The following is a 113,915-nucleotide window of genomic DNA, read 5'->3' as shown; positions in this document are numbered from 1 at the left end:
AGGCCTCGGGCCAGGGGGCTCCACGGGATCAGCCCGACGCCCTGGTCGAGGCAGAGCGGGTTCATCTCCCGCTCTTCTTCTCGGTAAAGAAGATTGTAATGATTCTGCATCGACACGAACTTTGTCCAGCCGTGCCTCTCCGCGGTGTGCTGGGCCTTGGCGAACTGCCAGGCGTACATGCTGGAGGCGCCGATGTAGCGGGCCTTGCCCGCGCGGACCACGTCGTGCAGGGCCTCCATGGTCTCCTCGATCGGCGTGTCGGGATCCCAGCGGTGGATCTGGTAGAGGTCCACGTGGTCGGTGCCCAGGCGGCGCAGCGAGGCGTCGATCGCCGAATGGATGTGCTTGCGCGACAGGCCGCCGTCGTTGACGCCCTTGCCCATAGGCATGAACACCTTGGTGGCCAGCACGTAGTCGTCCCTGCTGGGGAAGATCCTGGCGAGCAGGCGGCCGGTGACCTCCTCGCTGGTGCCGAAGGAGTAGACGTCGGCGGTGTCGAAGAACGTCACCCCCGCGTCGGCGGCCCGGCGCACGATCGGCTCGGCGGCGGCCTCGTCCAGCACCCACTCGCCCCATTTGGCGGGATCGCCGTAACTCATCATGCCAAGGCAGACCCTCGACACCTTCATCCCGGTGGACCCCAGGCGCACGTACTCCATGACAAACCTCCGGATCTTCAAGACCTTGGGGTCCACCCTACGACCGCTGTCTTCAACCGGTTCGTCCCGGTCTCCGCCGGTCCCGGCGGGATCGGTACGGCTGTAGGCGAAAGTCCACCGGCCTGAACCGCCGGGATCGTTCTCGCCCCCTACAGCCGTTCCGGCGGGATCTCCTCGTACTCTTTCCTGAGCGTCTCGAAAACGGGGTGGTCGTCGGCCAGGTTCGTGCCGTCGACGGCGCTGATCGCCCGCACGCCCGTCGTCGTGTTCGTGGCGAACGCGGCCTGCATGGCGGGGACGTCGCGGATGTTCACCGGTGCGGTCGTCGTGTTGTCGTGGACCTGGTCCAGCAGCCTCATCGTTATTCCCGGGAGCATTTCCGCGTTCGGCCAGACGACCCGCTCCCCGTCGAAGAAGCCGATGTTCCACGTCGCGCCTTCGGATATGAAGGAGGCGCCGTCGACGAAAAGCGCGTCGTCGTATCCCCGCATCTGGACCTGCCGCCGGTGCCACAGCGATCCCATCAATCCGACGTGCTTCACCTCCGGCAGGTCACGCCGATGACCGACCGTTCGCACGCGAATCGGAGAGGGGGGCAGCGGCATGGCCGGCCGGGTGGTGACCAGCACGCCCGGTTCCGCGGAGGACACGGGGTGTCCAAGATCAAGAGCGGGGTCGAAAACGGTCACCCGGACGACGAACGCCCCTCGTTCTCCCCTGACGGCGTGCCGGACGAATTCGCGAACCCGCTCCCTGTCCAGGCTCACGTCGAACAGGACCCGGCAGTCGTTCGCGAGACGATCCAGATGATGGGAAAGCCCCTTTGTCCGCTGGTCCTGAACACGCATGGACGTGAAGTGGCCGTAGTTGAGGAGGGCCAGAGACTGCAAGGCTTCCGAGGTCACCGGTGTCCCGTTGAGTTCCGCCATGTTTTTGATTCTTACACCGGCGGCGATCGCGGGACATCCGCGAGTCCGGTGGGAGTCCGGTGCCGGGTCCGTACGGGGACGTGGGAAGGTCTTCGCCCTCCGGTTCTTTTGTCGGTCTGGCCGCAGCGCTCACGTGCCACCGCCGACCGGCCGTGTAAGGCGGCCTCGAGTCTGCGGTCCACAGAAGGCTCACGTGGACTTCCCGGCACCGGCCGGGAAATGTCAGTCCATGATCGTAGGCTTGCCGCTCATGACCGATTCTCGCAGCGTGTCGTTCGATCTGCGTGTCTCCTACCGGCAGGCGTACCTCGTCGACGACACCGATGACGCCATGGGCCCGGAGGACCTGCTCGATGACCATCCCACGCATCCTGTCGGGATCATACGGGTGGCGGACGGCTGCGCCTTCCTGCTCACCGGCCTGCACACGGGCACGGTCGGCTTCTCGGTGACGGTGGCCGACCACGACCCGGGAGCGGACGCCGACGGCTACGAGGACATCGTGGAGATCGGCTTCGAGTCCGAGGCCGGGCAGGTCTCCTTGCACGAGTGGGGGGGAAAGCTCCATGAGCTTCCCGAACTGCCCGCGGGACCGGGGTGGTACCGGTTGCGCTACCACGCCCGGAACATGGACGAGGCCGCGGAGGCGGACACTTCAAGCGAGGTCATCGACCACTACCTGCTGCAGATCTGGCCTGAGAGCGAGTCTGTCCCGCGCGTGGTCAAGGCCACAAGCGGGTCGCTCGCCTACTGGCGCCGGCCAAGCTGACACCCAGGAGACCTCCGCCGCCGAGAACGACCTTCGGTCCTCGTGGAGGTCTGACCTGAGGGGGTCGGGACGGCGGCTCCGTTCGCCAATGGAAAGAGCGAACAGAGCCGCTCCCGAACGGCTTTCTATGTGCGCTCTTTCCCCCGGACTCCTTTACTGCGAACGGCCATGGCCCCTATCCGAGCTTCCGTGTCCCCTTGAGTGCTCCCAGGAACCTCGGCCTCCTGACTTAGGAGTCTTTACGCTCGGCCATCCTCTGTTCGTCCTCTTGCAAGTCCAGCGACCGTACCTCTTGCAGCAGATCCGGCCTCTGTACCTCTTGCATTTGGCGGCACTGTCGATGACGGTGACTTCGTTTGATATCGTGATCGCCGCTGTTTTCCCAGAGCTTGAAATGGCCGACGCCGGAGAGGTTTCCGACACCCCGAGAATCAGGCCGGCGATAAGCGCGGGGCCAAGCAGCACCACGCGTCGCTTGCCGTGCATAGGCACTCTCCTCTCAGGTCGGGAGTCGCCACTGCTGATCACTTGGCAACTCGGGCCGACACAACGACGGTATCGTATGAATTGTCATGAATAAGTACCATTTGCACCTATTGTCCACTTTATGGATAATCGAGATGAAATAAGCCGGGCTTTCCTGGTTTGCCTTTGTTGTTTTTGGGAGACTGAACGATTCCCGCTTGGCGCCGAGATGCCCTTTTGTTAAACGCATGTGCACCATGCTCTCGTCAGCCGCCGCCCATCAAGATCAGATATGTGGTTCCTGTGGACCTTTCGAGATCCTTTCGGGGAGGGGCTGCCGGCGAGTTGGGCCCCGTGGATTCTCATGATCGATACGCCTGTGGGTGTCACGTACTGGACGGGTGTACATGACCGTGTCCTCCCGGACCTGGGTGACTGCGCCTCCGGACCCTCTGTCACGGAGAGGGCCGGTGATCCGTGGTTGCATCCGGTACCCCGGTACAGGCTTACCGTCGGGGTGTGGGGCCGCCCGCGTCGGAGCCGGGCGCCTCGCCCTGGGAGGGTTCATGGAGTGGATACCGGCTGAATGTGTGCTTCCCACCGGGGAGCGGCCCCTGCGGGTGGCGGAGTTCGACGCGTTGTTCGCCTCGGCGCTGGACGGGCTGGAGCGGGTGAGCCCGACCCGCCTGCGGCTCACTCTGCGCGGCGGCCCCCGGGCGCACGACCGTACGGGCCGGGGAGACCGTACGGGCCGGATGGACCGGCTGGAGGAGGGCGTCCGGGACCTCGCGGCGCGGGAGACGGCGTGCTGTTCCTTCTTCACCTTCACGTTCACCCGCGACCGGGACGGCCTGGTGCTGGACGTGGAGGTTCCCGCGGTTCACAGCGGAGTGCTCGACGGCCTGTCGGCCCGGGCGCTCGCGGCGGCGCCGGGGGTGTCCTCGTGAGCGGGGGATGGCTCCGCACCGGGGAGGTGGCGGAGGCGGCGGGGGTCGGCGCGCAGACGCTGCGCTACTACCACCGGCGCGGGCTGCTGGAGGAGCCCCCGCGCAGCAACGGCGGGCACCGGCTCTATCCACCGGAGACGGTGACCGCGCTTCGGGTGATCAAGGTGGCGCAGCGCCTGGGGTTCACGCTGGAGGAGGTGTCGGAGCTCGTGGAGGCGGCCGGGCGCCGTCGCGGCGCGGTGGACACCGGCCTGCGGGCGCGGGCGGGGGACAAGCTGGCCGAGGTGGAGCGGAAGATCGCCGATCTCCTGTCGATCCGCGAGTCGCTGGTCCGGGCGATGGAGGCCGGGTGTGATGACCTGGTGGCCTGCGCGACCAGCCCGTGCTGCCCCCTGCCGTTCTCCGGCCCTGCGGCGGGGGGCGGGGACGCCGGGTCCGGCTGAGTCGGGCCGCGGGCGGCGGGCGTGCATTTTTACCTATGAAATCGGGCTTTAGGCCTCAAAAGACCCCATTCGGTATGACTAGTGGTGGGTACAGGCCCGACAATCCCAGGTATGAGTTCATCGCGACACGACCATCCCCTGCCTCCGGCGCGCGTCCAGGAGGTCTCCGACGGGATCTACACCTACCTGCAGCCCGACGGAAGCTGGTGGATCAACAACACGGGCTTCCTCGTCGGCCGCCGCGGAGTGATCAGTGTGGACTCCTGCTCCACCGAACGCCGCACGCTCGCCTACCGCGAGGCCATCAGGTCGGTCACCGACCGGCCGGTCACGACGCTGGTCAACACCCACCACCACGGTGACCACACCTTCGGCAACTCCGCCTTCCCCGAGGCGACGATCGTCGGGCACGAGCGGACCAGGGAGATGATCCTCGCCGAGGGGATCCCCGACTACCTGAAGCTGGCCTGGACCGAGGTCGACTGGGGCAACCTGGAGGCCCGTCCGCCGTTCCTCACCTACACCGACGGGGTGACCGTCTACTCCGACGAGCTGCGCTGCGAGGTACGGCACATCGGCGTCCCGGCCCACACGACCAACGACTCGATCGTGTGGATCCCCGAGAGGTCGCTGCTGTTCTCCGGTGACCTGGTGTTCAACGGCGGCACGCCGTTCGTGATGATGGGTTCGGTGACCGGGTCCATCGCGGCGCTCGACGAGCTGCGGGCGCTGGGCGCGGAGACGATCGTCCCGGGACACGGCGGGGTGTGCGGCCCGGAGATCATCGACCACGTGCAGGGCTATCTGCGGTTCGTGCTCGCCACCGCCGAACGCGGCAGGCAGGCCGGGCTGTCCCCGCTGGAGACCGCGCGCGAGACCGACCTCGGGGAGTACGCGGGACTGCTCGACCCCGAGCGCATCGTCGGCAACCTGCACCGGGCCTACGCCGAGCTGGACGGGCTGGCCCCGGGCGAGCCGATCGACCTGTTCACCGCGATGCTGGAGATGATCGACTACAACGGTGGCAAGCCCCTGACCTGCCTGGCCTGACCCTGTTCGTCCCGACCGGCGCCGGGACCCGGCTCCGCGGGTCCCTGCGGCCCGGACTCACCGGCTCTCGAACGCCGGCGTCAGGACAGGTGGCGCGACCACCACTCCAGGACGGCCTCGAAACGCTGCAGGCGGTGCCTCGGACGGCCGCCGCGCGTGAGCTCGTGTCCCCCTGAGGGGAAGAGCAAGAGCTCGGCGGGGACGCCGTTGCGGCGCAGCGCGACGAACATCCGCTGCGCCTGCTCGACCGGGCAGCGGAGGTCGTCCTCGGAGTGGACCACCGCGAACGGCAGGGTGATCCGGCCGGCCTGGTAGAGCGGGCTCATCGCCCGCTGGGCCTCCGGGTCGGGGCCGCAGTAGGCCTCGGCGAAGTACCAGCCGATGTCGGAGGAGCCGGTGAAGGAGTCCCAGGCGTTGACGGCGCGCTCGCTCCAGGCGGCCCTGAACCGGTCCCCGTGGCGGGCGGCCAGCCAGCTCGTCATGAAGCCGCCGTAGGAGCCGCCCATCACGCCCACCCGCTCGGCGTCGCACGCTGGATCGGCCAGCGCCGCGTCCAGCAGGGCGAGCACGTCGTCGGCGTCCACGCCGCCCAGCGCGCCGACCACCGACCGGCCGTGCGCCTGGCCGTACCCGCAGGAGCCGCGCGGGTTGGGCAGGACCACCGCGTACCCGGCGCCCGCGTAGACCTGGGTCTCGTCCAGGAACGCCCACCCGTGGTGGTGGAACGGGCCGCCGTGCACGTTCAGCAGAACCGGGTGCGGCCCGTCGCCCTCGGGTAGGGCCAGCCAGCCGTGGACCGGGTAGCCGTCGGCGGAGACGGCGGTGATCTCGCGCAGCGGCCTCATCCCGGGAAGAGGGCCGGAGAAGTCGGTCAGCGCCCCGTCGGGGGTGACCACCTCGCCGGGGCTCGCGGGCGTGGACAGCACCGCGACGATCCGCTCTCCGCAGGTGGTGAACGCCTTGACGCGCGCCCGCTCACCCAGGACGAGGACGAGCTTCTCCAGCGGAGCGCCGGCGGCACCGGAGGGGACCAGGCGCAGCTCGACCGCGCCGCGCACCCGCACCGCGATTAGGACGCCGTCCTCCCGGGGTACGGGGGGCAGCGGCTCGCAGTCCACCGACTCCTCCTCGGTCAGCCGGGTCCCGGCCGCCGCCTCGCCGCCCTCGCCGGAACCGCCGATCCGCAGCGGCGCGCGGTAGAGACCCGCGTTGCGGGCGACCGCGTCGATGCCGGAGAACTCCGTGCCGAGGTAGAGCACCTCCCCTCCCGGCAGGGCGACGGGATGCTCGGCGGAGCCGTCGCTGCGCACCGCGAGGATCGGGGCACCCCCGCCGCAGGGGACCGCGTACACGTCCGTGTGCAGGCTCTCGCCGTCGAGGTCGCGGGGGGCCGAGACCAGCACGTGCTCGCCGTCCCGCGTCCAGGAGGGAGACTCCACGTCGTAGGGCCCCTCGGTCAGCCGTACCGGCCGCGGGACGTCGGCGAGGGCGTTGACCACGAACAGGCTCTGTGGCCGGTCGAAGGTGAAGCCGACCCCCTCGGTCCGGTGACGCAGCCCGGTGATCCGGCGGGGCGCCTCGGCCGCGGCGCTCACCCTCTCCTCGGTGCCGTACCGGCCGGGCTCGGCGACCCGGGCGACGAACGCGATCCGGCGCGAGTCCGGCGCCCAGGCCGGGACGCCCGCGCCCAGCGGCAGATCGGTGACCGGCCTCGCCTCTCCGCCGCCGGTGGGCATCACGTACAGCTGCGGGGCGCCGTCGCCGTCTGCGTCGGCGTCGGCGCGCAGGAAGGCCACCCATACGCCGTCGGGGGAGATGCGCGGCGCGCTGTCGCGCTCGCCGAAGGTGAACCGGACGGGCGGGCCGTCCGGCGGCACCCGCCACAGGCTTTCCCGGTAGGCGTCGGACTCCGGGTCGGGCCGGGCCACGTCGACGAGAAGGAGGTCGCCGTGGAGCGTGACACTACCGGGGACGTTGAGCAGGGCGAGGTCTTCCGGGCGCATGGTCAACCACGCTATCGGCTTCTTTCACGCGCTCGGTGAACCTCTTCAGCGCAGGGACGGCAGGATCATCGTGACCCCGGGGACGGAGCCGATCGAGGCGAGCGCGGCTCCCGCCTCGTCCAGGCCGATGGAGCGGGTGACCAGGGCGTCCGGGCTCAGGGTGCCGTCGGCGACGGCCTCCAGCATAGCCGGGTAGGCGTGGGCGGCCATGCCGTGGCTGCCGAGGAGCTCGAGCTCGTAGCCGATCACCCGGCCCATCGGGAGCGGGGTGAGCCCGGGCAGCAGGCCGATCTGGACGTGGCGTCCCCGGCGGCGCAGGCTCTCGATCGACGCCACGCACGTCCCGGGAGCGCCGAGGGCGTCGACGGAGACGTGGGCGCCGCCCGAGGTCAGCTCCCTGACGCGCGCGGCGACATCGGCCTCGGGCGGTTCGGCGCCCACGCAGGCGACGGCGCCGAACCGCCTGGCCAGCTCCAGGGCGCCCGCCGAGACGTCCACGGCGATCACCCGGGCCCCGGCCGCGGCGGCGATCATGACGGCGGACAGTCCCACGCCGCCGCAGCCGTGCACGGCCACCCATTCGCCCGGCCGCACCCGGCCCACGGCGGTCACGGCGCGGTACGAGGTGGCGAAGCGGCAGCCCAGGCCGGCGGCGGTGGTGAAGGTCATCTCCCCGGGGAGGCGCACCAGGTTCACGTCCGCGTGGTGGACGGCCACGTACTCGGCGAAGGAACCCCAGTGGGTGAACCCCGGCTGGGTCTGGCGCTCGCAGACCTGCTGATCGCCGGACAGGCAGGCCGCGCAGGACCCGCAGGCGCAGACGAACGGGACGGTCACGCGGTCGCCGGGCCGCCACGAGGCGACGCCGGAGCCCACCGCCTCGACGACCCCGGCGAACTCGTGCCCCGGCACGTGGGGGAGGACCCGGATGTCGGGGTCGTGGCCCTGCCAGCCGTGCCAGTCGCTCCGGCACAGCCCGGTGGCCTCCACGCGGATCACCGCTCCGCCGGGCGGAGGCTCGGGGGCGGGCACCTCCCGGACCTCCGGCTCGGCCCCGAAGGCGTCGAAGACCACCGCTCGCATCCGCGCACACTCCCTCGCTCCGGCCACCGGCCCCTTCCGCCGGCAGGCCCGTCTGGCCGGTGAGCCTATTGTGCCGACGCGCGGTCCGGGCGGGCGGCCCCGGGCCGCCTCGGAGGCCGTACGACCTCCGGCACCCCCGTGCGCGCCGCCGGTGGCGGTGCGTTCTGATTAGAACGGGCACTCTGGGAGAGAGGGAGGGCACAAGGGTCAACGGATCGGACGGTGTGATGGGGCAGAAAGTCGACAAGGACCGCTACTCCGAGGCGGAGTTCCTCCGTTTCAGGGCGAAACTGGCGGAGCAGCTCGACACCCTCCGCGAGGTGCTCGCGAGGCCGGGCTTCGGCGCCGGTCCCGCGACCATCGGAGCCGAGCTTGAGATGTTCCTCATAACCCCCGACGGGCGGCCGCTTCTCCGTAACCACGAGGTGCAGGCCGCCGCGGCCGACGACCGGCTCACGCTGGAGCTGGGCAGGTTCAACCTGGAGGCCAACCTGACCCCGCTGCCGATCGCCGGGCGGCCGTTCAGCGCCCTGGTGCGCGAGATGCGGGAGATCATGGCCGTGGTGGACGCGGCGGCCGCCACGCAGGGCGGGCAGGCCGTGGCGATCGGGATCCTGCCGTCGCTGAGCGAGTTCGACTTCACCCACGAGGCGCTGAGCGGCGAGGACCGCTACCGGGCGCTGGCCAGGGGCATGCGGCGGCTGCGCACGGAGCCGTTCCGGGTGCGCGTCGAGGGCGTCGAGCTGCTGGAGCTGGAGGTCGAGGGGGTGATCCTGGAGAGCGCCAACACCTCCTGGCAGGTCCATCTCCGCACCACCCCCGCCGACTTCGCCCGCGTCTACAACGCCGCCCAGCTGGCCATCGGCCCGGTCCTCGCGGTCAGCGGGAACTCTCCGGGCTTCCTGGGCAGGCGGCTGTGGGAGGAGACGAGGATCGCGCTGTTCGAGGAGGCCGCCGACGACCGGGACGTGGAGCGGCTCGACCGCAGGGATCGCCGGGTGGGGTTCGGTTCCGGCTGGGTGCGGAGCATCGAGGAGATGTTCGAGACGTGCGTCCGCGACTACGAGCCGGTGCTGCCGATGACCTCGGCGGTGCAGGAGGCGCCGGGCGGCGTCCCCGCGCTGGCCGAGCTCCGGCTGCACCAGGGCACCGTGTGGCAGTGGAACCGGCCGGTCTACGACCCCGGTGACGGAGGCCACCTGCGGGTGGAGATGCGCGCCCTGCCCGCGGGGCCGAGCGCGCCGGACATGGCGGCCAACAGCGCGTTCCTGCTCGGGCTGACCGCCGCCCTGGCCGTCCGGCCGGTGGAGGAGTTCCCCTTCGCCGGGGCCTACCGCAACTTCTACCGCGCCGCGATCCACGGCCTGGACGCGCCGATGAGCTGGCCGGGCCGCAGCGAGGAGATACCGGCCGAGCGGCTCGCCCTGGATCTGCTCCCGGTCGCCGAGGCCGGGCTCGACAGGATGGGCGTGGACCCGGACGAGACCCGGTGGGCGCTGGACATCGTGCGCGAACGCGTCTCCCGCCGCCGTACCGGCGCGATCTGGCAGCGGGAGGCGCTGGCCCGCGAGGGCGGCGACCAGGCCGCGGCGGCGCGCATGGTGAGCCGGTACCGGGAGCTGTCGCTGGCCGGGGAGCCCGTCCACACCTGGCCTTTCTAACTACAAAAGGGATTTGAGTACCGGCATACTCATGAACTCCGTATCTTGATCCGCCGATCCTGGCGGAACCGGACAGGGAGAGACCCCTCATGAGTCAGATGAAGGCCGTGTCGGCGGAGCCGTTCGGGCTGAAACGGGACGGTGGCGGCCTCGCGGCCGGGATCAAGATCCTGGAGAAGGAGCTCAAGCGGGTATCCCTCGACACCGTCCTGGCCAAGGCCAACCGTGTCATGGTCAGGAAGGGGTCGGCCGGCGCCGGGGCGTTCGCCACGATGAGGCCGAAACCGGTCGACTGGTACAGCTTCGACGCCGGGGACAACGCCACCAGGGAGTGGTACCCGCAGGGCCTGACCTGCGCCTCCGACGCCGGGATCGGCGGGAGCGCGTTCGTGGTGAGCTGGTACCACACGCCGGGGTCGGGGGCCGAGCGGGGCGTGCGCCTGAGCTTCCTGAACACCGCGACGCTCCGCTACCGGCACGTCCTGCTCGTCCGGGCCGGCGCCGACGGGAACATCGCGCCGATCAACATCCACGCCGGCGGCGTCGCCTGGTACGGCAACCTGCTGTACGTCGCCGACACCACCCGGGGCCTGCGGGTCTTCGACACCCAGCAGATCTTCGAGATCGACGGGGACGGCACGGAGACCATCGGCAGGAAGGGAGACGTGTACGAGGCGTTCGGCTACCGGTACGTGATGCCGCAGACCGACGCCTGGACCACCACCAGCGGCACCGTCCGCTTCTCCTTCGCCGCCGTCGACCGCAGCACCGCCCCCGACACCCTGGTCTCCGGCGAGTACGTCGACACCGCGGGCACGGTCGGACGGGTGGCCCGCTGGCCGCTGACCGAGGCGGGCATCCTGAACGCCCCCGCCGGCGGCGTCGTGAAGGCCGTGGACGCCCACGCGCTGCCGGCGGACAAGATCCAGGGCGCGCTCTCCCACGAGGGCACCTGGTATCTCAGCCAGACCGCGGGCTCCACCGGGAACGGCACCCTGATCGTGGTCGGCGACACAGTGCGCAGGCGGCCCTACCCGGTGGGCCCGGAGGACCTGACCTGCGTTCGCGACAGGAGGACGCTGTGGAGCGTGAGCGAGTTCGCGGGCCGTCGTACGGTGTACGGCGTGCCGCTCTGAGGGGTCGTGCGACCGGACCGGGCCGTGCGACCGGACCGGGCCGTGCGACCGGACCGGGCCGTAAAGCCGGTACCGGGCACCCCGTCGGCGACTCCCGGCGGAGGGAGCCGGCGATCGGGCGGAGGCCGCCCTCGGCGCGGACCCCGGGGCCGGCCACCACGACGGGCCTTCAGTGCAGGGAGCCGCCGACCAGGCGGAGGTCGCCGCCCAGGGAGACCGAGACTGCGGTGGTCACGATCGCGGTGAGCGCCTGGGCGACCACCGTGACGGGCATGGAGGGCCTGGCGTCGTCCAGGACCTGTTCGGGGCTGAACGGCACGTGCACGAACCCCCCGCGGATCGCCGGCCTCTCGGTGGCGATCATGTGCATGAGGCCGTAGAAGAGGTGGTTGCACAGGAACGTCCCGGCGCTCTGCGAGACGCTCGCCGGAACCCCGACGGCCCGCGCGGCCGCCACGCACGCCTTCACCGGCAGGGTGGAGAAGTAGGCGGCGGGGCCGCCGCGCACCACCGGCTCGTCGATCGGCCGGCGTCCCGCGCAGTCGGGGATGCAGGCGTCGTCGAGGTTGACGGCCACCCGCTCCACCGTCACGTCCGGCCGCCCTCCGGCCTGTCCGACGCACACGACCACCGCCGGATCGTGCTCCGCCACCGCCGCGCGCAGGTGCTCCAGCGCCCCGCCGAACGCGCAGGGAAGCAGCGCGGTACGCACCCCGGGCACGAGCCTGATCGCCTCCCACGACGGGTTGCCGACGCCGTCGAGCGGCTCGAACCCGGTGAGCAGGACGCCCTTCACCGGCGCTCCGAAGGCGCGGGGGCCGGGATCGCCGGGGAGCCGGCGGGCCCGGAGCGCGAGGGTCGCGAGGACTGCGAGGACTGCGAGGGCCGCGAGGACAGGGCGCAGGCGGGGGTGCCGCCCGGCAGGCGGTGACGGTTGGCGGCGACGAGCCGGTAGATCCCCCACGCCACCCACCGGAACGGCGGGATTCGCAGCACGTGCCCCAGAGGGCTCCACGGGAGACCCGCGGAGATCAGCAGCCTGGCCACCGCCTGCGCGCCGCCGTGCACCCGGCCGTTCTCGACCCAGAGCACCTCGCGCTCGGCCCGCTCGCGGGTCACGCCCAGCGCCCGGAGGTCCGCGAGCTGCCAGGGGACGACCCGGGCGCGCACCCCGACGCGGCGCTCGGCGAACCGGACGCTCGTCGTGCAGAAACCGCAGTCGCCGTCGAAGACCAGTACAGGTTGTCCCGTCATGCGACTGACATTACCCAGCGGAACTCGATCAAGGCCCGGCGACCAGGGTGACCGCGACCGGGCGGTGGTCGGAGTACGGGACATCCGGGTTGGCCTGGTCCTTTCCGGTGAAACCCGGGGTGACGAGCACGTGGTCGATCTGCTCGGCCGGGCCGCTCAGGGACGGGATGGTGTTGAACGGCCTCACCGGGGCGAAGGGGTCGGTCAGGCCCGCGCCGGTCAGCGCCCGCCAGGCGGGGTCGCCGGGCTGGAGGTTGAGGTCACCGGCCACGACCACCGGGGTGCCGCCTTTCGCGGCGTTCCTGACGATCCCCCCGAGCTGCTCGACCTGGTCGAGCTCACGCCGGCCCGGCGGAGGCTGCAGGTGGGTGCCGATCACGGTGATGTCCCTGCCCTGCCACCGCAGCCCGACCTCCAGCGCCTGGGCGCCGGTCGGGCCGCCCTGGACCAGCACGTGGTTTCTCACCGTGGTGATCGGCAGCGTGGTGAGCAGGGCGTCGCCCCAGACCTCGTCGGTCGCCGGGGCCCAGATGTAGTGCATGTCCAGCCGCTCGGCGATCAGCCGTACCCCGTCGTGGCCGCCGTTGAGCAGCCAGCCCCTGTCGGCCTCGCTCAGCACCACCACGTGCGGCCGCAGCCCCCTGATCGCGTCGGCCTGCTGCTCCAGGGAGAGCCTGCCGGACTCGCCGTAGCCCATCCTGATGTTGTACGCCGCGATCCGCAGCCCGTCGCCCGGCGCCTCCCAGCGGGGCGGGGTGCCCTGCCACAGGGGAACGGCCGCCACCAGCGCGACCGCGGCCACGGCGACCGCCGCGAACCGCCGGCCGTAGGAACGGCGCGGCAGGCCCGCGCTGCCCGCCACGCCCAGGAGCGCGACGACGAGCGCCGCGCAGACCGGCACCCACCCGTTGGGCAGGTAGAGGTCGTAGGCGGCGTAGTAGCCGAAGACGAACACGACGAACAGCAGCATCCCCCCGGCCGCCGCCAGCCCCCGCCGGGCCGGCCGGTCCCGGCCGAAGGTCGCCGCGGCGTGCGCCAGGCAGGCTCCCAGCGCGACCTGGCCGACGATCTGCGCGACGATCGTCCAGCCGGGCGCCACGCCGTGGACGCCGTCCACGGTGGCCCTGCCCAGCGTGAACGCCACCGCCGAGGCCACCAGGGCGACCGCGGGCAGGAGCGGGCGGCGCAGCACCGGCAGCGCGGCGGGCGCCGCCGACACCACCGCGAACGCCGCCACGATCACGGCGGCGGCCTGCTGGGCGGAGTCGGTCGCCGCCTGGGCGTGCGCGGTGTTGCCGGTGTAGAGACCCCAGAGCAGCAGGGCGGGGCCGACCGCCAGCCAGGCGCGGGGAGCCCCGGAGTACTCCTCGTCGGGGGGTTCGGCCCGGACCGTGAACGCGCAGAAGAGCAGGAGCTCCACCAGCAGCAGCATCCACGGGACCGCTCCAGGCCGCCACATCAGGTCGATGCCGTCCAGCGCCGCGTGGATCACCGTGGAGGCGGCCAGGCCGACGATCAACCCGCCCATCACGGGCCGGGCGTCGATGCCGCTCATCGCGATCGCCACCAGCCAGACCAGCCCGGCCAGCAGGCCCAGGCTGGCCACGTACAGCTGAACGTCCCCGCCGCCGGTCAGCTGGAGCGCGAGCCTGAACAGGAGCAGCAGGCCCGCGGCGCCGAGGGCGATCAGCGGCGGCCGGACGGACCTGGCCAGCGGGACGGCGAGGAAGGCCAGCACGAACCAGGAGACGGCGTACAGGCCCATCATCTCCGCGGGGGTGCTTCCCGCCCGGCCGAAGAGTGTGATCAGCGACGGCAGGAAGACCCGGAGCACGTCGACGAGCACGACCACGCCGAGGGTCACATCCAGGCGGATCCGCATGCTACCTCCAAAGAACGCGAGCTATCCTCGCCTTCTTCGCGATCCATGACAAGGGTGAGACCCGCCCGGACCGGCACCGGGCCAGGAAAGGCCCCACCGCGGTGTCTCAGCGGCCCGGGGGTTCCTCCGCCGCGTCTCCGGGAGAAGACGCGCCTCCGGGGGACGGAGGCTCGCCGGAAGGATCGGCGGGCTCGCGGGGGAAGGGGGCGGGAGATCCGTCCCCCCGGCCCTGAGACCGGTCGGAAGGGGTGGGGAACCCGCTCGCGAAGGGCGCGGGACCGCCGGGGGGAGTGGCGGGATGGCCGTCGAGGTGGCGGAACGCCTCGTGCGCCGAGCGGACGCTGTCGCGCAGCGCCTGCTCGAGATGACCGGCGTCCTCGGCCAGCCTCCCTATCTCCGGTACGGCGAAGGTGTCCGCCCCGGACTCCGCCAGCAGTTCCTCGTAGCGGGGAAGCCGCGCGCGAAGCGCCTCGATCTGCTCGTGGGCGCGCAGTGCCCGCTCGGCGTCGGCCACGTGGCCCGCGTAGCGTTCCAGGGCCTCCACCCGGGCGAGGACGGCGGCCTCGCTGGCGGCCAGCGCCCGCTCCAGCGGCGCCATGGCCGCGGCCACCTCGGGCGTGCTGCCGCCGTACACGAACTCGTGGTGCTCGTTGCGCAGCGCGGAGAGCTTGGTCAGCAGCCGGGCGATCTCCCACTCCTGGGCGGGGAGCATCACCGAGTTGCGCACGCTGTCGAGCATGCCCATCGCGTTGACCCGCGAGCGCAGGATGTAGTCGATCGCCTGCTGGGTCCGGTCGAGCAGCTGCCCGGCGTTGTAGTCGAAGTCCTCGGCGGGCAGCAGGTAGCGGCCCTCGTACCAGCGGGCCTCGCGGTAGAGCTCGTGCTCGATCGTCTCCGGCTCCGCCGGCTCGCGGGCGGCCAGCAGGCCGACGAAGACCACGAAGACCAGCAGCGCGAGCATGAAGAACAGCAGCTGCCCGACATCGGCGAGGAACATCAGGCACACCAGGAAGATCGCCGCCACCCCGCCGCCGACGTTCAGGAACCGTCCCGGCAGGCGCGAGTTGGGCGGCGGAGGCTCGGGGCTCCAACCGGCGCGGATGCGCGACAGCATCGACGCGTGCCGGCGGAACAGGTCGGCGGTCTTGGGAGGGACTTCAGGATCGACCACCACTCGCCGCACAGGCTCGGCCCTCCGTTCGATCACATTCACGTCAGCCGTCGAGATGGCGGAACGCCTCGTGCGCCGAGCGTACGCTCTCGCGGAGCGCTCGCCGAAGCATGTCGGCGTCGTCGCTGAGATGCCCGATCTCCGGTACGGAGAATCTGGCCGCGCCCGTCTCGGCGACGAGCTGCTCGTACTCGGGCAGGTGCGCTCGCAGGACCTCGATCTGTCCCTGGGCGCGCAGTGCCCGCTCGGCGTCGGCCACGTGGCCCGCGTAGCGTTCCAGGGCCTCCACCCGGGCGAGGACGGCGGCCTCGCTGGCGGCCAGCGCGCGCTCCAGCGGCGCCATGGCCGCGACCACCTCGGGGCTCCTGCCTCCCCTGGCGAGGTTGTGGTGCTTGGCCCGCAGCGCGGAGAGCTTGGTCAGCAGCCGGGCGATCTCCCACTCCTCGGCGGGGAGCATCACCGAGTTGCGCACGCTGTCGAGCATGCCCATCGCGTTGACCCGCGAGTGCACGACGAAGTCGATCGCCCGCTGGACCCGGCCGAGCAGGTGCCTGGCGTTGTGGTCGAAGTCCTCCAGGATCAGGAAGCGCCCCTGCCAGTGCCGCGCGTGCGCGTACAGGATCCGTTCGACGGAGTCGGCGGGCGAGGGCTTCCTCAAGAGGTAGATCACCCCGAGGATGAAGAGGTACAGGCCGATCAGCGGGGTGAGCAGCAGGACGGCCGCCGAGAGCGGGGCGCCGAGGGCGAAGAGGCCGCCCGCCGCGAGAGCCACCGTCCCGCTGAAGATCCCTACGAGCATTCCGGGGATCCTGGGGTCGTCCTGGTCCCTGGGCGGGCGTCCGGTGCGGAGGCGGTAGAGCAGCGGACCGTTCCGGCGGAAGAGCTCGGCGACATCCCTGGGCACCTCAGGATCGACCACCACGCGCTGCACAGGCTCGCCCCCTTTGCCGTGTTTCACGAGCATAGCGATTAACCATGTTTCAGGTCATGCGTCCTTACATGGTGCCTCTCCATCGTCGAGTATCGCGTGCCGAAAAGATGATCCTGATGATTGCCCGGAGATCGTCCCAGGTGGGAGGGGGGCGGGCTCCGGAGACCGGCCGCTAGGAACGGGTGACGGAGTCGGTCAGGGGGTCCGTCCGCCGCCGGTGGCGCGCCGTGGCGAGTGACCGGTGGTCGGGGGTGGCCCGCCGGGCGCTGGCCAGCGCGGCCAGGGCGGTGGTGATCGGGACGGCCGCGATGAGCCCCAGCGTGCCCACGACGCTGCGGACGATCTCGGTGGCGATGACCGGATTGGTCACCACCTCGCCGATGGGCTGGTCGCCGACGCTGACCAGCAGGAGCAGCGGCAGGGACGCGCCCGCGTAGGCGAGGATGATCGTGTTGATCACCGAGGCGATGTGGGCGCGGCCGACCCGGGCGGCGGCCCGGTACAGCTGGGCGAAGGTGTAGCCGGGGTTGGCGTGCGCGAGTTCGGTGACGGTGACGGCCTGGGTGACGGTGACGTCGTCCAGCACGCCGAGCGAGCCGATGATGATGCTGGCCAGCAGCAGGCCCTCGGTGTTGATCCGGTAGCTGACGTCCAGGTAGAACGAGCTCTCGTCGGTGATCCCGTTGAGCTGGGCGATGCCGATGGCCGCGTACGAGAGCACGCCGGTCAGGCTGAGGCTGATCAGGGTGCCGACCACGGCCATCGAGGTGGGGATGGTGAAGCCGTGGGTGAGGTAGAGCACCGCGAGCATGATCGCCGCGGCGCCGACGATGGCGACCAGCAGCGGCTGCTGACCGGTCAGGATCGCCGGGATGACGAACAGGAGAAGCAGCACGAACGTGATGGCCAGCCCGACCAGCGCCATCACCCCGCGCCAGCGGCCGAAGGCGATCACCGCCGCCGCGAACGCGACACCGGCCAGCCACAGCGGGGAGGACCGGTCGTGGTCGGAGATCTGGTACGGCGACACCTCCAGCTCACCGCCGGGGGTGTGGATCAGGATCACGTCGTCGCCCGCGGCGAACTTCTGCGAGCCGGGCCCGCTGGGCAGGCCACTGGTGATGAAATGGCCGGTCCGTGGCCCGCTGGTCAGCTCGACCTTGGCGTCGCCACAGGTGGCGGGGTCGGCCGGCGGCTGCCGGCCGGGGGGTTGCCCGTCCGCGGGCGGCTCCTGCGGGCACGGGGTGAGGGTGACGGCGGTGATCGTCCCGGTCACCCGCTGCAGGCCGGCCGGCGGCTGGCCGGTGGAGGTGAGTTCAGGGGGCCACAACCAGATCAGGGCGGTCAGCGTGGCCAGCGACAGGGGAACGATGACGGCCAGTGTCGCCCACACCGTGCCACGGGAACTGGGGGCGGCCGGGCCGTGTGAGTGGTTGGCACCCATGGTCGAAAGAGCTCTCCTCGGACGGTAAAGGAGAAAGTACCGCACCGCGAAGGTGACCGTGTGGCCGTACGCCGGCCACCCCGCCACCACTGGGTAGGGGGGGGCCGGCGTGCGGGCCGGGTGAGGGTCTTTTCCAGGGACGGGTCAGCGGTAGCCGGCGGTGATCACGTTGGCCTGGACGGCGTTCTCGGTGGCGTCGGTGGGGTAGCCGGCGACCATGGCTCCTTCGTAGAAGGTGCCCGCGCTGAGGTTGGCGCCGCCGTCGGGCTTGCAGCAGTCGCCGCCGCTGCCCAAGATGATCGCCCCCTGCTTCTTCATCGGGCTGTAGCCGTTGGGGAGCTGGCCGTCGTACAGGGTGTACAGGCTTCCGGACTGGGCGTTGCTGCCCTTGATCGCGAACCGGGTCGTGCCGTTGTTCTTCAGCGTGGCGGTGACGAACTTGTGGGGGAAGGCCCGCTGGTTGGGGTTCCACGCCTGGCTGCCGCCGGGGAACAGACCCCATTCCAGGTCGGCCTGGACCCAGGGGCCGGTCCCGGAGCAGCCGCCGAACCAGCACTGGGTGCTGAAGTTGATGGCGTCCATGGCGCCGGCGGCGTCGGCCTTCCTGGTGGTCTCGCTGTTGCCGTAGTCGAAGCAGCAGCCGCTGTTGACGTGGGTGCCGCTGGTCACCATGTACATGCCCTCGGGCGCGCTGCCCGTGGGGACGCCGGTCAGGTGGCCGTCCCGCCAGTAGCTGTTGCCGGGGTTGATGTAGAGGGAGTAGGCCTTGTTGCCGCCGACGGTGAGCGACTCGGTGGTCGCGATCGCGGGCCTGCTCTGGGGGGAGCCGGGGACCACGGTGGATCCCTGGTACCACAGGTCGTTGCCCCGCCCGGACTGGTCGTACAGGACCGTGATGACGCAGGTGGTGCCGGTGCAGAACGAGTCCTGCGCCGCGGCGTTGGCGACGCCGCCCGCGGTCAGGACGGCGATGTTCCGGGTCGTGCTGTCGGAGGAGCGCCTGACCTGGTAAAGGTTGCCGGCGTAGGCGCCGTAGAGCGCCCGTGTCGTGCTGTGCGCGGCCACGCACGGCGTGCCGCCCGAGGCGTAGATGTCACACGGGCGCGCGCCGGGCGGGGGCGGCGTCGGGGTGATCGTCGGCGTCGGGCTGGGCTGGGTCCCGGTGCTCCATTTCTGGTTGGTGCCGCCGTGGCAGCTCCAGATGTGCACCTTGGTGCCGTTGGCGGTGCCGTAGCCGGACACGTCCAGGCACTTGCCGCTGCCGACCGCGGTGATGCTGTTGTCGGCGTTCAGGCGCCACTTCTGGTTGTTCTGCCCGTTGCAGTCCCAGATGATCACCGCGGTGCCGTCGGCGGTGCCCGCGCCGTAGACGTCCAGGCACTTGCCGCCGTACACCCGCAGCTCACCGGCGTCGGTCGTGGTCCACTGCTGGTTGGGCTGCCCGTTGCAGTCCCAGATGTTCACCGCGGCGCCGTTGGCCTGCGAGGCGCCGTTGACGTCCAGGCACCGGCCCGACGCCGTGCCTATCAGTGGCGTGGTCGCCGCCGAGGCCGGCGCCCACCAGGTCAGGCCGGTGGCCAGGAGGGCCGTCAGCACCGCTACGACAGAGGCGATGACGGCCGTTCGAGAGCGCCGTCCACGCGTCATGCGGCCAGGTAAGGGAATGGGGGAAACCTGCATTGTCGTGCTCCTTGGAAGTAGGGGCCTGGCGGAGACAGACGCGCTCGGAAGACCACGGGGCCCGTCGGGAAGCCGGTCGCCACTACGAATGCGAATCGATTCGATAGGGTTCTGAATCCACCGGGTGAGGAGGAGGCGGCGGTGTACAGCGAAGCACATACGACGGTCGGACCGCTTGTCAAGACTCAGTTCTGCCCGGCTGCCTGCCGGATTCCCTTCCGGGGGCTCTCGTCGGCGATGCTCGCGTTTTCGCCGGGAGCCGGGCCCGGAAGAAACGTTCGTCCGTCTCGCTCGCCTGCTCACAACCCGTCCGAACGCCTTGGGAGCGAACCGGTTCGGATTCCGTTGCGGCCGATGACCGGCCGGGGCCGGAGGAGAGGCGCTGCCGGATCTCGCCGCGGTGGTCGTCGAGGTCGCCTTCACAGCGGATCGGGCTATGCCTGATCAGTACGACACATATGAACGTTTCATGCGGGAGGTTTCGGTGCGGACGGCAGCGTTACGGACATCATCGCAGGTGAAAGCGAAAAGCGGCTCACCGCGGCCGGAATCTCGATGTGCTCATTGTGAAATAAGCAGGCTTAAGGCCTTGACGAGCACGAGCGGCCGGAACGTAATTTGGTAGCGAGGTCCCGGGAGTGCTCCTTCCGGTGCCTCCGCGGCTGGATCACATGAGCGGGAGGTGGAGGCGCTTCGCGTTCGTGGCCGGATCCGCGCAGCCGGCCGCCGTCGTGCATCTCCCCGTTCGACGACGGTCTCCACCTCGGGAGGGCGGCACCCACCTGAGGAGGGCGTGGCCTGATCCACCCCCCACCCCCCGAAGGAACCACCGTGCAACCACCTTCGCCCGCCACGTCACCGGCCGTGACGCCGAACCGATCGATCCTCCACGCGGCCCGCGACGGCACGTCGCGGCCGTGCCCGCGGCTCAGGCGCCGCCGGTTCGGGGGCGCGCCGGCCCGGTCGTCTCCCGCAGCGAGATCGGCGGCGCGACGAGCAGGTGGCGATGCGGGAGGCCGGGATCGGCGATGCGCTGGATCAGCAGGTCGACGGCGTGCGCCCCGAGCTCGTCGGCCAGGATGTCGGCGGCGGTGAGCGGCGGGTGCAGGTTCTCCGCCCAGTGCCGGGCCGCGACCCCGGTGATCGAGAAGTCGCCGGGTACGGTCAGGCGCGCGCGGGTCAGCGCGCGGTACATCCCGGGGATGGCGGCCTCGTTGACGGTGGCGATGGCGGTCAGCTCGGGGTGCGCGGCCAGGAGCCGCTCGACGCATGATCTCCCCGCCTGGGCGTCGTCGGCGCAGCAGACCTGCACGCCCTCCAGGCCGCGCTCGGCGATGGCGCGGGTGAAGCCGAGCTGTGCCCGGTGGCCGGGGCCGTACCCGGCGGCGACGAGCTCGGCCGAGCGGTTGACCAGAGCGATGTGACGATGACCCAGGTCGGCGAGATGGCGGACACAGCGGCCTATCAGCGTCTCGTAGTCGATGTCCACCCAGGTCATCTCGTCGGGCCGGCTGGTGTGGCCGATGCCGACGAACGGCAGTCCGGTCTGCCGCAGGCGGGTGACCCGGTCGTCCTCCAGCCGGATCTCCATGAGGATGACCCCGTCGACCCGGCTGCCGGTGACGACGCGCTCGAACGAGCGGTCGTGCTCGCCGCCGGACGGTGAGAGCAGGATGTCGAGGTCGGCGCGTGCGGCCGCGTCGACCACGCTGGCCACGAAGCCCAGCTGGACGTCGGTGAGACGCCGGCTGGCCGGGGGGATGACCAGGCCGATCGTGCGTGTCCTGCCCTCCTTGAGTGCCCTGGCCGCGGCGTTGGGGCGGTAGCCGAGCTCGTCGATGACCGCCTGGATGCGCTGCCGGGTCCCTTCCGCCACCGGCCGCTTGCCGCTCAGCGCGTACGACACCGTGCTGCGTGACACGCCGGACCGCTTGGCGATCTCCCCGATGTTCACCGGCACTCCTCAGATGGATCGACCACGACGCTTCCACATATTAGATCGAACCGGTTCACCGTGAGGAGCCGTGAGGATGACCGGCGAGGGTTCGGTGAACACCTGCTCGCCATGCGACTTCACCGGCCCAGGTGACGCGGGCCGCAGGGTCGGTCATCCTCGGCCGAATCGATTCGAGGAATCGATTCGGCCGAGGGACGGAGAGATCAGCCCCTCGGACGTCCCGGAGGAGGTGTCGCGGTCGTTGCCGGCCGGCGGGCCCCGTGAGGTGATCAACGCCACCGGGGTGCTCCTGCACACCAACCTCGGCCGGGCTCCGCTCTCGGCGGCCGCCCTGGAGGCCGTCCGTACCGCGGGTGGGAACTGGTCGAGATCCGCGACGATTTCCGGCTGCCCGAGCTGCCGGCGTCCACCGGCGCCCGGCTGCGCGAGGTCGGCACCACCGACTGCACATCCGTGGCCGACTAGGTACGGCCGGGCCGGTGATCGCCGCCTGGGTCGTGGGTGATCCCGGCAGCCACGTCTGGGGGGCCGCGGCGGTGTGGCACACCGCCTTGGCCGGGTATCTCGCGGTCCTGTTGCGGGCGCGGGGCCGGGTGCCGTGCGGCTGCCTGGACGGGGTGAGCCCCGTGTCCCCGTTGAAGATCGTCATCGGTGGTCTGTGGGCCGCCGCGAGTGCCATGATGGCGGCGGGCACGGTCTCCCTTCCGGAAGACGTGGTCGTCCGCCTCACGCACCTGGCCGTCGCCGGGTTCGTGACCCTGCTGGCGGTCGTCGCGGCGTCGGTATCGTCCGTGTCCCCTCGAAGGAGGATCAGATGACCCGGTGGACGCTGATCGTCGCCGTCGCCGTGACCGGGTTGTCCGCCTGCGCCGCGGAAGGGGAGCCCGTCATCGCCAAGCCGACGGCGCAGGTGCTGCTCGACGCCTCGCAACTGCCCGGTGGCCCGTGGACGGCCGAGAGGACCGGCGAGGTGCGCTGGGCCGACCTCGACAGGGCGCTGGTGCCGTGCGGGAAGCGGGTCATCGTCCCGGGGGAGGCCCGGGTACGGTTCCGGGTGTTCGCCTCGGCGGACGGGGTGTCGGTCTCGGAGCTCGTCGTCTCCGGGATCGAGACCGTCCAGGCCTTCAAGCGCTTCTACGCCGAATGCGGCTCCGTGGGAAAGGTCGAGGGGCGTCCCGGCCCGACCAACGTGGTGCGGCGTGGCGACACGACGGAGATCGCCAACTTCACGGACGACCACCTGGTCGTCGTCAACGGTCCCAGCGCCATGGACGACCTCGGGGCGATCGCCGACGCCGCGCGCGACCAGGCCGCGAAAGCGGGATGATGGGAGCTTCGAAGCCCCATCTGAACTGCGAAGATATGGTGGACGATACAGGGATTGAACCTGTGACCTCTTCCGTGTCAGGGAAGCGCTCTCCCGCTGAGCTAATCGTCCTCGGGCGAACCAGAGCGGAAGACGGGATTCGAACCCGCGACCCTCACCTTGGCAAGGTGATGCTCTACCACTGAGCCACTTCCGCGTATCCGCTTCGGGTTTCCCCTCCGCGCTCGCACTACTTTACCGGATCCCTGGGGGTCCGATGGTCGTGCGTTGAGGTGGAGACGGGATTTGAACCCGTGTAGACGGCTTTGCAGGCCGTTGCCTCGCCTCTCGGCCACTCCACCGGCCGGGCCCCTGAGGACCCGCCGGAGCGGAAGACGGGATTCGAACCCGCGACCCTCACCTTGGCAAGGTGATGCTCTACCACTGAGCCACTTCCGCGTGACCCCCGGAAACGTTCCGGGGCACGTGAAAACTCTAGCGCCTCCGCAGGGCGGATGTGCGCAACCAGGCGGGCTGCCGAGATCCTCACCTGGTGACCGGCTGGACGTCGGAGGCCCGGACGAACATGATCCGATGCCCGAACTGGATCTGCCGGTAGCGGATCCTGCCTGTGACGACATGGTGCTCTGACGGGTCGAAGGCGGCCGCCCTGAGGTAGGAGGCCCGCGCCGTCGCGTCGGAGCTGTACGCCTGCCCGGCGGGAATCGAGTACTGCAGCGGGGTCAGGGTCTGTACGGGAACGCCCCCCGGGTAGGCGGGCGCCTTCGGGTAGGCCCTGCCGTACACCCTGACCGGGGAGCGGCCCGGCCGGGGCGTCACCAGGGGGCCGGACGCGCGTACGGAGGTGGGAGCTCCGGCCGGATCGTGGAACCAGGCCTTCTGGCCGAGGTACCAGATCGCGGTCCAGTCGCCCCTGCGCTCGGCGAGCGCGTACCGCTGGCCGGTGGAGGCGCGGGCGGCGTGGTCGTAGACGCTGTACGTGGAGCCGCCGGTGGGGTGCTTGCCGATGTCCCTGACCAGTGGCGCGGTGGCGGAGGGGCGCGTGCGCAGCCAGACCGAGGCGGCGCCCAGGCCGCGGCACCCCCCGGCACAGCCGGTGAATCCCGGGCTGTTGGTGTCGTAGTCGGGCCTGATCAGCACCGAGCGCGCGTCGTCGCCGCCCGAGGCGCGCAGCGGCCTGCCGAGCAGCTCGAAGTAGTGGGCCCAGTCCCAGTAGGGGCCGGGGTCGTCGTGCATGCCGCCCACGGTCTCCGGGGTGGTGCCCGGCACGTTGTCGTGCCCCAGGATGTGCGCCCGGTCGAGGGGGACGTCGTACTTGGCGGCGAGGTGGCGGACCAGCCTGGCCGACGCCCGGTACATCGCCTCGGTGAACCAGGCGCCGCCCCTGGCCAGGTAGCCCTCGTGCTCCAGGCCGATGGAGCGGGAGTTGACGTACCAGTTTCCCGCGTGCCAGCCGATGTCCCTGGCCCGCAGGTGCTGGGCGATGTGGCCGTCGGCGGAGCGGATGGTGAAGTGCCAGCTCAGGTAGGCGGGATTCTTGACCAGGCGGGTCATCGCGTCGTAGCTCGTCTCCCCGTCGTGGATCACGATGTAGTCGATCCTCCGGGGGCCGGCGGAGCGGTCGTGGTTGCCGTACCCGCCGCCGGGGAGCCGCTTGTAGGCGGCCGGGAGCCACTCGCAGGAGACGCTCTTCGGGCAGTCGGGTCCCGGCACGGGAGCGGGGGCGGGCCGCTGGGCGAGCATCATGGCGATCTTCGTGGCGGGAGTGGGGGTGGGCGCCGGGGTGGGGGTGGGGGCCGGGGTGGGGGTGGGGGCGGACCCTGCGGCGGGCACTGCGGCGGGCACTGTGGCGGGCACCGCGGGCACCGCGGTGGGCTTGGTGGCGGGTTTCGCGGCGGGCCTCGTGGCGCGTACGGCGCGCACGGTGGCGGGTGCCGGGGTGGGCGCGGGGGCGCGGCGCCGCGCAGCGGGGGCGGGGGGTGCGGGGGGTGCGGACAGGCCCGGCGTGGCGGGGAGGGTCACCCGCTCGCCGTCGCCGGTCACTCGCGCGGCACCGGCCCGGATCGTCGCGTAGACCTCGTCGGCGAAGGACGGCGCCGCCTCCTCGGCCGCCGCGCCCCTCTGCGGGGCGCCGGGATAGCGGGCCACGGCGTCGTACCAGCTCGCCGGATCGTCGCCGGAGCCCTCGCCGCCGGTGCGGCGCCGGTAGTCGGCGAGCAGCGCGGCACCGCCCATGATGTTGGCGGAGGCGTCCTCGCGCAGCCGGTCGGGGGACAGGCCGGTCAGCTCCGAGGCCCGCCGCAGGGTGTCCTCCGGCGGGTCCGCCGCCATGGGGGGAAGGGCGATCACGCGCGGCCGGGTCTCGTCGCCGCGCGGGTCCTCCCCGGCGCCGTGGGGGTGCCCGGGTTCGGCCCGGCCGTCGATCAGGTGCATCGGGCCGTACCCGGCGGAGACGCTGGGCAGCCCGTCGTGGCCCTCCCAGCGGGACTCCAGGTAGGAGACCGCGAGCAGCACGCTCTCCGGCACCCCGTATCTACGTGCCGCCTCGGCGAAGGCGGCCTGCCTACCGGACCGTGCCACCGCTCCCGTCGCCGTGGCGGGCGGTGTCGTGGTCCCGGCGGGGGCCGGGTGGGTCTGGAGCCGGGTGGGCCGGTTGCCGGGGCGTGCCGCCTCCGCCGGGACGACCGAGGCCAGGGCGACCGAGGCCAGGACGGTGAGAGCGGCGACGACGGTGGTCCCCGGCAGGCGGCGCATAGCGGTTCCTCCCCCTCTGGTAACTACCTAGAGTTATCAGAGATTACCGACTGTCGCGCATTGCGGCGGGGTTGAGATGCTGAAGAGATTCTCTGCCCGAAATCGGGCAGGAAACTTGGTGTGTTCTCTCCCGGATGCGTATGGTCCTGCTCTGTGTCCACGGCACGGAATCCGCACGAGGATCTGATCACCCACCTGACCCGGACGAGCGCGCTCGGTCCGGGCGAGGCGGCGCGGGTCGTCGCGGACGTGCTGGCCTACTTCTCCGAGCCCGTCGACGAGTTCGTCCGGCGGCGCCACGCGGAGCTCAGGGCCAGGGGGCTGGTCAACGACAAGATCTTCCCCAAGGTCGCCGCCGAGCTGGCGGTACGCCGTGTCGCGGCACCCGAACTCTCCCTGCGACAGCTTCGCCGCATCGTCTACGGGTAGCGGACGGCGGCACCCCGATCGTTCATGGACAAGGAGCGGATACATGTGCGGAATCGTGGCCTACGTAGGGCCCAAGGACGCGGCACCCATCCTGCTGGAGGGCCTGCAGCGTCTTGAGTACCGGGGCTACGACTCGGCCGGGGTGGTGATATCCAACAAGGGCCTCAAGATGCGCAAGGTCAAGGGCCGGGTGGCCGACCTGGCCGCGGTCGTGCCCGCGCGGTTCAAGGGCGGCCTGGGCATCGGCCACACCCGCTGGGCCACCCACGGCGCGCCCAGCGACGTCAACGCCCACCCGCACCTGTCCACCGACGAGCGCATCGGCGTCGTGCACAACGGCATCATCGAGAACGCCGACGAGCTGCGCGCCAAGCTGGAGGCCGACGGGGCGATCTTCCTGTCGGAGACCGACACCGAGGTGCTGTCGCACCTGATCGCCCGCACGGTCAAGGAGGCCGACTCGCTGGAGGAGGCCGTGCGGACCGCGCTCAAGCGGGTCGTCGGCACGTACGGGATCGCGGTGATCGACTCCGAGCGTCCCGGCGAGGTGGTCGTGGCGCGCAACGGCAGCCCCATCGTGCTGGGCATCGGGGAGAAGGAGATGTTCGCCGCGTCCGACGTCGCCGCGCTGGTCCGCTACACCCGCCAGGTGGTGCACCTGGAGGACGGCGAGATCGCCGTGCTGAGGGCCGACGGGTTCAACACCTTCGCCAGTGACGCGCGGGAGACGGCCAAGGAGACGCTGACCGTCGACTGGGAGGCCGGGCACTACGACACCGGCGGCTACGAGCACTACCTGCTCAAGGAGATCTCCGAGCAGCCCGACACGGTGGCCAGGACGCTGCGCGGGCGGCTGGACGACCGCTTCCACATCGCCCACCTGGGCGGTCTCAACATGGACGCGCGGGAGACCCGCTCGTTCCGCCGGGTGAAGATCATCGGCTGCGGGTCCGCGTACTACTCGGGCCAGATCGGCGCGCAGCTCATCGAGGAGCTGGCGCGCATCCCGGCCGACGCGGAGCCGGCCAGCGAGTTCCGCTACCGCAGCCCGGTGGTGGAGGCCGACACCCTCTACGTGGCGATCAGCCAGTCGGGGGAGACCTACGACACCCTCGCCGCCGTGCAGGAGCTCAAGCGCAAGGGCGGCAGGGTGCTCGGCATCGTCAACACCGTGGGCAGCGCGATCGCCCGCGAGTGCGACGGCGGCGTCTACCTGCACGCGGGTCCGGAGGTCTCGGTGGCGAGCACCAAGGCGTTCACCTCGACCGCCGTGGCCTTCGCGCTGCTCGCGCTGCACCTGGGCCGGGTGCGTGACCTGTCTCCCGCCGACGGCCGCAGGGTCTGCGACGGCCTGCGGAGGCTGCCGGACCAGATCAAGGAGATCCTGGCGCTGGAGCCGCAGATCAAGGAGCTGGCGGGCAAGTACGCCGAGTCGCCGAGCATGATGTTCGTGGGCCGGGTCAGGGGTTACCCGGTGGCCCGCGAGGGCGCGCAGAAGCTCAAGGAGATCTCGTACGTGCACGCCGAGGCGTACCCGGCGAGCGAGCTCAAGCACGGGCCGCTGGCGCTGATCGGCCCGGACATGCCGACGGTGGCGATCGTCCCCGACGACGAGCTGCTGGACAAGAACCTCACCACGCTGGGCGAGATCCGCGCCCGGGGCGGCCGGGTGCTCATGGTGGGCCACCGCACGGCCGACCCCAAGCTGGCCGACGACTGCGTCGTGGTGCCCAAGAACGAGACCGAGCTGGACCCGATCCTGCTGTCGATCCCGCTCCAGCTCTTCGCCTACCACGCCGCCGTGGCGCTGGGCAGGGACGTCGACAAGCCCAGGAACCTGGCCAAGAGCGTCACGGTGGAGTGAGACCCCGGCCCCTTCGGTCCCCGCTCTCTCTGGCCCTCTGCCTTCGCGTCCCCGTCCCCGGCCTGCCGGGGACGGGGACGCGCTTTGCCGAACCCCCGCGAGACGGTCGTCTCCGATATCCGGATTTATGGTGTCTTTTCCGGTGATCCGTGCCCGAAGGTGGATCACCGGAAGTTCCGGCATACCCCACTTCATCACAGAAAGTGAGTGGAAAGTAACCTATGGTATAGGGGGTTCTTGGGGGAAGGGGCGCTTATGCGCCGTAGGGGGTTTTTCGCACTGGCGGCGGGGGCCGTGGTCGCCGCGGGGTGCGGCGTGGACGGCGGCGCCGATCCGGAGGTGAAGCGCCTGTTCCTTCTCGAGCCGACCGCCGACGGCCACGGCTGGGACAGGATCGCGGGCAGGCTGGCGACCGTCCTGGTCCAGTCGGGACTGGCGCGCACCGCCATGGCCGTCGAGCGGGCGGGGGCACTGGGCTCCGCCCCGCGCGACGCGTTCGGCGCCTTCCGCGGACCCTTCGCGCGCGAGGGCAGGCTGCTCGTCACCGCGATGCCGATGGTGGCCGCCGCGGAGATCGCCAACACCACGGCCGTGGTGAACGCCGCCACCCCCATCGCCCGCCTGGTCGGCGACTGGGCGGTCCTGGTGGTCTCCTCCGGCTCCCGCCTGCGCACCTTCGAGGACTTCGTCGCGCGGCTGCGGCACGATCCGGCGGGGCTGACGGTCGGCGGCCGGTCGGAGGGCGGCTCCGACCACGTGCTCTACGGCATGATCGGCAAGTGTCTGGGGGTGGACACCCGGCTGCTGGAGTACGCCGGATACCTCGCCCCCGAGGACGCCGCCGAGGCGCTCCACGTCGGCCGGGTGGCGGCCCTGCTGGGATCGGCGCGCGCCCTGCGGCCCGAGATCGCCGCGGGCCGCCTGCGGCCCCTGGTGGTCTCCTCCGGCGGCCGGATCGACGGGATCGACGCGCCGACGCTCATGGAGGTCGACGTCCGCCTGGAGTACAGCGACTGGTGCGGCCTGCTGGGCCCCAAGGGCATGAGCGAGGGGGACCGGGACGCCGCGATCGCCTTGTGTGACAGGATCGACGCCGCGCCGCGCTGGCGTGCCCTGTGCGCGTCCCACGGCTGGAGCCGGGTCTACCTCAGCGGTGACGAGTTCCGCCAGTGGCTCTCCACCGAGACGGGCCGTACTCGCGGCGTGCTCCACGAGCTCGGACTGCTGAAGTCCTCCGACACAACCTGTTGGGGTAGTTGCGTCCGACGCCCCTAGATGTAGGATCCTGCTCGTTGCTGGTTCGCCCCGCGAGGGGCGAGGCAAGAGGGAACCCGGTGAGATTCCGGGACTGCCCCGCAGCGGTGAACGGGAACGAAAGCCGTTATCGAGCACTGGGTGAGCCATGCCTGGGAAGCGACGGCCGGTAGGTGTGTGCGATGCGCCCGTGAGTCCGAAGACCTGCCGGTGACGTGAATGTCCAGGGCCTCGTGGGAGGGCCCGCGGAACGAGGCGATCCGGCGTGCCCGGGATCGCTCGCGGACGCGTGCCCATCCGGCGGAGCCGTACGGGGAAGTCCGATCGAGCGAGGGGCACTACGTGACACAGGCATTGGCGGAGACCGCGGCGGGGACCACGGCGGGGACCGCGGCGGACGACCGCAGGCTGGCCATCGACGAGGCGGCCGCCCGGGTGATCACCGACCCCGAGAACTCCAGGGTCGCCGCCGCGATGCTGGCCGAGCTGATCGCCGACGAGGCCGCCGAGCACGGCGTCCGCGACTTCTCCGAGTCCATCGCCGCGACCCACGAGGCGGGGTTGATCCAGGACGGGCTCGCGGAGTTCGTGGCCGCCCACGCCGGGGTCCTGGACGCGCTGGCCGATCCGGAGGCCGACGCCAGGTTCGAGTACTTCGGGCTGCGCACCGTCTACGACCGCTACCTGCTGCGCCACCCGAGGACCCGCAAGGTCCTGGAGCGCCCGCAGCACTTCTTCCTCCGGGTGGCCTGCGGCCTGTCCGAGACCGTCGAGGAGGCCGCCGAGCTGTACGCGCTCATGGCCACCCTGTCCTACCTGCCCAGCTCGCCCACGCTGTTCAACTCCGGCTCCCGCAGGCCCCAGCTCTCCTCGTGCTTCCTGCTCGACTCGCCCCGCGACGAGCTGGAGTCCATCTACGAGCGCTACGGGCAGGTCGCGCGGCTGTCGAAGTACGCGGGGGGCATCGGGATCGCCTGGACCAGGGTCCGCTCGCGGGGCTCGCTGATCCGCGGCACCAACGGCCACTCCAACGGCATCGTGCCCTGGCTGCGCACGCTCGACTCCAGCGTGGCCGCGGTCAACCAGGGCGGACGGCGCAAGGGCGCGGCCTGCGTCTACCTGGAGCCCTGGCACGCCGACGTCGAGGAGTTCCTGGAACTGCGCGACAACACCGGCGAGGAGGCCCGCCGCACGCACAACCTGAACCTGGCCAACTGGATCCCCGACGAGTTCATGCGCCGGGTCGAGGCCGACGGCGTCTGGTCGCTGTTCGACCCCAAGGAGGTCCCGCACCTCACCGACCTGTACGGCGCCGCGTTCGACGACGCCTACCGGGCCGCCGAGGCCGAGGGCCGCTTCACCCGGCAGATCCCCGCCCGCACCCTGTACGGGCGGATGATGCGCACGCTCGCCCAGACCGGCAACGGCTGGATGACCTTCAAGGACGCGGCCAACCGGACCTCCAACCAGACGGCCAGGCCCCAGAACGTCATCCACCTGTCGAACCTCTGCACCGAGATCCTCGAGGTCACCGGCGACGCGGAGACCGCCGTCTGCAACCTCGGCTCGATCAACCTCGCCGCCCACCTGTCGGCGGACGCCGGGGAGGCCGTCGACTGGGCGCGGCTGCGCGCGACCGTCCGTACCGCCGTGCGGTTCCTCGACCGCACCATCGACCTGGGCTTCTACCCGACCCCCGAGGCGGAGGCGGCCAACCGGAAGTGGCGCCCGATCGGGCTCGGCGTGATGGGCCTGGCCGACGTGCTGTTCACGCTGCGGCTGCCGTTCGACTCGCCGCGCGCCCTGGAGCTGTCCACCAGGATCTCCGAGGAGATCGCGCTCGCCGCCTACCGGACCTCCTCCGACCTGGCCGTGGAGCGGGGCCGCCACCCGTCGTACGAGGAGACCAGGGCCGCCGCGGGGGTGCTCCATCCCGACCACTACGGGGCGGCGGGGTCGGCGGAGTGGGCCGAGCTCAGGGAGCGGATCGCCGGGACCGGCCTGCGCAACTCGCTGATGATCGCGATCGCGCCGACGGCCACGATCGCCTCCATCGCGGGCTGCTACGAGTGCATCGAGCCGCAGGTCTCCAACGTCTTCAAGCGCGAGACCCTCTCGGGGGAGTTCCTCCAGGTCAACCGCTATCTCGTCCGCGATCTCCAGGCCCGCGGCCTGTGGACCCCGCTGATCCGCGACGCGATCAAGCGCGCCGACGGCTCCGTCCAGGACATCCCGGAGATCCCCGCCGACCTGAAGGCGCTCTACCGGACCGCCTGGGAGCTGCCGCAGAAGGCGCTGATCGACCTGGCCGCCGCGCGCACCCCGTACATCGACCAGTCGCAGTCGCTGAACCTCTTCATGGCCACGCCGACCATCGGCAAGCTCTCCTCGATGTACGCCTACGCGTGGAAGTCGGGCCTCAAGACCACCTACTACCTGCGCTCGCGCCCGGCCACCCGGATCGCGCAGGCCACCGTGGCGGCGCCGGTCGCGCGGGCCGTCCCCGACCCCGAGGCGATCGCCTGCTCCCTGGAGAACCCCGAGTACTGCGACGCCTGCCAGTAGCCGCCCCGGTTCCTCGAAAAGGGTCTCCCGAAAGCTCCCAGAAAGGCATTCACCCGATGTTGCTCGACCCCGGCATGGATCTCACCCTGCGGCCGATGCGCTACCCCGAGTTCTACGAGCGCTACCGGGCCGCGATCCGCAACACCTGGACCGTCGAGGAGGTGGACCTCACCTCCGACCTGGCCGACCTGGCGAGGATGACGCCCGAGGAGCGCCACCTGATCAACCGCCTCGTGGCGTTCTTCGCCACCGGTGACTCGATCGTGGCCAACAACCTCGTCCTCAACCTCTACCAGCACCTCAACGCCCCCGAGGCGCGCCTGTATCTCAGCAGGCAGCTGTTCGAGGAGGCGGTGCACGTCCAGTTCTACTTGACCCTGCTGGACACCTACCTGCCCGATCCGGACGAGCGGGTCAAGGCCTTCGCCGCTGTCGAGCACATCCCCTCGATCCGGGACAAGGCGGAGTTCTGCTTCCGCTGGATCGACTCGCTCGGCGGGCTGACCCGGCTGGAGACGCGGGAGGACCGGCGGGCGTTCCTGCTCAACCTGATCTGCTTCGCGGCGTGCATCGAGGGGCTGTTCTTCTACGGGGCCTTCGCCTACGTCTACTGGTTCCGCTCCAGGGGCCTGCTCAGCGGCCTGGCCACCGGGACGAACTGGGTGTTCCGCGACGAGTCCATGCACATGGAGTTCGCGTTCGGCGTCGTGGAGACCGTACGGGCCGAGGAACCGGACCTGTTCGACGACAAGCTCGCCGAGCAGGTCACCCGGATGATCGAGGAGGCGGTGGCCGCCGAGCTGGCCTTCGCGGCCGACCTGTGCGGCGACGGCCTGCTCGGGATGAGCGTGGACCAGATGCGCCGGTACCTGGAGTACGTGGCCGACCAGCGTCTGGTCAGGCTGAGGATGCCCGCCAGGTACGGCACGGCCAACCCGTTCGCGTTCATGGAGTTGCAGGACGTGCAGGAGCTGGCCAACTTCTTCGAACGGCGGGTTTCGGCCTACCAGATAGCCGTCGAAGGGAATGTCACATTCGACGAATCCTTCTGATTAGCTGGTGATCCAGGGAAGAGCACGACGAGGATGAAAGACGTCGAGGAGGACGCCTCAAGTGTCCGGCTGGATCATGATGATTGTCTCCGTGGCGGCCGCCGTCGTGGCGGTGGAGGTGGTGCGGCGGGTGCTGCGCTCGCGGCTGATCGGTGAGAAATGGACTCTCGCCGGTCCGCTCGTGCGCCGCTGCACCTGGCCGGGGTTCGCCACGGCCGCCGTGGCGACGGCCCGCACCATCTACGAACCGGATATGGCGACGGCCTCGGTCGGCCAGGTGATCGATCGCGGTCTCAGCCTGGCGATGATCGGGTGCGCCACCTGGCTGGTCATCCAGGCCGCCTACGCGGTCACCGACGTGGTGCTGGAACGCCTGATCACCGTCGAGGGCGAGGCCAACCGCCGGGCCCGCCGCATCCGCACCCAGATCACCCTGGTCCGCCGGGTCGCCTCGGCGGTGATCATCGTGGTCGCGCTGGGCGCGATGCTCTTCACCTTCCCGCAGGTGCGGGCGCTCGGGGCCGGGCTGCTGGCCTCGGCCGGGATCGCCGGTGTCGTCGTCGGTATCGCCGCCCAGTCGACCCTGGGCAACATGCTCGCCGGGCTCCAGCTGGCCTTCAGCGACGCGCTCCGGCTGGACGACGTCGTCGTGGTGAAGGGGGAGTGGGGCCGGATCGAGGAGCTCAGCCTGACCTACGTGGTGCTGCGGCTGTGGGACGAGCGGCGGCTCGTCCTGCCGGTCTCCTACTTCACGGCCAACCCGTTCGAGAACTGGACCCGGCACAGCAGCCGGGTGATCGGCCACGTGATGTTCCGGGTCGACTGGTCGGTGCCGGTGGAGGAGCTGCGCACCGAGCTCTACCGGGCCCTGCGCGAGCACCCGCTCTGGGACCAGAAGGACTGGACCCTCCAGGTCACCGATACCCTTCCCAACGGGCTGCTGGAGCTGCGCGCCCTGATGAGCGCCGCCGACTCCGCCAGCGCCTGGGATCTCAAGTGCGACATGCGCGAGCACATGGTGACCTTCGTCCGCGAGAGGTACCCCGAGGCGCTGCCCCGCTTCCGGGTCGAGACTCCGCCCCCGTCCGCGACCGTTCCCGGGACGCTCACCGGGCTGATGGGCGCGGACCTGATGTCACGGGGCCTGGGGGGCGACTCCCGTGAGGACGGTTCTCGCGATCGGGACGGCGACCGGCGGGATCCGGTCTGAGGCGACGGGCCCGCCCGTCCGGTTCGCGAGGTCCGTTCGGTCCGCCGGGCGCGCCCGGTTCGTGGGATCTGTCCGGCGCATGAGACCTGTCCGGTTCGTGAGGCGTGCCCGGGAGCGGTCCGCGACGCTCGGCGGGCCGCTCCCCGGAGCCTCAGGCGTTGCAGTCGCAGCAGCACCCGTCGCACTTGGTGCAGCACTTGCAGCAGTCGCAGCAGCCGTCACACCCGTCGCAGCCGCATCCGTCGCACCGTGTCAGGTAGCAGCGGTCGTCCCAGGCGTTCCGCCTGCGGGAGCTCCACCGGGGCCGCCAGAGTCCGCAGGTCAGCAAGGTCCCCACCCCGGCGGCGGACTTGCGGACGAATCCGGGCCGCTCGTAGGAGTGCCCCGACTCCCCGGGGCGGGACGGCGTCTCGCGGTCGTGCTCCCCGGGGGCGTGGTCGTGCCCCGCGGAGGGGCGGCCGTGCTCCCCGTGCGGCTGCGCGCACGCCTCGCCGGCGGGACCGTGATCCGGACCGGAGGCGTGGCGGAACGTCCGGTCCACCGCCCGCCGCACCTCGGTGCCCAGCAGCACGTCCACCAGGTGCCGGTCGGCCAGCTCCAGCTCCAGCAGCGCCAGCTCCAGGCCGTGCGCGGCGTCGTCGCACAGCCGCCGTGCCTCCCGTACGGAGGTGCCGGTGGCGGTCAGCGGGTTGAACGCCCCCCGGGCGGCGTCCTCCGCCCGGTCCTCCACGGCGTCCAGCAGGTGGGCGATCCGGCCGAAGAACCGGCCCGCCTCGGCCAGCGCCGCCGCGTTGCCCGGGGTGCCCGCGAGCGTCGCGGTGTAGGCGAACGCGGCGGCGACGGCCTCCTCGGTGGGAGCGGTCAGCTCCAGCAGCGTCACTCCCGAGCCGCTCTCCAGCTCGATCTGGCGTTCGGCCGTCGAGGCCAGTGAGGCGGTGTCGAACCCGATCCCGGCCCCCATCCGGGCCCCCGCCGCCTCCCAGCGGGCCGCCAGCACCCTGCGCGCCGTGCCGGTGCCCGGCGCGGAGTCGCCGTCGGCCACGTGGTCGCGCAGCTTGCCCGCCGCGAGGACCAGCGACACCGTGGCGGCCAGCCGTACGCCCGCGGCCCGCGCGTCCACCACGTCCGCCGGCCGGAACCCGCGCAGCGCGCAGGGGCCGGCGGTCCGGTGCGGGGAGCCCGCCGGGCCCTGCGCCTCGGCCAGCACCGAGATGATCAGTCCGTCGTAGTTGGTGGCCAGCCGGGCCGCGTGCCCCTGCCCGTCCCTGAGGGTCAGGCACAGCCCGCACAGGTGTGCCATCCAGGCCCGGTGCAGCGTCGGGCAGGAGTGCTCGCCGCAGGGACGAATGATGCCGAACATGTGATCTCTCGTACTCGGGGGGTCTGTCCGGGAAACCCTTGGGGCTCTCCAGGAAGTCGTGCAACGTATCGGGAGAATCTATCCCGTACAGATCAAGAAGTCGCGTGGAGAGGGGCAGGTCCACGGCCGGCCGGCGCCCGGCCCGCTCCGGGCGGTGGTCTCCGGCCCCGCCGTCACGGCGGGGCCGGAGAAGCGGGGACAGGTCCCCCGGTCAGCGTTCGACGATCTCGTTCTTGCCGATGACGACGATGCCGCCGCTGGTCACCGCGAAGCGGCTGCGGTCGTACTCCAGGTCGAAGCCGATCCTGGCGCCGTCCGGGATGATCACGTTCTTGTCGATGATGGCCCTGCGGACGATGGCGCCGCGGCCCACCTTCACGTTGCCCATCAGGACCGAGTCCTCGACCTGGGAGTGGGAGTGCAGCACCACGCCGGGGGAGAGGATCGAGCGCTCCGCCAGCCCGCCGGAGACGATCGCGCCCGCGGAGACCAGGGAGTCGATCGCCCTGCCCACCCGGTCGCCGTCGTTGTGCACGAACTTGGCCGGGGGAAGCGGGTCGTGACCGGTGTAGATGGGCCATCGGCTGTTGTAGAGGTTGAAGACCGGGTGCGCCGAGATGAGGTCCATGTGGGCCTCGTAGTAGGCGTCGAGCGTCCCGACGTCCCTCCAGTAGCCCCGGTCGCGCTCGGTGGAGCCGGGCACGATGTTGTCGGCGAAGTCGTAGACCTCAGCGCTGCCCGACTTCACCATCATCGGGATGATGTTGCCGCCCAGGTCGTGCTTGCTCGTCGGGTCGAGCGCGTCCTCCCTGAGCGCGTCGATCATGGACTGGGTCTTGAAGACGTAGTTGCCCATCGACGCGTACACCTGGTCGGGAGCGTCCGGCAGGCCCACCGCGTCCTTCGGCTTCTCGCGGAAGGCGACGATCCGCCGCCCGGCCGGGTCGGCCTCGATGACCCCGAACTGGTCGGCGAGCGACAGCGGCTGCCGGATCGCGGCCACCGTCACCTCGGCCCCGGACTCTATGTGCTGCTCGACCATCTGCCGGGGATCCATCCGGTAGATGTGGTCGGCGCCGAACACGATGACGTGGTCGGGCATCTCGTCGTAGATGAGGTTCAGGTTCTGGAACAGCGCGTCGGCGGAACCGGAGAACCAGTGCGGCCCGAGGCGCTGCTGGGCGGGAACCGGCGTGACGTAGTTGCCGAGCATCGCCGACAGGCGCCATGTCCGGGAGATGTGCCGGTCGAGACTGTGGTTCTTGTACTGCGTCAGCACGACGATCTGGAGGTAGTGACCGTTGGCGAGATTGGACAGTACGAAGTCGACGAGACGGTATATCCCCCCGAAAGGCACCGCGGGCTTCGCTCGATCAGCTGTCAGAGGCATGAGCCTCTTACCTTCTCCACCGGCGAGCACGATCGCGAGGACTCTCATAGGTGGACCTTAACCTGATGAACAGGGATGAAACACTAGGCTGATCGCATGCGAGTGGATCTGCTGACCCGTGAATATCCCCCCGACGTGTACGGAGGGGCGGGAGTTCACGTCGAATACCTCGCCCGGGAGCTGCGCAGGCTCGCCGACACCCGGGTCCGCTGCTTCGGAGCGTCACGACCGGAGGAGGGCGTCGCGGCCTACCGGGTGCCCGGCGGCCTGGAGACGGCCAACGCCGCGCTCCAGGTGCTCGGCGTCGATCTGGAGATGGCCGCCGGATGCGAGGGCGCCGATCTGGTCCACAGCCACACCTGGTACGCCAACTTCGCCGGCCACGTCGCCAAGATGCTGTACGGGACGCCCCACGTGGTGACCACCCACAGCCTGGAGCCGCTGCGGCCGTGGAAGGCGGAGCAGCTGGGCGGCGGTTACACGCTGTCATCGTGGGCCGAGCGCGGCGCGCTGGCCACCGCCGACGCGATCATCGCGGTCTCCGAGGGGATGCGCCGCGACGTGCTGGCGAGCTATCCGGAGATCCCGCCGGAGAGGGTCACGGTGATCCACAACGGGATCGACACCGGCGAGTACGCCCCCGACCGGGACACCGACGTCCTGGAGCGGCACGGCATCGACCCGAGCAGGCCCTACGTCGTCTTCGTGGGCCGCATCACCCGGCAGAAGGGCCTCGTCCACCTGCTCCACGCGGCGCGCGACTTCCACCCCGACGCCCAGCTGGTGCTCTGCGCGGGCGCGCCCGACACGCCCGAGATCGCCGCCGAGGTGACCGCGCTGGTGCGCGGGCTCGACCGCGAGGGCGTCGTCTGGATCTCGGAGATGCTTCCCCGTCCCGAGGTGATCCAGATCCTCACCCACGCGACCGTGTTCGTCTGCCCCTCCGTCTACGAGCCGATGGGCATCGTCAACCTGGAGGCCATGGCCTGCGAGACCGCCGTCGTGGCCACCGCCACCGGCGGCATCCCCGAGGTCGTGGCCGACGGCTCGACCGGCCTGCTGGTCCCGATCGACCAGGCCGCCGACGGTACCCCGCACGACCCCGACGCCTTCGCCGCCGACCTCGCCGAGCGGGTCAACCGGCTGCTGGCCGACCCCGCCCTCGCGACCCGGATGGGCGAGGCCGGACGGGTCCGCGCGGTGGAGCACTTCTCCTGGGAACGCATCGCCGAGCGGACGATGGAGCTCTACCGGCGGGTCGCCGCCGGGGAGGCGCCGGTCGCCTGACGGTTCCCGCTTCCGCGGATCTGTCCGAGAGGGAGTTCCTAGGCGGTGATGAAGTGCAGGATCACGTTGTGCACGTGGTGCGCCTTGTTGTCGCCCCGGAACTCCACCTCGTAGGTGTGGGTGCCCACGTGGATGGCGATGGCGCCCGAGGAGAAGAACGAGCCCGCGATCGACTTGTTGCTCACCACGCTCACCGCCGAGACCTTGTTGTAGGGGATGCTCGTGATGGCGATCCTCTTGCCGACGAACGACTTGTCCTGCACGATCACGCGCCTGTCGGTGAGTCCCAGGAAGCCGGTGCCCGTGCCGATGGCGTCGTAGACGGCGATGATCTGCTCGCCGGGCATCAGGCCGCTCTCGATCTGCTGGTACTGCTCCTTGCGGTCGTACACAACCTGTGCCATGACGCTCGCAATCTCCAGGGGGTCTGTGTCCTTGTGAAACGAACGTCCGGGGGACCGGGTTCCTGGGCGGGTAAGGTCGGCCCGTGAACTTTCAGATGAGGATCACCGATCGTCATGGTGGTGTCAGCGCCGATCCGTACGGCAGCCGCAACCTCGGGGGCATGTGCGGCGACGAGCCGGACGCGGTCGCGGCGAACAGGGCCAGGACGGCCGCGGAGTTCGGCCTGGAGCGGGTCGTGTTCATGCGGCAGGTCCACAGCGCCGACGTCCGATACGTCAGGGAGCCGTTCGGCGACGACCCGCCGCCGCTGGACGGTGTCTGCACCGACGTGCCCGGTCTCGGCCTGGCGGCGCTCTGCGCCGACTGCGCGCCGGTCCTGCTGGCCGAGCCGGAGGCCGGACTGGTCGGTGCCGCGCACTCGGGGCGGGTCGGCACCATGTCCGGCGTGGTCACGGCCCTGGTCGAGGAGATGGCCGGGCGCGGCGCGGACCCGGCGAGGATGACCGCCCTGATCGGGCCGATGGCCTGCGGCACCTGCTACGAGGTCCCCGCCGAGATGCGTGACGAGGTCGCGGTGATGCTTCCCGAGGCCTGGTCGATCACCCGCCAGGACACCCCGGCCCTCGACCTGCGGGCCGCGATCACCTCACAGCTGGGCAAGGCGGGCGTCGGGGAGATCATCCACGACACCCGCTGCACCATCGAGAGCGCCGACCTGTTCTCCCACCGCAGGGAGGGCACGACCGGCCGGTTCGCGGGCTACGTCTGGCTGGAGCCCTGACCGGCCCGCACCGCTCGCCGGACCCGGCCGTGCCGGTTCCGGGTCATGGCGGGATCCCTCCGGCCGGCATGGCGCCGATCATGACGTGATCCGCTCCAGCACGACCACGGGGATCTCCCGCTCGGTCTTCTTGGTGTACTCGTCGTAGGCCGGCCAGGCCGCGGTCATGATCGACCACATCTCCGGCTTCTCCTCGGGCGTGGCGGTGCGGGCCCTGGCCCTGAACCGGTCACCCAGCACCTGCACCTCGACCTCGGGATTCTCCTGGAGGTTGAGATACCACAGCGGCGGCTCGTCGGCGCCTCCCTTGGAGGCCACGAGAAGGAGGTCGTCGCCGTGGCGCTGGTAGATGAGCGGAGTGGTCCGCGGCTCGCCGGACTTGCGGCCGGTGGTGGTGAGGAGCAGGGCGGTGGTGCCCTGCCACTCGTGTCCCTCGGCTCCGTCGGTCGCGCGGTATCGGTCGACGTGCTCTTTTCCGAACAGCATGATCTATCCCCTCTGACAACTACCCGGGTCATTACCCGTCAGAGGGGACAGATCACATGGGGTCGCTCAGTCCGCCGACAGGACGCTTCCGTAGGCGCGGGCGGCCAGGTCCGCGATCAGATCGTGCGCCCCGAGGAGGCCGGCGCACTCGGCCCCGATCTCCTCGGCCGCCGCGTCCGCGAGCCCTGGGGCCGCCTCCGGGCCCAGGACGCAGGGCGACAGGGCGATGCGCTGGGCGCCGATGCCGCGCAGCCGACCGGCCGCGTCGGCCACGGCGGGCGCGCTGTCGAGGGAGGCGACCAGGACGGGCAGGGTCAGCCGCGAGGCCAGCAAAACCGCCGTCGGCTGAGCCTCCACCGCCGCGTTCTCGCCGCCGACGGTGGCGAGGATGACCGCGTCGACCGGGCTGGAGACGTTGAGCAGCCGCATCCGGTCGGCCCGCGCCAGGCTTCTCTCCGACAGGCGGATGTGCAGGGCCTCGGCGAGCAGCGGATGCGGCCCCAGGGGATCGGTGACCGTCACCGAGACCTTGCTGGAGGCCACGGCATCGGCGATCAGCCGGTCCGCGACCGGGTGCGGGCCGGTCAGCAGCGGCACCACGACGGCGGCCGTGGCGTCCTGCGGCCGTTCCCTGGCCGCCGCCTCCAGTTCGGACGTCAGCTCCTTGCCGTCCTCACCGAGCGCGGCCAGGCGGACCTGGATCTGTGGGTTGTCCCCCCGTATGAGGGCCGCGAGCTCCGCGGCGGTGCCGGAGGCGTCGCCGAGCGCGGCCAGCACCAGCGCTGGTGCCTCGGGCGGGAGCTGGGAGGGTACCGGCCTGCGGTGCCTTCCGGAGGGGCGCACCGGGCGCCCTCGTACGGGGAGGATGGGACTTTCGCTCACATGCGCGGACTCTAGGGCCATTTGACACCTCCTGTGACCGGAAACGGCAGCATTCCCGTCACAACATTCTGAAAAGGGGAGGCTCAGGGGTGGGTTCTCCCGCGCCCGCGGCCGGTTCACGGCCGGTGCGCGGGCGGTTCGGGTCTGGCTCGTGCCTGGCTCGTGGCCGGTTCACGTCTGGCTCGCGGCCGGTGCGCGTCTGGTTCATGGCCGGTGCGCGGCTGGTTCGCGGCTGGGGGACGCCTCGGGTCAGACGTCACGGTGGCCCTCCCACTCGTCCTCCAGCGCCGAGTGCACGATGGAGTCGCGCCAGACCCCGCGGGCCCGTACGTGGTGCCTGATCCTGCCCTCCTCGACCATCCCGGCGACCAGCATCGCCAGCTGGGCGGCGGTGTTGGCGGGGGAGCGGGCGCCCCAGATGCGGTGCAGGCGCAGGTCGCGGAAGCCGAACGTCAGGATCAGCCGGATCAGGTCGGTGCCGATGCCCCGGCCCCAGTGGTCGGGACGGAGTCCGAGGCCGATCTCGGCGCTGTGCGGGTGGTCGGCCTCGATGTGCAGCCGGGCGACGCCGAAGGCCTCGCTGTCGTCGAGGTCGGTCACCGCCAGCACGTAGAGACGCCGGGGCTCGACCTCCGAGCCCTTGATCGCCTCGATGATCGTCTCTTCGACCTCCTCGCGGGTGCGGGGGTCGAACGGCAGGTGCTCGGTGGCCGTCGGGTCGCCGTACACGGCATGCAGGGCGTCCACGTCGCCGAGGGTGATCTCCCTGAGCCGGAGTCGCTTGCCCGAGATCTCAACGTGGCGCATGCGCAGACGTTAACGTCTCGGAGGTTCCACGGCTAGAGATCTTCCCAGTAAGCGGACATACCATCATTTTAGTGATCTTATATGCACGGCTTCGTGCGTGCCCAGGCCTGGAGAGGCCTGTGCCCGGACTCAGGCGAACCCGGCCTCGCGTGCGGGGGCCGGGTTCGCCTCGCCGGGACGAGCCGGTCGTCCTGGGGGCCTGCGATCCGGGGAGAAGCCGCGTCGAGGGGCCGGGCTCACTTCGCGGGGACGACGATGTCGGAGTTGCCCGGAGCGTAGACGGTGATGCCCTCGGGGAGGGCGTTCAGCTTGTCGATCTCGACGCAGGCACGGCACTTGCGGTAGCTCTCCTGGAGCTGCTCGTTCGCCTCGGCCTCACCCTTGGCCAGCGCGACCGACGCCTTCGCGTCCGCCTCGGCCTGCCTGATCTTCGCCTCGGCCTCGACGTCGGCCTGCGACGCCTTCGCCTTCGCCTCGGCGATCCCCGCCTGGGCGACCTGGGTCTTGTTCACCGCCGCCTGGATCTCGGACGGCAGCGTCACCCGGACCAGCGTGAACCGCAGGCCGGTGAAGAAACGACCGCCGAGCAGCTGCTCCAGGTCGCGCTCCAGGATCTGGTTGATGCCGTTCTGGGCGCGGATGATGGAGGCGTTGCTGTCGATGACGGCCGGCAGGGCCTTCTTGTTCGAGGTCGTCTGCACCAGCGAGCAGGAGGAGAGCAGCTCGGCGCACTCGGCGGCGCCGATCTGGCTGCGCAGGGCGTTGTAGATCACCGGTCGCACGGACTGGATGAAGAACGCGTTCCATCCCTCGTCCCCGTCCCAGGCGGAGTGCGACTCGCCGTCCTGGCCCAGGTAGGTACGGGTACCGTACCTGTCGTCGAAGCGCTTGAGCATCTCCTGGTCGAGGTTGAGCGTGAAGTAGAGCGTGCCCTCGATGCCGAGGTTCACCCCGTCGGAGCTCGGCACGGTCACCTCGTCCACGCCGCTGGAACTGGCCCGCTTGGCGTCGGTGGTGATGGTGTAGATCCGCTGCTGGGCGGGATAGGAGTGCACCGACGACCACAGGCCGACCCAGGTGAGCCCCGAGTCGGGCGGGATGACCTGCCGGATCCCGGAGTCGTCCAGCGGGCCGCCGTCCCTGACGACGGCCACCTGGCCCGGTTCGGTGCGTGCGAAGCCACCTCCGACGCTGATCAGGACGATCACCGCGATGACCGCGAACACCGCGGCGGCGACGCTTTTTCCGATGGGCATGCCGATCCTCCTTTGGGCGGGCACCGGAGGGCGGCGGCCGGGGATGGCCGTCCCCGGCCGCCGGCCCGACCGGCTTCCCTTCGTGGCGGGCTCTGATGACGTGCGCTTCGGCGTGCCCGACTCCGGCACCCCGGCTTCCCTTCGTGGCGGGCTCTGAGGGTTCCTCACGTGCTCCAACCGGGTTGGACGAGCCGGCGGGCCGGTGAGTTCGGTGAAATGTCCGAAAAATCGGGTGGTTTTCGGCTTCGGGGAGAACCGCGGCCACCGGGGAGGGCCGGTGACCGCGGCCGGGAGGTCAGGCGTCCCGGGAAGCGGTCCCCGTGCGCGTTCCCGGGTCGCCGTCGGGGAGGCCGCCGGGGTTTCCGGCGTGGTTTCCGGCGGGGACGTCGCCAGGCGTGCCGTCGAGAGGGGCGGGCAGGTCGTCGTGCGCCCCGGGGGCCATGGCCAGGCCCACCGCGGTGACGGCCAGCGCGGCGACCACGTAGAGCGAGACGGCGAGGGTGCTGTCGAACCGGTCGAACAGCCACAGCGCGATGATCGGGGCGAGGGCGCCCCCGAAGATCCCGGCGACCTGGTAGCCCATCGAGGCGCCGCTGTAGCGCAGGCGGGTGCTGAACAGCTCGGCGATGAAGGCCGCCTGGGGCCCGTACATCGCGGCGTGGCAGGCCAGGGCCACGATCGAGGCCAGCGCGATCACCGGGAAGGATCCGGTGTCGAGCAGGGGGAAGAAGGCGAACACCCAGACCGCGGCCCCGATCACGCCCGCCAGGTAGACCGGCCGGCGGCCGACCCTGTCCGACAGCGCGCCGAACAGCGGGATCAGGAAGAGCTGGAAGGCGGAGCCGATCAGCACCGCGTTCAGCGCGACCCCGCGTTCGAGCCCGAGGGGACCGGTGACGTAGGCCAGGATGTAGGTCACGAAGATGTAGAAGGCGACGTCCACGCCGATGCGCGCGAAGCCCGCGGAGATCAGCGCGCGCGGGTGCGTGCGCAGCACCTCCACCAGCGGCATCCGGGCCTTCGCGCCGGCCCGTTCGACCTGGGCGAACAGCGGTGACTCCACGATCCGCAGGCGGATCCACAGGCCCACGACCACCAGCGCGCCCGACAGCAGGAACGGCACCCGCCATCCCCAGGACAGGAACGCCTCCTCGGGAAGCGCCGCGGACATGATCCCGAGCACGCCCGCCGCCAGCAGGTTTCCCGCGGGCACCCCGACCTGCGGCCAGCTCGCGTTGAACCCGCGCCGCCGGGGATCGCCGTGCTCGATGGACATCAGCACGGCCCCGCCCCACTCGCCGCCCAGGCCGAGCCCCTGCACGAAGCGCAGGGTGACGAGCAGCAGCGGGGCGGCCACGCCGATGGTGGCGTAGCCGGGCAGCAGGCCGATCAGGAAGGTGGCGACGCCCATCAGCAGCAGCGTCACCACCAGCACGTTCTTGCGGCCGGCCCGGTCGCCGAAGTGGCCGAACACGATCCCGCCGAGCGGTCGCGCGACGAACCCGATCGCGTAGGTGAGGAACGCCAGCAGAGTCCCGGTCAGCGGCTCGAAGGTGGGGAAGAAGAGCTTGTTGAAGACCAGCGCGGCGGCCGATCCGTAGAGGAAGAAGTCGTACCACTCCAGGGAGGTGCCGACCAGTCCGGCCACAATGACCCGCCTGGTCTGGGAGCTTGCCATCGCGTGCGCTCCTTAGCTTCTTGTGAGCTTCTTGTGGGGGGATGTCCCGCGAGCCAGCTTCGTGGTGAGTTCCTATCAACATAAGAATCGTTGAACAATTCGACAATAGGTTTGTTTGATGATTTCTTGGAGCCGTGGAAAACGTCACCGCGGCGCTACAGCGCGACCGCGGCCGCCTCGGACGCAGCAGCGCGGCCGAGGTGGTCGCCGACATCCTCAGGGACCGGATCGCCGAAGGGCTCTTCGTCCCAGGTCAGCGCCTGTCGGAGGAGAGCATCGGCGCGGCGCTGGAGGTCTCGCGCAACACCCTGCGCGAGGCGTTCCGGCTGCTCGGTCACGAACGTCTGCTGGAGCATCGGCTCAACCGGGGGGTGTTCGTACGCGTGCTGTCGGCCGAGGACGTGGCCGACCTCTACCGGGTGCGCCGGGTGATCGAGGGTGCCGCGGTGCGGAACGGCGCGCACGCCCCCCGGGAGGCCCTGGCCGCCATCAAGGAGGCCGTCGCAGAGGCGTCCCGCGCCGCCGTCGAGGGACGCTGGCAGGACGTCGGCACGGCCAACATCCGCTTCCACCAGAGCCTCGCCGCCCTGAACGGCAGTCCCCGCCTGGACGAGGCGATGCGCCAGCTGCTGGCCGAGCTCCGCCTGGTCTTCCACGTCATGAAGAACCCCCGCGCCTTCCACGAGCCGTTCGTGGCCCGCAACCTGGAGCTGGTCGAGCTCATGGAGGCCGGACGCGCGGCCGAGGCCGAGCGGGCCCTGGAGAGCTATCTGGACGACGCCGAGAAACTGCTGATGCAGGCATATATCCCCGAGCCGTAAACACGACGTAATGGGGCAGAATAATCGGATGTTTCCTCCGAATTCGCAGGTGCTGGTGCTCACCGGTCCCGGGCTGGTCGCGGACCTTCGCCTGCTCACCGAGGTGGCCGATCGCGAGTTCGCGGCTCTCGGTGTCAGCGGGACGGTGTCGGCGGCCTCGGATCTGTCCGGCTTCCGGGCGGGGCTGGGGTCACCGGACGTCCTGGTCGTCCTGCCCGGCCCGGATCCGGAGGCCCGCGCCCTGTTCGCCGAGCGTCCAGACGCGGTCTGGCTCGACCTGACGAAGGCCGACGCCCCGCTTCCCGCCTCCGTGGACGGCGCGGGCGGCACAGGCTCCGCGGGCGGTGCGACGTTCGCGGGCGGTGCGGGGTCCCCGAGTGGTGCGGTGGACACGGGCGGTGCGGGGTCCCCGGGCGCTGCGGTGGACACGGGCGGTGCGAGGAGCACGACGGGCACGGCGGGAACCCACATACACGGGCGGGGGGTCTGGGGGCTGACCTGGGCGATCAGGCACGCCGTGCACCGCCTGCGCCGGCCCGCGCACCGGGTCGCCTATGGCGACCACCCCGACCAGTGGGCGGAGGTGCGCCTCCCGTACGGGGTCGCCGGTCAGGCGCCCGCCCCGGTTCCGCCGCGTGGGATGCCCGCCGGGGCGCCGCCGTACGAGACCGGAGGGCAGGCGCCCACGGTGACGGCGGCGCGCGGGATCGGGGAACGGACGCCCACCGTGGTGCTGCTGCACGGTGGTTTCTGGCGGTCCATCTGGGGGGCGGACCTGATGGACGCGCTCGCCATCGACCTCGCCGAGCGCGGGTTCGCCGCCTGGAACCTCGAATACCGCCGCCCCGACCTGCACGGCTGGGACGCGACCACCTCGGACGTCGCCCGGGGCGTCGCCCTCGCGGCGGAGAGCGCCCGGGGGCCGCTCGTGGTGATCGGCCACTCGGCGGGCGGGCAGCTCGCCCTCCGCGCCGCCGCCGACGACCACCGGATCACCCTGGCCGTCTCGCTGGCGGGAGTGCTCGACCTGGCCGAGGGGGACCGCAGGCACATGAGCTCCGGCGCGGTCGCCGTCGCGCTGGGCGGATCCGCCGCCGAGGCGCCCGCGGCCTACCGGCGTTCCGGGCCGCTGGAACGGCTCCCCCTCGGGGTGCCCCAGCTCATCGTGCAGGGCGGCGGGGACGACCTGGACCTGGTCGACTTCGGGCGCCGCTACGCGCGAGCCGCCCAGGAGTCAGGCGACCAGGTGACGTATCTCGAGATGTCGGGCGATCATTTCGACGTCATCGATCCCGCGTCACCGATCTGGCGGGCCACCGCCGGGGTGGTCGCCGAGCACCGCGGACCCTCCTGACCCTGCTGACCCGCCTCCACCGGCGGGTCCTCCGCCGGTGGTGGCGGGTTCGCCGGGCGAAGGCCCTCCGGGAGGCCTCTCGGGAGGTTTCTCAGGTGGGGGACAGCGGGCGCCAGGGGACGGGGCTGGACAGCACCATCATGCTCGACGGGTGACCGTACGGAGCGAGCCGGTCGATCATCTCCTCGAAGGCCGTCATCGAGGAGGCGGCCACCCGCAGCAGGCAGCACGCGTCGCCGGTCACCCGGTGCACCTCCAGGATCTCCGGCCAGGCCAGCGCCTGCTCGTCGCGGAGCACGCAGCGGGGCCCGTAGCACGACATCCTGATCAGGGCGGCGACCCCGCGCCCGGCCCGCGCCGCGTCGATCCGGGCGTGGTAGCCGGTGATCACCCCGGTCTCCTCCAGCCGCCGCACCCGCTCCGCCACCGCCGGAGCCGACAGGTGCACCCGGCGCGAGAGCTCGCTGTACGACAGTCGCGCATCGCCCTGCAGCTCGGCCAGCAACGCCCAGTCCATCGCGTCCACGGTCACGCTCCGTCACGTCGTAACTTGATCCGCTCGATGCCTTCCGTTCCGAAGGCCCAGTCCAATAATTGCCTTTCTTCTATTATTTCCGTACAGACCGATACAGACCACCATGGAGGTAGACCGACGAAGGAGGAGTGATGACCGGCATCAAGCAGCTCACGGAGCAGGACCGTAAGGCGCGCGCCGAGGCCAACGAAGGGCTGCCGACGCTGGGCTTCGAAACCGGTACGCCCTACGACGACTACGTGGGCACCGCCACCCTGCACGGGCTCCAGCGCACCGTCACCGACGTCCCGGAAGAACTGCCGTTCCTGGTCACCACCCAGGTGATGGAGCTCTATTTCGGACTGCTCCGCACAGAGTGGCGCCTCGCCCAGCGGCAGCTCGACGCGGACGACGTCACCGCCGCGACCCTGACGATCAGGCGTACCGTCAGGCACTTCGAGGCGCTCAACGCCGCCTGGGCCGCGCTGAGCTGGCTGACCCCCGCGCAGTTCAACTCCTTCCGCGACGCCCTCGGCGAGGGGTCCGGTTTCCAGTCGGCCTTCTACCGGCACGTGGAGTTCCTGCTCGGCAACAAGTCCGAGGCGCTCATCCGGCCGCACCGCCGCAACCCCGAGGCGTACGAGGAACTCGTGGAGGCGCTGCACCGGCCGAGCCTCTACGACTCGGTCCTGGCCTTTCTCGCCCGCGCGGGCCACGCGGTTCCCCGCTCGGTGCTCGATCGCGACCCGGCCGCCGAGTACGGGCCGGACCCCGAGGTCGAGGCGGTCTGGGTCGAGGTCTACGGCGGCCCGTTCGCGCCGCTGGCCGAGGCACTGACCGACCTGGCCGAGCAGTTCTCCGACTGGCGCTACCGGCACCTGATGGCGGTACGGCGCTCGATGGGCGCCAAGCCGGGCTCCGGCGGGTCTAGCGGCCTGAGCTGGCTCGAGCGGAGCATGCGGCGGGAGATCTTCCCCGAGCTCTGGACGGCCAGGACGCTGATGTGAGGCACTCCCCGGTGCCGGTGCCGGTGCCGGTTTCGGGGATCTCGCCTCGCTCCGATGTCCCGGGCCTGCGCGGAGGTCAGCCGACCTGGCAGACCGGGCACCAGAAGAGGTTGCGCCCGGCGAGCACCTCCGTACGGACCTCGGTGCCGCACAGGAAGCAGGGCATGCTGGAGCGCCGGTAGACGTAGACCTCGCCGCCGTGGCCGTCGACGCGGGGCGGGCGGCCCATCGCCTCCGGCGTGTGCTCTGGCCTGACCGTGTCGATGTGGCCCACCCGGACGCCCTCGGCCATCAGGAGCACCAGATCCGCCCAGATCGCCTCCCACTGACCGTGGGTGAGGCCGCGGCCGGGCCGTGACGGGTCGATCCCCTGGCGGAACAGCGCCTCGGCCCGGTAGATGTTGCCCACGCCCGCGACGACCGACTGGTCCATCAGCAGGACCCCGACCGAGACGCGGCTGCGGCTGATCCGCCGCCAGGCGACCTCGGGATCGGCGTCCGCCCGTAGCGGGTCGGGCCCGAGCCTGGCGTGCAGCGCCGCCTTGCCCGCCGGGTCGAGCAGTTCGCAGGTGTTGGGGCCGCGCAGGTCGGCGTACTCGCCCGCGTTGCTCAGCCGCAGGCGCACCAGCCCCGTCGGCGCGGGCGCGGGGGCCTGGCCGAAGGTGTACTTGCCGTAGATGCCGAGGTGGACGTGCAGCCAGCGCTCGTCGTCGAAGCCCAGCAGCAGGTGCTTGCCGTGGGCGTCGGCCTCGGTGAGCACCCGGCCGTCGATCCGCAGGGCCCCGGCGGCGAACCGCCCCTGAGGGCTCTCCGCGTGCACGGCTCGCCCGCCGAACGCCCGCCGGTGCTCTTTGGCCAGGCGATGGATGGTGTGTCCTTCAGGCATGGTCTGAAAATCATATGATCCGCCCGGCGATGCTCAGGGCGCCGCGGACGCCCGTTCCCGCCGCTGCCGGGAACGGTGCCCGACCAGGGTGTGGGCCGACGCGGCGAGGACGGCCCCTGCCGCGTACGCCACGAGGTCGGCCGCGCCGAACGTGCTGCCGAGCACCAGCCTGGCCACGACGCTCGCCTCGGAGAGCGCGGCGGGAACGGGCGTCAGCTGGGCCAGCTCGACCGCCCAGCTGAACGCCAGCGCGCCGATCGCGGCCCGCACCGGGGTGACCCGGGGCCACACCAGCACCACCAGCGCGTGGACGAGCACGGTGTAGAGGGCGTCGCCCGCGTACTTGCCGAACCAGCCGCCGGTGACCGCGCGGACGGTCAGCCCGGCGGCGACGGTCACGAGCGCCGCGAGCGCGGCGAGCAGGCGGGTGCGGTGGGAGACGCGGTGAGAGAGGGGCGGGCGGGCACGGGGGACGGGAGGCACCCGCCCACGATAGCGACCGCGCCGCTCCGCGAGCCGTGCTCCCTGCCGCCCGTACCCGCTCCCGCCGCCCCCGTCACCGGCGGTTCCGCTCCGTCACCCCGGCCGTCGGCCGGGGTGACGGAGCGCCGGCTACGGGGTCAGGACGATCTTGTTGCAGTCGTCCTGCTTGTTCTTGAACATCTCGTAGCCGCGCGGGGCGTCCTCGAGCCGCATGCGGTGGCTGATGACGAAGCTGGGATCGATGTCGCCCTTGCGGATCTTGTTCAGCAGGGGCTTCAGGTATCGCTGGACGTGGCACTGACCGCTTCTGAGCGTCAGCGACCGGTTCATCAGGGAGCCCATCGGGAACTTGTCGAGCACGCCGCCGTAGACGCCGATCACGGACACGATCCCGCCGTTGCGGCAGGCCATGATCGCCTCGCGCAGGGCGTACGGCCGTTCGGTCTCCAGCCGGGTCGCCTGCTTGACCCGGTCGTAGGCGTACATGGCGGGGGTGGGGTGGTGGGCCTCCATCCCCACGGCGTCGATGCACGCGTCCGGGCCGCGGCCGGCGGTCATGTCCCGCAGCGCGTCGAGGACGTCGACCTCCTCGTAGTTGAGCGTTTCCGCGCCCGCGCGCTCGGCGATCCTCAGCCGGTAGGGAAAGCGGTCGATGCAGATGACCCGTTCGGCGCCCATCAGGTAGGCGCTGGCGACCGCGAACTGGCCGACGGGGCCGGCTCCCCACACGGCGATCGTGTCGCCGGGCTTGATGTCGCACATCTCCGCGCCCATCCAGCCGGTGGGCAGGATGTCGGACAGGAACAGCACCTTCTCGTCCGGCAGGTCGTCCTCGATCTTGATCGGTCCCACGTCGGCGAAGGGCACGCGCGCGTACTGGGCCTGGCCACCCGGGTAGCCGCCGAGCATGTGGGAGTAGCCGAAGATGCCCGAGGGGGCGTGGCCCATGAGCTTCTCGGCCATGCCCGCGTTGGGGTTGGAGTTCTCGCACACCGAGAACATGCCGTGCTCGCAGGAGGTGCAGTTGCCGCAGGCGATCGGGAAGGGCACGACCACCCGGTCGCCGACCTTCAGGGTCGACACCTTCGGTCCCACCTCCACCACCTCGCCCATGAACTCGTGGCCGAGGATGTCGCCCTTCTTCATGGTCGGGATGTAGCCGTCGTAGAGGTGCAGGTCGGAGCCGCAGATCGCGGACGAGGTGATACGGACGACGGCGTCGCGGGAGTTCAGGATCCTGGGATCCGGAACCTCCCGGACCTCGACGGTGTTGCGGCCCATCCAGCAGGTGGCCTTCATGGAATTCTCCTCACGTCACGGCTTCAGAGCGGCACGGGCTGGGCGGGACGCTGCATGGCCTGCCGCAGCGCGCGGGTGCCCTCCGGGCTGCCTTCCGAGCGGACCACCTCACCGGTCTCCAGGACCTGCTTGAACCGGCGCAGGTCGTCGCGCACCTGCTGCTCGGGGTGCTCGCCGAGCAGCCTGGCGAAGGCCAGGCCGGCCCTGCCGCCCGGCGGGTCGTACGCGAGGTTCACCCGCACCTCCGTGCCGCGACCGCCGGGGGCGTCGGAGAAGCGCACGGAACCGCTGTTGCCGACCAGGGCACCCGGCATGGACCGCCAGGAGATCAGCTCGTCGGACCTGTCCTCGACGATCTCCGCGTCCCACTCGACGGGCTTCAGAGGGCCCCTCGCCTTCCAGTGCGAGTGCCCGTCACCGGTCGTCTCCACCGAGTCCAGGTGCGTCATGAAGCGAGGAAGGTTCTCGAAGTCGTGCCAGTACCGGTACACCTCCGGGCGAGGACGGTTGATCGTGATGGCCGCGTGCAGGCTCATCGGGCCCTCGCGCCCTCGCTCCGAGTGCCACGCCCGTATCGCGGTGTACAGATCGACGGCCGTGATCCCGACGACCGCCGCCGTGACGGTCGCGACGCGGCTGCGCCTCCAGCCGGTGCGGTTGGAGAGTGCCCGGTTCAGTGTCGTCAAGTCCATGATGTCGCCCGCAATGCGTGTCCACACCCAGGGGACGGGTTTACGGCTGCCCAGCAGGGTCGCCGCGTGGAACATCTCCCGCACGCCCACCAGTACCACCGCGCCACGGGCCTGGGCCGAGTCGTCGACGCCGCAGAACCGACTGACGGCGCCCGGCGCGACGAGCGGTGCCACGCCCAGCCCCAGACTGGCCCAGCCCAGCGCGCGGGCAAGCCGGTCGGTCGTGCGATCGTATTCTGCGCTCATGTCGCCTCCGTATGGCTGGTTGCTCTGTGACGGTGAGCGGGCACCGGCGGTGCCCGCCCGCAGGCGGCGGGCACCGGAAGCCGCGGCCGGAGTGCGTGGTGCCGGTCACGCGCTCCGGGGCACGTCGCCGTCCTGCGCAGCCAGGAGATCTCGCGATCCGCGGGAACCCCGTGAAGCCGTTCCAGCCGCCGTGGACCTCTCCTGCTTGCCGTGGGCTTCTCCTGCTTGCGGTCCGCCGCTAAGGTGCCCCGGCATATGGGGAAAGACCCTCCCTCTTTTCAGGCTGCCCTCAATGCCGGTTGCGGAAAAGAGGCGGGAGGAAACGTCTGTTCAAGTTCTACGCCGCCGCGGCCCAGGAAGTTCAGGTGGTCGAAGCCGGGCGGGCTGAGGCGGGCGATGTCGGCTGAGGCGATCTGCCGGCCCTCGGTGCGGATCTCGTCCAGGGTGCGGGCGGTGTAGACGGTGTTCTACAGGATGCAGACGTTGGTCATGAAGCCGAGCGCGCCAAGCCGGTCTTTCTGGCCTCCAGCAATCCCGGCGCGGTTCAATCACTGCGGCTTCTGCTGTTTGATTCAAAAATGGATATTTGGGGGTTTTTGGGGGGCATCCGAGCCCTTTAACTGGATCGGTAGGGGTCGGAGAGCGGAGGGCTGATTTTCAGGCTATGGCTGATGGCGCGTGACCGAGGCTTCTCGGTTAGCCGGAACAACCAACCACAGGACTCGATCCATGAGAACCCGAGATATCCACGAGAGCCACAAGACGGTGCTGGTGACCTACGCGCCTACGAAGCGGTCCAGCATGCGGTGGACACACTCACCCGGCACGACTTCGCGTCGAACATGTCTCCATCGTGAGGACGGCCCTGCGGTGGGAGGAGAAGGTACTGGGCCGCTGGACGCTCGGCCGGGCGTTGCTCACCGGCGCGAGCACCGGTGTCTGGATCGGTCTGCCGATCGGCCTGGCGTTCCTGGTCGTCAGCCCCTGGTCGGGGCGGATCCCGGGCTCCGCGATCCTGCTCGGCCTGATCTGGGGTGCGATCGGCTACGCCATGCGGCGCAGGGGGTTCACGTCGCTGCCCGTGGCCGTGACCGGCAGCTACGGGCGACGGCGCCGTCATCCATGTCGGAATCACCGGCGGCACGCTCTCGGTGACGTACGAGAATCCGGAGGTCTGACCATGCGGTCACAGGCCAAGGACGCGAGCGTCGTCCCATGCTCGAAATGCGGACGGAAGAACCGGCTGCCCCGCACTGCCTCGGGGATCCCGCGGTGCGGCGAATGCCACCAACCGCTTCCCTGGGTCACCGAGGCCGGGGACGACGACTTCAGCGAGGTCGTCGAGGCGGCCCGGATCCCGGTGGTCGTCGACTTCTGGGCCCCCTGGTGCGGCCCGTGCCGCATGGTCAGCCCGGCGCTGGAGCAGGTCGCGGCCGATCTTGCCGGTCGCCTGAAGCTGGTGAAGGTGAACGTGGACGAAGCGCCCCGGCTCTCGGAGCGCTTCACCGTACAGGCCATCCCGACCCTTGTCGTGATCGATCAGGGCCGGGTCCTCACCCGGCGGTCGGGCGCGGCACCGGCTCCCGCCCTCCGCGAATGGGTGGACAATGCGCTGGCCGCCTGAGCTTCGTGAGACGCCGGACCCGCAGGGGGCCTACCCGCGGCTGAGCGACGCGCAGCTCCAGACGCTGACCCCGCACGGCGAGCGGCGCCGCGTCCGCCAGGACGAGGTCCTGTACGCGGAGGGCCTTCCGTGCACCGAGTTCTTCGCGATCCTGGCCGGCAAGGTGGCGACGGTCGAGGGATTCGGAACCGACGATGAGGTGATCGGCGTCCACGGGGCAGGCCGGTTCCTGGGAGAGCTCAACGTGCTCACCGGCCAGGTGGGCTTCGTCACCGGCGTGGTGGCCGAGGACGGCGAGGTTCTCGCCGTGCCGGCGGACGCGCTCCGCCGCCTGGTCGCCGGGGATCCGGCACTCGGCGACCTCATCCTGCGGGCCTACCTCATCCGCCGCACGATGCTCATCGGGCTGGGGGCGGGCTTCCGCATCATCGGCTCCCGCTTCTCGGCCGACTCCCGGCGGCTGCGGGAGTTCGCGGCACGCAACCGGCTGCCGCACCGGTGGATCGACCTGGAGCAGGACGAGGAGGCGGAGCGGTTCCTGCGGAGCATGGGCCTCACCCCGCAGGAGACCCCGGTCGTGATCTGGCGTGGCGAGAGGGTGCTTCGCAACCCGAGCAACGCGGAGCTGGCCCGGGCGGTCGGACTCCTCGCACCAAAGGCGCAGGAGACCCGATGTGACCTGCTCGTCATCGGGGCCGGGCCGGCGGGGCTGGCGGCGGCGGTCTACGGGGCGTCGGAGGGCCTCGCGACGATGGTCCTGGACGATGTCGCGACGGGCGGCCAGGCGGGCACCTCCTCGCGGATCGAGAACTACCTCGGCTTCCCGTCCGGGATCTCCGGCGGCGAACTGGCGGAGCGGGCGGCGATCCAGGCCGGCAAGTTCGGCGCGGGTTTCTGCGTCCCCGAACAGGCGTGCGGGCTGCGCCTGGACGCGGGCGATCACATCGTCACCGTAGGGGAGGGCGGCACGATCCACGCGCGCACCCTGATCGTCGCGACCGGCGTCCGCTACCGGAGGCTCGATGTCCAGAACCTGGAGCGGTTCGAGCCCACGAGTGTCTACTACGCGGCGACCATGTTCGAAGCCCAGATGTGCGAGGGGGATCCGATCGTCGTCGTGGGCGGAGGCAACTCGGCCGGCCAGGCCGCCCTCTTCCTGGCCCGGCACGCCGCCCGCGTCCGGCTGCTCGTGCGCGAGGACGCGCTGTCTGCGAACATGTCCCGCTACCTGGCCGTCGAGATCGAACGGCACCCCCAGATCCAGATCATGCTGAACACCGAGGTCCGGGAGCTGATGGGGGAGGAGAAACTCGCCGCGGTCATCGCCGAGAACACCGTCACCGGCGAGCGTTCCACGATCGAGGCCCGCGCGATGTTCATCTTCATCGGCGCGAAGCCCTACACCGCCTGGCTGGCCGACGAGATCGCGCTCGACCCGCGGGGCTACATCCTGACGGGCGCGGACGCCACCCGGTGCGGCAAGGAAGGCGTGCCCGACTCCGCCGGCCGGCCGTTTGCGCTGGAGACGAGCAGGGCGGGCGTGTTCGCGGCCGGGGACGTGCGCAGCGGGTCGATCAAGAGGGTGGCCGCGGCGGTCGGTGAAGGCGCCATGGCCGTACGGCTGATCCACGACTACCTCCAGGCCGGAGAGTGACTCCGGGCCGGAAGGAAGGAGACCTCCATGGCTGTCATGGCGGTGCCGAGATTCGAACGCCTCTTCCGCAGCGCCGCAGGTGTCGACGTCGACAAGGACGACCTGCGGCGCTACGGCGACTTCGTGAACGACAAGCTCCACGACCTTCTGGTGATCGGCCAGGCCCACGCCAAGGCGAACCGTCGCGACATCATCGAACCCTGGGATCTACCCGTCACCAAGGGCCTCCAGGAGAGCATCCACCGGTTCCGCCTCCTCGATGAGGACATCGAGCTGAAACCCATCCTGGAGCAGCTCGCCGCGCTGCCTCCGCTCGACCTGTCGGTCGGCGAGGAGACCGCCGGCCGCCTGCCCGAGATCGTCGGTGGCCTGTCAGTGGCACTGGCCCAGGCTTTCAAGATCGTGGATCCGGAGGTGAAGAACCCCGCGACCGAGCAGTGGGAACGCACGACACGTGTCTTCGACCTGCTGCTCTGAGACGGCCGGGACGGCCTGGGCGATCAGCTCTGAACGGGTTCGCCCCGGACGCCCGGTGAATCCGGCGCCGAGCCCTCCCAGGGGCGCGGACGCGGTGAGCGAGGAAGGAGGAACGAACCGTTGACCTGCTGTACGGCGTAGAACCTCTCGCCCCGTCGTCGACGGGTAAGGCGATCCTTCGCAATCAACCGCATGCGAGGAAACCATGAAAGCGATCGTGTACAACGGACCTCGACAGGTCAACGTCGAGGAAGTCCCGGACGCGCGCATAGAGCGGCCCACCGATGTCCTGGTTCGCATCACCACCACCAACATCTGCGGGTCGGACCTGCACATGTACGAAGGCCGGACCGACTTCGAGACGGGCCGCGTCCTCGGTCACGAAAACCTCGGCCAAGTGGTCGAGGTCGGATCGGCCGTCGACCGCGTCCGCGTCGGCGACGTGGTCTGCATCCCGTTCAACATCTCGTGCGGCTTCTGCGCGAACTGCGAAAAGGGCCTGACGGCCTACTGCCTCACCACCAACCCCGAGCCGGGCATGGCCGGAGCGGCCTACGGCTTCGCGGACATGGGGCCCTACAACGGCGGCCAGGCCGAGTTGTTGCGCGTGCCCTACGGCGACTTCAACTGCCTCATCCTCCCCGACGACGCGAAGGAGAAGCAGAACGACTACGTGATGCTCTCCGACATCTGGCCGACCGGCTGGCACGCGACCCAACTCGCCCAGGTGGAGGCGGGCGACACGGTCGTGATCTACGGAGCGGGGCCCGTCGGGCTGATGGCCGCCTACTCCGCCACGCTCAAGAGCGCGAGCAAGGTGATGGTCGTCGACCGCCACCCCGACCGGCTCGCCAAAGCCGAGGAGATCGGCGCGATCGCGATCGACGACTCCCAGGCGCCACCGGTCGATCAGGTCATGGAGCTCACCAAGGGCCTGGGCGCCGACCGGGGCTGCGAGTGCGTGGGCTACCAGGCCCACGACCCACAGGGACACGAGCACCCCAACATGACGCTCAACGACCTCGTCAAATCGGTCAAGTTCACCGGGACCATCGGCGTCGTCGGCGTCTTCATCCCGTCGGACCCCGGCAGCCCGGACGATCTCTTCAAGCAGGGCGAGATCGCCTTCGACTACGGGATGTTCTGGTTCAAGGGCCAGATGATCGGCAACGGCCAGTGCAACGTGAAGCGCTACAACCGGCAGCTTCTCACGCTCATCCACGAAGGAAAGGCCCGGCCGTCCTGGGTCGTCTCGCACGAACTGAACCTGGACGACGCACCGGACGGCTACGAGCACTTCGACCGCAGGGATCTCGGCTGGACCAAGGTCGTCATCCATCCCGGCGAGCTCAACTGACACGCAGCGCCCGCCCGGACCACCGTCGCGAGTGCGCACACCATCACGGCGGCCGGCCTTCGCTCGGGGCCGGTCACCGTGACGGCATGTCCGTCGCCGGAAGGGTCCCTACCGAAGGGGTGATGACCATGGGCGACGCCCGCGCGCTCAAGGACAAGCTGCTGGAGGCCTTCAACGCCCACGATCTGGATCGTGTTCTTCAGTGCCACAGCCGGGACGGGGTCCTGGTGACCCCGGAGGGCGTCGCGGAAGGACACGATCAGATCGCCTCGTTCTACGAGGAGATCTTCAAAGGGTTTCCGGACCTGCGCATGACGGTCTGGCACACGGTGTTCTGCGCCGATCCCGCGGTGATCGAATGGTTGCTCACCGGCACGCATAACGGGCCTTTCATGCTGCCCGGCGGAGGTGTGCTGGACGGAACGGGCCGTCCTGTCGCCGTTCGCGGCACCAGCACCTGCTCCGTCGGCAACGACAAGATCATCGCTTATCGGATCTACTACGACCAGCTGGAGCTGTACAGTCAGCTTGGTGGCGAACTCGTCTTCGTCGATCGCTCATCATCCGTCGGCGAGGGACGGACGTCACCCGGCGACTGAGGATTCGCAGGAGGCCGGTACGGGCAGCGCACCGGCGACGAGCTCGCCGAGGACGGTGCCCTGCCGATGTCGTACGCCCGGGAGCCTTCCGGCCGGCACATGAGCTTACCGGGCGGATTGCTCCAGGGAATATGAGCCCCCACGGGCAGATCACCACCCGGTTACCTCTCACACAGGGGGCTATCGGTGCCGTCGGCCAAGATCACGGCGCCGGTGCGTTTTTGGAACCGTCCGTGATCGCCACTTCGGTGCTCGCCGTGGCCGGCGGCGATCGACGCCACGCCAACTCCTTCGTCGTCGGCGTGCCACCGAGTAATGACGTCGACGCTCCATCCCGCCGTCGACGTCGCGGCGGCCGCGCAGCACGCTTTGGCCGCCGCGCACCACCATCTTGAAAAGATTCCGGCCGGCATGTAGAGGAACGGCGGCTGACTCCGACTCCTTGGTGAAGGTGCCAGACGGGCGCCGGAACGCGGGAGGCAGCGGGATGAGCAAGGTCACGTGCGACATGGGGATGTCCCTCGACGGCTTCGTGGCAGGACCGAACCAGAGCCTGGAGAACCCGCTCGGTGAGGGCGCGGAGAAGTGCCTGCACCGGTGGATGTTCGAGGAGCCCGAGCGGCACACCGCGGTGCTCGAGGGTATTACCGCGGCCGGGGCCTTCATCATGGGCCGCAACATGTTCGGTCCCGGCCGCGGCGCCTGGGATCTGGACTGGAGCGGCTGGTGGGGTGAGGAGCCGCCGTACCACGGGCCGGTCTTCGTCCTCACCCATCACCCGCGCGAGCCGTTGCCGATGAAGGGCGGCACGACGTTCTTCTTCGTCACCGACGGGATCGAGGCGGCGATGGCCCAGGCGCGCGACGCCGCCGGCGACCGCGACGTCGCCGTCGCCGGCGGTGCCGAGACGGTGAACCAGTATCTGGCGGCAGGGCTCATCGACGAACTGCGCCTGCACGTCGCGCCCGTGATCCTCGGCAGAGGCGAGCGGCTGCTCGACAATCTCGGGAACATCACCCTCGAACCCATCGGTGAACCCGCGGGCACCGGCCTCGTCGCCCACCTGGTGTACCGGGTGATCCGGTAGCAGGGTGAGGGACGGGTCGGAGCCTTGGTCGGCGACCGGTTTCCAACCGCACCGTCCCGCTGCCGCCGATCGCCCGCGAGCACCTGGCCGCCTGCTGGGCACCTTCACCAGAGCCGATCCGCCTGCCACCGGCGGCCCGCCCACTCCTGGCCGCCCACCTGGCCCGGGATCCGGAGACCACCCTCTTCTCCGGAGGGCGCCGGGCCTTTCCGAGGTACCTCAGGTCTTCCGGGGTGGTTTCCGGAAAGGCGTCAGGGCAGCCGCCACACCGCCGGGAGGCCCTTGCTCGCGCCCTCCCCGGAGTAGTCGTGCACGACCTCGAGCAGCTCGGCCATCCTGGCCTGCCAGGCGATGTTCACCGGCAGGTCCGCCAGCGACGCCAGCAGCGCCTCGTAGTCGTCGCAGTCGATCACGTGGAACAGGTCCTGGCCGCTGCGCCAGATCGTCCACTCGCGCGCGCCGCCCCTCCTGATGGCCGCGGTCAGCTCGGCGGGCACCTCCCGGTGCGCCTGGTCGTACTCGGACTCCCTGCCGGCCCTGACCCGGGTGTGCAACGCGACGCGCATGCCTTACCTCCACGAAGTTGTAGACCGTTATAGCAGTCATCCGATGTGTGAGGCTCAGGGAAGGGCGGGCAGGCGGCGATCCTGCAGCCAGCCGGCGAACAGCTCGTCCAGCGGCCGCGTGGTGCGGCCCGCGGCCAGCGCGGTGAAGGCGCCGGTGGTGACGGTCCCGTGGCGGTGCCCGGCCGTCCACTCCCTGAGCAGCGCGAAGAAGGACTCGTCGCCGACGGTACGGCGGAGCGCGTGCAGGGTGAGCGCGCCGCGCTTGTAGATCCGGTCGTCGAACAGCCGCCGCGGGCCCGGGTCGGCCAGCACGAAGTCCTGGGGGAGCGCGGAGAGGCGGCGGTGCCAGCGCTGCGCGTGGTCATCGGATGACAGGCCGCCGGAACTCTCCGACCAGATCCACTCCGCGTACGAGGCGAACCCCTCGTGCAGCCAGATGCCGCTCCAGTCGGCCACCGTCAGGCTGTTGCCGAACCACTGGTGGGCCAGCTCGTGGGCGACCAGGCGCTCCTCGCCCCGCCTGCCGTCCACGTGGTTCACCCCGAAGATCGACATGCCCTGCGCCTCGACCGGGATCTCCAGCTCGTCGTCCACGACCACCGCCGTGTAGGAGCCGAACGGGTAGGGGCCGAACCGCTCGCGGAAGACCTCCATCATCCGGCCCTGGCGCTCGAAGTCGTGGCGCACCCGCGAGGCGAACCTGGCGGGGAAGACCAGCCGCATCCCCGGGCTCGGCTCGGCCTGCTGGTAGCGGCCGATCTGCACGCTCGCCAGGTAGGAGGCCATCGGCTCGGCCTGCTCGTACACCCACGTGGTCGTCGAGGCCGCCCGCCGCCTGGAGACCAGCTCCCCGTTGGCGACCACGTGGTAGGCGGAGGCGGTGGTGACCGAGATCCGGTAGGTGGCCTTGTCGTCGGGCCGGTCGTTGCACGGGAACCACGAGGGCGCCCCGATCGGCTGGCTGGCCACGATCACGCCGTCGGTGAGCTGCTCCCAGCCGAGCCCGCCCCAGTGGCTGGTCACCGGCCGGGGGGTGCCCGAGTAGCGGATCTCGACGGTGAACCGGCCGGGCCGCAGCCCCGGCGGCGACAGGTGCAGCTTGCCGCCGCGGTGGGTGAAGCGCACCGGGGCGCCGTCGATCAGCACGCCGCTCACCCGGAGGGCGCCGAGGTCGAAGGCGACCCGGGCGAGCCGCCGTAGCGCGACCGCGGAGATCCGGGCCACCCCGCCCAGGCGGTTGGGGGTCACCCGGTAGTCGAGGGTCAGGTCGTAGTGCTCCACCCGGTAGCCGTCGTCGCCGTGCATGGGGAAGTACAGCTGAGGGATGGAGGTCGTGCTCAGGGTCACACCGGCTTCCTCTGTTCTTCGCGCGCTATCCTCGCCGGGCCCACGCCGCGATCGGGTTGCCGAACCAGCGGGTCCCTGCGGGCACGGACTCGCCGCGCATCACCAGGGACGCCGGTCCGACCGTGGTGTTCTCCCCGATCGTCGCCGCGGGCAGGACCACCCCGTGGGGTCCGAGGGTGGAACCGTCCCGCATGACGACAGTATCGATGCTCATCACACGGTCGTGGAACAGGTGGGTCTGCAACACGCATCCCCGGTTCACCGTCACCCCGTCGCCCAGGCTGACCAGGTCGACCTCCGGCAGCCAGTAGGTCTCGCACCACACCCCCCGGCCCACGCGGGCCCCCAGGGAGCGCAGCCACAGGTTCAGCGGCGCCGTCCCCAGCCAGCGCTGGGCGAACCAGGGCGCGGCCAGCACCTCCACGAAGGTGTCGGCCAGCTCGTTGCGCCACACGAACGAACTCCACAGCGGCCGGTCGCCCACCGCGATCCGGCCCACCAGGACCCACTTGGCCACGGTCGCCGTCGCCGCGGCGAGCACCCCGCCGCCCAGCACCGCCACGCCCGACAGGGCCGCCGCCACCGCGAAGCCGTACGCCCCCGCCAGCCACTCCAGGGCCGCCACGACGAGCACGGCCACCGCGACCGTGCACATCACCGGCACCACGCGGCACACCTCGACCGCGGCGCGGGCGAACCTCAGCCTCGGCGGCGGGTCGTAGGTGCGGCTCCGGTCGCCCTCCTCGGCGGCCCTGCGCAGCTCCACCGGAGGCATCCCCAGGTACGAAGAGCCCGCCTTGGCCTTCTTCGGCGCCGCCGACAGCACCGCGACCAGCCCGTCCTTGGGCACCTTGCGCCCCGGCGCGGTCATTCCCGAGTTGCCGAGGAACGCGCGCTTGCCGATCCGCACGTGGTCGACCCGCAGCCGCCCGCCCTCCAGCTCGTACGGCGCGACCATCGTGTCGTCGGCGAGGAAGGCGCCGTCACCGACCGAGGTCATCGACGGCAGCGCCAGCACCGTCGACAGCTCCACGTCCCGGCCGACCTTCATGCCCAGGGCGCGCAGCCAGGCGGGGGTGACCATGCTCGCGTACAGCGGGAACAGCCAGACCCGCGCCATCGACATCAGCAGGCCCGTCGCCCACGCCTGCCAGGCCTGGCGGCTGTGCACCGGGTGCTGCCCGGCGTGCAGGCCGGCGGACAGCAGCCGCACCGAGATCACGGTCAGCAGGGCGAGGGTGGCCGTCGAGGCGACGGTGGCCGCCGGCACCCCGTACAGGACGGAGGCCAGGGAGGGCGCGCCGTCGCGCAGCAGGACGGCGAGGCCGGGCAGCGCGGCGATCACCGGGAAGGCGCTCAGGACCAGCGCGGACAGCCCGTAGGCCGTCGCCCAGTGCCACGAGCGCGGCGGGCGGCCGGCCGCCGGCGGACGGGCCTTGCCCATCCGGCTCGCGGGCACGCCCGCCCAGCGCTCCCCGGACGGCACCGAGCCCGCCACCGCCGAACCTGGCGCGACCTGGGCGTTCTTGCCGATCTTCGCGCCGGGGAAGAGGGTCGTCCTGGCGCCGACCGTGGCGGAGGCGCCGATCTTGATCTCGCCGACGCGCACCTGGTCGCCGTCGATCCAGTAGCCGTTCAGGTCGACCTCGGGCTCGACGGCCGCGTACCGGCCCAGCTTGAGCATCCCGGTGATCGGCGGCATCGAGTGCAGGTCCGCGTCGTCGCCGACCTGGGCGCCGAGCGCCCGCGCGTAGTGGGTGAGCCACGGCGCGGTGGACACCTCGCCCACCCCGAGCCGCTCGGAGAGCTGCTCGGCGAACCACAGCCGCAGGTGCGTGCCGCCGCCCCTGGGGTACGTGCCCGGTCTCAGGCCGCGTAGCAGCAGCCGGGCGCCGCCCGCGGCCAGCGCGATCCGCCCCGCCGGACTGACGAACAGCAGCGCGCCCGCGAGCACCCACCACCACGAGACGACCGGGGCCCAGGGCAGGCCCACCAGGTTGTTCAGCGCGGCCAGCGCCACCACCCAGCGCAGCGCGCCGACGCTGAGCAGCGGCACGGTGAGCGCCGCCTGCGCGATCGCGGCGCGGCGCGGCATCGGCGTGACGATCCGGTCGGTGGTCACGACCTCCGGCGCGTCGAGCGCCGACAGGTGCCTGCCGAGCCGGGGCAGCGTCGGGTTGTCGTAGACGTCGCCGACGGTGACCGCCGGGTAGCGGGTCCGCAGCGCCGAGACCAGCCTGGCCGCCGCGAGGCTGGTGCCGCCCTCGGCGAAGAAGTCACCCTCGGTGCCGCCCAGGATGTCCAGCCAGCACTCGGCCACCCACGGGTCGACGTCCGGCACCCCGGCGTCGGGCGTCCCGGCCTTCTTGGGCAGCGGCCAGGGCAGGGCGTCCCTGTCGATCTTCCCGGAGGTGCGCGTCGGAAGCTCGTCCACCAGGGCGATCCTGGGGACCAGTGCGGCGGGCAGGGAGTGGCGGAGGCGGTCCCTGGCGTCATCCTGGTCGAACCCCTCACCGGGCACGACGTAGCCGACGAGCAGCTGGTGCCCGCCGCCGGTCGTGCGGACCGCCGACGCCGCCCCGGCGACCCCGGGCAGCGCCTGCAGCGCCGCGTCCACCTCGCCCAGCTCGATCCTGCGCCCGCCGAGCTTGATCTGCTCGTCGGCCCGCCCGACGAAGATCAGCCCCTCGGGTTCCGCCCGCACCAGGTCGCCGCTGCGGTAGGCGTGCTCCCAGCCGAGCGAGCCGAGTGGCGCGTACTTCTCGGCGTCCTTGGCCGGGTCCAGGTACCTGGCGAGCCCGACCCCGCCGATGACCAGCTCGCCGGTCTCGCCCATGGCCACCGGCTCGCCGTCCTTGCCGACGACGGCCAGGTCCCAGCCCGCCAGCGGCAGCCCGATCCGCACCGGGCCCTCCCCGGTCAGCGGCGCCGCGCACGCCACCACCGTCGCCTCGGTCGGGCCGTAGGTGTTCCACACCTCGCGCCCCGGCACGGCCAGCCGCTCGGCCAGCTCCGGCGGGCACGCCTCGCCGCCGAAGATCAGCAGCCGTACGTCGTCGAGCGTCTCGACCGGCCAGAGCGCCGCCAGGGTCGGCACGGTCGACACGACCGTGATGCCCATGTCCAGCAGCCACGGCCCCAGGTCCATGCCGGTGCGCACCAGCGCGCGCGGCGCCGCCACCAGGCAGCCGCCGTGCCGCCAGGCCAGCCACATCTCCTCGCAGGAGGCGTCGAACGCCACCGACAGCCCCGCCAGCACCCGATCACCGGGCCCGATGGGCTCCCCGGTGAGGAACAGCCGCGCCTCGGCGTCCACGAACGCCGCCGCGTTGCGGTGGGTCACCGCGACGCCCTTGGGCCTGCCGGTGGACCCGGAGGTGAAGATGATCCACGCGTCGTCCTCGGGACCCGGCCGGCCGCTGCCCCGGTTCCGCTCCCGCTCCCTGTCCCGGACCTCCCCGCCGCGGGCCGCGGGGGAGACCGCCGCGAAGGTGCTCCCCGGGGCGCCGCCGCCGCGCCCGTCGCGCGGGCCCGCGCCGTGCAGCTCCGCCGCGTAGTCGAGTTCCGACCCGCCGGTGGACGGGGGCTCCGCAACGGGGCGTCCGGGGCCGGAGTCCGGGGTGCCGGGGTGGTGAATCTCACATCCGGCGGTGTGATCGCCGGGATGCTCTCCGTGGCCGGTCCCGCGTGCCGCGTCGTCGCCGGGCGCGTGGGCGCCCAGGTGCTCGTACGGGTCGCCGTAGGGGGCGATCTTCCCGCCGTCGCCGATGACGGCGCGGACCCGTGCCTCGCCGAAGACCAGCTCGGCCCGCTCGTCGGGGTCGTCGGCGTCCACCGGGACGTAGGCTGCCCCGGCGGTGAGCACGGCGACGATCGCGACGTACAGGCCGACGGTGCCCGAGGGGATCCGCACCCCGACCCGGTCGCCGCGTCCGACCCCGGCCGCTCGCAGCTCCAGGGCCATCCGGCCCGCCTCGGCCCGCAGCGCGGTGTAGTCGAGGCGGGTCCGCCCGTCGTCCAGGGCGAGTGCGTGAGGATGACGTCGCGTGGTCTGATCGAGAATGTCCAGCAACGTCCTGGCCTGCGGCGCGGGACCTCCCGGCAGGAGTGCTCGCGACGGCGTGCCGGTGTCGGCTGGTAACGGAACCACTGTCTCCCCCATGTGTACGGCGCTCCTGTGAGCCCGGGACAGCCTACGTGCACAGGGTTAACGCGATTCGCCCGTGCCGCCATACCCCCCATGAACCTTCCCTTTCGGGCACCTTTCACCCGGATGGCCACGCAGGGGCGTCCCGCCGTTGACGCCCCTCCGGCTCGAACCTAAACTCAACGCACAATGAATTAATGGCCTCCGGCGACGGCCGTACGCCTCCGGCGGCCATGACAGGGAGTGTGACGCGATGCGCAGGACGCCCGCCGCCGTCGGGACCACGATCTTCTTCGCACTGGTGCCGGGCACCGTCGCCGGGCTCCTGCCCTGGTGGATCACCCGCTGGGAGACGGGGGACCTCCTGCCCGCGGCACCCTCCTGGATCGCGGGGTCACTGCGCCTCGTCGGCGCGGCACTCGTCCTCGCCGGGGCCGCGGTGCTGGTCAGGGCGTTCGCCCGGTTCGTCGTGGAGGGCCTCGGCACCCCCGCCCCGATCGCCCCCACCGAGAACCTGGTCGTCGGCGGGCTGTACGGGCACGTCCGCAACCCGATGTACGTGGCGGTCCTCGCGGTCATCGTCGGGCAGGCGCTCCTGCTGGGCCGCCCGGTCCTCCTGCTGTACGCCGTCGCCGTGGCCGTGCCGGTCGTCGCGTTCGTCCGCTGGTACGAGGAGCCGACCCTGCGCCGCACGTTCGGCGCCGACTACGAGAGATACCGCGCGGCGGTGCCCGGCTGGTGGCCTCGCCCGCGCGCCTACGAACCCTGATCGACCACCACACGCCGCCGGCGGCCGTCCGCGCGGGGATCTCCACGACCGCCCGGACGCCTCCTCCCCGCGGCCGGGGTCGCCGTCCGCACGGTCAACCGGTCACGACGCCTATCGCCGCGACCAGGTAGAGACCGCCGGCGGAGGAGACCACGACTCCGGCGGCGGCGGGAGCCCAGGCCAGTGCCGCGGAGGCCCGGGACCAGCCGAGAGTCCTCCGGGTCAGCAGCGCGTACCCCCGGATGGTCGCGACGCCCACGCCGGTCAGGGTGAGGGCCATCCCCACGCCGAAGGCGGCGACGACCACGACGGCGTCGAGGGCCCGGCCGGTGAGCAGCCCGCTCATCAGGACGACGAAGGCGGACGGCGAGGGCAGCAACCCGCCGGAGAGGGCGAGCGCGAGCAGGCCCCGGCGCGACCAGGGATCGGCTCCGGGCTCGACCTCATGCCCGTGTCCGTGTCCGTGTCCGTGTCCGTGCCCGTGTCCGTGGCCGTGTCCGTGGCCGTGGCCGTGGGGGGTCAGCAGCCGGTCCCGGTTCCGTTCCCGCAGGTGGCGGTAGGTGAGATGGGCTCCGACGCCGATCGTGACCAGTCCGGCCGCGACCTGCATCCAGGCGGTGACGTTCTTCGTGCCGAAACTCGCGGCGCCGCTCAGTCCCACCCAGGCGAACGCCAGCGCCAGCACCGAGAAGGTGTGCATCAGCGCCACGATGACCCCCAGGCGCAGCGCGTCGCGGTAACCGCCCCGGGTGCCGACCAGATAGGCCGCCGTGACGCTCTTCCCGTGGCCGGGGGCGACGGCGTGCAGGGCTCCGGCGACGAGCGCGACGGCGAGGATCGCCCAGAAGACGCCCCTGTCGTCGAAGAGCGAGACGAACCGGCTCTCGAAGCCGCCGAACTCCGTCACGACCGCCCGCCCGTCCCGCGCCGCCTCCACAACGTGGCGAACACCCCCGCCCCGGCCAGCAGCACGGCGGCCCAGACGACGACGGCCGTCCCCGGGAGCGGGCTACTGCCGCCCGCGCCGGAGAAGGTCAGGCGCCGGGTGCTCTCGGCCTCGGTGAGAAGCGTCCGCCCGGGGGTCGCGGGGGTCTCGGCGACGAGCATCGTCCGGTACGCCTTGTTGAGGTCGGTCAGGGTGGCGACGGTGACGTCCACCTGCGTGACCGGGCTCCGGCAGTCGAAGACGAAGCGGGCGCCGTCGGTGACCAGTGCCCGGAGCTCCTCCAGCCGGCCCTCACACCGCCGGCCGCCCTGGGCGACCGTGACCCGGTCCAGCAGGTAGTCACGCAGGGCCGGCGACCGCTCGAGTTTCTGCTCACCGGTCAGCTCCGTCGACACGGCCCCGGTGGCCGGGTCCTCGAACGCCCCGATCGACTGGCCGAGGGCGACCCAGTCGTCCTCGGCCGCGAACCACGAGATGGTCACGCGCGAGCCGTCGGCCCCGATCCGCGCGGTGGACGGCGGCCCGAAGGGGTGGGCGGCGGCCGGCGTGGCCCAGCCGCCCAGGGCGCAGACGAGCAGCGCGCCCGCCAGCACGCGGGTGTGGATTCTCAACGGATCTCCTGTTCGCACGACTTCGGCACGGCTCCGACCTGGCTCCGGCACGGCTCCGACCTGGCTCCGGCACGGCTCCGACCTGGCGCCGGCGTGGCTTGGCGTGGCGCCGGTACCTCCGGGCGCGGGGCCGCCGTCACGGCCGCCCCGCGCCCGGAGAGGCCACTACCTGGTGACCGTGATGACCGGGCTGGTGATCTTCTGGTGGGCGCTGTCCAGGTACACCACGTAGGTGTCACCCCTCTTCGCCCTGCTCGGCAGCCTGAAGGTGTAGGTCAGGCGGCCCAGCTCGTCGGCGGTCCGGACGCCGATCGAGTCGTCCCTGTCGTGCCCGTTCCCCCTGTCGCGGTCGCCGGCCTCCCTCAGGGAGACGGACACGCGCTCGCCCGGGTCGTAGCCGTACGCGGAGATCTTGAGCTCGCCACGCGTTTCGACGGTGGTCCTGTCGACGGTGACCTGCTCGCCGACGGTGTTCTCCGGGGTGCGGATCTCGTTGACCGTACGCTCGCCCGCCTTGTTCTTGCGGATGACGAAGCCGTCGTGGTGCTCGCCGTTGGCGTAGCGGGCCTCGAACGTGATGCGGTCGGCCTCGACGTCGATCAGCTGGTAGAGCTGGGTGTTCTGGCTCCGGCTGACGGCCTCGGCGCCGTTGCCGGTCCAGTTCTCGCCGTTGTTGAGGTCGTACATCTTGCCGCCGGAGACGGACACGACGTAGGCGACGCCGTTGTTGACCGTGACCGACTTGCGGGCGGTCGCCACGTTGCCCCGGCCGTAGGAGTGGTCGTGGCCCTGCAGGACCAGGTCCACGCCGTACTTCTCGAGCAGCGGGCCCCACTGGGCGCGTACGACGGGGTTGTTGCGGGTGCCGGTGGTGGAGTAGACGGGGTGGTGGAAGGTCACCACCGTCCACTTGTTCGGGTTGTCCTTGAGCAGGCCCTCCAGCCAGGTGGCCTGCGCGGTCATCAGGGCCGCGTTGCCCTGCACGTTGGAGTCCAGGCCGATGAAGCGCACGCCCTGGTAGTCGACGGTGTAGGCGGTCTGCTTCAGTTCCGGGTTACCCGGCCCGTTGTCCGGATAGGGGAACTGCGGCCGCCAGAAGGTGGACAGCCCGCCGCTGTACTCGTGGTTGCCGGGGATCGAGATGTTGTTGACCTGGCTGTCGATGAAGCCGGCGGCCTTGTACCACTGGCCCCACTGCTCCTCGCTGTTCGCGGAGTCGATGAGGTCGCCGGCGTTGACGATCATCTTGGCCTGCGGGCGGTCGGCGAACGCCTGGCGGAAGACGCGCGGCACCGCCGAGTCGATGTAGTTCTGCGCGTCGCCGTAGTAGATGAACGAGAACGGCTGCAGGTCGGCCGCCGCGGTGGTGAAGTCGCTCCACTCGGCCCAGTTGGTGCCGTCGCCGACCCGGTAGGTGTACCGGGTGTTCGGCTTCAGGCCGGTGAACTCCACCGTGTGGTAGGTGGAGGCGTACCCCAGGGTGGTGTTCACCGGGGTGCTGACGGCCGCCTTGACGTTGACCACCGCGCCCGCGGCGGGCGCGACCTCGCCGAGCGCCCGCGGGGCCTCCAGGATCTCCGCCTGCGCCGACTCGGCGTCGGCCACGGCCCGCCAGGTGACCTTCTGGCTGGTCGACGGGGTGGTGGTCGGGGTCAGGATGACCCGGTCGGGCATGGGGGAGGGCTTGTGGATGTCGGCGGCGGGATACTTCGGCGGCGCGGCCGCGCCGAACGCCACCGGGCCGAACGCCAGGCCGCCGAGGAGCAGCACGCCCGCGCCCGCCGCCGTCAGCTTCGTTCGCCGGGCTCCGGCGGGCCGGGGCATGTTGACTTCGCCCATCATGAGCTCTTTTCCAGGGGAGGAATCACATTCCACCGAGGGAGTGCGGTGGACGTCCGTATTGATCCAGAAAAGATCATCAACTGCCTGTATGGAGCATTGCGCCCGGATGAACATGCTCCCTCGGAAACCTGGGAACCCGGCCGTACCGCCGATGTCGCCGGAAGTCCGCGCGCTCGCCACCCTCCGTTGCCCGCGCGTTCCGCGGACCACGCCTATGGTGTGGCCGACCAGCCGTCGAACAGCGGAATCGCTCCCCGGGTGAAGAGCCGCTTCCCGAGGAACAGGATGCCCCGTTGACCGTCACCCGCCAGGCCGGCCCCCGGCGGCCCGCCCGCCGCGGGACCCTGCTTCTCGGCCTCGTGGCGCTCGGGACGCTGTTCCCGCCGCCGACCCCGACGGCGGGGCCGACGATCAAGGACGAGACCTTCGTCACCGCGCGGACGAGCGGGATCCTGCACATCGAGGCGGGGGAGTGCTTCACCGATCCGGCGTACTCCGGGGAGGCGGCGGAGGTCGTCGTGCTGTACACGCCCTGCCACGAGCGGGCGGCCAACCAGTCGTACGGCTTCGTGCACGCTCCCGACGGCGAGTGGGATCCGGCCGCGCTGAGCGCGTTCGCGTGGCGGAGCTGCCGGCGGGGATTCGACAGCCACTGGAGCGGCGAGTCGGCCTCGGGGCTGAACTTCTACCCGATCCTGCCGACCCGGGAGACCTGGGCCGGCGGCGACCGCGACGTCATGTGCGTGGTCTACAGTCCCGACGGCCCGATGGACGGCTCGGCGCTTCCCGCGGCGAGCTGAACCCCGTTCACGCCGGAGCCGGTCCCTCGTGCCGCGTCGCCCCCGGACGAGGGGGGGCGTGCCCAGGGTTCTCGCGGCGTGGTCACAGGCAGGACGGCAGCCATCCTCTGGCGGCCGCGAGGTATCCGGCCTGGAACCGGCTGCGGGCGTCGAGGCGTTCCATCAGCTCGGCGGTGACACGCCGCAGGGTGCGCACCGAGACGTCGAGCCTGCGGGCCACCGCCTCGTCGGTCAGCCCCGTCGAGAGCAGGCGGAGCACCTCGCGCTCCTGGCCGCTGAGGCCCTTCTCGTCGCGCCTGCGCTCCTCGCCGAGAGGGCTGGCGGCACCCCAGCTCTGCTCGAACAGGGCGATCAGGGCGGCGACGACGCCCGCCCCGCGCAGCAGGACCGCTCCAGCGCTGCTGTCGGCGGGGTCCGTCGGCAGCAGGGCCGCCCGCCGGTCGAAGATGAGCATCCGAAGCGGCAGGCCTGGGGTGGTGCGGACCTGGCCGCCGTTCCCGGTGAGCCAGGTCGCGTATCCGGTGGTCGCCTGGTCGTTGCGGACACTGTCGGGGTAGATGATGCGGATCGCCACGCCGCGGTCGAGCAGGGACTCGTCCAGCGGGCGGCTCGCCGCGATGTTGTCCGGGGTCTGGGCGCTCTTGGGCTCGAACCCGAGCAGCTCCTGACGGCACTCCGAGACCAGCTCCTCGATCCGGTTGCGGATCGTGTCGATGCCGACGAGCGACTCGGAGCCGTCGTCCGGGCGCGCCGGGTGCTGGTCGCCGTAGGCCGCGATCATCTGGGCGACGGCCGTCCGGCTCCGCTCGATCTCCTGCTGCTTGGCCAGCAGCGCGGCCTCCTCCCTGGCCAGCAGCGCGGCCAGCCCCACCTCCGGGCGGACCAGGCGCAGCACGTCCGGCTCCTCCCACGAGGGGCGCAGGAGCGACAACCTGGCCAGCTCGTCCAGGGTGGCGCGGATCCGGTGGACCGGCCATCCCAGCTCCAGGCTCAGCTCGGTCACCCCGTACGAGGGGTTCTCCAGGATGGTGCGGTAGACGGTTTCCTCGGCGGACCCGATGCCAAGCAGCATGAGCACGACCCCTCCACGGTTCGAGCATGACCGAGACGCGATCCGATGGGCGGGGCCCACGACGATCGCAGTCTGAAACTAGCCGGGGGCAGTGATGACCGGGTTACGCGATCGCCCTGGTCTCTCCCGGAACGCGACGGCCCCCGAGGACCCTCCAGGGCCTGATCCGCGCCGTGGGCGAAGGCGCGCGCGCCGCCCGCCGAGGACCCGCCGAGGACCCGCCGAGGATCCGCCGAAGGGGAGGATCCCGAGGGCTCGCGAGGCGTCGTCCGGGGCCTCCGGAACCGGGACGCGGGAGCGCGGCGCGATGGCATGATCCTGCCACGCCATGGACCTGCCAGGGGAAACACCTGGTGGATTCGCCGCGCGCGAACCACGGTCGATTCATGTATCTCATCAACGCGCGCCTACGCGCCCCCGAGATCGAAGGCCGCCCGGCCCCGGCCGGCGGGCGGATACCCGCGCGTGAGCTCCGGCGCCTGCTCCTGGCGCTGGCGGAGCCCGCCGACGGGATAGAGCACGTCTACGGCGAGGAGCATCCCGCCGGAATCCGTCTCGGGCTCTTCGTCCGCAGGCCCACCCTCGACGAGGCCGAGAGCGCGGCGGCCCGGCTGTGCCTGCGCGCCCTCGACGGCGTGCCCGAGCTCTCCGGCTGGTCGCTGGTGGCCTGCGGAACCGATCTCGACCTCGCGCTCGGGCGCCTCGAGACGTTCGACGAGGAGGCCTGTCAGCGTCCTGCCATTGCAGCGCGCTGACAGGCTCCGGGGCTTCCGGAATCCGGCTGGGTCGGCCAAGAATCGAAGTGTCAGAACGAAGCAGGAAATGTCCGGAAAAGTTAATCCGGGGCACGCCTGCGAAACAGGAAAAGGGCGCCGAGAATCGCCGGTCGAAAGGAAAGAAGAACAATGAGCACCACGGTCCGATCCATCGCCCCCGCCCTCGGCGCCCGCTCGCTCACCGCCGTCCCCGTCACCGCGGCCGTGCCCGGAGAGAGGGCCGGCCTCGCGGCCACCGCGTCCCTCACCGCGGCCCTCGCCCCGGCCGGCGGAGCCGGCTGGCAGTGAGCCGACCAGGAGAAACCCAGCAAACCATTCGTCACGGGCATCGCGCCCGAGAAGTCGTCCGGGAGGCGACCACCGTGAAGCACCAGGAAGTCGAGTTACTCGCCCTCGGCGCAGGGCCGTCCAACCTCGCCCTCGCCGTTGCCCTCGAAGAGCTCGCTCCGGAACTGGCCACCAGAACGCTGATCATAGAACAGCACGAGGACGTGGTCTGGCAGCGCGGAATGCTGCTGCCCTGGACCCAGAGCCAGGTCTCCTTTCTCAAGGACCTGGTCACGCTGAGAAATCCGCAGAGCAGATTCTCCTTCGTGAACCACCTGCACTCCGTGGGAAGGCTCAGCGAATTCGTCAATCTGGGCAGTTTCACCCCGTACAGAATGGAGATCTCCAATTACCTGCTCTGGGTGGCGGAGTCGCTCGCCCAGGTGCGCATCGAGTACGGCCGGCGCTGCGTGGCGGTCGAGCCGGTCATTGCCGGGGACGGTGGCGTCGAGCGGTGGGTCGTCCGGCTCGCCGACGGCTCGACCATCGGCTGCCGCACCCTGGTGGTCGGCGCGGGCCGTGACGCGCACATCCCCGAGGTGTTCGACACCCTCCCCCGCGAGCGGATCATCCACAGCACCGAGTACAGCCGGGGAATCGCCGGGCTCGACCACGACGCCCCGCACCGGGTCGCGGTCATCGGCGGCGCGCAGAGCGCGGCCGAGATGCTGTGGGCCACCCACCAGAGCATGCCCAACGCCCAGTGCACGATGATCATGCGCTCCATCGGCCTCAACGGCTACGAGAGCAGCAAGTTCACCAACGAGCTCTTCTACGCCTCCTTCGTCGACGAGTTCCACCGCTCGCGTCCCGAGGCGCGGCGCCAGCTCCTCGGCGAGATGCACCGCACCAACTACGCGGGCCTGTCCCCGGGCCTGCTGGAGAACCTCTACCGGCAGATCTACCTGGAGCGCCTCACCGGACGGGAGAGGATCCAGATGATCACGATGGCCGAGATCGCCGGGGCCAGGCTGGAGGGCGACGAGATCGTCCTCACCCTCCAGGACAGGAAGAGCGGCGGCTACGACGAGCTGCCCTGCGACGTCCTGCTGCTCGGCACCGGCTTCGACCGCCGGATGCCCGCGCTGATCCGCGACCTCGCCGCCAGGGCCGGTCTCGGCGAGATCGGCGTCGACCGCTTCTACAAGCTGTCCCTGCCCGCCGGCTCGGGCGCCTCCTGCTACCTGCAGGGCGTCAACGAGGACACGCACGGCATCGCCGACTCCCTGCTCAGCACGCTGGCCAACCGGGCGGAGGAGATCGTCCACGACATCCGGGACAGCGCCGCCGCCGCCGAGCTCCTGGCGCCGTTCGCCCTCCCGATCGCCTCCTGATCACCTTCTGATCTCTCCTGATCCTCTCCGAACCCTTCGAGGAGAACCCCCGTGGACCTCCGTACCTATGACCCCGCCCACCTGCGCCAGGACAACGGCCTGCTCGCCAAGCGGCTGATGCCCTGGCAGACGCTGAACGCCCCCTTCGAGGGCGCCTGGTGCGTCATCGAGCCCGGCACCGCCTCGACCCGGCACGCCCACCACGAGTACGAGATCTTCATCGCGGTCTCCGGCGAGGCGGTCCTGGAGAGCGAGGGCGAGCGCGCCCCCTTCTCCGCCGGGGACGTCGCCTACTTCCCGCCCGGCACCGACCACCGGGTCGTCAACGACGGCACCGCCTCCTTCGAGATGTACGGCATCTGGTGGGACCACGACATGGCCGGCACCTTCTCGGCCCGCCACCGGGAGGAGACATGACGGAGACGATCGTCATCGCCGCGACGCCGACGCCCAACGGGGACCTGCACGTCGGCCACATGGCCGGCCCCTACGTCGCCGGCGACGTCTACGCCCGCTACCTGCGGGCCGACGGCCGCGGTGTCAACTACAACACCTGCACCGACGACAGCCAGTCGTACATGATCTCGACCGCCCGCAAGCACGGCACCACGCCCGCCGAGCTGTGCTCGGCCTCCACCGCCGCCATCCAGCGGTCGGTGGAGGCGATGGGCATCTCCCTGGCCCCGATGCCGCCCATCGACGACACCTACAGAAAGACCGTGCTCGACTTCGTCACCGCCCTGCACGAGCAGGGCCGGTTCGAGTCGCGGACCGTGCGCATGCCGTACGCGGAGAACGCCGGCACCTACCTGTTCGACGGGCTGGTCAAGGGCGAGTGCCCGGCCTGCCTGACCGAGAGCTGCGGCGGGTCGTGCGAGGGCTGCGGCCACCCCAACCACTTCGACGACCTGGGCGACCCGCGCTCGGTCCTCGACCCCGCCGACCCGGTGACCTCGCGCGAGGTCACCGTCCTGGTCCTGCCCATCGAGAACTACCGGGAGGAGCTCACCGCCTACTACGCCGCCCGCGAGCACACCTGGAGGGGACACAGCAGGCAGCTCATCCGCGAGATCCTGGCCCGGCCGCTCCCGGAGATCCCGATCACGGTGCCGTCGCCGGGCTGGGGGATCGACGCCCCGTTCGCCGAGACGCCCGGCCAGATCCTCTACCCGTGGGTCGAGGCGATGCCCGCCTCGATCTACAGCACCTGGAAGGCGGCCGGCGAGCCCGAGGGCCCCGTCGACCGGGCCTGGCGCGCGGAGAGCGGCAACAGCCTCGTCTACTTCCACGGGTTCGACAACGTCTACTTCTGGGGCATGGTCGACCTGGTCATGCTGCTCGCCCACGGCGACCGCTACCTCACCCCCGACACCAACATCTGCAACGAGTTCTACGAGCTGGAGAACGAGAAGTTCTCCACCAGCAGGGGCCACCTCATCCGCGGCGCCGACCTGGTCGCCGAGGTGCCGCGCGACCTCGTCCGCTTCTACCTCGCCCTGACCTGCCCGGAGGACCAGCGGGCCAACTTCACCAGGGAGGGACTCGACAAGGTCACCGCCCGCAGGCTGCGCGAGCCGTGGAACGCGCTCGCCGACCGCCTCGACGCCCTCGTCACCGACCCGGGGGAGGAGCTCAAGGTCACCGACGCCGGGCGCCGCCGGGCCGCGGTCGTCGTCGAGAGGTTCCGGCTCTGCTACGACCTCACCTCGTTCAGCCTGACCAGGGCGGCGGACGGCATCGTCACCCAGCTCGCGAGGCTGCTGACCGCCGAGCGCGACGAGCCCGGCGACCTCCTGATGGAGGTGCGCGCCTTCCTCTCCTGCGCCGCTCCCATCCTCATCGACGTCGCGGCCGAGGCCGAGGCGGCCGGTGTCGAGCTCACCCTCGACACCTCCGCCGAGACGATCGACGCCTTCCCGCTACCGCGACTGCCCGGGAGCCCCCGATGAAACTCCTCGCCATGGAAGCCCGACAGAACGCCACCTACTACCGCTCCCGCTACCAGCAGGTCCAGGACTACGGCGCCGAGCTCTACGTGCTCAACGGCATCGGCACCCCGGACTTCTGGCCCGGCGACCGCTACCGCGTCGTGGGCTCGCAGAACATCGACGACCTCATCACCGAGGCCAAGGAGTGGCACGAGCAGGAGCGCTTCGACGGGATCATCACCTTCTCGGAGTCGGCCGTGACCACGGTCGCGGCCGTCGCCGAGGCGCTCGGGCTGCCGGGCGTGGGCGTCGAGGCGGCCAGGACCAGCCGCAACAAGCTGCTGATGCGCGAGGCGCACCGCAGGTACGACGCGCCGCACCCGGACTTCCGCTTCGTCACCGAGCTGGACGCGGCGCTCGGCGCCGCCGCCGACTTCGGCTACCCGGTCATCCTCAAGCCCACCCTGGGCGCCGCGAGCAACTTCGTGTTCAAGGTCGACGACGCCGAGGAGATGGCGGAGCTTTTCCCCCAGGCGCTGGCCGGCATCGAGGGGATGTCGTGGTTCGAGATGGAGGCGCACGGCCTCGACCTCGGCCCGCACGGCCTGCTGGTCGAGGCCTTCCTCGACGGGGACGAGTTCCTCATCGAGGCCGTGGCCTGGGACGGCGAGGTCTATCTCGGCTCCATCGTGGACCGCATCACCGTCGAGGGGGGAACCTTCGACGACGACGTGCACCACGGGCCGACCTCGCTCACCCCCGAGCAGGTGGCCGCGGTGCACCGCGTGGTCAGGGCCGGCGCGCACGCCCAGGGGCTGCGGCGCAGCGTGCTGCACGCCGAGGTGCGCTTCGACCGGGGCGAGCCGTACCTGCTGGAGATCGCGATCAGGCCCGGCGGCGGCGGGCTGGACCTCATCGCCGGGATCACCGCCGCGCACAACCCGATCCGCGCCGTGATGGACGTGGCCCGCGGCGCGGCGCCGCGGGTGCGCCACTACCGGCCGACCGGCGTCCACGTCACCGCGATGTGCCTGATGTGCGACGCGGGCCGGATCACCGCGATCGACGTGCCGGCCGAGGTCTCCGAGTCCGACAAGGTGTTCTTCCTCAAGATCACCGCCAGCCCCGGGGACGTCGTCCGGCGCCCGCCGGAGGGCAACAGCATCCTCGGCTTCCTGGGCACCACCGGCACCTCCCTGGAGGACGCCAGGGCGACGATGCTCGACTACGCCTCCAAGATCAAGGTCACCCTCGTCCAGGACGGAGAACTGTCATGACACAGCTGGCCGAGGAGGCGCCGCAGCGCACCCTGCGGGTCGCCCGCACCCGCCGCTACCTGATGTGCCCGCCCACCCACTTCGACGTCGTCTACTCCATCAACCCCTGGATGGACCCCGGCAAGCCGGTCGACGGCGCGCTGGCCAGGCTCCAGTGGGACGGCCTGCTGCGCGCCTTCCGCGCCCTGGGCCACCAGGTGGAGTTCATCGAGCCGCTGCCCGGCTACCCCGACATGGTCTTCGCCGCCAACGGCGCGACGGTCATCAACGGCAGGGTGCTGTCGGCGAGGTTCCGCCACGAGGAGCGGGCCGCCGAGGGCCCCGCCTACCTGGAGTGGTTCCGCGCCCGCGGCTACCAGACCCGTGAGGCGGTCTTCGTCAACGAGGGCGAGGGCGACTACCTGCACGCGGGAAGGTACCTGCTCGCCGGCACCGGCTTCCGTACCGACATCCGCTCCCACCGGGAGGCGGAGAGGTTCTTCGGGATGCCCGTGGCCGGGCTGAGGCTGGTCGACCCGCGCTTCTACCACCTCGACACCGCGCTGGCCGTGCTCGACCGCGACCAGATCATGTACTACCCGGGGGCCTTCTCCAGGGAGAGCCAGGGCGTGCTGCGCGTCCTGTACCCCGACGCGATCATCGCCAACGAGGCCGACGCCGAGGTGTTCGGGCTGAACGCCGTCTCCGACGGCCGCCACGTCCTGCTGCCGCCCGCGGCCACCCACCTGATGGGCGAGCTGCGCGAGCGCGGCTACGAGCCCATCGGCGTCGAGCTCTCCGAGCTGCTGAAGTCCGGCGGCAGCGCCAAGTGCTGCACCCTCGAACTCCGGGCGGCCCGCTCATGATCGACTACAACGGACGCCGCTTCACCACCGGCGGCGTCCCCTCCGGGGAGAGGCACCCGATCGCCCTGTACCGCCAGGAGGGCGACCTGCTGTGGGGCGAGTTCTCCGGCGGCCACGCCCGCCGGGGGACCCTCACCGGGCTCTGCGCCCCCGACGGCACCCTCGACTTCGCCTACACGATGGTCCTCGACAACGGCGCCGTCGTGTCGGGCCACTGCCGCAGCACCCCCGAACTGCTCCCCGACGGACGCGTCCTGCTCCACGAGACGTGGGAGCGCTACGGCGCCCACGCGAGCAGCGGCGTCTCCCTCCTCGAGGAGATCGACCCCGACACCTTCACGCTTCCGCACCAGAGGACTGAGAGCTGACCATGACCCTGAACACCATCGCCCGCCCGAAGGTGGAGAAGCCCGTCAAGGGCGGCACGGTGACCTGGGCCTGCGCCCCCGGATTCCCCCCGTCCATCATCTTCCCCTTCACCCCGCCCGAGCGCTTCGGCACCCGCAACCTGCTCGAGTTCCAGATCCTGATGTACCGGCCCCTCTACTTCTTCGGCACGCACGGCACGCCCGAGGTCGACTACGACCTCAGCATCGGCGAGCCCCCGCAGTGGAGCGAGGACGGCCTCACCGTCACCGTCACCGTCAAGCCCTGGAAGTGGTCCAACGGCGAGACGATCTGCGCGGACAACGTGCTGTTCTGGGTGAACATGATGGCGGTCAAGGGCGAGCGCTACGGCGAGTACGTCCCGGGCTGCTTCCCCGACAACCTGGTCTCCTACGGCAAGCTCGCCGAGGACAAGGTCTACTTCACCTTCGACAAGGTCTACTCCAAGCGCTGGGTGCTGATGAACCAGCTCAGCACCATCACCCCGATGCCCAAGGCCTGGGACCGCACCGCCGACGGGCCCTCCGACGCCTCGTACGGCCTGGAGAACGTCGCGGCGGTCTACGACTTCCTGATGGGCGAGAACGGCGGCGTCATCGAGGAGGACAACTCCGACCGGGTGCACTGGGCGACGAGCCCGGTGTGGAGCGTGGTCAGCGGCCCGTGGCGGCTGAAGAGCTACACCATGGAGGGCGTCGTCACCTTCGTCCCCAACGAGCACTACTCCGGGCCGAACAAGCCGCACCTGGACGAGTTCCGGCAGGTCCCCTTCATGTCCGACGGGGAGGAGTACCAGAAGCTGCTGGAGGGGCCGGACGGGCCCGACGGCATCCAGGTCGGCTATCTCCCGCTGAGCTTCAGCACCGAGCCGACCGACGACCCCACCAAGGGCGGCCCCAACCCGCTGGGCGAGAACTACACGCTGGTCCCGCAGGCGGCCTTCTGCATCCGCTACATCCCGCTCAACTACAACAACCCGACCGTCGCCGGCAAGATGCTCGCCCAGACCTACATCAGGCAGGCGATGCAGCACGCGCTCGACCAGGACCGGGCGGCCCGCGACATCTACCACGGCTACGCCTACCGGCAGGACGGGCCGGTTCCCCGCTACCCGGTGAGCGACCTCGTCTCGCCCACCCTGCAGGGCGCGCCGATCCTGCCCTTCGACGCCGGGCGGGCCCGCGAGCTGCTGGAGGCCAACGGCTGGGACACCAGCACGACGCCCGCCGTCTGCGTCAACCCCGGCGAGGGCCCCGGCCGGGCCGGCGCCGGCATCCCCGGCGGCACCCAGCTCAGCTTCTCCCTCAGGTACGCCGAGGGCCGCCCCGCGCTCACCCGGCTGATGGAGCAGTTCCGCGACGACGCGGCCAAGGCCGGCATCGAGCTGCGGCTGCAGGAGGTCTACGGCTCGGTCCTGGTGGCCGAGGACGCCCCCTGCGTCGTCGGGCCCGACAGCCCCTGCCTGTGGGAGCTGAGCACCTGGGGCGGCGGCTGGGTCTACCACTACCCGAGCGGCGAGATCCTCTTCCGGACCGACGCCGGCGGCAACTTCGGCCACTACACCGACCCGAAGGCCGACGAGCTCATCGACCGCACCCTGACCAGCGACGACCCCGCCGCCCTCTACGAGTACCAGGACTACATCGCCGAGCAGGTCCCCGTCATCTTCATCCCCAACTTCTCCCTGCGGCTGTTCGAGGTCTCCAACAAACTCCGCGGCTTCGAGCCGATCAACCCCTTCGGGATGATCAGTCCGGAGAACTGGTACTACGTCGAGAGCGGTGACTGATCCCCATGCCGATCGCCGCGGCTCCCGTCGCCGTCATCCCCGCCCACGACCTGATGATCCTCCTGCTGCAGCTCGGGCTGCTCCTGGGTCTGGCCACCGTCCTGGGCCGTCTCTCCGTCAGGTTGGGCCTGCCCGCCCTGCTCGGTGAGCTCAGCGCGGGGATCCTGATCGGGCCCTCGCTGCTCGCCAACGTCGCCCCCGAGTTCTCCGCCTGGCTGCTGCCCACCGACCCGGCCAGATTCCACATGATCGACGCGGTCGGCCAGGTCGGCGTCCTGCTGCTGGTGGGCCTGACCGGCATGCACCTCGACCTGGGCTTCATCCGCCGCCAGGGCAGGAGCGCCGCCTGGATCAGCGGCGCCGGGCTGGTCGTCCCGCTGGTCCTCGGCGTCGGGCTCGGATTCCTCGCCCCCTCCGAGATGATCGCCGAAGGCGTCGACCACACCGTCTTCGCCCTCTTCCTCGGCGTCGCGCTCTGCGTCAGCGCCATCCCCGTCATCGCCAAGGTGCTGACGGAGATGCGCCTGCTCCACCGCGACATCGGCCAGCTCATCCTGAGCAGCGCCGTCATCGACGACGTGGTCGGCTGGTTCCTGCTCTCGGTGGTCTCCGCGCTCGCCACCGCCGGGGCGCGCACCGGGCAGGCCGCGCTCACCGCGATCGCGCTGCTCGGCGGCCTCGTGGCCGTGTCGGTCCTGCTCGGCCGCAGGGTGGTCGCCAGGGTGCTGCGCGCCGCCGACAGGGGCGGGAGCGCCACCACGATCGCCGCGGTGACGATGATGATCCTGCTCTCGGCCGCCGCCACCCAGTCGATGGGCTTCGAGGCCATCCTCGGCGCCTTCGTCTGCGGGGCGCTCGTCGGCTCCTCACCGGACCTGAAGGTCGCCAGGCTGGCACCCCTGCAGACACTTGTCGCCGCGGTGTTCGCACCGATCTTCTTCGCGACGGCGGGCCTGCGCATGGACCTGACCGAGCTGGCCAGGCCGCCCGTGCTCATCGCCGGGATCGTGGTGCTGACCGTCGCCATCGCCGCCAAGTTCGCCGGGGCCTACCTCGGGGCCCGTATCGCCCGCCGTACCCGCTGGGAGGCCCTCGCGCTCGGCGCCGGCCTCAACTCCCGCGGCGTGATCGAAGTGATCATCGCGATGGTGGGGCTGCGCCTGGGCGTGCTCACCACGGCGTCCTACACGGTCATCGTCCTGGTCGCGGTCGTGACCTCGATGATGGCGCCGCCGCTGCTGCGCTACGCGGCCGCCAGGATCGCCCCCACCGAGGACGAGGCCGTCCGCGAGGAGTTCTTCGACACCCTGCAAGGCCCCGACGGCACCGACAGGCAGCTCGTGACCACCGCCAAGGAGGCGTGACATGACCACTGACACCAGACCGCTGATCCTGGTGGTCGCGACGGGGATGCGGCACTACCGCGAGTACCTGTTGCGCTCCATCGCCACCGAGTACCGCGTCCACCTCATGGTGACCGCCGAGCCCGGCTGGGAACAGGAGTACGTCACCGGCTGGACCGTCGTCGCCGACCTGGCCGACGGACCCGCGCTGGCGGCCGCCGCCCTGGAGCTCGCCGCCCGCGAGCCCGTGCACGGGGTGCTGTGCTGGGACGAGGCCACGATCCTGGCCGCCTCGCACGTCTCGGCGGCCCTCGGCCTGCCGGGCGGCGACCCCGAGATGGTGCGCCGCTGCCGCGACAAGCACCTCACCCGCGTCGCGCTCGACGCGCTCGGCGTCCCGCAACCCAGATCGCTGGCCGTCTCCACGCTCGACGAGGCCCTGCGCGCCGCCGAGACGGTCGGCTATCCGGCCATCCTCAAGCCGCGCGGCCTCGGCGGCAGCCTGGGCGTCATCAGGGTCGAGGACCCCGCGGAGCTGGCGGAGCGGTTCGCCTTCGTCCACGACCTGAAGGTCCCCGGCGGGGCGACGTTCGAGGTGCCCGTCCTGGTCGAGGAGTTCGCCGACGGCCCCGAGGTCAGCGTCGACGCCGTCGTCCAGGGCGGCGTGGTGACCCCGCTCTTCCTCGGCAGGAAGGTCCTCGGCTACGAGCCCTACTGCGAGGAGATAGGCCACTTCGTCGACGCCCAGGACGAGCTCCTGCAGGACCCCGGGTTCTGCCGCGTCCTGCAGGACACGCACACCGCGCTCGGGTTCACCGACGGCTTCACCCACACCGAGATCAAGCTCTCCTCCAGGGGACTGCGCGTCATCGAGGTGAACGCGCGCCTGGGCGGGGACATGATCCCCTATCTCGGGATGCTCACCACCGGGATCGACCCGGGCCTGGCCGCCGCCGCGGTGGCCTGCGGCCGTACCCCCGACATCGCCCCCGAGCGCAAGCTCGTCGGCGGCGTGCGCTTCTTCTACGTCGCCGAGGACGACACCACGATCGAGTCGATCGCGTTCGACGAGACCGGCCTGCCCCCGGAGATCGACCGGGCGGTCCCGGTGGTCGCCGCGGGCGCGACCGTCTCACCACCGCCCAAGGGCACCCTGTGGGGGCGTATCGCCTACGCCACCGCGCTATCCCCGACCGTCGACGAGTGCCGGGCCGCGCTGGACGCCGCCGAGGCGCACCTGAAGGTGAAGGCAGCCGCATGACCGCCGTTATCGAGAACGAGAACAACGTCTCCCCGACCCCCCCGGCCAAGCCGGACGACGGGGTGTTCGCCACCCTGCGGGAGTCTCCGCGCGCCGTCAAGGCGCTGCTCTTCGGAGGCTTCATCAGCAGGCTGGCCGCGTTCATCCAGATCTACCTGGTGCTGTTCCTGACCGACCGGGGCTTCTCCGCCACCCAGGCGGGGCTCGCGCTGGGCGTGTACGGGGCCGGCGCGGTGGTGGGCTCGCTGGCCGGAGGGTCGCTCTCCGACCGGCTCGGCGCCAGGACGGTCACCCTGATCAGCATGGGCGGCTCGGCCCTCCTGATCGTGTCCATCCTCTACGCCCCGTCCTACGCCATGATCCTGGCCGCCGTCTTCATGGTCAGCACGGTCGGCCAGTTCTACCGGCCCGCCGCCCAGACGATGCTCACCGAGCTGACACCGAGGCACCGGGTCGTGATGATCACGGCGATGTACCGGCTCGGCCTGAACCTCGGCATGACCGCCGCCCCGCTGATCGGCGCCGCGCTGCTCGCCGTCTCCTACAACGCGCTCTTCTGGGGCGAGGCCGCCGCGGCACTGATCTTCGGTGGCATCGTGATGTTCGCGCTGCCCCGGCGCGCCCCGCGCGCCGAGCGCGCCGCGGCCAGGCGGGCGGCGTCGGAGGCGTCAGAGGCGTCGTCATCGGAGGGCCGCTCCGGCTACCTCGCGGTGTTCGCCGACTGGCGCTACAGCGTCTACCTGCTCGCGATGCTGCTCACCTCCATCGTCTACTGCCAGTACACGGCCACCCTCCCGCTGGACATCTCCGCCGCCGGCATCAGCCTGTGGTGGTACGGCGCGGCCGTGTCGCTGAACGGCCTGATCGTCATCACCTGCGAGCTGGCGATGACGAAGGTCGTGCAGAAGTGGCCGATCCGGCTGACCGCGCTGCTCGGCCTCGGCCTCGTCTCGGTCGGCTACGCCATCTACGCGATCTCCCCGCTGCCGATCTGGTTCATGCTCGGCACCCTGGTCTGGACGCTCTCGGAGATCATCGGCGGGCCCACCACGTTCGCCTACCCCGCCCTGGCCGGCCCCGAGCGGCTCCGCGGGCGCTACATCGGCGCCATGCAGAGCGTCTTCGGGCTCGGCACCGCGATCGGGCCGGTCATCGGAACCCTGGTGTGGTTCCAGGTGGGGCGCTCGGTGTGGCTGTGGGCGGCCCTGGTCTCCGCGATCGCGACCGTGGCGGGCCTGATCGGCATGCGGGACCCGAACAAGACCGACGAGTCGCGGACGACCGCGACCGCCTCGGCGACATGAACGGAGGAGTGCCATGATCAGAATCGCTGTCGTGGGCGGCGGGATCGCCGGGGCCATGCTGGCCTGGCGGCTGTGCGAGGTCGTCAGGGGGAGCGCCGTCCACCTGTACACCGGAGAGCCGCACAGGAGGGCCGACGCCAGCGCCGCCTCCGGGGGGCTGACCAGGGCCTTCGAGCCCGACGCCGCACTGTGCCTGGAGGCCGCCGACAGCCTGGCCGAGCTCCACTCGAACCGGGAGCTGCGCGAGTGGGCCTCCTACCGGGAGACCGGCTCGGTGTACCTGCTGCCCGGCCTCGGACCGGGCACCGAGGGCCTGGTCGAGCTGGTGCGCAGCCGCCTGCCCGGCTCGATCTCCCTGGTGAGCGGCGCGGAGCTCAGCACCCGCGGCACGTTCCGCGAGCTGCCGGAGGGGAGCGTGGCCGTCGTCGAGAAGCGCGCCGGGTACCTCTCCCCGAACGCCTTCCGTGACCGGCTCCTCGTCGAGCTCGCCCGATCGGGCGCCTTCGTCACCGACGGGCAGGTGGACGGCATCACCGCCGAGGCCGAGGTCCGGCCGGCCGAGGGCAGCCCGGCCAGGTTCGACGCCGTCGTGGTGGCCGCAGGGGCGTGGACTCAGGGACTTCTCGCCCGTACGGGCCTGACGGACGCGGGGCTGCGCACCAAGGTGATCCAGTACGTGCTCGGCCCCTCGGCGGGGAAGAATCCCGACGCGTTCGTCGACGAGACGTCGGGGCTGTACGGCAGGTCCTACGCCGAAGGACGGGTCCTGCTCGGGCTGCCCACCGACAGATGGGACATCACCCCTGGACCCACGCCGACCGACCCCGTTCTCACCAGCAGGATCCTCGACGTCGCCGAGGCCAGGATCGGATACCGGCCGCCGGGAAGGAAGGTCAAGGCCGTCACCGCGGTCGAGTGCTACCACCCCACGGGAGGGCTGTCGCTGCGTCCCCTGGCCAAGGGTGTCTACACGTTCACCGGGGGGAGCGGCGGCGCGGGCAAGACCGTGCTCGCCGCGAGCCGCACGGCCGCGCGAAGCCTGGTCAGGTCGCTGCGATGAGCGCGGGGACGCGACCCGTCAGGGTCGCGTCCCGGTGACCGTCGCCGGTCGCGAACACCGCCGTGAGGAGGGAGGCCGGCCGGGTCGCCCGTCCCCGCAGCCGTGAGGGCGGAGCCCGGAACCCGGTCAGGTCGCCGCGGTGAACGCCAGGTAGCAGTAGTCGTCCAGCATCTTCGCCAGCGGGCGCCCGGGGCGGCCCAGCCGCACCGCCAGCTCCCGCTCGCCGGCACCCGCCTCCTCCAGCAGGCGCCGCGCCCACTCCCGGCCCAGCCGCAGGTGCGCGCGGTAGGCGTCCGGCGTACGGGACCCGTGCAGGGCGTCGGCGATGGCCGCGTCCCAGGGCATCAGCGCCGCCGGGCGCAGGGCGTGCAGCATCTTGGTCGCGGCGGTCGGTCCCAGGGAGCGGGGCCTGGCCCCGGGGGCCGCGCGCATCGCCGACAGGTCCGCGTAGCACTCGCCCAGCACGTCGATCTCCGCGTCGTCCAGCGCCGCGAGCGTGGCGTCCCGGCCGGGGAGGCGCTCCCGCCAGCGGTCCCACCAGGCCGCGGTCTCCGTGCCGAAGACGTCGGGCTCGCCGTCGCGCGGATAGCGCAGCCGGCACCCCCACGCGTTCAACCAGGTCAGCAGGGCCCGGCGATGGGCGGCGAGCGCGGGGTCGACCCCCGGACCGGTCGCCAGCAGCAGCCGCTCCCACGACCTGTCGGCCGCGCCGTAGCGGGCGAACTCGCCGACCGCCGCGCCCAGGCGTTCCAGATCGGGCCCCCGGCCGGGGGGCGTCACGGGCGCGGGCCGGTCAGGGGCGGCCGGCTCCGGCCCCGCATGAGCGTGGCCAGCAGCCGCTCGGTGCGCTCGCTCGGCTCCACGTCGAGGTCGGTGCGCAACCGGTGGCGGCACACCTCGTACCAGCTCAGGACGCGGCCGAGCTCGCCGAGCTCGCCGTGCATCATCATCAGGGTCTGGTAGGTGGTCTCGTGGTGGGGATCGACGTCGAGGGCCCTGCGGCACCAGTGCATCGCGGCCGGCCAGTCCTCGCGCTCCAGCGCCTCGGTGCGCAGCGCGGACAGGGCGCGCAGCGCGGTCCCGCGCATCCACTGCCGCTGCTCGTTGATCCAGTCGCCGCTCTCGCCGGAGAGGAAGTCCCCGACGTACAGGTCGGCGGTCCGCTGGAACCAGGCGATCGCGGTGTCGTGGTCCTTGGCGACCCACGCGCTCCGGCCTCGGTCGAAGGCGCGCTGGAACTCCTCGATGTCCACCCACGCGCTGTTCGTCCGCAGCACGTACCCGTGGTCCTGGTGGAGCAGGGTGAAACCGTCCCTGTCCTCGAACTCGTTGAGCACCCGCCGCACGCCGTGCACGGCGACCTTGAGCGAGCTGGAGCGGTGATCCTCCCTCTCCGGCCACAGCACCTCGCGCAACCGGTCCCCGTGGACGAACCGCTCACGGTTGACCAGCAGGTACTGGAACAGGGCCCTCGACTTGCCGGCACGCCAGTGTGAGACGGCCTGCCCGTCGACCTCCAGGCGGAAGTTGCTCAGGCATCGGGCGATGACCGAGGGCGTGCCCTCGTCCCGCCCGGCGTTGTGGGGACCGGCTTTCACCAATTGTTGAACGGGCATGTTCGCTTCCCTTGGATGGACGGACTCCGCCGCTCGCGGACTCACCCGCGGACGCCGAAGCACGTCGAGTACGAGTGTGGCGCCAGCACGACCTGGACGTGATACGGCATGCGCTCGTCGTGCATCCGGAACATGACCGTGATCTCCGGGTAGGAGGTGGTCATGCCGAGGCCGGCGAAATAGTGGTCGGTGGCGAGGACGAGACGATAGAGCCCGCGCTCCATGAATTCGTCCGTCCATTCTTTAACATTTCCATCGATGTCGGTCTCGCCCTCGGAGACCGGCTCCCAGCCGGTGCCCGAGGCGCGCTCCAGGCGAGCTCGGACACCGGCCGCGGACCGGCCGTAAACGCCGTCAAGTGCCTGCGTGGCGATGCTCATGTGAGGTTACCCATCTGCTGGTCGGGGCCGCGTGACCCTTATCGCGCGGCCTCGGTCCCATCAGGTTCCACGGGAGGGCTATCCGTCCGCTATCCATCGGCTACCGGAGCCTATTCTTTCGTGCCGGACGGCTCGGATGCCGGATCAGAAGGGATCGGATAAGGGGCGGATAGGGGCGCTATTTACGTTTTGAAGCAGACAGGCGGACAGCAGTGAACGGCCTGCGAGACACGAAGAAGAGGTACAGGAAATGCGGGAATTCGCGAGCTTCACCACCCTCCGGATCATCGTCTCCGCCGTCGCGGTCCTCGGGTGCCTCGGTCTCGCCGCCGTCGTCCCCTCGATCGCCGGCGGGGCCCCGACGACCACCGTGCTCGCCAGCAACACCCCCTGGGGCTGAACTGCACCCCCCGCCCGGCGAGGTCGCCGGCGGCGGGGGTTCGCCGAAGCGGTCGGATCCGTCCAAGGTCCGGCCGCTTCTTCATGTCTCAAACCCGCCCGTTAGTCGCAAATCGGGCCAGACCTTTACAAACCCCCCTGGTTCTCCCACCAGCGACGTTGTATGATCCCGGGCAGACCGCGTTTCATGCATATAAAATTGCCCGTCATGATCTCTGGGTTATATGTCCGGAGATCATGGAGGGTGGGGTTGAGTCGATTGTTGCCTGGATTTAAGGCAGTGGTTAGATCCCTGATGTCTCTCTTACACCGACAGTGCGGTGAATTTCCGGAACAGGCCGCGATTCTGTAAGGAGAGTCGGTGGAGTATCGGATCCTCGGCCCCCTGGAGGTCATCGCCGACGGCCGGCGCCTGGATCTGGGCGCGCCTCGGCAGCAGGTCGTCCTCTCCTGCCTCCTGCTGGAGGCCAACCGGATGGTCACCATCGGGCGGCTGACAGACGCGATCTACGGTGAGGACCTTCCCAGCACCTCGCGCGCGCAGGTGCAGATCTGCATCTCCTCGCTGCGGCGGCTGTTCGCCGCCAACGGCGGGCCCGACGTCATCGCGACCCACTCCCAGGGATACACGCTGCGGGTCGCCGAGGGGGAGCTCGACTCCCAGACTTTCGAGGGCCTGCTGAACCAGGCCCGCCAGGCTCGTGAGGGCCACCGCCCGGAGGACGCCGTCAGGCACTACCGGGAGGCACTCGCCCTCTGGCGGGGTCCCGCCCTCGACGGCCAGGAGAGCCGGCTCGTGCAGGGGGCGGTCGGCAGGCTGAGCGAGCGCCGGATCACCGCGAACGAGGACTGCGTCGAGCTGGAGCTGGAGCTGGGCAGACACCACGAGTTGGTGGGCGAGCTCAGCGAGCTCGTCGAGGAACACCCGCTCAGGGAACGGCTGCGCGGCCAGCTGATGATCGCGCTCTACCGCTCGGGACGCCAGGCCGAGGCGCTGACGGTCTATCGCCGTGCCCGCCAGACGATGATCGACGAGCTGGGCATCGAACCCAACGAGAGCCTCCAGCAGCTCGAGTACGCCATCCTCACCTCCGACGAGAGCCTCGACGCGCCGGGGCGGCAGCAACAGCATCAGCAACAGCCCCAGCGCCACGCGGAGGCGCAGGAGGCGCCGGCCGCCCGCCGGACGGTCCCCCGGCTGCTGCCCACCGACATCGCCGACTTCACCGGCCGGATCAAGCTGGTCGAGGCGATCCGCCGCCAGCTCACGTTCGCCGCGGAGGACCGCCAGCGGCTCGCCGTCCCCGTCATCGCCGTCGTCGGCAAGCCGGGCATCGGCAAGTCCACGATCGCGGTGCACGTCTCGCACAGCGTCGCCGGACGCTACGAGGACGGCCAGCTCTTCGCCGACCTGCACGGAGGGGAGTCCCACCCGGTCGGCTCCGGACAGGTGCTCGAACGGTTCCTGCGCGCGCTGGGCGTGCCGGGCAACGCGATACCCGACGGGGTGGACGAGCGGGCGGAGATGTACCGCGGGCTGCTCTCCGGACGCAAGGTGCTGGTCGTCCTGGACGACGCCAGGAGCGAGAGCCAGGTGCTGCCGCTGTTGCCCGGCAATCCCGAGGCCGCGGTGATAATCACCAGCCGCAGCCGGCTCGCGGGCCTGCCGGGCGCGGCCCATCTCGACGTCGGCCTCTTCGACTCCAGGCAGTCGGTGGACCTGCTCGCCCGCATCGCCGGTGTCGAGCGGGTGCAGGCCGAGCGGGAGTCGGCGGCCGAGCTGGCGGACCTCTGCGGCCATCTGCCGCTGGCGCTGCGCATCGCGGGCGCCAGGCTCGCCGCCCGCCCGCACTGGACGATCGACCAGCTCGTGGGACGGCTGGAGGACGAGACCCGCAGGCTCGACGAGCTCAAACACGGCGACCTGGGCATCAGGGCGAGCATCTCGCTGACGTACGAGAGCGTCAGCGAGGACGCGCGCCGCCTGTTCCGGCGCCTGGCCATCCTGGAGTCCCGGCACTTCTCCGGCTGGGTCGCCGCAGCGCTGCTCGACTGCCATCCCTCCGACGCGCAGGACCTGCTCGACGACCTGGCCGACGCCCAGCTGGTCGAGACGGCCGACGCCGGGTACGGCGTGCACAGCCAGTACCGCTTCCACGACCTGATCCACGTGTTCGCCCGCGAGCGCCTCGCCGGCGAGGAGGCGGTCGCCGACCGCAACGCCGCGCTGGAGAGGGTGCTCGGCGGCCTGCTCTTCCTGACCGGCGAGGCGCACCGCCGCGAGTACGGCGGAGACTACGTGCAGGTCCACAGTGACGCGCCGCGCTGGCCGCTGCCCGGGCGGCTGGTCGAGCAACTGGTGATGGCCCCCCTTCCCTGGTACGAGCGCGAGCGGCTCACGCTGGTCTCGGGCATCCGCCAGGCGGCGCAGGCCGGGTTCGTCGAGCTGTGCTGGGACCTCGCGATCAGCGCGGTCACCCTGTTCGAGTCGAGGATCTACTTCGACGACTGGCGGGAGACCCACCAGGTCGCCCTGGCCGCCGCCCGGCAGGCCGGCGACCGCCGGGGGCAGGCGGCGATGCTCTACTCGATCGGCTCGCTGTACATCGCCGAGCAGCGCTTCGGGGACGCGCGGCGCGACTTCGAGTCGGCGGCCGAGCTGTTCGAGGAGGCCGGGGACGACCTGGGGGTGGCCCTCGTCATCCGCAACATCGCCTTCCTGGACCGGATGAGCGGCCGGCTCGACGACGCGGTGGAACGTTATGATCGCGCGCTGGGCATCTTCCGCGGCACCGGCGACCAGGTCGCCTCCGCCTACGTGCTCCACAGCATGGCCCAGATCAGGCTCGACTGCGACGAGCTCGACGAGGCCAAGCGCCTGCTGGGCGAGGCGCTGGAACTCAGCAGGGTCGGGGGCAGCCGCCGGGTGGAGGCACAGGTCCTGCACCGGCTGGGCGAGACCTACCTCAGGTCGGAGGAGTACGCGTCGGCGGCCGAGGTCTTCGAGCGGACGCTCACGACCGTGCGCAACATCGGCGACCCGACCGGCGAGGCGTACGCCCTGCACGGCCTGGGCGTCACGCGGCTGCGCCAGGGGAACCTCCAGGAGGCCGAGCTCACCCTCCAGAACGCCCTGGAGGTGGCGACCACCGCGGGGGAGAGGCTCGCCGAGGCCAGGGTCGTGCTCGCGCTCGGCGAGCTGGCGCTCGCCGTCGACCAGACCGAACAGGCCATCGGCCGCTTCCACCAGGCCCTCGGCCTGTTCCACAAGATCGACGCGCCGCTCCACCAGATGCGCGTCCTGGTCATGCTCAGCGCGGCGTACACCACCGTCGGCGAGGCCGAGGCGGCGCTGAGCGTCTCGGAGGAGGCCCTCGAGCTGGCCGGCACGATGCCCCCCGCGATCGCCGCCCGGGTACGCGCCCAGCTGGAGCCTCCTCCGTCGCCCGCCCTGGAACAACCACGAGGGCGGGCGGGGAAGGTCCCGGCGTCCTGAGGACCGGACGGTCCGCAGAGGTCCGGGGAGGTCCGGGAGCCGGACCTCCCCGGGCGGTCGCCGCCGGTCGTGCCGCCGGTCGCGGGGTCACCGGTCGCGGGGCTGCCGGTGCTCAGCAGATGCGGCGCAGGGCCTCCGCGAGGCTGGACAGGCCGACCGGCCCCAGCTCCAGCGCGGCGGTGTGCCAGGCACGCAGGTCGAAGGCGTCACCCAGGCGCAGCCTGGCCTCCTCGCGGGCCTGCACCCACGCCCGCTCGCCCAGCTTGTAGGAGATGGCCTGGGAGGGCCAGCCGAAGTAGCGCACCACCTCGGCCTCGACCCGGTGCGGCTCGCAGCGGCCCTGCTCGCGCAGCACCTCGCAGGCCTTCTCGAAGGTCCACCTTGAGCCGTCGGGCAACGGCAGGTCGAGGTGGACGCCCAGGTCGATGACCACCCGGGCGGCGCGCAGGGCCGACCAGTTGAGCATGCCCAGCCGGGTGCCCGGCTCGGTGAACCAGCCCAGCTCGTCGGCGAGCCGCTCGGCGTACAGGCCCCACCCCTCGCCGTGGCCGTCCACCCAGGACACCTTGGCGAACCTGGACAGGGTGTCCCCGGCCATGCGCATCGCGCCGAACTGCAGGTGGTGGCCGGGCACCCCCTCGTGGAAGATCGTCGTCAGCTCGCTCCAGGTGGCGAAGCGGGTCCGCCCGCCGACCGGCCACAGGGTGCGGCCCGGCCGCGACAGGTCCTCGCTGGGCGCGTTGTAGGAGGCCGCGCCGGACGTGGAGCTCACGTCGACCTCGGCCACGATGCGCCGCAGCGGCTCGGGGATGTCGAAGTGCGTGCCGTTCAGCTGCTCGACCGCCCGGTCGTGACGCTCCTGCAGCCACGCCTGGTACTCCTCCAGGGAGTCGACCGCCTGGGTCTCGTTGAGGATCGCGGTCGCCTCCTCGATGGTCGCGCCCGGCTTGATCCGCTCGACCTCGGCGGCCGTCTCGGCCCCGATGCGCTCCAGCTCCGCCCAGCCCCACTCGTACGCCTCGCGCAGGTCGATGTCGGCGCCCAGGCTGATCCTGGCGACGACCGCGTAGCGCTCGGGGCCCACCGCGTCGGCCTCGCTCGCCCGGGGCGCGTACTCCTCGCGCAGGTAGCGCCCCGCGAAGGCGTAGGCGTCGTGGGCCGCCGCGGCCGCCTTGAGCAGTTCCTCCCTGACCGGGCCCTCGCCGTAGGTGGCGACGAAGGCGTCGTGCGCCGGGGGAGTCCCGCCGGCGCCGGCGAACTGGTCGGCCTGGTCCGCCATGGCCAGCGCCTGCCTGCGGGCGCCCCGCAGGCCCATCTCCAGGCCGACCTCCAGGCTCTCCCGCCACCCGGCGAGCATCTCCGGGATCGCCGCCAGGCGGGCGGCGACGTCGCGCCACTCGTCGTCGGTGCCGTGGGGGAGGAGGACGACGCTGGAGCGCACCCGGTAGGGCAACCCGTACGGCGCCGCCACCCAGCGGAGCGGTTCGCCCGTGTCGTGCCAGGCGAGCTCGGCCTCCAGCCGCTCCCGCAGGTGGGTGGCCGCCCTGACGTCCGGCTCGCCGGTCGGGACCAGCTCGTCGAGACGCTTCAGAGTCGAACGGATCAGTTCGGCACGGGCGGCGCTCCCGGCCGGGCTGTGGTCGGTGGCGGCCACGAAGTCGGACACGATGCCTTCGGCACCTGCCGCGATCGGGTCGAGGGCCGCCCAGCGGGTGACGTACTCATCGCAAAGCGCAAAGATCGGAGTGCTCATGTCCGGACCGTAGGATCGCCTGGCATCCGCCCCCTATCCCTTCGCTATCCGGCCGCCCTGACGTCCGGGAACGCGGCGCCGCGAGAGGCACGCCCGCGCCCGGGGAGAACCCGCCCCTACGGAGCGGAGCCCGAGCCGGAGGCCGGTGGTCAGGCCGGGGTGCCTCCCGCGGCCCTGCGCGACTCCTCGGCCGCCCAGGTGAACACGCCCCTGGCCATCAGCGACGCCTCCGACTCCGCCCTGGCGGCGAACACCTCGGCCCGCACCCCGTGCAGTGCCGTGTCGTCCGGTGCGGCCTGCACGGCCATCTCGGCCAGGTGTCCCGCCAGCCGCTGGTCTCCCGCGGCCAGCGCCTCCAGCGCGGCGTCGCCCAGCCTCGCGGCGCCTCCGGCCAGCTTCGCCACCGCCGCGGCCAGCGTGGCCTCGGGCGCGGGCTTGAGGTGGGCCGGGTTGCCGTCGTACCAGCCGCCGTACAGCCGCCAGATGTTGCGCACCACGAACTCCGGCTCGTCGTAGTGCGGGCGCAGGTAGGGTCGCTCCGCCAGCCGCGCGGGAGGCCGCACGGCGCGCACGATGTCGTCCAGCCTGGCGCCCTCGTTGAGCATCCCCAGGGTGCGCTCGACCATGAACTCCAGCCACTCGGCCGTCTCGGTCAGAGCCTGCTCGACCCGGTCGGCGCCGAAGATCGGGGCGCCGTGGCTGGGCAGCATGATCTCCGGCCGCAGCTCGGCCATCCTGCGCAGCGCGATCGCCCACTCGCGCGGGTAGCGCTGCGCCTTCTGCGGGTTGCCGCAGTTGGGGGTCACCCAGATGAACAGGTCGCCCGGCAGCAGGATGCGGTGCGAGGGCACCCAGCCGACGCTGGCGTCGTCGGTCTCGCCCTTGGCGTGGAAGAGGTCGACGTGGCCGAGCGACATCACGTCGCGGTAGGCCACGTCGGGGTAGCGGTACTCGGTGGGCCAGGTCAGGCCGGGAGCCTGGAACTGCCGCCGGTTCACGATGGCGTTGTAGCCGTTGGTCAGCACGTAGCGCTCGAAGCGGACGGCGACCGCCTCGTGCCCCACCACCGTCGGCCGGGGCCGTCGCGCCGTGTCGGCCTCGGCGTCGAACGGGCCGACGCCCGAGACGTGGTCGATGTGGCCGTGGGAGTAGACCGCGGCGGTCACCGGGTCGCCGGTCCAGGCCCGCAGCTCGGTGTGGAGCCGGTCCGCGTCGAAGGGGTTGCCCGTGTCGAACAGGGTCACCTCCCCGCCGTGCCGCAGCGCGATCACGTTGCCGAAGCCGCTGCGGAAGCCCACGCCGTCGACGATCTCCACGAAGCCCTGCCCGGCGAGGCCGGTGTGCACGATGCTGTCGGGGGCCTCGCCCCGCCACACGGTGTCGGCGTACTCGGTGATGTTCATGGGAGGTCAGCCCTTCCTCGACGTCTTCCGCCGCGATCCGGCCGGTTCCCGCGCCCGGGTGAACCGGCGGGCGGATACCGCGTGTTCCGCCGTCCGGGATCGATGTGGTTTTTGGAGAACAAGCCCATTCCAACCGAGCGGCACCGTATATGTCACCATCCGCGGGTGATCCAACCTGAGGTGAGCGCGTCCCGCGGGCGGCCCCCGGCTCACGGGCCGGTCGGGCACCGGTGGCGGGGAGCGTGCACGCCGGGGACCTTCGCCGCTGCCGCGCCCGGGGCCACGGAGGCGACCCGGAGGCGGACCCGAGGAGGAACCGGTGAAGCTCCCGCCATGGGACCAAGGTCCCCTCCGGTGAGGTCCGCCGCCCCTACGGGAGGACGCCGTCGCCACTCGAAGCTACGGGGAGCCCCTGAAGACTTGGAGCGTCGATGGACGTCTTGGACCTGTCCCGCTGGCAGTTCGGTATCACGACCGTCTACCACTTCCTGTTCGTCCCGCTGACGATCGGGCTGTCGGTCATCGTGGCCGGCCTGCAGACCGCCTGGTACCGCACGCGGAATCCGGACCACCTCAGGCTCACCCGGTTCTTCGGCAGGCTGTTCCTGATCAACTTCGCGATGGGCGTGGTCACCGGCATCGTGCAGGAGTTCCAGTTCGGGATGAACTGGAGCGCCTACTCCCGCTTCGTCGGCGACGTCTTCGGCGCTCCGCTGGCCATGGAAGGGCTGATCGCCTTCTTCCTGGAATCGACCTTTCTCGGGCTGTGGATCTTCGGCTGGGACAAGCTGCCGCCCCGCCTGCACCTGGCCACCATCTGGCTGGCCGCTCTCGGCACCAACATCTCGGCCTACTTCATCCTGGCGGCCAACTCCTGGATGCAGCACCCGGTGGGCTACCGCCTCAACCCGGTCAGCGGGCGCGCCGAGCTGACCGACATCTGGGCGGTGCTGGGCAACTCCACCACCCTGGTCACCTTCCCGCACGTGTTGTTCGGCGCGTTCGTCACCGCCGGCGCCTTCGTGGCGGGAGTGAGTGCCTGGCAGCTGAGCCGCGGGCGGGAGGCCGCGATGTTCCGGGGCTCGGCGCGGATGGCGATGTCCGTCACCCTGGTCGCCGCCGCCGGGGTCGCGTTGTCGGGGCACTGGCAGGCGCAGATCATGACCGAGCAGCAGCCGATGAAGATGGCCGCCGCCGAGGCGCTGTGGGAAGACGAGACCTCAGCGGGCTTCTCCCTGTTCGCCGTCGGCGACGTCGAGAACGGCCGCAACCACGTCAACGTGCAGATCCCCTACGGCCTGAGCCTGCTGGCCACCAACACCACCGACGGCCGGGTCGAGGGCGTCAACGACATCCAGGCCCGCTACCAGGCCCTGTACGGCCCGGGGGACTACCGGCCGGTCGTCGGCCTGGCCTACTGGACCTTCCGCCTGATGATCGGCTTCGGCGTGCTGGCCGGGCTGCTGGCCCTGGCCGGGCTGTGGCTGACCCGGCGCGGGCGGTCGCCGTCCGGGCGCTGGTTCCACCGGCTGGCCGTGGCCGGCATCGGCCTGCCGTTCCTGGCCAACTCGCTCGGCTGGATCTTCACCGAGATGGGCCGCCAGCCCTGGACGGTCTTCGGCGTCATGCGCACCGCCGCGGCCGTCTCCCCGGGCGTCGACGTCACCGAGGTGGCCATCACGCTGACCGGGTTCACCCTGGTCTACGCCGTGCTCGCGGTCATCGAGGTGCGGCTGCTGCTGAAGTTCATCCGGATCGGCCCGCACGAGGAGCCCGAGCCCGCCGGCGCCGTCCCGGCCCTGACCTACTGAGATCGCGAGGGGAATCCCGTCATGGAGCTCACCACCGTCTGGTTCGTGCTCATCGCCGTGCTGTGGACCGGCTATTTCGTGCTGGAGGGCTTCGACTTCGGCGTGGGGATCCTGCTGCCGGTGCTGGGCCGTACCGCGCCGGAGCGCAAGATGATCGTCGCCGGCATCGGCCCGGTGTGGGACGGCAACGAGGTGTGGCTGCTGGTCGCCGGCGGCGCCACCTTCGCCGCCTTCCCCGAGTGGTACGCCACCTTGTTCAGCGGCTTCTACCTGCCGTTGTTCGTCATCCTGCTGGCCCTGATCATGCGGGGCGTCGCCCTGGAGTACCGCGGCAAGAGCGACGGCACCCGCGGCTGGGACCGCGCCTTCTTCTGGGGCTCGCTCGGACCGGCCTTCCTGTGGGGCGTGGCCTTCGCCAACATCGTGCGCGGCGTACCGCTGGACGCCGACCACGAATACGCGGGCACCCTGCTGACCCTGCTCAATCCCTACGCGCTGCTCGGCGGCGCGGCCACCCTGGTGCTGTTCACCCTGCACGGCGCGGTCTTCCTGGCGCTGAAGACCACCGGCCAGGTGCGCGAGCGCGCCGGGCGAGCCGTACGGCTGCTCGCACCGGCGGCCCTGGTCGTGGGCGGGGCGTTCCTGCTGGTGACCCAGCTCATCGCGGGCAAGCCGATCACCTGGCTCACGGTGGCGCTGGCCGCGGGCGCGCTCGCCGCCGCCCTGGCGGCCACGCTGCGCGGGCGCGAGGGATGGGCCTTCGCCGCCAACGCCGCGGCCATCGTCGCCGTCACCGCGACCCTGTTCACCTGCCTGTGGCCGAACGTCATGCCGGCCGTCGACCCGGCCCACAGCCTGACGGTGCACAACGCCGCGTCCACCCCCTACACCCTGACCGTGATGACCTGGGTCGCCGCGATCTTCACCCCGGTGGTGCTGGCCTACCAGGCCTGGACCTACTGGGTCTTCCGCAAGCGTTTGACCCAGCCCCAGGTGGAGGCGAACTGACCGGGGCCGGGCAGCCGGCCGGGGACGCCGGCGGCCTTTCCTCGCGTGGGCGGGTGCCCGGCGTCCGTCCTCGCGTGGGCGGGTGCGGAGCCGGGACCGGACCCGGTCGCGCATGCGACGCGGGGGCGAGACCGGCGGTGAACGCGGTCCCGGCAGACGGGTTCACCGCCTGCCGGGACCGGGGACCGCGTGCTCATCCGGCCGGGGGAAGGGCCGCGCGGCCCGCCTCCAGCCGGGCCACCGGGAGCCGGTACGGCGAGCAGGACACGTAGTCCAGCCCCGCCCGGTGGAAGAAGTGGATGGACGCGGGGTCGCCACCGTGCTCGCCGCACACTCCGACGCGCAGGCCGGGGCGGGCCGCGCGGCCCTCTTGGACGGCCAGCTCGACCAGGCGGCCGACGCCGCGCTCGTCGATGGACTCGAAGGGGGAGGTGGCGAAGACGCCCAGGCGCAGGTACTGCGGCAGGAAGGAGCTCTCGGCGTCGTCACGCGACAGGCCCCAGGCCATCTGGGTCAGGTCGTTGGTGCCGAAGGAGAAGAACTCCGCCTCGGCGGCGATGTCGCCGGCGGTCAGGGCCGCCCGCGGCACCTCGATCATCGTGCCGACGGGGATCGGCGGGGCGCCGGGGATGCCGGCCAGCACCCGCTCGGCCTCGGCGCGGACCAGGGCCAGCTCGCGGACGTCGCCCACCAGCGGCACCATGATCTCCGGCCGCGGGTCGCCGCCCTCGCGGACCCGGGCCGCGGCGGCCTCGCCGATGGCGCGCACCTGCATGGCGAACAGGCCGGGGACGGCCAGGCCCAGCCGTACCCCGCGCAGGCCCAGCATCGGGTTGGACTCGTGCATCCGCCGCACAGCCGCCAGCAGGGCCCGGTCGCGATCGGTCGAGGCGGCCAGCAGCTCCTCCAGCGGGGGCAGGAACTCGTGCAGCGGCGGGTCGATCAGGCGGATGGTCACCGGCAGGCCGTCCATGGCGGCCAGGATGCCGGTGAAGTCCTCGCGTTGCAGCGGCAGCAGTTCGGCCAGCGCGGCGGCGACCTCCTCCTCGCTCTCGGCCAGGATGAGCCGCTCCACCAGCACCCGCCGCTCGCCCAGGAACATGTGCTCGGTACGGCACAGCCCGACCCCGGCCGCGCCGAACCCGCGGGCCCTGGCGGCGTCCTCGGGGGTGTCGGCGTTGGCCTGCACGTCCAGCCGGCGTGTCGCGTCGGCGTGCGCGACCAGGCGGCTGACGGCGTGCACCAGGGGGCCGGCGGCGGCGTCGAGGTCCCCCTCGAAGTAGCGCACCACGGGGGAGGGGGTGACGGGCAGCTCGCCCAGGTACACCTTCCCGGTGATGCCGTCCACGGAGATCATGTCGCCCTCGCGGACCGTGACCGGACCGGAGCGCAGCAGCCCGCCGGCGGTGTCGACGTCGAGTTCGGCGGCGCCGCACACACAGGTGCGGCCCATGCCGCGGGCCACCACGGCCGCGTGCGAGGTCTTGCCGCCACGGCTGGTCAGGATGCCCCTGGCGGCCAGCATGCCGGGCAGGTCGTCGGGGTTGGTCTCGCGCCGGACGAGGATGACCGGCTCGCCGCGCCCGGCGGCCTCGACGGCGCGGTGGGAGTCGAAGACCGCCCGGCCGGAGGCGGCCCCCGGCGAGGCGGCCACGCCGGTGGCGATCGGCTCGGGCGCGCCCTCCAGGTCGAAGCGGGGGAACATCAGCTGCGCCAGCGCGGCGCCGTCCACCCGCCGCAGCGCCTGGTCCAGGTCGATGACGCCCTCGTCGACGAGCTGGGCGGCGATGATGAAGGCCGCCGCGGCGGTGCGCTTGCCCACCCGGGTCTGCAGCATCCACAGCCTGCCGTCCTCGATGGTGAACTCGATGTCGCACAGGTCGCGGTAGCGGCGCTCCAGGACGCCCATGATCTCCACCAGCCGCGCGTAGCAGGCGCCGTCGAGCCGCTCCAGTTCCTGCAGGGGCAGGGCGTCGCGGATGCCGGCCACCACGTCCTCGCCCTGGGCGTTGGGCAGGTAGTCGCCGTAGACGCCGCGGGCGCCGGTGGCCGGGTCGCGGGTGAAGGCGACGCCGGTGCCGCAGCGGGTGCCGCGGTTGCCGTAGACCATGGCCATCACGTTGACCGCGGTGCCCAGGTCGTCGGGGATGTGCTCGGCGTTGCGGTAGACGCGGGCCCGCTCGGTGTTCCAGGAGCGGAAGACGGCCAGGACGGCGTCGCGCAGCTGCTCGGCGGGGTCCTGCGGGAAGTCGGTCCCGGTGTGGGCGTGAAAGATCTTCTTGTAGGCGCCGACCAGCTCGCGCAGGTCGGCCGCGGACAGCTCGGGGTCGGTGGCCACGCCGCGCTCGCGGCGCAGCGCCTCCAGGGCGCCCTCGAACTCGGTGCCGGGGATGCCCGTCACGGTGGAGCCGTACATGGAGATCAGCCGCCGGTAGCAGTCCCAGGCGAAGCGCTCGCCGCCGTGGGCGGCCAGGCCGGCCACGGTGACGTCGGTCAGGCCGATGTCCAGGACGGTCTCCATCATGCCCGGCATGGAGAAGCGGCCGCCGGAGCGCACCGACACCAGCAGGGGGTCGCCGGGGTCGCCGAGGCGGCGCCCGATGGCCTGTTCGACCCGCCGCAGGTGCAGGTCCACCTCCGCGTCCAGTTCGGGCGGGGTCGTCCCCCGCTCCAGGTAGAAGCGGCAGGCCTCGGTGGTGATGGTGAAGCCCGGCGGCACGGGCAGCCCCAGCCGGGTCATCTCGGCCAGGTTGGCCCCCTTTCCGCCGAGCAGGTCTTTCATGTCCATGTCGCCGTCGGCGAAGTCGTACACGTAGTTCGTGCGCATCGCGGGTGGCCTCCATCCGGTGGGAGTGGTGTCGCGGACGTGGACGGGGTAGGCGTTCATGATCAGGTCTCCACAGCGGGGGGAATGGCGCCGTAGTAGGCGGCGCGCATCAGGTCCTGCATGTCGTCGAGCATCGGCATGCGCGGGTTGGCCGGGGCGCACTGGTCCTCGTAGGCGTTGCGGGCCTGGCCGGGCAGCCGGTCAAGGAAGGCGCCCTCGGGGACGCCGGCGGCCTGGAAGGACGCCTCGATCCCCGCTGCCTCGCGCAGCCGTTCGACGGCGGCGGCCAGGGACTCCACGCCGGCGGCGGGGGAGTCTGCGGGCAGGCCGAGGGAGCGGGCGATCTCCTGGAAGCGCTCGGGGGCGCGGTAGTGCTCGTACTTGGGCCAGCCCGACAGCTTGGCCGGGATCGTGCCGTTGTAGCGGATGACGTGCGGCAGCAGGATGGCGTTGGTCCGGCCGTGGGCCACGTGGAAGGTCGCGCCCAGGGTGTGGGACATGGCGTGCACGATGCCCAGGAAGGCGTTGCCGAAGGCCATCCCGGCGATGGTGCCGGCGTTGTGCATGCGCTCGCGGGCCTCCGGGTCGGCGGCGCCGTGCCGTACGGCCCGCTCCAGGTTGGCGAAGATCAGTTTGATCGCGTGCAGGGCCAGGCCGTCGGTGAAGTCACTGGCGTAGACCGACACGTACGCCTCGATGGCGTGGGTCAGGGCGTCGAAGCCGCTGTCGGCGGTGACCGCCGGCGGCAGGTCCGCGGCCAGGACGGGGTCGACGATGGCGACGCCGGGGGTGAGCGCGTAGTCGGCCAGCGGGTACTTCTTGCCGGTGGCGGTGTCGGTGATCACCGCGAACGGGGTGACCTCGGCGCCGGTGCCCGACGTCGTCGGTACGCACACCAGTTGCGCCAGCTCGCCCAGCGGCGGGAACTTGAAGGCGCGCTTGCGGATGTCGAAGAACTTCTGCCTCATGTCGTCGAAGACGACCTCGGGGTGCTCGTAGCGCAGCCACATCACCTTGGCGGCGTCCATCGCCGACCCGCCGCCCAGCGCGATGATGGTGTCGGGCCGGAAGGCGCGCATCAGCTCGGCGCCGCGGTCGACGGTGGCCACGCTGGGCTCGGGCTCGACGTCGTCGATGATCTGCAGCGCCACCCGCTCGGGGCGGCGGCCCAGCACGGTGATGATCCGGTCGACGTAGCCCAGGCGGGTCATGGTCGGGTCGGTCACGATGGTCACCCGGTGGACGCCGGGCATGTCGACCAGGTAGCGGATGGCGTGCGGTTCGAAGTAGATCTTGGCCGGCACCTTGAACCACTGCAGGTTGTTGGTGCGCCGCCCGATCCGCTTGATGTTGAGCAGATCCACGGCCGAGACGTTGTGGGAGACGGAGTTGCGGCCGTAGCTGCCGCAACCCAGGGTCAGCGACGGGACGAACGCGTTGTACATGTCGCCGATGCCGCCCTGGGAGGAGGGGGCGTTCCAGATGATCCGCACCGCCTTGACCCGCATGCCGAACTCCTCGGCCAGCGCCTCGTCGCGGGTGTGGATCGCCGCGCTGTGCCCCAGACCGCCGAACTCGACCATGCGCTCGGCCAGGACGATGCCCTCCTCGCGACTGCCGGCACGCAGTACGGCCAGCACCGGGCACAGCTTCTCCCTGGTCAGCGGCTCGGCGGGGCCGACCTCGGCGACCTCGGCGAGGATCACCGAGGTGCCAGGGGCCACGGCGAACCCGGCCCGCTCGGCGATCCAGGCCGCAGAGCGGCCCACCACCTCGGGGTTGAGCCGGGCGCCGGTGCCGAACAGCAGGTCCTCCAGCTTGCGCTTCTCCTCGGCCGTGGCCCGATGGGCGTGCAGGGCGGCGAACTGAGCCAGCACCGGCTCGTACACGGCCGTGTCGATGACGGCCGCCTGCTCCGAGGCGCAGATCATGCCGTTGTCGAAGGACTTCGACAACACGATGTCGTTGACGGCCCGGCGCAGGTCGGCGGTGCTCTCGATGTAGGCGGGGACGTTGCCCGGACCGACCCCGAGCGCGGGCTTGCCGGCCGAGTAGGCGGCCCGGACCATGCCGCCGCCACCGGTGGCCAGGATCGTGGAGACCCCCTCGTGGTGCATCAGCGCGGTGGTGGCCGGCAGCGAGGGCTGCTCGATCCACTGCACGCACGCCTCGGGCGCGCCGGCGGCCACGGCCGCGTCGCGCACCACCGCCGCCGCCGCCACGCTGCACTCCTGAGCGGAGGGGTGGAAGGCGAACACGATGGGGTTGCGGGTCTTCAGCGCGATCAGCGCCTTGAAGATCGTGGTGGAGGTGGGGTTGGTGACCGGGGTGATCCCGCAGATCACGCCCACCGGCTCGGCGACCTCCACCAGGCCGCTGATGTCGTCGCGCGCGATCACCCCGACGGTCTTGAGGGTGGCCATGTCGTTGGTGACGTGCTCGCAGGCGAAGAGGTTCTTGACGGCCTTGTCCTCGAACACCCCGCGTCCGGTCTCCCGCACGGCCAGGTCGGCCAGCTCGGCGTGCTCGTCGAGGGCGGCCACGGAGGCCTTCTTCACGATGTGGTCGATCTGCTCCTGCCCGAAGGAGGCGTACTCCTCCAGGGCCTTGAGGGCGTTGCCGACCAGGGAATCGATCGTCTCGGCGACGGTGCGGGCGGGGACGGCCTGCTCGGCCATGCGGATCACCTCGGGCGGGTCGTGTCGCGGTTGTCACCTTCAGGATCACGACCCGCCGCGCTTTCCGCCCGAGCGCTTCGGCCCCACTTGCGGGGCACAAAGTCCTTCCCCGGCATGCGCGGGTCCCGGTCCCGGTCGCGGTCGCGGGGTCCGAAGTCCTCCGGGAACGGGCCGATCGACCCTGCCCGGGCGCGCGGCCGAGCGGTCGGATGGGAGCAGGAGACCCCTCGCGGCCGACGCGGGGCTCACCCGGCATCGAGGCGGAGGAACCAATGAAGATCGGTATCAACGGGTTCGGCAGGATCGGCAGGGCGGCGCTGCGCAAGGCCCTGCCCATGGGGCTGGAGGTCGTGGCGATCAACGACGTCACCGACACCGGCACGCTGGCGCACCTGCTCAGGCACGACTCCACCTACGGCACCTTCGACCTGCCGGTCATGACCTCACCCGCCGGCCTGGTCGTCGGCGAGCACGAGATCGCCGTCACCGCGCACCGCGACCCGGCCGACATCGACTGGGCCGGGTACGGGGTCGACCTGGTCATCGAGTCCACCGGCAGGTTCCGCACCCGCGACGACGCGGCCCGTCACCTCAAGGCGGGCGCGTCCAAGGTGCTCATCTCCGCTCCCGGCAAGGGCGTGGACGCCACCATCGTGCCGGGCGTCAACGACGCCGCCTACGACCCGGTGCGGCACCAGATCGTCTCGCTGGCCTCGTGCACCACCAACTGCGTCGCCCCGATGATCAAGGTGCTGCACGAGGAGTTCGGCATCGTGAAGGGCTTCATGACCACCATCCACGCCTACACCGGCGACCAGATGCTGCTGGACGGCCCGCACAAGGATCCGCGCCGCGCCCGCTCGGCCGCCGTCAACATCGTGCCCACCACCACCGGCGCGGCCCGCATGGTCGGCCAGGTGCTGCCGGAGCTGGCCGGAAGGCTGGACGGCGTGGCCATCAGGGTGCCGGTGGAGGACGGCTCGCTGACCGACCTGGCCGTCGTCCTGTCCCGCGAGGCGACCGCCGAGGAGGTCAACGAGGCCTTCGCCGCCGCGGCCGCCGGGCCGCTGCGCGGCATCCTGCGCCACAGCACCGACCCGCTGGTCTCCCGCGACATCATCGGCGACCCGGCCTCCTGCGTCTTCGACTCGGCGCTGACCCAGGCCCACGGGGAACTGGTGAAGGTCTTCGGCTGGTACGACAACGAAGGGGGCTACGCCGGCCGCCTGGTGGAGATGGCCCAGCGCATCGGCGCCGAGTTCGGCTGAGCCGGGCCGGTGCGTGCCGTGGAAAGGAGAGCGTGACGGGCCTGGCCCAGCCAGGCCCGTCTTCGTGTCTTCGTGCCGCCACGCCGGTCGGCCGGCCACACCGACCAGGCCACACCGACCAGGCCGATCGCGACCGACCGGGCCGATCGCGCGGCGATCCTCTGTGGCGATGGTCAGCGATGGTCAGTGGTGGTCAGTGGTGTCCGTCCAGCAGCTCCGCCGGGGGGCGGCGCGGTGCGCGCGGTACGGCGAGGCCGTACCCCAGCCTGATGATCATCTGAGGGTGCCCGCGCCGGTGGCGGGGGTCGGTGCGGTGCCGCATGTCGCGCAGGTCCAGCGGCTGGTTGAGGAAGGAGGCGGAGATCCCGTGCAGGGTCGCGGTCAGCAGCACCCGCTGCAACGCCTGGCCGGCCCGCAGCCAGTCGGCCGGGGTGTCGCCGGCGGTGGTCAGCACGGCGAGCTGGGGATGCTTCTCGAAGGGCACGGCCGGCACCTGCTGGCAGAGCTCCCGGGTGGGGGCGGGGTCGCCGGCGCACCGCGGGCCGCGGACGTAGCCGGGCATGCCGTCGAAGCGCGGGCCGCGGATCGTCCAGGCCGCCACCTCGGCCCGGTAGCCGCGGTCCTTGGCCAGCTCGTCCTCGGCGAGGGCGACGTACTCCAGCAGGTCGGCCGAGCGGGCCTCGTTCAGCGGCACCAGCCTGGCACCCTCGCACGCCGCCGCCGCCCGCAGCTCGACCAGGACCGGGGGAGGTACGCGCTCGCCGTCGAAGGGCTCCCGGTTGGTGCGCCGCACCGCCACGGCCGCGTACAGCCGGCGCTCCTGCTCCGACGGCGGGCCGTCGGGGCGGACCCGTACGGTGGCCAGCAGATTCGGCCGCCCGGGGTCGGGGTGCGCGGTGACCAGCGGGAGGTAGGAGCTCTGCCGCACGGCCAGGCGCACGTTCAACAGCGCGGCCCCGCAGCTGACCTGCTGGGAACGTCCGCGCGGATCGCTCACCCGCAGCCGCCGGTCCGGATCGGCCCGTAGCTCCATGAGGTCGTCGGCGACACCGAACCGCCACGGCTGCGTGTTGTGCACCGACGGCGCCAGACCGGCTGCCAGCAGCAGGCGGCGGACACCGAGGTCGGTGGCGAGGGGCGAGTTCATGGCGCACCTCCTTGTTCCAGGCTCCCCGAAGCTCCCGGGACCGGCAGCTCCTGGAACCGACGCTGTCCCATGCCCGCCACGAGCGGGCAGAGCCGCACGTCCCGATCGGCGGGGACCTTGGTCCACCGCGCCGCGCCGGTTCTCCCCGCGCCAGGTGGGCCGGGCCACGCCGCACCACGCCCCCTGCCCTCTGGCCGTCGCGCGCGTGCCGCACCGGTGACCCAAGGCTCAGGGAACTCGGGACCTATGGCCCTTCGGCAACTCGCGGGCACGGCGTGTGATGGAGGAAAACAAGGAGGAATCATGACTCACGTGATCGTCGTGGGGACTGACGGCTCGGCCGCCGGGACCGCCGCCGTGGAATGGGCCGCCGACGACGCCGCCCGCGCCGCCCGGCCGCTGCGCATCGTCTACGCGGTCGATCGCTGGCCGTACCAGATCTCCAAGTTCCCCAACCCGGTCATGGGCGACGTGCTGGAGAGCGGCGCCCGGCGCGTGCTGGCCGAGGCCGAGGAGGTCGCGCGCAAGCGGCAGCCCGACATCGAGGTGACCACCGAGCTGATCGAGGGCACCGCGGTGTCGGTGCTGCGCGCTCAGGCCGAGCACGCCGACGAGCTCGTCGTCGGCGCCCGGGGGCTGGGCGGTTTCGCCGGAGCGGTCATGGGCTCGGTGAGCGTCCACGTCGCCGGGCACGCGCACGGCGCCGTGGTCGTCGTACGGGCCGGGCAGCGGAGCGTTCACGGTCAGATCGTCGTCGGCGTCGACGACTCCCCGGCCTGCGAGCCGGCCCTGGCCTACGCCTTCGCGCAGGCCGCGCTGCGCGGCGCCACCGTGCGCGCCATCCACGCCTGGCAGGCCCCGGTGCACGTCTACGCGCCGGAGATCACCTACGACCTCGACGAGGTCGGCCAGGCCCACCAGCAGGCCGCCGCCGACAGGCTGCGCGGCTGGCAGGAGCGCCACCCCCAGGTGAAGGTGGTCCATGAGGTCGTCTGCGCGCACCCGGTGGACGCCCTCACCCGCGCCTCGGCCGAGGCCGACCTGGTCGTGGTGGGCTCCCACGGCCGCGGTGCCGTCGGCTCGGCGATACTCGGCTCGGTGAGCCGGGCCGTGCTGCTGCACGCCGGCAGCGCCGTCGCCGTCGTCCGTTCCACGACCGATTGAGCGGCCCGGCCCACGCCGGTTCGAACGGCCCGGCCCGTGGTCGGCGGAGCGGATCGCTCCGGCGACCACGGGCCGGGCCGTACCCGGTGGCCGAACAGGCCGGCCGGTCGTTGCCAGGCCCGCGCGTGCGATGGATCGACTCCAGGGCCGCGCGCCACCCCGCCACGGCTGACCGGCCGCCCGCGCGAGAGTATCCGGCAAGGAGCCCGGGGACCAAAGTCCTCGGGTGTGACGTCGCACGCCTCTGACGGGCGCCTGTGGTCTGGACGGATGCTGCGCATATGTCTGCTGTGATCGTTGAAGGACTGCGCAAGAGTTACGGGACCGTCCAGGCGCTGGACGAGGTCGGCTTCACCGTGGCCGAGGGCGAGGTGTTCGCCCTGCTCGGGCCGAACGGCGCGGGCAAGACCACCGCGGTGGAGATCCTGGAGGGACACAGGGGACGCGACGGCGGCTCGGTCTCGGTTCTCGGCTTCGATCCGGCCACCGGCGGCCGCCCCTACCGCGAACGCATCGGCATCGTGCTGCAGGAGGCCGGGTTCGAGGAGGAGTTCAGTGTCGCCGAACTGGTGCGGCTGTTCGCCGGGTTCTACCCCAACCCGCAGGTTCCCGACGAGGTCATCGAGCAGGTCGGGCTCAAGGACAAGCGCGACGCCCGGGTCCGTACCCTGTCCGGCGGCCAGCGCCGACGGCTGGACCTGGCGCTCGGCCTGGTCGGCCGCCCGGAGCTGCTGTTCCTCGACGAGCCCACCACCGGCTTCGACCCGTCGGCCAGGCACCACGCGTGGGAGCTGATCGACGGGCTTCGCGCGAACGGGACCACCATCCTGCTCACCACCCACTACATGGACGAGGCCCAGCACCTGGCCGACCGGGTCGCGGTGCTGCGCGGCGGCAGGCTGCTCGCCGTCGGACCGCCGGAGACCCTGGGCGGCGCGGGGCAGGAGAGCGTGCTGTCGTTCCGGCTTCCCGAGGGCACGGCTGTCGCCGACCTGCCGGCGCTGACCGGCACGATCGAGGCGCACGGGCCGGCGGTAACCGTACGGACCGAGCACTCCGCGCGTGACATGCACACCCTCACCGGGTGGGCGCTGGAGCTGCGGGTGGAGCTGACCTCGCTGACACTGGCCAGGCCGACCCTGGAGGACGTCTACCTGAACCTGGTGGAGTCATGATCACAACGATGGTCCGGCACGAGACCGCCTCCTTCTTCCGCAGCCCTGTCGCGGCCATCTTCACCCTGGCCATGCCGCTGATGATGATGGTGATCATCGGTGCGGCGGTGGGCGACACGCCTGGCGTGATGCAGGTCGTGGTCCCGGCGCTCGCGGTGTTCGGCGTGGCCCAGGCCTGCTTCGGATCGCTGGCCATGCACCTGGCCGACCTGCGCGAGCGCGGCTACCTCAAACGGATGCGCGGCACCCCGGTGCCCGCCTGGGCGGTCATGGCGTCGCTGATCGGGGCGGCGCTCGTCATCGCGCTGGTGGCGCTCGCGCTGATCATGGGTGTGGGGGTGGCCTTCTACGGCGTGCGGCCGGTGTGGCACACGCTGCCGGCACTGCTGGTGACGGTGCTGGTGGGCGCGGCCTGCTTCACCGCGCTCGGGATCGCGCTGGTCTCCCTGGTCAGGAACGCCGCCGCCGTCCAGATGCTGGGCAGCGGGCTGCTGCTGGCGCTCGCCTTCGTCTCCGACGTCATCCTGCACGGCGCCCGGATGCCGGCGTGGCTGGACACCGTCGGCTGGATCTTCCCGCTGCGTCACCTGGCCAACGCCGTGACCACCGACCTCGACCCCCTCACCGGCGGAGCCGGCTTCGAAGGCGGCCACCTGGCCGTGCTGGCCGCATGGGGCATCGGGGGCGCGGCCGTGGCGGTGTGGCTCTTCAGCTGGGAGCGGCCGCAGGAGAGGTCCCGCGCGGTCCCGGCGGCGCGGCGCCGCCCGCTCGGCGCGCGGACCGCCTGGCGACTGGTCGGCGGGCAGGCCGCGCACGCCATCGTCAAGCTGCGTCGCAACCTGTCCACGGCGTTCTTCACCGTCGCCCTGCCCGTGCTGCTCCTGGTGCTCATCTCGCTGGTCTTCGGCGGCGCGAGCGTGGACGGGCTCGGGTTGCCCGCGTTCATGCTGGCCGCGATGACCACCTACACGATCGGCGTGACGGGCTACGTCAACCAGGCGGAGGCCGTCGCCGCGGACAAGGAAGGCGGAGTGCTCAAACGGCTGGCCGGGACCCCGCTTCCGCCGTGGGCCTACCACGCGGGCCGGGCCACCGCCGGGCTGGGGACCACTCTGGTCACGGTGATCGTGCTGGGTGTTCTGAGTGTTCTGCTCTACGACGTGCGGATCACCGCCGGCATGCTGCCGGGCGCGATGCTGGCCGTGGTGCTCGGGCTGGCCTGCTTCACGCTGCTCGGCACCCTGGTCGCCGGTCTCGCGGTCAAGGCCACCACGGCCAACGCGATCACGCTGGGCACCTTCCTGCCCCTGGCCTTCGTCTCCGACGTGTTCGTCATCGGCGGCACCCTGCCGCAGCCGCTGGGCACCATCGGCGACCTGTTCCCGCTCAAGCACCTCTCCCACGCGCTGCGCGCACTTCTCGACCCGGCGGGTCCGGTCTGGCCATGGGCCGATCTGGCCGTCGTGGCCGGGTGGACGACGGCCGCGGCCGCGGCCGTCACCGTGATGAGGGCAAGGACCTGGACGTCATCGAAATGATCGACAAGGTTCGCGACTCCGCCACCGTCACCCGCGTCTTCGGCGAGCCGATCACGCGGGACGGGGTGACCGTCATCCCCGTGGTCCTTTTCTCGCCGCGGTCGGGACCTAAGCCGGTGCGGCCGGTGACGTTCGCCGCTGCCGCGCCCGCCGCGCAGGCGGGAGTGTGGAGGCGGAACCCGAGGAGGAAACCATGTCAATCGAAGTCAAGGACGTCATGGGCCACGTGGCCATCGCGGTGGACCAGGACGCGACGTTCAGCGAGATCGTGCGGGCGATGGGCCGCTACGCCGTGGGCGCGGTCACCGTCATCGACGCCGACCGACGGCCCGTGGGGGTCGTCTCGGAGGACGATCTGCTGCTCAAGGAGACCGACGCCGTACGGCACAGCGTCTCGATCTTCGAGACCAAGAAGGCGCGCGATGAGCACAGGAAGGCGGCAGGGTTCACGGCCGCCGAACTGATGACCTCGCCCGCGATCGTCGTCACCCCGGGAACCCCGGTCAGGGACGCGGCACGGCTGATGCACGACCGACGTATCAAGCAGGTGCCCGTGATCGACGTCATGACCGGCCGCGTCGTCGGCACCCTGCACCAGCGTGACGTGCTGCGCGTCTTCCTGCGCCCGGCCGGCGAGCTGGAGCGGGAGATCATGGCCGCGATCGACGAGCCCGGGGAGTTCACGCTGAGCATCGACCAGGGCGTCGTGACCGTCGGCGGCAGGGTGGAATCCGCCTCGAAGGCCGTTCAGCTGGAGCAGGCCATCAGGGGTGTGGAGGGCGTCGTCGACGTCATCTCCCAGGTGACCCACGAGCGGGACGACATCCTCATCGTTCCCCCGCTGCTGTAGAGGACTTGATGGACGGGACGCCGACAGGCGCGACCCCGTCTCGGGCCTGCCGCCCCAGGGCGCCTGACGGCTCGAGAGCACGAACGGGGACCTTGGTCCCGCGCAGCGGTGACCTCCGGTCGGTGCCCCGGGCCGGAAGAACGGCGAGGCTGGAATCGGACGACGGCACGAGGAGCTCACATGACGACCGTACGGATGGCGGAGCAGCTGGAAGACCTGGCGGCCTGGCGAGGCTTCCACGGGACGGCCTGGCGCGAGCGGGTGGACGTGCGTGACTTCATCCAGGCCAACTACACGCCCTACGAGGACGACGAGTCGTTCCTGACCGGGCCGACCGAGCGCACGCGGGCGGTGTGGGGGAAGGTGTCGGGGATGTTCCCCGAGGAGCGGCGGCGCGGGATCCACGACGTCGACACCGCCACCCCCTCCTCGATCACCTCGCACGGGCCCGGCTACATCGACGCCGAGCGTGAACTGATCGTCGGCCTGCAGACCGACGCGCCGCTGAAGCGGGCCATCATGCCGGCCGGAGGGCTGCGGATGGTGGAGACCGGGCTGGCCGCCTACGGCCACACCCTGGACCCGCGCGTGCGGGAGATCTTCACCGCGTACCGCAAGACGCACAACGACGGCGTGTTCGACGCCTACACCCCGCAGATCCGCGCGGCCCGGCGCAGCGGGGTCATCACCGGGCTGCCCGACTCCTACGGGCGGGGCCGCATCATCGGTGACTACCGGCGGGTCGCCCTGTACGGCGTGGACCGGCTGGTCGAGGCAAAGCGGGCCGACCTGGCCGGGCTGGAGGACGCCACCGCCACCGACGCGGTCATCCGCGACCGCGAGGAGTTGTCCGAGCAGCTCCGCGCGCTGGCCGAACTGAAGCAGATGGCCGCCTCCTACGGCCACGACATCTCGGACCCTGCCGCCACCGCCCGCCAGGCCGTCCAATGGACGTACTTCGCCTACCTGGCCGCGGTCAAGGAGCAGAACGGCGCGGCCATGTCGCTGGGCCGTACCTCCACCTTCCTGGACATCTACCTGCAGCGGGACCTGGACGAGGGCCGGATCACCGAGCAGGACGCCCAGGAGCTGATCGACGACTTCGTCATCAAGCTGCGCATCGTGCGCTTCCTGCGCACCCCCGAGTACGACCAGCTGTTCTCCGGCGACCCGACCTGGGTGACCGAGTCCATCGGCGGCATGGGGGCCGACGGCCGCACGCTGGTGACCCGCACCAGCTACCGCTACCTGCAGACCCTGCGCAACCTGGGCCCGGCCCCCGAGCCGAACCTGACCGTGTTCTGGTCGCTGCGCCTGCCCAGGCCGTTCAAGCGGTTCTGCGCACGCCTGTCGATCGAGACCAGCGCCCTGCAGTACGAGAGCGACGACCTGATGCGCCCGCGCCTCGGTGACGACACCGCCATCGCCTGCTGCGTCTCGGCCGCCCCCGTGGGCCGGCAGATGCAGTTCTTCGGCGCCCGGGTCAACCTGGCCAAGACGCTGCTGTACGCCGTCAACGGCGGCCGCGACGAGATGACCGGCGAGCAGGTCGGCCCCGCCCACCCGGCCCTGACCGGGGAGTATCTGGACTACGAGCAGACCATGGCCGCCCTCGACCGCATGATGGACTGGCTGGCGGCCACCTATGTCAACGCGCTCAACATCATCCACTACATGCACGACAAGTACGCCTACGAGCGCATCGAGATGGCCCTGCACGACTACCCGGTCAGGCGCACCCTGGCCTGCGGCATCGCGGGGCTGTCAGTGGCCGTCGACAGCCTGTCGGCCATCAAGCACGCCCGCGTGCGGGTGATCCGCGACGAGCGCGACCTGGCCGTGGACTACGAGATCGAGGGCGACTTCCCCGCCTACGGCAACAACGACGACCGCGCCGACGCCATCGCCGTCGACCTGGTGACCCGCTTCATGACCAAGGTCCGGCAGACCCCTGCCTACCGCGACGCCGAGCACACCCAGTCGGTGCTGACCATCACCTCCAACGTCGTGTACGGCAGGCACACCGGCAACACCCCCGACGGCCGCCGCTCGGGCGAGCCGTTCGCCCCCGGCGCCAACCCGATGAACGGCCGCGACCGCCGCGGCCTGGTCGCCTCCGCCCTGTCGGTCGCCAAGATCCCCTACGACCAGGCGCTGGACGGCATCTCGCTGACCAACACCGTCACCCCCGAGGGGCTGGGCCGCACCGAGCGGGAGCGGGTGGACAACCTGGTCGGCGTGCTGGACGGCTACGTCGACGCGGCCGGGTTCCACATGAACGTCAACGTGCTCACCCGGGCCGTGCTGGAAGAGGCGATGGAGCACCCGGAGCGCTACCCGCAGCTCACCATCAGGGTGTCCGGCTACGCCGTCAACTTCGTCCGGCTGACCCGCGAGCAGCAGCGGGATGTCATCGGCCGTACCTTCCACGGTGAGTTGTGAACGCACGCGACCGGGTGTCGCGCCAGGCACGGCCGGTGCCCGGTACCGGGGTGATCGAGTCCTGGGACGTCTCGGTCGGGGTGGACGGCCCCGGTACCCGCTTCACCCTGTTCACCTGCGGCTGCCCGCTGCGCTGCCTGTACTGCCACAACCCCGAGACCTGGCGGATGCGTGACGGGCGGCGGGTCACCGTCGACGAGGTCATGGACGAGATCGGCGAGTACCGGCACTTCATCGAGGCCGCGGGCGGCGGGGTGACCGTCAGCGGCGGCGAACCGCTGCTGCAGGCCGACTTCACCGCCGAGGTGCTGCACCGCTGCCACGAGCTCGGCCTGCACACCGCGCTGGACACCTCGGGGCTGCTCGGCGAGCGCGCCACCGACGCCATGCTCGCCGACACCGACCTGGTCCTGCTGGACATCAAGTCCTTCAACCCGGCCGCCTACCGCCGCCTCACCGACGGCCCGCTGGCCCCCACCCTGCGCTTCGCCAAGCGGCTGGCCGAGCTCGAGCGCCCCACGTGGGTGCGCTTCGTCCTGGTCCCCGGGCTCACCGACGACCCCGAGGACATCGACGGGCTGGCCTGGTTCGTGGCCGGCCTGGACAACGTCGAGCGCGTCGACGTCCTGCCCCACCACCGCCTGACCGCCGCCAAGTACCGGCGGCTGGGCCGGCCGTATCCCCTGGCCGGCGTCGCACCCCCTGACCGGGTGCTGCTGGACCGCGTCCACGCGCGGTTCCGCTTCCACGGCGTCCCCGGCTTCTGAGGAGACCTCACCACGGGAGGAGCCCGCGGGCTTCGAGGAGACTTCACCACGGGGAGGAGTCCGCGCGGCCCTCCCGCCGCGGCGGGCTCCGACTCGATGCGGTCAGGCCGGCGCGCGTCCGGCACGGCCACGCGAACACGCGAACCGTGTCTCCGACGCCAACCGCCCTCCGTCGCACAGGGTGGGGACCAAGGTCCCTACCCGATCACCGGAGCTGGAGGGAGGGTTAGGCACATGGACCGACTTGAGCGCATCGACGCCTACTGGCGTGCCGCCAACTACCTGGCCGTGGGACAGATCTACCTGATGGACAACCCGCTGCTGACCGAGCCGTTGCGCCCCGAGCACATCAAACCGCGCCTGCTCGGGCACTGGGGCACCACTCCCGGCCTGAACTTCTGCTTCGCCCACCTCAACCGGATCATCACGGAACGCTCTCAGGACATGATCTACATCGCCGGTCCCGGCCACGGCGGTCCGGCCGCCGTGGCACACGCCTGGCTGGAGGGATCCTATTCGGAGCTCTACCCGCTGGTGTCGCAGGACGCGGCCGGCATGCGGCGGTTGTTCCGCCAGTTCTCCTTCCCCGGCGGCATCCCCAGCCACGTCGCCCCCGAGACGCCCGGCTCGATCCACGAGGGCGGCGAGCTGGGCTACTCCCTGGCCCACGCCTACGGCGCCGCCTTCGACAACCCCGGCCTCGTCGTGGCCTGCGTCATCGGCGACGGCGAGGCGGAGACCGGGCCGCTGGCGGCGAGCTGGCACTCCAACAAGTTCCTCGACCCGGCGCGTGACGGCGCGGTGCTGCCGATCCTGCACCTGAACGGCTACAAGATCGCCAACCCGACCGTGCTCGCCCGCATCCCCGAAGACGAGCTGGTCAAGCTCATGGAGGGGTACGGCTACCACCCGTACGTGGTCGGCCCCTCGCACGAGGAGATGGCCGCCACGCTGGACGTCGTCTTCGACCGGATCGCCTCCCGCTCCCGCGGCGACAGGCCGCCGATGATCATCCTGCGGACGCCGAAGGGCTGGACCGGGCCGCGATTCGTGGACGGACTGCCGGTGGAGGGCACCTGGCGCTCACATCAGGTGCCGCTGTCGGGAGTGCGGGAGAACCCCGAGCACCTGGCCATGCTGGAGGAGTGGATGCGCTCCTACCGGCCGCAGGAACTGTTCGACGCCGAAGGCCGCCCCTCACCCGCCATCCTGGCGACGGTGCCCGAGGGGGAACGCAGGATGAGCGCGAGCCCGCACACCAACGGCGGCACGCTGCTGCAACCGCTACGCCTGCCCGACTTCCGCGACCACGCGGTGGAGGTCAAGGCCGCCGCCGCGCAGTCGACCGAGCCCACCAGGGTGCTGGGCGCCTTCCTGCGCGACGTCATCACCGCCAACCCCGACACCTTCCGGCTGATGGGCCCCGACGAGACCGCCTCCAACCGGCTGCAGGCGGTCTTCGAGGTCACCGACCGGGCCTGGAACGCCGTCCTGCAGGACGACGACGACCACCTCGCGCCGGGCGGCCGCGTCATGGAGGTGCTCAGCGAGCACCTGTGCCAGGGCTGGCTGGAGGGCTACCTGCTGACCGGCCGCCACGGCCTGTTCAACTGCTACGAGGCGTTCATCCACATCATCGACGCCATGTTCAACCAGCACGCCAAGTGGCTGGAGACCTCGAAGGGGATCCCGTGGCGGCGCCCGGTCGCCTCGCTCAACTATCTGCTCTCCTCGCACGTGTGGCGCCAGGACCACAACGGCTTCAGCCACCAGGACCCCGGATTCCTGGATGTCGTGGTCAACAAGAAGGCCTCCGTGGTGCGGGTGTACCTGCCGCCGGACGCCAACACCCTGCTCTCCGTCGCCGACCACTGCCTGCGCTCCCGCGACTACGTCAACGTCATCGTGGCCGGCAAGCAGCCGGTGCTGGACCTGTTCACCATGGACGAGGCGATCGCGCACTGCACCCGCGGGCTGGGCATCATCGACTGGGCCTCCAACGACTCCGGTGACAAGCCCGACGTCGTCATGGCCTGCGCCGGGGACGTGCCCACCCTGGAGACGCTGGCGGCGGCCGCGCTGCTCCGCGAGCACCTGCCCTCGTTGAAGGT

At 71.3% G+C, this 113,915-nt stretch carries 95 protein-coding genes, 4 tRNA genes, 2 pseudogenes and 1 riboswitch (1 of these 102 running past the window's edge); of the genes and pseudogenes, 55 read left to right on the top strand and 46 right to left on the bottom strand.

The features are described from left to right. Window positions 1-659, bottom strand: the 5' portion of a protein-coding gene (locus ACTOQ1_RS00505; protein WP_440063561.1) for an aldo/keto reductase. It extends 316 nt beyond the left edge of the window; the window shows 659 of its 975 coding nt (coding positions 1-659); the start codon lies at window positions 657-659; its stop codon lies off the left edge, out of view. Between the two features lie 149 nt (window positions 660-808). Beyond that, complete coding sequence (locus tag ACTOQ1_RS00500; RefSeq protein ID WP_440063559.1) at window positions 809-1,588, bottom strand: aminotransferase class IV family protein; 780 nt, start codon at window positions 1,586-1,588, stop codon at window positions 809-811. Window positions 1,589-1,838: 250 nt separating this feature from the next. Here ACTOQ1_RS00500 and ACTOQ1_RS00495 point away from each other — a divergent pair, with 250 nt between their 5' ends. The 4 genes from ACTOQ1_RS00495 (at window position 1,839) to ACTOQ1_RS00480 (ending at window position 5,262) form a co-directional block, all read left to right on the top strand. Then, entirely contained in the window at window positions 1,839-2,357 is a 519-nt protein-coding gene (locus ACTOQ1_RS00495; RefSeq protein WP_440063557.1) for a hypothetical protein, read from the top strand. Window positions 2,358-3,388: 1,031 nt separating this feature from the next. Continuing rightward, on the top strand, window positions 3,389-3,769 hold the full coding sequence (locus ACTOQ1_RS00490) for a hypothetical protein (protein ID WP_440063555.1): 381 nt from the start codon (window positions 3,389-3,391) through the stop codon (window positions 3,767-3,769). Beyond that, entirely contained in the window at window positions 3,766-4,212 is a 447-nt protein-coding gene (locus ACTOQ1_RS00485; protein WP_440063553.1) for a MerR family transcriptional regulator, read from the top strand. The genes ACTOQ1_RS00490 and ACTOQ1_RS00485 overlap by 4 nt, the downstream gene beginning before the upstream one ends. Window positions 4,213-4,323: 111 nt before the next feature. Beyond that, the gene (locus ACTOQ1_RS00480; protein WP_440063551.1) at window positions 4,324-5,262 is read left to right on the top strand and encodes an MBL fold metallo-hydrolase; all 939 of its coding nucleotides are present in this window, start codon (window positions 4,324-4,326) and stop codon (window positions 5,260-5,262) included. Between the two features lie 80 nt (window positions 5,263-5,342). On the opposite strand, the gene ACTOQ1_RS00475 is transcribed toward ACTOQ1_RS00480, so the two are convergent. Next, window positions 5,343-7,265, bottom strand: coding sequence for a S9 family peptidase (locus tag ACTOQ1_RS00475; protein WP_440063549.1), 1,923 nt, complete (start codon window positions 7,263-7,265; stop codon window positions 5,343-5,345). 45 nt (window positions 7,266-7,310) lie between these two features. Further along, window positions 7,311-8,348 (bottom strand): alcohol dehydrogenase catalytic domain-containing protein, encoded by a 1,038-nt coding sequence (locus tag ACTOQ1_RS00470; RefSeq protein WP_440063548.1) that lies wholly within the window; start codon window positions 8,346-8,348, stop codon window positions 7,311-7,313. A gap of 227 nt (window positions 8,349-8,575) precedes the next feature. Here ACTOQ1_RS00470 and ACTOQ1_RS00465 point away from each other — a divergent pair, with 227 nt between their 5' ends. Both ACTOQ1_RS00465 and ACTOQ1_RS00460 read left to right on the top strand, forming a co-directional pair. Next, on the top strand, window positions 8,576-10,009 hold the full coding sequence (locus ACTOQ1_RS00465; protein ID WP_440063546.1) for a glutamate--cysteine ligase: 1,434 nt from the start codon (window positions 8,576-8,578) through the stop codon (window positions 10,007-10,009). 89 nt (window positions 10,010-10,098) lie between these two features. Continuing rightward, complete coding sequence (locus ACTOQ1_RS00460; protein ID WP_440063545.1) at window positions 10,099-11,145, top strand: hypothetical protein; 1,047 nt, start codon at window positions 10,099-10,101, stop codon at window positions 11,143-11,145. Window positions 11,146-11,314: 169 nt separating this feature from the next. Here ACTOQ1_RS00460 and pcp read toward each other — a convergent pair whose 3' ends face one another. The 8 genes from pcp to ACTOQ1_RS00420 all read right to left on the bottom strand — a co-directional run bounded on the left by pcp (window position 11,315) and on the right by ACTOQ1_RS00420 (window position 21,461). After that, on the bottom strand, window positions 11,315-11,941 hold the full coding sequence (gene pcp / locus ACTOQ1_RS00455; RefSeq protein WP_440063544.1) for a pyroglutamyl-peptidase I: 627 nt from the start codon (window positions 11,939-11,941) through the stop codon (window positions 11,315-11,317). Further along, a complete protein-coding gene (locus tag ACTOQ1_RS00450) occupies window positions 11,938-12,399 on the bottom strand; it encodes a thiol-disulfide oxidoreductase DCC family protein (protein ID WP_440063543.1) in 462 nt (153 codons plus the stop codon). Before ACTOQ1_RS00450 ends, pcp begins: the two co-directional genes overlap by 4 nt. 28 nt (window positions 12,400-12,427) lie before the next feature. Then, window positions 12,428-14,281: an endonuclease/exonuclease/phosphatase family protein gene (locus ACTOQ1_RS00445; RefSeq protein WP_440063542.1), complete on the bottom strand. Its 1,854-nt coding sequence runs from the start codon at window positions 14,279-14,281 to the stop codon at window positions 12,428-12,430. A gap of 106 nt (window positions 14,282-14,387) precedes the next feature. Then, window positions 14,388-15,464, bottom strand: a complete 1,077-nt coding sequence (locus tag ACTOQ1_RS00440) for a hypothetical protein (protein ID WP_440063541.1) — start codon at window positions 15,462-15,464, stop codon at window positions 14,388-14,390. Between the two features lie 31 nt (window positions 15,465-15,495). Further along, the gene (locus ACTOQ1_RS00435; protein ID WP_440063540.1) at window positions 15,496-16,383 is read right to left on the bottom strand and encodes a hypothetical protein; all 888 of its coding nucleotides are present in this window, start codon (window positions 16,381-16,383) and stop codon (window positions 15,496-15,498) included. Window positions 16,384-16,555: 172 nt separating this feature from the next. Further along, window positions 16,556-17,827, bottom strand: a complete 1,272-nt coding sequence (locus ACTOQ1_RS00430) for a YibE/F family protein (RefSeq protein ID WP_440063538.1) — start codon at window positions 17,825-17,827, stop codon at window positions 16,556-16,558. Window positions 17,828-17,971: 144 nt separating this feature from the next. Continuing rightward, a complete protein-coding gene (locus tag ACTOQ1_RS00425; protein ID WP_440063537.1) occupies window positions 17,972-19,423 on the bottom strand; it encodes an arabinofuranosidase catalytic domain-containing protein in 1,452 nt (483 codons plus the stop codon). Window positions 19,424-20,435: 1,012 nt separating this feature from the next. Further along, window positions 20,436-21,461, bottom strand: coding sequence for a LacI family DNA-binding transcriptional regulator (locus ACTOQ1_RS00420; protein ID WP_440063535.1), 1,026 nt, complete (start codon window positions 21,459-21,461; stop codon window positions 20,436-20,438). A 76-nt stretch (window positions 21,462-21,537) separates the two neighbouring features. Here ACTOQ1_RS00420 and ACTOQ1_RS00415 point away from each other — a divergent pair. The 4 genes and pseudogenes from ACTOQ1_RS00415 to ACTOQ1_RS00400 form a co-directional block, all read left to right on the top strand. Further along, window positions 21,538-21,777: pseudogene (locus tag ACTOQ1_RS00415) on the top strand (hypothetical protein); the annotation flags it as partial. Window positions 21,778-21,824: 47 nt separating this feature from the next. Further along, window positions 21,825-21,929: a hypothetical protein gene (locus tag ACTOQ1_RS00410; protein ID WP_440064742.1), complete on the top strand. Its 105-nt coding sequence runs from the start codon at window positions 21,825-21,827 to the stop codon at window positions 21,927-21,929. A gap of 14 nt (window positions 21,930-21,943) precedes the next feature. Continuing rightward, on the top strand, window positions 21,944-22,282 hold the full coding sequence (locus ACTOQ1_RS00405) for a hypothetical protein (RefSeq protein WP_440063534.1): 339 nt from the start codon (window positions 21,944-21,946) through the stop codon (window positions 22,280-22,282). Next, window positions 22,279-22,791, top strand: a complete 513-nt coding sequence (locus ACTOQ1_RS00400) for a hypothetical protein (RefSeq protein WP_440063533.1) — start codon at window positions 22,279-22,281, stop codon at window positions 22,789-22,791. The genes ACTOQ1_RS00405 and ACTOQ1_RS00400 overlap by 4 nt, the downstream gene beginning before the upstream one ends. Window positions 22,792-22,827: 36 nt before the next feature. Here ACTOQ1_RS00400 and ACTOQ1_RS00395 read toward each other — a convergent pair. The 5 genes from ACTOQ1_RS00395 to ACTOQ1_RS00375 form a co-directional block, all read right to left on the bottom strand. Beyond that, window positions 22,828-22,902 (bottom strand) — tRNA-Val (locus ACTOQ1_RS00395). A gap of 13 nt (window positions 22,903-22,915) precedes the next feature. After that, a tRNA-Gly gene (locus ACTOQ1_RS00390) sits at window positions 22,916-22,987 on the bottom strand. A gap of 74 nt (window positions 22,988-23,061) precedes the next feature. Then, window positions 23,062-23,132: transfer RNA gene (locus ACTOQ1_RS00385), tRNA-Cys, on the bottom strand. Window positions 23,133-23,157: 25 nt separating this feature from the next. Further along, window positions 23,158-23,229, bottom strand: a tRNA-Gly gene (locus ACTOQ1_RS00380). Window positions 23,230-23,316: 87 nt separating this feature from the next. Continuing rightward, entirely contained in the window at window positions 23,317-25,545 is a 2,229-nt protein-coding gene (locus ACTOQ1_RS00375) for an N-acetylmuramoyl-L-alanine amidase (protein WP_440063532.1), read from the bottom strand. Between the two features lie 153 nt (window positions 25,546-25,698). Between ACTOQ1_RS00375 and ACTOQ1_RS00370 the strand changes: the two genes are divergently transcribed. The 6 genes from ACTOQ1_RS00370 (at window position 25,699) to ACTOQ1_RS00345 (ending at window position 33,919) form a co-directional block, all read left to right on the top strand. Next, a complete protein-coding gene (locus ACTOQ1_RS00370; protein ID WP_440063530.1) occupies window positions 25,699-25,974 on the top strand; it encodes a hypothetical protein in 276 nt (91 codons plus the stop codon). Between the two features lie 43 nt (window positions 25,975-26,017). Next, window positions 26,018-27,838, top strand: coding sequence for a glutamine--fructose-6-phosphate transaminase (isomerizing) (gene glmS / locus ACTOQ1_RS00365; RefSeq protein ID WP_440063529.1), 1,821 nt, complete (start codon window positions 26,018-26,020; stop codon window positions 27,836-27,838). A gap of 255 nt (window positions 27,839-28,093) precedes the next feature. Continuing rightward, window positions 28,094-29,113, top strand: a complete 1,020-nt coding sequence (locus ACTOQ1_RS00360) for a tripartite tricarboxylate transporter substrate-binding protein (protein WP_440063528.1) — start codon at window positions 28,094-28,096, stop codon at window positions 29,111-29,113. A gap of 4 nt (window positions 29,114-29,117) precedes the next feature. Next, window positions 29,118-29,318, top strand: a riboswitch (cobalamin riboswitch). Between the two features lie 116 nt (window positions 29,319-29,434). After that, the gene (locus ACTOQ1_RS00355) at window positions 29,435-31,657 is read left to right on the top strand and encodes a ribonucleoside-diphosphate reductase subunit alpha (RefSeq protein WP_440063527.1); all 2,223 of its coding nucleotides are present in this window, start codon (window positions 29,435-29,437) and stop codon (window positions 31,655-31,657) included. Window positions 31,658-31,713: 56 nt separating this feature from the next. Then, window positions 31,714-32,709 (top strand): ribonucleotide-diphosphate reductase subunit beta, encoded by a 996-nt coding sequence (locus ACTOQ1_RS00350; RefSeq protein ID WP_350966888.1) that lies wholly within the window; start codon window positions 31,714-31,716, stop codon window positions 32,707-32,709. A 61-nt stretch (window positions 32,710-32,770) separates the two neighbouring features. Next, window positions 32,771-33,919 carry a mechanosensitive ion channel family protein gene (locus ACTOQ1_RS00345; protein ID WP_440063526.1) on the top strand — a complete coding sequence of 383 codons (1,149 nt, stop codon included), beginning with the start codon at window positions 32,771-32,773 and terminating at the stop codon, window positions 33,917-33,919. Between the two features lie 151 nt (window positions 33,920-34,070). Here ACTOQ1_RS00345 and ACTOQ1_RS00340 read toward each other — a convergent pair whose 3' ends face one another. Together ACTOQ1_RS00340 and glgC are read right to left on the bottom strand one after the other, a co-directional pair. Further along, window positions 34,071-35,279: a DUF5685 family protein gene (locus ACTOQ1_RS00340; protein ID WP_440063524.1), complete on the bottom strand. Its 1,209-nt coding sequence runs from the start codon at window positions 35,277-35,279 to the stop codon at window positions 34,071-34,073. A 211-nt stretch (window positions 35,280-35,490) separates the two neighbouring features. Continuing rightward, window positions 35,491-36,717 carry a glucose-1-phosphate adenylyltransferase gene (gene glgC, locus ACTOQ1_RS00335; RefSeq protein WP_440063522.1) on the bottom strand — a complete coding sequence of 409 codons (1,227 nt, stop codon included), beginning with the start codon at window positions 36,715-36,717 and terminating at the stop codon, window positions 35,491-35,493. A 48-nt stretch (window positions 36,718-36,765) separates the two neighbouring features. Here glgC and glgA point away from each other — a divergent pair, with 48 nt between their 5' ends. Continuing rightward, entirely contained in the window at window positions 36,766-37,956 is a 1,191-nt protein-coding gene (glgA, locus tag ACTOQ1_RS00330; RefSeq protein ID WP_440063520.1) for a glycogen synthase, read from the top strand. 38 nt (window positions 37,957-37,994) lie between these two features. Here glgA and ACTOQ1_RS00325 read toward each other — a convergent pair whose 3' ends face one another. Next, on the bottom strand, window positions 37,995-38,360 hold the full coding sequence (locus tag ACTOQ1_RS00325) for a PH domain-containing protein (RefSeq protein WP_440063519.1): 366 nt from the start codon (window positions 38,358-38,360) through the stop codon (window positions 37,995-37,997). A 95-nt stretch (window positions 38,361-38,455) separates the two neighbouring features. Between ACTOQ1_RS00325 and pgeF the strand changes: the two genes are divergently transcribed. Further along, window positions 38,456-39,142: a peptidoglycan editing factor PgeF gene (gene pgeF, locus ACTOQ1_RS00320; RefSeq protein ID WP_440064741.1), complete on the top strand. Its 687-nt coding sequence runs from the start codon at window positions 38,456-38,458 to the stop codon at window positions 39,140-39,142. A gap of 78 nt (window positions 39,143-39,220) precedes the next feature. Here the strand turns inward: pgeF and ACTOQ1_RS00315 are convergent, their stop codons facing one another. From ACTOQ1_RS00315 to ACTOQ1_RS00300, 4 genes are all read right to left on the bottom strand, one after another. After that, a complete protein-coding gene (locus tag ACTOQ1_RS00315; protein WP_440063518.1) occupies window positions 39,221-39,628 on the bottom strand; it encodes a nitroreductase family deazaflavin-dependent oxidoreductase in 408 nt (135 codons plus the stop codon). Window positions 39,629-39,694: 66 nt separating this feature from the next. Continuing rightward, window positions 39,695-40,510, bottom strand: coding sequence for a sirohydrochlorin chelatase (locus ACTOQ1_RS00310; RefSeq protein ID WP_440063517.1), 816 nt, complete (start codon window positions 40,508-40,510; stop codon window positions 39,695-39,697). Window positions 40,511-40,759: 249 nt separating this feature from the next. Further along, window positions 40,760-41,317: a GNAT family N-acetyltransferase gene (locus ACTOQ1_RS00305; RefSeq protein ID WP_440063516.1), complete on the bottom strand. Its 558-nt coding sequence runs from the start codon at window positions 41,315-41,317 to the stop codon at window positions 40,760-40,762. 236 nt (window positions 41,318-41,553) lie between these two features. Further along, on the bottom strand, window positions 41,554-42,573 hold the full coding sequence (locus ACTOQ1_RS00300) for an SPFH domain-containing protein (RefSeq protein WP_440063514.1): 1,020 nt from the start codon (window positions 42,571-42,573) through the stop codon (window positions 41,554-41,556). On the opposite strand from ACTOQ1_RS00300, the gene ACTOQ1_RS00295 reads away from it, so the two are divergent. Further along, window positions 42,572-42,730 carry a hypothetical protein gene (locus ACTOQ1_RS00295; RefSeq protein ID WP_440063513.1) on the top strand — a complete coding sequence of 53 codons (159 nt, stop codon included), beginning with the start codon at window positions 42,572-42,574 and terminating at the stop codon, window positions 42,728-42,730. The two genes, ACTOQ1_RS00300 and ACTOQ1_RS00295, sit on opposite strands and share 2 nt — an antisense overlap. Before the next feature lie 138 nt (window positions 42,731-42,868). On the opposite strand, the gene ACTOQ1_RS00290 is transcribed toward ACTOQ1_RS00295, so the two are convergent. Then, window positions 42,869-44,251, bottom strand: coding sequence for an MFS transporter (locus ACTOQ1_RS00290; RefSeq protein ID WP_440063511.1), 1,383 nt, complete (start codon window positions 44,249-44,251; stop codon window positions 42,869-42,871). A 134-nt stretch (window positions 44,252-44,385) separates the two neighbouring features. On the opposite strand from ACTOQ1_RS00290, the gene ACTOQ1_RS00285 reads away from it, so the two are divergent. Further along, entirely contained in the window at window positions 44,386-45,072 is a 687-nt protein-coding gene (locus ACTOQ1_RS00285) for a GntR family transcriptional regulator (RefSeq protein ID WP_440063510.1), read from the top strand. Between the two features lie 28 nt (window positions 45,073-45,100). Further along, window positions 45,101-46,426, top strand: a complete 1,326-nt coding sequence (locus tag ACTOQ1_RS00280) for an alpha/beta hydrolase (RefSeq protein WP_440063509.1) — start codon at window positions 45,101-45,103, stop codon at window positions 46,424-46,426. 91 nt (window positions 46,427-46,517) lie between these two features. Here the strand turns inward: ACTOQ1_RS00280 and ACTOQ1_RS00275 are convergent, their stop codons facing one another. Then, window positions 46,518-46,943 (bottom strand): Lrp/AsnC family transcriptional regulator, encoded by a 426-nt coding sequence (locus tag ACTOQ1_RS00275; RefSeq protein WP_440064739.1) that lies wholly within the window; start codon window positions 46,941-46,943, stop codon window positions 46,518-46,520. Window positions 46,944-47,092: 149 nt separating this feature from the next. Here ACTOQ1_RS00275 and ACTOQ1_RS00270 point away from each other — a divergent pair, with 149 nt between their 5' ends. Beyond that, window positions 47,093-47,947 (top strand): tryptophan 2,3-dioxygenase, encoded by an 855-nt coding sequence (locus ACTOQ1_RS00270; RefSeq protein ID WP_440063507.1) that lies wholly within the window; start codon window positions 47,093-47,095, stop codon window positions 47,945-47,947. A 76-nt stretch (window positions 47,948-48,023) separates the two neighbouring features. Here ACTOQ1_RS00270 and ACTOQ1_RS00265 read toward each other — a convergent pair whose 3' ends face one another. The 5 genes and pseudogenes from ACTOQ1_RS00265 to ACTOQ1_RS00245 form a co-directional block, all read right to left on the bottom strand. Continuing rightward, complete coding sequence (locus ACTOQ1_RS00265) at window positions 48,024-48,833, bottom strand: Fpg/Nei family DNA glycosylase (protein ID WP_440063505.1); 810 nt, start codon at window positions 48,831-48,833, stop codon at window positions 48,024-48,026. Between the two features lie 33 nt (window positions 48,834-48,866). Beyond that, a complete protein-coding gene (locus tag ACTOQ1_RS00260) occupies window positions 48,867-49,316 on the bottom strand; it encodes a DUF2809 domain-containing protein (RefSeq protein WP_440063504.1) in 450 nt (149 codons plus the stop codon). A 129-nt stretch (window positions 49,317-49,445) separates the two neighbouring features. Further along, window positions 49,446-50,615: a zinc-dependent alcohol dehydrogenase gene (locus ACTOQ1_RS00255; protein WP_440063502.1), complete on the bottom strand. Its 1,170-nt coding sequence runs from the start codon at window positions 50,613-50,615 to the stop codon at window positions 49,446-49,448. A gap of 23 nt (window positions 50,616-50,638) precedes the next feature. Next, window positions 50,639-51,553 (bottom strand): SRPBCC family protein, encoded by a 915-nt coding sequence (locus ACTOQ1_RS00250; RefSeq protein ID WP_440063500.1) that lies wholly within the window; start codon window positions 51,551-51,553, stop codon window positions 50,639-50,641. Between the two features lie 278 nt (window positions 51,554-51,831). Then, window positions 51,832-52,008 (bottom strand): annotated as a pseudogene (locus ACTOQ1_RS00245) (hypothetical protein); the annotation flags it as partial. 398 nt (window positions 52,009-52,406) lie between these two features. Here ACTOQ1_RS00245 and trxA point away from each other — a divergent pair. The 6 genes from trxA to ACTOQ1_RS00215 all read left to right on the top strand — a co-directional run bounded on the left by trxA (window position 52,407) and on the right by ACTOQ1_RS00215 (window position 58,351). Continuing rightward, window positions 52,407-53,177: a thioredoxin gene (gene trxA / locus ACTOQ1_RS00240; protein WP_440063499.1), complete on the top strand. Its 771-nt coding sequence runs from the start codon at window positions 52,407-52,409 to the stop codon at window positions 53,175-53,177. After that, window positions 53,161-54,831, top strand: coding sequence for an FAD-dependent oxidoreductase (locus ACTOQ1_RS00235; protein WP_440063497.1), 1,671 nt, complete (start codon window positions 53,161-53,163; stop codon window positions 54,829-54,831). The genes trxA and ACTOQ1_RS00235 overlap by 17 nt, the downstream gene beginning before the upstream one ends. A gap of 27 nt (window positions 54,832-54,858) precedes the next feature. Next, window positions 54,859-55,308 (top strand): DUF1931 family protein, encoded by a 450-nt coding sequence (locus tag ACTOQ1_RS00230; protein ID WP_440063495.1) that lies wholly within the window; start codon window positions 54,859-54,861, stop codon window positions 55,306-55,308. 205 nt (window positions 55,309-55,513) lie between these two features. Continuing rightward, on the top strand, window positions 55,514-56,665 hold the full coding sequence (locus ACTOQ1_RS00225; protein WP_440063494.1) for a glutathione-independent formaldehyde dehydrogenase: 1,152 nt from the start codon (window positions 55,514-55,516) through the stop codon (window positions 56,663-56,665). Window positions 56,666-56,787: 122 nt separating this feature from the next. Next, window positions 56,788-57,264, top strand: a complete 477-nt coding sequence (locus tag ACTOQ1_RS00220; protein WP_440063492.1) for an ester cyclase — start codon at window positions 56,788-56,790, stop codon at window positions 57,262-57,264. A gap of 487 nt (window positions 57,265-57,751) precedes the next feature. After that, complete coding sequence (locus ACTOQ1_RS00215) at window positions 57,752-58,351, top strand: dihydrofolate reductase family protein (protein WP_440063490.1); 600 nt, start codon at window positions 57,752-57,754, stop codon at window positions 58,349-58,351. Window positions 58,352-58,602: 251 nt separating this feature from the next. Here the strand turns inward: ACTOQ1_RS00215 and ACTOQ1_RS00210 are convergent, their stop codons facing one another. The 3 genes from ACTOQ1_RS00210 to ACTOQ1_RS00200 are packed head-to-tail and all read right to left on the bottom strand — an operon-like array spanning window position 58,603 to window position 64,414. Continuing rightward, complete coding sequence (locus ACTOQ1_RS00210) at window positions 58,603-58,917, bottom strand: L-rhamnose mutarotase (protein WP_440063488.1); 315 nt, start codon at window positions 58,915-58,917, stop codon at window positions 58,603-58,605. A 54-nt stretch (window positions 58,918-58,971) separates the two neighbouring features. Then, window positions 58,972-60,264 carry a M1 family metallopeptidase gene (locus tag ACTOQ1_RS00205; protein WP_440063487.1) on the bottom strand — a complete coding sequence of 431 codons (1,293 nt, stop codon included), beginning with the start codon at window positions 60,262-60,264 and terminating at the stop codon, window positions 58,972-58,974. A 25-nt stretch (window positions 60,265-60,289) separates the two neighbouring features. Beyond that, the gene (locus ACTOQ1_RS00200) at window positions 60,290-64,414 is read right to left on the bottom strand and encodes a Pls/PosA family non-ribosomal peptide synthetase (RefSeq protein WP_440063485.1); all 4,125 of its coding nucleotides are present in this window, start codon (window positions 64,412-64,414) and stop codon (window positions 60,290-60,292) included. A gap of 250 nt (window positions 64,415-64,664) precedes the next feature. Here ACTOQ1_RS00200 and ACTOQ1_RS00195 point away from each other — a divergent pair, with 250 nt between their 5' ends. Continuing rightward, on the top strand, window positions 64,665-65,180 hold the full coding sequence (locus ACTOQ1_RS00195) for a methyltransferase family protein (protein ID WP_440063484.1): 516 nt from the start codon (window positions 64,665-64,667) through the stop codon (window positions 65,178-65,180). Between the two features lie 94 nt (window positions 65,181-65,274). Here ACTOQ1_RS00195 and ACTOQ1_RS00190 read toward each other — a convergent pair whose 3' ends face one another. The 3 genes from ACTOQ1_RS00190 to ACTOQ1_RS00180 form a co-directional block, all read right to left on the bottom strand. Next, window positions 65,275-66,087 carry a HoxN/HupN/NixA family nickel/cobalt transporter gene (locus ACTOQ1_RS00190; protein ID WP_440063483.1) on the bottom strand — a complete coding sequence of 271 codons (813 nt, stop codon included), beginning with the start codon at window positions 66,085-66,087 and terminating at the stop codon, window positions 65,275-65,277. Further along, window positions 66,084-66,737 carry a hypothetical protein gene (locus ACTOQ1_RS00185; RefSeq protein ID WP_440063481.1) on the bottom strand — a complete coding sequence of 218 codons (654 nt, stop codon included), beginning with the start codon at window positions 66,735-66,737 and terminating at the stop codon, window positions 66,084-66,086. The genes ACTOQ1_RS00190 and ACTOQ1_RS00185 overlap by 4 nt, the downstream gene beginning before the upstream one ends. 165 nt (window positions 66,738-66,902) lie before the next feature. After that, window positions 66,903-68,576, bottom strand: a complete 1,674-nt coding sequence (locus ACTOQ1_RS00180; protein ID WP_440063479.1) for a fibronectin type III domain-containing protein — start codon at window positions 68,574-68,576, stop codon at window positions 66,903-66,905. A 296-nt stretch (window positions 68,577-68,872) separates the two neighbouring features. On the opposite strand from ACTOQ1_RS00180, the gene ACTOQ1_RS00175 reads away from it, so the two are divergent. Next, window positions 68,873-69,379: a hypothetical protein gene (locus ACTOQ1_RS00175; protein ID WP_440063478.1), complete on the top strand. Its 507-nt coding sequence runs from the start codon at window positions 68,873-68,875 to the stop codon at window positions 69,377-69,379. Window positions 69,380-69,461: 82 nt separating this feature from the next. Here the strand turns inward: ACTOQ1_RS00175 and ACTOQ1_RS00170 are convergent, their stop codons facing one another. Continuing rightward, window positions 69,462-70,451 (bottom strand): LuxR C-terminal-related transcriptional regulator, encoded by a 990-nt coding sequence (locus ACTOQ1_RS00170; protein WP_440064738.1) that lies wholly within the window; start codon window positions 70,449-70,451, stop codon window positions 69,462-69,464. 386 nt (window positions 70,452-70,837) lie between these two features. Between ACTOQ1_RS00170 and ACTOQ1_RS00165 the strand changes: the two genes are divergently transcribed. From ACTOQ1_RS00165 to ACTOQ1_RS00105, 13 genes are all read left to right on the top strand, one after another. Beyond that, window positions 70,838-71,206: a hypothetical protein gene (locus tag ACTOQ1_RS00165; RefSeq protein ID WP_440063477.1), complete on the top strand. Its 369-nt coding sequence runs from the start codon at window positions 70,838-70,840 to the stop codon at window positions 71,204-71,206. Between the two features lie 150 nt (window positions 71,207-71,356). Next, window positions 71,357-71,515 carry a hypothetical protein gene (locus tag ACTOQ1_RS00160; RefSeq protein ID WP_440063476.1) on the top strand — a complete coding sequence of 53 codons (159 nt, stop codon included), beginning with the start codon at window positions 71,357-71,359 and terminating at the stop codon, window positions 71,513-71,515. A 74-nt stretch (window positions 71,516-71,589) separates the two neighbouring features. Continuing rightward, window positions 71,590-72,888 carry a SidA/IucD/PvdA family monooxygenase gene (locus ACTOQ1_RS00155; RefSeq protein WP_440063475.1) on the top strand — a complete coding sequence of 433 codons (1,299 nt, stop codon included), beginning with the start codon at window positions 71,590-71,592 and terminating at the stop codon, window positions 72,886-72,888. A gap of 51 nt (window positions 72,889-72,939) precedes the next feature. Continuing rightward, on the top strand, window positions 72,940-73,305 hold the full coding sequence (locus ACTOQ1_RS00150) for a cupin domain-containing protein (RefSeq protein WP_440063473.1): 366 nt from the start codon (window positions 72,940-72,942) through the stop codon (window positions 73,303-73,305). Beyond that, complete coding sequence (locus ACTOQ1_RS00145; RefSeq protein WP_440063471.1) at window positions 73,302-74,837, top strand: class I tRNA ligase family protein; 1,536 nt, start codon at window positions 73,302-73,304, stop codon at window positions 74,835-74,837. The genes ACTOQ1_RS00150 and ACTOQ1_RS00145 overlap by 4 nt, the downstream gene beginning before the upstream one ends. An 11-nt stretch (window positions 74,838-74,848) precedes the next feature. Then, window positions 74,849-76,093 (top strand): ATP-grasp domain-containing protein, encoded by a 1,245-nt coding sequence (locus ACTOQ1_RS00140; RefSeq protein ID WP_440063470.1) that lies wholly within the window; start codon window positions 74,849-74,851, stop codon window positions 76,091-76,093. Next, a complete protein-coding gene (gene ddaH, locus ACTOQ1_RS00135; RefSeq protein WP_440063469.1) occupies window positions 76,090-76,938 on the top strand; it encodes a dimethylargininase in 849 nt (282 codons plus the stop codon). The genes ACTOQ1_RS00140 and ddaH overlap by 4 nt, the downstream gene beginning before the upstream one ends. Further along, a complete protein-coding gene (locus ACTOQ1_RS00130) occupies window positions 76,935-77,306 on the top strand; it encodes a hypothetical protein (protein WP_440063468.1) in 372 nt (123 codons plus the stop codon). Before ddaH ends, ACTOQ1_RS00130 begins: the two co-directional genes overlap by 4 nt. Window positions 77,307-77,308: 2 nt before the next feature. Beyond that, the gene (locus tag ACTOQ1_RS00125; protein WP_440063466.1) at window positions 77,309-79,114 is read left to right on the top strand and encodes an ABC transporter substrate-binding protein; all 1,806 of its coding nucleotides are present in this window, start codon (window positions 77,309-77,311) and stop codon (window positions 79,112-79,114) included. Between the two features lie 5 nt (window positions 79,115-79,119). Further along, complete coding sequence (locus ACTOQ1_RS00120) at window positions 79,120-80,478, top strand: cation:proton antiporter (protein ID WP_440063464.1); 1,359 nt, start codon at window positions 79,120-79,122, stop codon at window positions 80,476-80,478. Window position 80,479: 1 nt separating this feature from the next. Beyond that, on the top strand, window positions 80,480-81,718 hold the full coding sequence (locus tag ACTOQ1_RS00115) for an ATP-grasp domain-containing protein (RefSeq protein ID WP_440063462.1): 1,239 nt from the start codon (window positions 80,480-80,482) through the stop codon (window positions 81,716-81,718). Continuing rightward, window positions 81,715-83,022: an MFS transporter gene (locus tag ACTOQ1_RS00110; RefSeq protein WP_440063460.1), complete on the top strand. Its 1,308-nt coding sequence runs from the start codon at window positions 81,715-81,717 to the stop codon at window positions 83,020-83,022. Before ACTOQ1_RS00115 ends, ACTOQ1_RS00110 begins: the two co-directional genes overlap by 4 nt. Before the next feature lie 13 nt (window positions 83,023-83,035). Further along, window positions 83,036-84,082, top strand: coding sequence for an FAD-dependent oxidoreductase (locus ACTOQ1_RS00105; protein ID WP_440063458.1), 1,047 nt, complete (start codon window positions 83,036-83,038; stop codon window positions 84,080-84,082). Between the two features lie 126 nt (window positions 84,083-84,208). Here ACTOQ1_RS00105 and ACTOQ1_RS00100 read toward each other — a convergent pair whose 3' ends face one another. The 3 genes from ACTOQ1_RS00100 to ACTOQ1_RS00090 are packed head-to-tail and all read right to left on the bottom strand — an operon-like array spanning window position 84,209 to window position 86,078. Continuing rightward, window positions 84,209-84,862 (bottom strand): hypothetical protein, encoded by a 654-nt coding sequence (locus ACTOQ1_RS00100; protein WP_440063457.1) that lies wholly within the window; start codon window positions 84,860-84,862, stop codon window positions 84,209-84,211. Further along, window positions 84,859-85,698: an AfsR/SARP family transcriptional regulator gene (locus ACTOQ1_RS00095; protein ID WP_440063456.1), complete on the bottom strand. Its 840-nt coding sequence runs from the start codon at window positions 85,696-85,698 to the stop codon at window positions 84,859-84,861. The genes ACTOQ1_RS00100 and ACTOQ1_RS00095 overlap by 4 nt, the downstream gene beginning before the upstream one ends. Before the next feature lie 41 nt (window positions 85,699-85,739). Next, window positions 85,740-86,078 (bottom strand): hydroxyisourate hydrolase, encoded by a 339-nt coding sequence (locus ACTOQ1_RS00090; RefSeq protein WP_344748401.1) that lies wholly within the window; start codon window positions 86,076-86,078, stop codon window positions 85,740-85,742. A gap of 250 nt (window positions 86,079-86,328) precedes the next feature. On the opposite strand from ACTOQ1_RS00090, the gene ACTOQ1_RS00085 reads away from it, so the two are divergent. Both ACTOQ1_RS00085 and ACTOQ1_RS00080 read left to right on the top strand, forming a co-directional pair. Further along, window positions 86,329-86,478, top strand: a complete 150-nt coding sequence (locus ACTOQ1_RS00085; protein ID WP_440063454.1) for a hypothetical protein — start codon at window positions 86,329-86,331, stop codon at window positions 86,476-86,478. Window positions 86,479-86,838: 360 nt separating this feature from the next. Next, window positions 86,839-89,973, top strand: a complete 3,135-nt coding sequence (locus tag ACTOQ1_RS00080) for an AfsR/SARP family transcriptional regulator (protein WP_440063452.1) — start codon at window positions 86,839-86,841, stop codon at window positions 89,971-89,973. Between the two features lie 112 nt (window positions 89,974-90,085). Here the strand turns inward: ACTOQ1_RS00080 and ACTOQ1_RS00075 are convergent, their stop codons facing one another. Together ACTOQ1_RS00075 and ACTOQ1_RS00070 are read right to left on the bottom strand one after the other, a co-directional pair. Then, a complete protein-coding gene (locus ACTOQ1_RS00075; RefSeq protein ID WP_440063451.1) occupies window positions 90,086-91,726 on the bottom strand; it encodes a DUF885 domain-containing protein in 1,641 nt (546 codons plus the stop codon). Between the two features lie 149 nt (window positions 91,727-91,875). Next, the gene (locus ACTOQ1_RS00070; RefSeq protein ID WP_440063449.1) at window positions 91,876-93,129 is read right to left on the bottom strand and encodes an alkyl sulfatase dimerization domain-containing protein; all 1,254 of its coding nucleotides are present in this window, start codon (window positions 93,127-93,129) and stop codon (window positions 91,876-91,878) included. A 431-nt stretch (window positions 93,130-93,560) separates the two neighbouring features. On the opposite strand from ACTOQ1_RS00070, the gene ACTOQ1_RS00065 reads away from it, so the two are divergent. Both ACTOQ1_RS00065 and cydB read left to right on the top strand, forming a co-directional pair. Beyond that, window positions 93,561-94,940 (top strand): cytochrome ubiquinol oxidase subunit I, encoded by a 1,380-nt coding sequence (locus tag ACTOQ1_RS00065; RefSeq protein ID WP_440063448.1) that lies wholly within the window; start codon window positions 93,561-93,563, stop codon window positions 94,938-94,940. Window positions 94,941-94,961: 21 nt separating this feature from the next. Beyond that, entirely contained in the window at window positions 94,962-95,948 is a 987-nt protein-coding gene (gene cydB / locus ACTOQ1_RS00060; RefSeq protein WP_440063446.1) for a cytochrome d ubiquinol oxidase subunit II, read from the top strand. 193 nt (window positions 95,949-96,141) lie between these two features. Here cydB and ppdK read toward each other — a convergent pair whose 3' ends face one another. Both ppdK and adhE read right to left on the bottom strand, forming a co-directional pair. After that, on the bottom strand, window positions 96,142-98,775 hold the full coding sequence (ppdK, locus tag ACTOQ1_RS00055; protein WP_440064737.1) for a pyruvate, phosphate dikinase: 2,634 nt from the start codon (window positions 98,773-98,775) through the stop codon (window positions 96,142-96,144). Window positions 98,776-98,837: 62 nt separating this feature from the next. Beyond that, complete coding sequence (gene adhE, locus ACTOQ1_RS00050; RefSeq protein WP_440063445.1) at window positions 98,838-101,453, bottom strand: bifunctional acetaldehyde-CoA/alcohol dehydrogenase; 2,616 nt, start codon at window positions 101,451-101,453, stop codon at window positions 98,838-98,840. 272 nt (window positions 101,454-101,725) lie between these two features. Between adhE and gap the strand changes: the two genes are divergently transcribed. Then, on the top strand, window positions 101,726-102,721 hold the full coding sequence (gap, locus tag ACTOQ1_RS00045) for a type I glyceraldehyde-3-phosphate dehydrogenase (protein ID WP_440063443.1): 996 nt from the start codon (window positions 101,726-101,728) through the stop codon (window positions 102,719-102,721). A gap of 193 nt (window positions 102,722-102,914) precedes the next feature. On the opposite strand, the gene ACTOQ1_RS00040 is transcribed toward gap, so the two are convergent. Continuing rightward, the gene (locus ACTOQ1_RS00040) at window positions 102,915-103,868 is read right to left on the bottom strand and encodes an Acg family FMN-binding oxidoreductase (protein WP_440063441.1); all 954 of its coding nucleotides are present in this window, start codon (window positions 103,866-103,868) and stop codon (window positions 102,915-102,917) included. 303 nt (window positions 103,869-104,171) lie between these two features. On the opposite strand from ACTOQ1_RS00040, the gene ACTOQ1_RS00035 reads away from it, so the two are divergent. The 7 genes from ACTOQ1_RS00035 to ACTOQ1_RS00005 all read left to right on the top strand — a co-directional run. Further along, on the top strand, window positions 104,172-105,032 hold the full coding sequence (locus ACTOQ1_RS00035) for a universal stress protein (protein WP_440063439.1): 861 nt from the start codon (window positions 104,172-104,174) through the stop codon (window positions 105,030-105,032). Between the two features lie 281 nt (window positions 105,033-105,313). Beyond that, window positions 105,314-106,207: an ABC transporter ATP-binding protein gene (locus ACTOQ1_RS00030; protein ID WP_440063437.1), complete on the top strand. Its 894-nt coding sequence runs from the start codon at window positions 105,314-105,316 to the stop codon at window positions 106,205-106,207. Beyond that, complete coding sequence (locus tag ACTOQ1_RS00025) at window positions 106,204-107,745, top strand: ABC transporter permease (protein ID WP_440063435.1); 1,542 nt, start codon at window positions 106,204-106,206, stop codon at window positions 107,743-107,745. The genes ACTOQ1_RS00030 and ACTOQ1_RS00025 overlap by 4 nt, the downstream gene beginning before the upstream one ends. Window positions 107,746-107,938: 193 nt before the next feature. Continuing rightward, on the top strand, window positions 107,939-108,595 hold the full coding sequence (locus ACTOQ1_RS00020; RefSeq protein ID WP_440063434.1) for a CBS domain-containing protein: 657 nt from the start codon (window positions 107,939-107,941) through the stop codon (window positions 108,593-108,595). Between the two features lie 180 nt (window positions 108,596-108,775). Further along, window positions 108,776-111,037 (top strand): formate C-acetyltransferase, encoded by a 2,262-nt coding sequence (gene pflB, locus ACTOQ1_RS00015; RefSeq protein WP_440063432.1) that lies wholly within the window; start codon window positions 108,776-108,778, stop codon window positions 111,035-111,037. Continuing rightward, window positions 111,034-111,804 carry a pyruvate formate-lyase-activating protein gene (gene pflA / locus ACTOQ1_RS00010; RefSeq protein ID WP_440063430.1) on the top strand — a complete coding sequence of 257 codons (771 nt, stop codon included), beginning with the start codon at window positions 111,034-111,036 and terminating at the stop codon, window positions 111,802-111,804. The genes pflB and pflA overlap by 4 nt, the downstream gene beginning before the upstream one ends. Window positions 111,805-112,038: 234 nt before the next feature. Further along, a partial coding sequence (locus tag ACTOQ1_RS00005; RefSeq protein ID WP_440063429.1) for a phosphoketolase family protein occupies window positions 112,039-113,915 on the top strand: 1,877 nt, incomplete at its 3' end.

This window comes from Streptosporangium sp. OZ121 (assembly GCF_051918885.1).
In the GTDB taxonomy this organism is placed as follows: Bacteria; Actinomycetota; Actinomycetes; order Streptosporangiales; family Streptosporangiaceae; genus Streptosporangium.
Note: the sequence above shows the minus strand (reverse complement) of the source record. Positions and strands in the feature narration are given on the sequence as shown.

What these genes read in the sequence shown, in the direction of transcription:
- ACTOQ1_RS00180 (WP_440063479.1), bottom strand. Translation starts at nt 68,576, where the DNA reads ATGGGCGAAGTCAACATGCCCCGGCCCGCCGGAGCCCGGCGAACGAAG.
- ACTOQ1_RS00165 (WP_440063477.1), top strand. Translation starts at nt 70,838, where the DNA reads ATGTATCTCATCAACGCGCGCCTACGCGCCCCCGAGATCGAAGGCCGC.
- ACTOQ1_RS00145 (WP_440063471.1), top strand. Translation starts at nt 73,302, where the DNA reads ATGACGGAGACGATCGTCATCGCCGCGACGCCGACGCCCAACGGGGAC.
- ACTOQ1_RS00265 (WP_440063505.1), bottom strand. Translation starts at nt 48,833, where the DNA reads ATGCCTGAAGGACACACCATCCATCGCCTGGCCAAAGAGCACCGGCGG.
- ACTOQ1_RS00250 (WP_440063500.1), bottom strand. Translation starts at nt 51,553, where the DNA reads ATGAGCGCAGAATACGATCGCACGACCGACCGGCTTGCCCGCGCGCTG.
- pflB (WP_440063432.1), top strand. Translation starts at nt 108,776, where the DNA reads ATGACGACCGTACGGATGGCGGAGCAGCTGGAAGACCTGGCGGCCTGG.
- gap (WP_440063443.1), top strand. Translation starts at nt 101,726, where the DNA reads ATGAAGATCGGTATCAACGGGTTCGGCAGGATCGGCAGGGCGGCGCTG.
- ACTOQ1_RS00340 (WP_440063524.1), bottom strand. Translation starts at nt 35,279, where the DNA reads ATGTTCGGCATCATTCGTCCCTGCGGCGAGCACTCCTGCCCGACGCTG.
- ACTOQ1_RS00290 (WP_440063511.1), bottom strand. Translation starts at nt 44,251, where the DNA reads ATGGCAAGCTCCCAGACCAGGCGGGTCATTGTGGCCGGACTGGTCGGC.
- ACTOQ1_RS00475 (WP_440063549.1), bottom strand. Translation starts at nt 7,265, where the DNA reads ATGCGCCCGGAAGACCTCGCCCTGCTCAACGTCCCCGGTAGTGTCACG.
- ACTOQ1_RS00430 (WP_440063538.1), bottom strand. Translation starts at nt 17,827, where the DNA reads ATGGGTGCCAACCACTCACACGGCCCGGCCGCCCCCAGTTCCCGTGGC.
- ACTOQ1_RS00305 (WP_440063516.1), bottom strand. Translation starts at nt 41,317, where the DNA reads ATGCGCCACGTTGAGATCTCGGGCAAGCGACTCCGGCTCAGGGAGATC.
- ddaH (WP_440063469.1), top strand. Translation starts at nt 76,090, where the DNA reads ATGACACAGCTGGCCGAGGAGGCGCCGCAGCGCACCCTGCGGGTCGCC.
- ACTOQ1_RS00500 (WP_440063559.1), bottom strand. Translation starts at nt 1,588, where the DNA reads ATGGCGGAACTCAACGGGACACCGGTGACCTCGGAAGCCTTGCAGTCT.
- ACTOQ1_RS00480 (WP_440063551.1), top strand. Translation starts at nt 4,324, where the DNA reads ATGAGTTCATCGCGACACGACCATCCCCTGCCTCCGGCGCGCGTCCAG.
- ACTOQ1_RS00125 (WP_440063466.1), top strand. Translation starts at nt 77,309, where the DNA reads ATGACCCTGAACACCATCGCCCGCCCGAAGGTGGAGAAGCCCGTCAAG.
- ACTOQ1_RS00275 (WP_440064739.1), bottom strand. Translation starts at nt 46,943, where the DNA reads ATGGACTGGGCGTTGCTGGCCGAGCTGCAGGGCGATGCGCGACTGTCG.
- ACTOQ1_RS00295 (WP_440063513.1), top strand. Translation starts at nt 42,572, where the DNA reads ATGCCGATCCTCCTTTGGGCGGGCACCGGAGGGCGGCGGCCGGGGATG.
- ACTOQ1_RS00110 (WP_440063460.1), top strand. Translation starts at nt 81,715, where the DNA reads ATGACCGCCGTTATCGAGAACGAGAACAACGTCTCCCCGACCCCCCCG.
- ACTOQ1_RS00230 (WP_440063495.1), top strand. Translation starts at nt 54,859, where the DNA reads ATGGCTGTCATGGCGGTGCCGAGATTCGAACGCCTCTTCCGCAGCGCC.
- ACTOQ1_RS00075 (WP_440063451.1), bottom strand. Translation starts at nt 91,726, where the DNA reads ATGAGCACTCCGATCTTTGCGCTTTGCGATGAGTACGTCACCCGCTGG.
- ACTOQ1_RS00130 (WP_440063468.1), top strand. Translation starts at nt 76,935, where the DNA reads ATGATCGACTACAACGGACGCCGCTTCACCACCGGCGGCGTCCCCTCC.
- ppdK (WP_440064737.1), bottom strand. Translation starts at nt 98,775, where the DNA reads ATGCGCACGAACTACGTGTACGACTTCGCCGACGGCGACATGGACATG.
- ACTOQ1_RS00465 (WP_440063546.1), top strand. Translation starts at nt 8,576, where the DNA reads ATGGGGCAGAAAGTCGACAAGGACCGCTACTCCGAGGCGGAGTTCCTC.
- ACTOQ1_RS00225 (WP_440063494.1), top strand. Translation starts at nt 55,514, where the DNA reads ATGAAAGCGATCGTGTACAACGGACCTCGACAGGTCAACGTCGAGGAA.
- ACTOQ1_RS00195 (WP_440063484.1), top strand. Translation starts at nt 64,665, where the DNA reads ATGCGCAGGACGCCCGCCGCCGTCGGGACCACGATCTTCTTCGCACTG.
- ACTOQ1_RS00255 (WP_440063502.1), bottom strand. Translation starts at nt 50,615, where the DNA reads ATGAAGGCCACCTGCTGGATGGGCCGCAACACCGTCGAGGTCCGGGAG.
- ACTOQ1_RS00315 (WP_440063518.1), bottom strand. Translation starts at nt 39,628, where the DNA reads ATGCTGTTCGGAAAAGAGCACGTCGACCGATACCGCGCGACCGACGGA.
- ACTOQ1_RS00325 (WP_440063519.1), bottom strand. Translation starts at nt 38,360, where the DNA reads ATGGCACAGGTTGTGTACGACCGCAAGGAGCAGTACCAGCAGATCGAG.
- ACTOQ1_RS00215 (WP_440063490.1), top strand. Translation starts at nt 57,752, where the DNA reads ATGAGCAAGGTCACGTGCGACATGGGGATGTCCCTCGACGGCTTCGTG.
- ACTOQ1_RS00470 (WP_440063548.1), bottom strand. Translation starts at nt 8,348, where the DNA reads ATGCGAGCGGTGGTCTTCGACGCCTTCGGGGCCGAGCCGGAGGTCCGG.
- ACTOQ1_RS00445 (WP_440063542.1), bottom strand. Translation starts at nt 14,281, where the DNA reads ATGCGGATCCGCCTGGATGTGACCCTCGGCGTGGTCGTGCTCGTCGAC.
- ACTOQ1_RS00085 (WP_440063454.1), top strand. Translation starts at nt 86,329, where the DNA reads ATGCGGGAATTCGCGAGCTTCACCACCCTCCGGATCATCGTCTCCGCC.
- ACTOQ1_RS00220 (WP_440063492.1), top strand. Translation starts at nt 56,788, where the DNA reads ATGACCATGGGCGACGCCCGCGCGCTCAAGGACAAGCTGCTGGAGGCC.
- ACTOQ1_RS00350 (WP_350966888.1), top strand. Translation starts at nt 31,714, where the DNA reads ATGTTGCTCGACCCCGGCATGGATCTCACCCTGCGGCCGATGCGCTAC.
- ACTOQ1_RS00450 (WP_440063543.1), bottom strand. Translation starts at nt 12,399, where the DNA reads ATGACGGGACAACCTGTACTGGTCTTCGACGGCGACTGCGGTTTCTGC.
- ACTOQ1_RS00040 (WP_440063441.1), bottom strand. Translation starts at nt 103,868, where the DNA reads ATGAACTCGCCCCTCGCCACCGACCTCGGTGTCCGCCGCCTGCTGCTG.
- ACTOQ1_RS00360 (WP_440063528.1), top strand. Translation starts at nt 28,094, where the DNA reads ATGCGCCGTAGGGGGTTTTTCGCACTGGCGGCGGGGGCCGTGGTCGCC.
- ACTOQ1_RS00020 (WP_440063434.1), top strand. Translation starts at nt 107,939, where the DNA reads ATGTCAATCGAAGTCAAGGACGTCATGGGCCACGTGGCCATCGCGGTG.
- ACTOQ1_RS00120 (WP_440063464.1), top strand. Translation starts at nt 79,120, where the DNA reads ATGCCGATCGCCGCGGCTCCCGTCGCCGTCATCCCCGCCCACGACCTG.
- glmS (WP_440063529.1), top strand. Translation starts at nt 26,018, where the DNA reads ATGTGCGGAATCGTGGCCTACGTAGGGCCCAAGGACGCGGCACCCATC.
- ACTOQ1_RS00490 (WP_440063555.1), top strand. Translation starts at nt 3,389, where the DNA reads ATGGAGTGGATACCGGCTGAATGTGTGCTTCCCACCGGGGAGCGGCCC.
- pgeF (WP_440064741.1), top strand. Translation starts at nt 38,456, where the DNA reads ATGAGGATCACCGATCGTCATGGTGGTGTCAGCGCCGATCCGTACGGC.
- ACTOQ1_RS00035 (WP_440063439.1), top strand. Translation starts at nt 104,172, where the DNA reads ATGACTCACGTGATCGTCGTGGGGACTGACGGCTCGGCCGCCGGGACC.
- ACTOQ1_RS00300 (WP_440063514.1), bottom strand. Translation starts at nt 42,573, where the DNA reads ATGCCCATCGGAAAAAGCGTCGCCGCCGCGGTGTTCGCGGTCATCGCG.
- ACTOQ1_RS00170 (WP_440064738.1), bottom strand. Translation starts at nt 70,451, where the DNA reads ATGCTGCTTGGCATCGGGTCCGCCGAGGAAACCGTCTACCGCACCATC.
- ACTOQ1_RS00460 (WP_440063545.1), top strand. Translation starts at nt 10,099, where the DNA reads ATGAGTCAGATGAAGGCCGTGTCGGCGGAGCCGTTCGGGCTGAAACGG.
- ACTOQ1_RS00400 (WP_440063533.1), top strand. Translation starts at nt 22,279, where the DNA reads ATGACCCGGTGGACGCTGATCGTCGCCGTCGCCGTGACCGGGTTGTCC.
- ACTOQ1_RS00105 (WP_440063458.1), top strand. Translation starts at nt 83,036, where the DNA reads ATGATCAGAATCGCTGTCGTGGGCGGCGGGATCGCCGGGGCCATGCTG.
- ACTOQ1_RS00495 (WP_440063557.1), top strand. Translation starts at nt 1,839, where the DNA reads ATGACCGATTCTCGCAGCGTGTCGTTCGATCTGCGTGTCTCCTACCGG.
- ACTOQ1_RS00270 (WP_440063507.1), top strand. Translation starts at nt 47,093, where the DNA reads ATGACCGGCATCAAGCAGCTCACGGAGCAGGACCGTAAGGCGCGCGCC.
- ACTOQ1_RS00140 (WP_440063470.1), top strand. Translation starts at nt 74,849, where the DNA reads ATGGAAGCCCGACAGAACGCCACCTACTACCGCTCCCGCTACCAGCAG.
- ACTOQ1_RS00235 (WP_440063497.1), top strand. Translation starts at nt 53,161, where the DNA reads ATGCGCTGGCCGCCTGAGCTTCGTGAGACGCCGGACCCGCAGGGGGCC.
- ACTOQ1_RS00280 (WP_440063509.1), top strand. Translation starts at nt 45,101, where the DNA reads ATGTTTCCTCCGAATTCGCAGGTGCTGGTGCTCACCGGTCCCGGGCTG.
- ACTOQ1_RS00375 (WP_440063532.1), bottom strand. Translation starts at nt 25,545, where the DNA reads ATGCGCCGCCTGCCGGGGACCACCGTCGTCGCCGCTCTCACCGTCCTG.
- ACTOQ1_RS00160 (WP_440063476.1), top strand. Translation starts at nt 71,357, where the DNA reads ATGAGCACCACGGTCCGATCCATCGCCCCCGCCCTCGGCGCCCGCTCG.
- ACTOQ1_RS00115 (WP_440063462.1), top strand. Translation starts at nt 80,480, where the DNA reads ATGACCACTGACACCAGACCGCTGATCCTGGTGGTCGCGACGGGGATG.
- ACTOQ1_RS00070 (WP_440063449.1), bottom strand. Translation starts at nt 93,129, where the DNA reads ATGAACATCACCGAGTACGCCGACACCGTGTGGCGGGGCGAGGCCCCC.
- ACTOQ1_RS00025 (WP_440063435.1), top strand. Translation starts at nt 106,204, where the DNA reads ATGATCACAACGATGGTCCGGCACGAGACCGCCTCCTTCTTCCGCAGC.
- ACTOQ1_RS00090 (WP_344748401.1), bottom strand. Translation starts at nt 86,078, where the DNA reads ATGAGCATCGCCACGCAGGCACTTGACGGCGTTTACGGCCGGTCCGCG.
- glgA (WP_440063520.1), top strand. Translation starts at nt 36,766, where the DNA reads ATGCGAGTGGATCTGCTGACCCGTGAATATCCCCCCGACGTGTACGGA.
- glgC (WP_440063522.1), bottom strand. Translation starts at nt 36,717, where the DNA reads ATGAGAGTCCTCGCGATCGTGCTCGCCGGTGGAGAAGGTAAGAGGCTC.
- ACTOQ1_RS00095 (WP_440063456.1), bottom strand. Translation starts at nt 85,698, where the DNA reads ATGCCCGTTCAACAATTGGTGAAAGCCGGTCCCCACAACGCCGGGCGG.
- ACTOQ1_RS00065 (WP_440063448.1), top strand. Translation starts at nt 93,561, where the DNA reads ATGGACGTCTTGGACCTGTCCCGCTGGCAGTTCGGTATCACGACCGTC.
- ACTOQ1_RS00210 (WP_440063488.1), bottom strand. Translation starts at nt 58,917, where the DNA reads ATGCGCGTCGCGTTGCACACCCGGGTCAGGGCCGGCAGGGAGTCCGAG.
- ACTOQ1_RS00030 (WP_440063437.1), top strand. Translation starts at nt 105,314, where the DNA reads ATGTCTGCTGTGATCGTTGAAGGACTGCGCAAGAGTTACGGGACCGTC.
- adhE (WP_440063445.1), bottom strand. Translation starts at nt 101,453, where the DNA reads ATGGCCGAGCAGGCCGTCCCCGCCCGCACCGTCGCCGAGACGATCGAT.
- cydB (WP_440063446.1), top strand. Translation starts at nt 94,962, where the DNA reads ATGGAGCTCACCACCGTCTGGTTCGTGCTCATCGCCGTGCTGTGGACC.